The organism is Streptococcus sp. HMSC10E12 (assembly GCF_001807855.1).
GTDB lineage: Bacteria > Bacillota > Bacilli > Lactobacillales > Streptococcaceae > Streptococcus > Streptococcus salivarius.
The window spans coordinates 260,021-356,703 of sequence record NZ_KV791083.1 but is presented as its reverse complement, the minus strand read 5'-3'; the positions used below and the strand labels follow the sequence as shown (position 1 = coordinate 356,703).

Genomic DNA, 96,683 nt, shown 5'->3' with positions numbered 1-96,683 from the left:
TGAGAAATGTTAGTAGGTATAAAAATGGAGACACATAGGTTGTTGCGTAAAATAGCCTAAGGAGTGATACCCATGCCATACGAAACGTAAATCCTATATTCTTAAGATGAACGAGGTGAGTTCATGAAAAATATGAGTAGGTATAAAAACGGCGATTAATAATGTTGCATAAAATAGCTACAAGGGAGTGATACCACCAGAAATCGAAAGCTAAACTCAAGATTAACGTCAAAAAGTGAGGTAAAGCTCATGAGAAATGTTAGTAGGTATAAAAATGGAGACACTTAAGTTGCTGCGTAAAATAGCTTAAGGAGTGATACCAATGCCAAATGAGTAATCTATCGACAAAAGTTAAATGCTTAAATCTTGTAACAAAGTACCGAGGTGACGCTTATGTTGATGTTTGATGTAAGTCGTTATAAGAACGGCGACAAGTAAACCTCATTGAGTGGTCAATGGGGAGATAGGTCTCAAATCATAAGAATCGGAGGCGATTACTATGATGATGAATTTAGGACGTTATAAAAATGGAGACACTTCAAGTTATTGCATAAAATAGCTTAGGGAGTGATACCGATGTAATAGAAAATTTACAATGCTTGAAAGTTGTTTGTAAGTTGATGGAGGTAATCTATGATTGCTAGGTATAAAAATGGTGACACACAATGACTCCTCCTTATGAAAATATTTTTTACGAAATTCCAAAAGGATGTTCTAATGACAATTGAAGAATCTTAAAAGCTCATTCTAGCGTGTAAGAATGAGCTTTTTGATATGTTGAATATTAGTGGATTTTAGTGAGAGACTCTTAGTCCTTTTTGTTCAACCGAACCTTCCGTAGGAGAGCAAGCCTTTTTTGTTCTTTTACTAGAGTCGTAAAGATTTGGTATTGATTTTTAAGATGCGGTAGGAAACTCTTAGGAATTTTACTATCGAAGTTTAGGTTGTTCAGAAATATGGGGGCACTACTGTCTCTATAGATTTGTCCTTGGAAGAAGTAGTTGTCGGTCACGATATCAACTGAGATACGTGATGAGCGCCATCGACGTTTGCGCATGTACTTGGGTTTCCAACGAATCTTAAGTTGCTGGTCCTTGATATACCACCCCATGATGTCTATTTTGGCGGTCTGTTTCGTTTTGTCATCAAAGTAGGTTACTGGTACGCTTAAAACCTGCTGGCTTCTTGGTGAGGTTAAGAAGGGGTGAAAATCAGGAATGAAGTCGTAGTCCTTGCTAGACACTTCCGCTAGACCGTCTTCTTCTCGTATTTTGCCACGACTGACGTACTTGAAGAAGTCAAAACTCTCACCTTGTCTTTCTAGTCGTTCAGCCTCTAATTGATATCTTGTCACCTGATCACCGGTATTTTTAGTCGTCTTGAGGTAACGTATGATTTCTGCATCCTTGTAGTAAAGAGCAACGAGATTTTTTAGACGTTGACTAGGGTTCAGAGAGTGTAACTTGTCTGGAAAGGACAAGATTTGTATGCTTTGGACAGCGGCTAAAGGAACAGCAGCGATACCAGATAAGAGCTTGTCTAGTTCAAAGAGGGAGACGGTATCAAAATGACTGGTATGACCAAGCTGATGTGTTATGTCAACAACAAAGAGGTTATTGTCCTGTTTGAAAGTGATAATGTAGACGTCACTCGGACCTAAGTTTTTTAAATCATATTCTAGTGAAGTAATAGGAATATTATAGTAGTGGTTAAAGGTTGGAAGCCCTAGTTTTTCTCCTAATTTCTTTTTATGATAAAGCATTCTCTTATTTTAGCATGAAGTTTGGCCGGAGAAAAGACGACTCATAAGGCTTAATTTTTTTCTTAGCGATTCAAATTTCTATCTATTCACTTTTCCCTTGCATTATCCTTCAAACTTTGGTAGAATTATATCTTGTGAGTGCACCTCACTTACTCGTGGCGAAAGACCATGAGTCATTAGACCAAAAGAGGAGGAAAATATCAATGGCTAAATACGAAATTCTTTATATCATTCGTCCAAACATTGAAGAAGAAGCTAAAAACGCTTTGGTAGCACGTTTCGATTCTATCTTGACTGACAACGGTGCAACTGTTGTTGAATCAAAAGATTGGGAAAAACGTCGTCTTGCATACGAAATCCAAGATTTCCGTGAAGGACTTTACCACGTTGTTAACGTTGAAGCAAACGACGATGCAGCTCTTAACGAGTTCGACCGTCTTTCAAAAATCAACGGTGACATTCTTCGTCACATGATCGTTAAACTTGACGCGTAAGAAGGTAAATTATGATTAATAATGTCGTACTCGTTGGTCGCATGACCCGTGATGCGGAACTTCGTTATACACCAAGCAACGTTGCTGTTGCAACATTTAGCCTTGCGGTTAACCGTAACTTCAAGGGTGCTAATGGTGAACGTGAAACAGACTTTATTAACTGTGTTATCTGGCGCCAGCAAGCTGAAAATTTGGCTAACTGGGCTAAGAAAGGCGCATTGATTGGAATTACAGGTCGTATTCAGACTCGTAACTATGAAAATCAACAAGGTCAACGTGTTTACGTAACTGAAGTTGTCGCTGATAATTTCCAAATGTTGGAAAGCCGTGCGGCACGTGAAGGTCACAGTGGTGGTTCTTACAACGCTGGAGGATTTGATAATTCAAATTCATTCGGTGGTGGAGCTTCAACTGGTGGTTCATTTGGTGGATCACAACCTGCACAATCTACACCAAACTTCGGTCGTGATGAGAGTCCATTTGGTAATTCAAATCCAATGGATATTTCAGATGACGATCTCCCATTCTAAGAATGGACAAAACGAATTAAATATATAAAGGAGAAATAAACATGGCTCAACAACGTCGTGGCGGATTCAAACGCCGTAAAAAAGTTGATTACATCGCAGCTAACAAAATCGAATATGTTGATTACAAAGATACTGAGCTTCTTAGCCGTTTCGTTTCAGAACGTGGTAAAATTCTTCCACGTCGTGTAACAGGAACTTCAGCTAAAAACCAACGTAAAGTAACAACAGCGATTAAACGCGCTCGCGTTATGGCACTTATGCCTTACGTAAACGAAGACTAAAAATAATGCCCTCGACTGAGGGTATTTTTTTCTGCCTTGATTTTGTAGTTTTTTGTTATTTTTAGGCTTGTGTGCTGAGTTTTATTTTATACTTTAGAGAAAAAGAAAAACCAACTGGTCTTCTCATTTATCTTGAGGAGCTAGCTGGTTGTTTTGTGGTATATAGAGTGTGTTTTCTAAGAAATCATCAAATTTTTGGTCGTTAACGAGGATATCGATATTGTCTTTGAAGACCTTGAAGCGGTTGGATAACCAGTGTGTTTTGATGTCTGCCCAATTGTTGAAGCGACTCCACCTGTAAGGAAGTGTAGGGTCCTGTTTTTCAAAGACATAGATACTGCCGTCTTTTTCATAAGCTATAGCCGTGTGGAAATTGCTGACATCACCAGGGCTATTTTGAAAGACCGATAGGAGTTTAACCTTCTCTGGAAACTTGAGTCCAGCTTTTTTCCAAGCTTTAAGGAGATCGTCTGTAGTCTGATAGCTGATATTATCACCAAAAAGGAGACTGTAGAGAGCTTGATCCTTGGCAGTTAACTCTTTGTGGTGTGACTTAAGATCTATAAATTCGTTTTGAAGGGGGAGGTCTAATTTGATAAGGTCCTCTGAGCTTGTAATAAGGTTATGAAGGAGCAGGAATGATGTTCGTCGGCAGTTTAAGTCATCAGTAAAGTGTGATTTGTTATCTTCAAAAGTTTTTTCATTAAGGAAGGTGACGAATTGGTTTTGGTCCTTGCCGATTTTACTTTTGGTCCATTTTTTGACAACTGGCTGAAGGTTTGTATTTTCCTGATTGTAACGAGTAATATAAGGGGCTAGATTGTCCCAGTCTTTGGTCGGTATGCCTTTGCTTTTTAAGGCTTTGGCTAGCTGTTTTTCCTGAGTGGGAGTCGTCACGTTGTTGAAACTATAGTAAGCTTGATAGTTTTTCTGAGTATTCTTGTGGCTGCATGCCATAAGTAATAGGCAGCAAGCAATGATTAGTAGAGGGAATTTGATACGCATCTATTGGAATTCTTTCTTTTGTCTATTAACTTTAACATTTTAGTATAGAATAGCCAACTGTGTCAAGATTTCTGACGTAAAAAAGCACCCATAAGGGTGCTTGAGGTTGAGATTGATTAAGATGCAGGTGCGTAAGTACTTTGAACGTTGTAGTGACGTTTGAAGAAGTATTTGGCAACACCAGCGATGACACCAATGATAAGGATCACAATTGGTGAAAGACCAGGGTTGAGGTAGCTTGGAAGAAGGGCTGTAAGACTAAAGAGGGCAAACCATGCAATAAAAGAGAGAGTGATGATGGTCATGCTGAACCACCATTTTGGACGTTCTTCCTTTGGTTTGTTATTGTGACGGTAGATGTAGTGGTAAGGGGTATACATAGCAAGACCGCCAATGAATGACACTGAAAGCAGGGTTGTGAGGCCGTAGCTGGTTTGTGTACCTGAGAAACCAAAGATTGCGTTCATGATAGCAACGATGGCTAGAAGGAAGAGTGAGGTATCAAGCCACATCTTCCAAGGTGTTTTATCTGTTTCAGGCACTTCTTTGCTAGGCTTACCAGTTTCAGGTTTTTGGTGTTTTTCAGGAGAGAAACTAGCTGCCCAAACAGTTGGAGCACCAAGGAGTCCACGTCCTGTGATTCCTTTTTTCTGGTTTTCGATAAGTTCAGGAATAATATCGCCAAGGATATCTTTGATTTCTTGGTCTGACTTACCATCTTTGATGAGTTGGTTGGTTGCGATGTGGATAAATTCTTGGTTTTTCTTGGTGAGTTTTTGGATGTCCATGAGATGACCTTTCGATAAATAGTATTATTTTTTAGTTTTGTAGTTTAGGGAAAAGAAGAGGCTCTATGTTAGAACCATTTTTTCCTGATAAAGTAGATAACAACGCAGGATGACCCGAAGGCTGCGATGAAAAAGATAACCCAAAAAGCATTATCTAAATCGTTTAGAGGCATAGAATTATTTTTAAAGTTCATGCCGTAGGCGGAGAAGATAACGGTTGGGATGTCCAGAGCCATAGTCATGAGAGCGAGTGTCTTCATGATAGTGTTCTGGTTATTGCCGATGATAGAAGCAGCGGTTTCAGCCATGGCATTCAAGACATTTTCATAGATGCCTGCCATCTCAATGGCCTGTTGGGTTTCGACCAGTGTATCTTCCAAGAGATCCTCGTCCTCGATATATTTCTTCAAGCTAGAGGCGTTACCTGTTAGCTTTTTGACAATTCGCTCATTCATCTTAAGTGAGGCTTTTAGATAGACAATGGATTTTTCCAATTCCATCATGTCAATCAAGTGCTCGTTTTTAGTCGCATTTTCCAACTGAGCTTCCAATTTATCGCTCTGACGGTCGATAGAACGTAGGGCGGTTAGGAAGAGTTGAGCATTGCGATAGAGAATCTGAAAGACAAAACGGGTCTTCATAAAGGTGTAGAAGTTACGTACACGGTGGTTGAGGAAGTTGTCCATGAGGCTGATGTCCTCGAGACAGGTTGTAACAACCACCTCATCGGTAACGATGATACCCAATGGAATAGTGACGTAGTAGCTTTTGTTATTACGCTCTTCTTGGGTTGGGACGTCGACCAGAATCAGGGTGTAGTCATCTTCGACATCGATACGTGATGTTTCTTCCACGTCCAGAGGGGCACGGAGGTCTTGAATATCAATGTTAAAACGTTCTGCGACCTTCATGGCTTCTTCTTGGGAAGGGTTCACCAAATGAATCCAAGCACCAGGCTCGAATGTTTCAATTTCTTTGAATTCTTTTCCGGTGGATAAGAACATTTGTTTCAATGGGAACCCCTCCTTTGTCATTAGGTAAGCGCTAGCGCCTTGATTACAAAAGGATTTTTACAATCGCTTTTAAGTAAAATAAACACTGCTCTTAGCTTTTTTTAGTGATGTCAAATGAGGCTTGGGACGATGTTCCTTGCCTTTTTTAGACACTCCAATATTATACTACATTTGAAACATTTTTGGGCTGGATAAATTGAAATTTTGTTATAATATGAGAGAAAGTCGGGATGGATTTTCCCTCCGTCTGTAGAAAGGAGTGGCCGTAGCTTCTGGGTTAGGGCCTCTTAAAATATGCAAGATAAGTTAGTGATTCATGGAGCAAGAGCTCACAATTTAAAAAATATCGATGTGGAGATTCCACGTGATAAACTGGTAGTGGTTACGGGTTTGTCAGGTTCTGGGAAGTCATCCTTGGCTTTTGATACCATTTATGCAGAGGGTCAGCGACGCTATGTTGAAAGTCTCTCAGCCTATGCCCGCCAATTTTTGGGAAATATGGAGAAACCTGATGTGGACTCGATTGATGGTTTGAGTCCTGCCATCTCCATTGACCAGAAAACAACAAGTAAAAACCCTCGTTCGACGGTCGGAACGGCAACGGAGATTAATGACTATCTCCGTCTCCTTTATGCACGTGTGGGTGTCCCCTATTGTCCCAATGGTCATGGAGCCATTCAGTCGTCCTCTGTGGAACAGATTGTGGACGAGGTCCTAGCTCTTCCTGAGCGTACGCGTATGCAGATTTTAGCACCGATTGTTCGTCGTAGGAAAGGGCAACACAAGGCCGTTTTTGAGCGTGTACAGAAAGACGGTTATGTTCGTGTTCGTGTAGATGGTGAGATTTTCGATGTCACAGAAGTGCCAGAGTTGTCCAAGTCTAAGATGCATAATATCGAAGTGGTTGTGGACCGCTTGGTGAATAAGGAGGGTATCCGTAGTCGTCTCTTTGATTCGGTGGAGGCGGCCCTTCGTTTAGCAGATGGCTACTTGATTGTGGATACTATGGATGATAATGAGTTGCTTTACTCAGAGCATTATTCTTGTCCAGTTTGTGGCTTCACAGTACCAGAGTTGGAGCCGCGTCTCTTTTCATTCAATGCACCGTTTGGCTCTTGTCCGACCTGTGACGGTTTGGGTAATAAACTGGAAGTTGATATGGATTTGGTTATCCCTGATGCTAGTAAAACCTTGCGTGAAGGCGCTCTGGCGCCTTGGAATCCTATATCATCCAACTATTATCCAGCTATGCTTGAGCAGGCCATGGAGCAGTTCGGCGTGGATATGGATACACCATTTGAAAATCTGAAAAAAGAAGAACAGGATTTGATCCTCTATGGATCTGGGGACCGCGAATTTCACTTCCATTATGTTAATGATTTTGGTGGGGTGCGTGATATTGACATTCCTTTTGAAGGGGTTGTGACTAATATTAATCGTCGCTACCACGAGACCAATAGTGATTTCACTCGTAATGTCATGCGAGGTTATATGAATGAGTTGTCATGTCCAACTTGTCATGGCTATCGTCTTAACGAAGCAGCTCTCTCGGTTCGTGTTGGTGGTGAGAATGGCCTAAATATTGGTCAAATCTCTGATTTGTCTATTTCAGATCATCTTCAGGAAATTGATAGTCTGGAATTAGGTGAAAATGAAGGAATGATTGCCCGTCCAATTATCAAGGAAATCAAGGATCGCTTGACTTTCCTAAATAATGTAGGTCTTAATTATTTGACCCTCTCTCGTATGGCTGGAACCCTTTCAGGTGGTGAGAGTCAGCGTATCCGTTTGGCGACACAGATTGGCTCTAACCTTTCTGGAGTCTTATATGTTTTGGATGAGCCCTCTATAGGGCTTCATCAGCGTGACAATGATCGCTTGATATCAAGTCTTAAAAAGATGCGTGACCTGGGCAACACCTTAATTGTGGTGGAGCATGATGAAGATACCATGCGTGAGGCTGACTGGCTTATCGATGTGGGACCTGGTGCTGGTGCTTTTGGTGGTCAAATCATGGCCTCAGGAACCCCAGAGGAAGTTGCCAAGATCAAGAATTCAATCACCGGGCAATATCTGTCAGGTGCAAAATCAATTCCTGTTTCTCTGGAACGTCGTGTAGGTAATGGTCGTTTTATCGAGGTTAAAGGTGCTAGTGAAAATAACCTTAAGAATGTATCTGTCAAGTTTCCACTTGGAAAGTTGATTGCAGTCACTGGTGTTTCTGGTTCGGGAAAATCGACTTTGGTTAACGGAATTCTCAAGAAAAAGATTGCCCAAGAGCTTAATCGAAATAGTGAGAAACCTGGTAAACACAAATCAGTGACAGGAATCGAGCATATCGAGCGTTTGATTGATATTGACCAAAGTCCAATTGGTCGTACACCCCGTTCTAATCCAGCGACTTACACAGGTGTCTTTGACGATATTCGTGATCTGTTTGCCCAAACTAATGAGGCCAGGATTCGAGGTTACAAGAAGGGGCGTTTCTCTTTCAATGTCAAGGGTGGCCGTTGTGAAGCCTGCTCTGGTGACGGTATTATCAAGATTGAGATGCATTTCTTGCCTGATGTTTATGTCCCTTGTGAGGTTTGTCATGGCACACGCTATAATTCTGAGACTTTAGAGGTTCGCTATAAGGGCAAGAATATTGCTGAAATTTTGGATATGACAGTTGATGACGCAGTTGACTTTTTTGCGGCTATTCCTAAGATTGCTCGTAAGGTTCAGACTATCAAGGACGTGGGGCTCGGGTATGTGACTTTGGGACAACCAGCAACAACCCTATCAGGTGGTGAGGCTCAACGTATGAAACTGGCTAGTGAGTTGCACAAACGCTCCACTGGGAAGTCCTTCTACATTCTCGATGAACCTACAACTGGTCTCCATACAGATGACATTGCTCGTCTCTTGAAGGTGCTTCAGCGTTTTGCGGATGATGGCAACACTGTTCTCGTGATTGAGCACAATCTAGATGTTATCAAGACCGCAGACCACATCATTGATTTGGGTCCTGAAGGCGGTGTCGGCGGAGGTACCATCGTAGCTACAGGGACTCCAGAGGAAGTAGCAGCTGTTCCAGAAAGCTACACAGGACAATATTTGAAAGAAAAATTGACATAAAGGAAAAAGGGCTCTCTGAGTCTTTTTTTGCTTTAGGCTGGTTTAAGTTGAGTTTGCTATTCTATGGTTAAGAAAAAAGATACAGGAGTCAGACTATGGTTAAAAAGCGTTTTTTTATAGGATTTAATGGTATTCTTCTAGCCTTATTTCTAGATATTTGTCTTTTAATTAGCATTCGTACAGTGGATCATCACGGCCATTTTCAATCAGCAACAGATAAATGGGAAACTTTGCTTTATATTTTAGGGCTCTATTTTAGTTTTCTTCTCTTTGAAGTTATTTTTTATCTTATTCTGAAACACCGTAGAAGTAAACAAGTTTTAGAACAGGTCTTATAAAGGCCTGTCTTTTTGTTTTCAGTGATAGTGACATTTATGTCACTATTTTTTTGAAATGGGAGAACTTATAATGACATTATACCTAGAGTCACTAGGTCTCCAGGATGATTAGATTTTTACATAGTCCAAGTGGTCATTGCTGTATTTATTTTTGAAAAGAAAGGAGAAATAAGAATGCGAACTAAGGCGTATGGTGAAGAGCTCAATGCTGACACCTTAGAAAATGTTACAGGGGGTGGTTTTGTATCTAAACCTCAAACCTTACCTGAACGATTGGGTTGGAACAAATGGTGGTTGAAAAGAAGACCTCCTTATGGCGATTAGAAGTTACCATGAGCACCAGATATGGGAAAGAGGAGTATGGATAAACAGAAGAATAATCTTATTAGAAGTTTAAGCATTGTTATCGTGATTGTCTGGCTATTTATTGTGATCATAAATGCTACACTAAGTTTCACCGAAGGTGTTGCCTTTATTGACCATTGTCTCGTTTGGTCAACTTTTTCACTAGCTTTTTCTTTGTTTGCGCTTAGAGTAGCGAGTAAGGATAAGGAGAAATGATTTTTCTGCTGATTATTATAGTCTTAGGTTGAGTTTATTTGCTTAGCCTTTTCTTTTTATCTTTATTCCTATGGGATAGTGACATCTATGTCACTATTTTTTATTTCGTTAAGCTCTTATAATGAAGACATAGCTTGGACTTAGTGGCTAAAATATTAATATAAATAGAAAAAGGAGAGGAACATGGTAATTAGTGTCATGGTACCATTGCTTTTGTTAATTGGTAAAAAGTAAGATGTAACACAGTAAACAAATAAGGAGAATACATGAAGAAAATACAATTTATTTTGATGGCGAGTTTTGTTTTAGGTACTTGCCAGTTGGCGGTGCTTAGTGGAGCAGCGGATGAGTTAGATGTTAAGGAATCTACAGTCGAATTATCCAATAATTCTGTTGAGAATGGTGAAGTAGAGAATGTGGAAGTTTCTTCTGAAACAGCTTCTCAACAGGTAGCTGAGAAAGTTGAATCTATTAGTGAGACAAAGGAAAATTCGCTTCCTCAATCATTACAGACAGGAGTGGTTGAGACAGAAGTAAGGTCCGAAGAGATCTCGGTTGAAACTTATGAAAAGAATCTTGAAAACCTGAAGCCAGTCTCTTATAGTGATGTCACAAATATGTTGACTGAAGATGGCGGGGACCATATCCTTTATGTTGGCCGGCCAACCTGCTACTATTGTCGTCAAAATTCTCCGGTTTTGAAGGATTTCAATACCCTGATTGATGGTCAGCTTCTTTATTACAATACAGATTCAGATCAGTTGGACCGTGAGTCTCGTAAAATACTATTTGATAAGTTAGGAATTCCAGGGACTCCAAGTGTCATTCGTCTCAAAAATGGTCAATTGGTTTCTGGCTATCTTGGCAGTGCTCCAGATGCCCGAGCTATTTATCAGGCTGTTTTCAAGGAAGAAACTGAGAAAACAGAGGCACCAGAGGGAACAGAAGTAGTAGAGAAGGTGGAAAATCCCTTACCTGAGTCCCCTTCTGAAGATACTATCAAGGATAGTGATAAGGATGTAATTAATCATACTGAAGGGTCTGTTACTAGCCTAATGTCTCAAATTAAGCAAGTTTTTAGGAATCTAACAGATCTGCTTATAAGTCTTTTAGGGAAATTTATCTAACAGACTATTTTCTAAGTTGGAGAATAAAAGAATTTATCAAATATGATTTCATCTGACTTGGTCTAAGGTCATTTCTTCGTGTATCATAAGCGATTGGGCTAGTTATTTAAACAAAGAAAGGTAAATACATGACAGTACTAGCGGTGAAAGGCTTAACCTATAGTTTTGGAAAGCAAACCGTTTTGGATAATATCTCGTTCACGTTAGAGAAGGGGGATATTGCTGGTTTGATTGGTAATAATGGTGCAGGGAAGACGACCCTGATGAAACTAGTCTCAGGTATCTTGGCAGGACCCAAGGATATTATTGACTTAAAAACAAAAACTGTAGGAGCCTTGATTGAAGCTCCAGCTCTATATCCTAACATGACTGTTGAAGCTAACCTTAAATTCTATTGTAAATTGTACAGTAAGGATTACGCGTTAATTGATCGTTATAAGGACGAGTTGGAGGTGGCAGCCTATCTTAAACGCAAGGCTTCCAAATTGTCTTTGGGAATGAAGCAACGTGTGGGTTTATTTATCGCCTTAATTGCTTCAGATGAACTCATCCTTCTTGATGAGCCTACAAATGGTTTGGATCCTAATGGAATCAACAGTCTCCTCACATTAATTAAAAAGTTAGCTAAAAACCATGGTCTAACCTTTATTATCTCAAGTCATATCCTGTCTAATCTTGAACAGGTTTGTACGAAAAACTATTTGTTGAAGAATCATAAGCTAATTTACTTAGATGATAGTGATAATGTCAAATATAAGATTTATACTGAGGATTTAAGTTTGAAGTCATTAATGACCCTACTCAAATTAAATGGTATACCTTTTGAACGACAAAAGCATGACATCTTAGTCAAAGGGTTGGCAGCTGTTAAGCAGGTTATGGATCGGGAGGGGATTCCTTTTACTTATGAAAAAGAAGGATTAAGTGAGGTGCTATTCAATGAAAAGTAAATTGAGAACGGTATTTTTAAAGCAGGAATGTGTGACAAGGAGTGTCTTTATTTGTCTTGGATTGGTAGCATTGATTGGTGCAATTGTAATCTTATGTGATGGCTATAAGGGAGCTTACCTTGGGCCATCAGCGATTATTGCCAGTTATTCCTTTATCGTGGATATCGTCTTTGCTTATCTAGCAGTATCTAGTCTTGGACGAGAATTTCAGAATCGAACAATTAATATGATTCGGGTATCTTCCTTATCTGGATGTGAGGTCATTCTTCGAAAACTCTTAAGTTTCCTTGTGTTGTCTATAGTCGCCGCGACTATTTTGGTTTTAGAGTTAGCTTTTTATAAGTATTCTGTGCAACATGTCGATTTTCCTTTGTGGGATTATATCAGAAACATCTATATTGATTTTCTACTCTATGGAGCCTTTATTTATATGATTTCCTCTTTGCTTGTCTTGTTTGTGAAGAATACCTTAACGGCCTTTGTAACGGCTTATTTTGGAGTAACAGGAATGACTTTCTTTACACTCTATTTGGCTAGTTTAGGGGATACCATGACTAAGCTGATGACTTATGTGCCATTTAGTTTTATGCGAGCAGTCTTTACTAGTGGTCAAGAGTTCTTTAATCTTCGCGAAGCCTTTGTTTTGTTTGTTTGGACTTTGGTTTTGCTCCTTTTTATGCCAACTATCTACGAAAAGCGAGCCTTTGTGTAATGCTAATAAAGTCAGAGTTTGATCTGGCTTTTTCTTTATGACCTCAAAAAAACAATCTAAAATGTCAATTTAATCCTTTAAAATCTGAAAATTTGGTATAATTAACCTAAAATACCAAAGGAGTAATTCATAATGCAACGTAGACTTGAACGATTTGATGCCAAACTTGCCCAATCAGGCCTTGATGCCTTGTTGGTGACAGGACAAAACAATATTTATTATTTGACAGATTTCTGGGGGACAAATGCGACTGTCTTCATCACTAAGAGTCGTCGCCTCTTCTTAACCGATTCACGTTATACCCTCATTGCCAAACAATCCGTGCATGGCTTTGATATTATCGAAAGTAAGGACCCACTTAAGGATATTGTTAAAATTATCGAGGCTGATAAACTGGAAACAATCGGATTTGATAATCAGGTATCATTTGCTTACTATCAAGGTCTTCAAGCGATTTTTGAAGGCTACACTTTATCACCACAAAGCAACTTCATGGAAGAGTTGCGTATGATCAAGGACGAAAAAGAATTGGCAACTATCCGTAAGGCTTGTTCTATCTCAGACCGTGCCTTTACAGATGTACTTGATTTTATTAAACCAGGTCAAACAACAGAGCTACAAGTGGCAAACTTCCTAGATTTCCGTATGCGTGAGTACGGAGCTTCAGGGGTTTCCTTTGAGTCTATCATTGCTTCAGGTTACCGTTCTGCTATGCCTCATGGGGTTGCTTCAGAAAAGGTTATCCAATCTGGTGAAACCTTAACGATGGACTTTGGTTGCTACTACAACCACTACGTTAGCGATATGACTCGTACTATCCATATTGGAGACACCACTGATGAGGAGCGTGAAATTTATGATATCGTTCTACGTTCTAACCAGGCCTTGATTGACGCAGCTAAGGCTGGTATGACACGTCGCGACTATGATAAGGTTGCGCGTGATGTTATTGTCGAAGCGGGGTACGGTGACTACTTTACACATGGTATTGGACATGGTATCGGTCTTGACATTCACGAGATTCCTTACTTTGGTAACTCTGATGAGACTATTGAAGCTGGTATGGTCTTGACGGACGAGCCAGGTGTTTATTTGGCTGATAAATACGGTGTTCGTATCGAAGATGACATCATTATCACAGAAAATGGTTGTGAATTGATTACCCTTGCGCCTAAGGAATTGATTGTTCTCTAAGATTTGGAGGAATACTTTATGCCAAACCGTTTATCTTGGCAAGATTATTTTATGGCTAATGCAGAGCTGATTTCTAAGCGTTCTACGTGTGACCGTGCCTTTGTTGGAGCTGTTTTAGTCAAGGACAAGCGTATTATCGCTACAGGTTATAACGGCGGAGTTTCTGAGACTGATAACTGTAACGAAGTAGGCCACTATATGGAAGATGGTCATTGTATTCGTACGGTACACGCAGAGATGAATGCCCTTATCCAATGTGCCAAAGAGGGGATTTCTACAAAAAATACAGAGATTTATGTGACTCATTTTCCTTGTATCAACTGCACCAAAGCTCTCTTGCAAGCTGGTATTGTTAAGATTACATACAAGGCCAATTATAGGCCCCATCCCTTTGCGATTGAATTGATGGAACAAAAAGGCGTTTCTTATTTGCAACATGATGTTCCAGAGGTTCACTTAGGAATGGATGACTAGTTTGTTCTTTGAAAAAAGCCTGAGGATTGGGCTTGAATCTATAAAACATTTGAGCCATGCTATCATTTATGGTAAAATAAACTGATAATAATTTTTTACAAAGAGGTATTTAATAATGATTGAAGCAAGTAAACTCCGTGCGGGTATGACTTTCGTAACTAACGATGGCAAATTGATCAAAGTTCTTGAAGCTAGCCACCACAAACCTGGTAAAGGTAACACAATCATGCGTATGAAATTGCGTGATGTTCGTTCAGGTTCAACTTTTGATACTAGCTATCGTCCAGAAGAAAAATTTGAACAAGCAATCATCGAAACAGTACCAGCACAATACTTGTACCAAATGGATGATACTGCATACTTCATGAACACTGAAACATATGACCAATATGAAATCCCAGTAGCCAACGTTCAAGAAGAATTGAAATTTATCCTTGAAAACTCAGACGTAAAAATCCAATTCTACGGAACAGAAGTTATTGGTGTTCAAGTTCCAACAACTGTTGAATTGACTGTTACTGAAACACAACCATCAATCAAAGGTGCAACAGTTACAGGTTCAGGTAAACCTGCAACACTTGAAACTGGTCTTGTGGTTAACGTTCCAGACTTTATCGAAGCTGGTCAAAAATTGGTTATCAACACAGCTGAAGGTACTTACGTATCACGTGCCTAAGCCCAACTAAGTCTTTCAAACCACTGGTTTGAAGGCTTTATTTTCCAAACTAACGGAAAGGAAACATGCGATGACTACAGAAAATATCGGTGAAATTGTAATTGCCCCTCGCGTGCTCGAAGTGATTACAGGTATCGCTGCAACTAAAGTGGAAGGTGTTTATGCCCTTCAAAATAAAAATGTTACGGATAGTCTCAGCAAAACAAGCTTGGGACGTGGTGTTTACCTCCGAACAGAAGAAGATGGTACTGTAAATGCTGATATCTACGTCTCACTTCAGTATGGGGTTAAGGTACCAGCGGTTTCAATCGAAATTCAAAAGGCTGTTAAAGCAGCTGTCTATGATATGGCAGAAGTGGCAATTTCAGAAGTCAATGTTCACGTTGAATCTATTGTTACTGAAAAGTCACAAAAACCAGACTTGGCTGAATTGTTTAACGAGGATTTTTTGAATGACTAATATCTTTAAAGATTCACGTCGTGACCTTCGTGAGCGTGCTTTTCAAACGCTTTTTGCCCTTGAATTTGGTGGAGAAGCTCTGGAACAAGCACATTTCGCTTACACTTATGACAAGCCAATTGACGAAGAAACTGAAGTTGATGTACCAGCCTTTCTCCTTAGCCTAGTAACAGGTGTCCGTGAAGAGTTGGCCCAACTTGATAGTCAAATTGAAGAAAAGTTGAAAGAGGGTTGGAGCCTCTCACGTTTGATTGTGACAGATCGTACTCTCCTTCGTTTGGGACTTTATGAAATCACGTCATTTGAAGAAACACCAGGACGTGTAGCTATTAACGAAATCATTGAAATCGCTAAAAAATATTCTGATGAAACATCTGCTAAGTTCATTAATGGTGTACTTAGTCAGTTTGTGACAGATGAAGCATAAGTAAAAGAAGTTGAGCGTTGTTTCAACTTCTTTTTTTCTACAAATGTAACAAGAAAAAAGTCGCAAGTGGAGATTTCTTGCGACTTTCATTTATATACTGCCACCAGCAATCAGACTCACTGGAAGTACATAATCACGATTAACTGTTTTGCCTTTAATTTTCTTGAGAAGAATTTCGACACAAAGCTTAGCAATTTCATCCAAAGGTTGTTGGATAGTTGCTAACTCTGGGTAGAAGTGACGGATAAAGGCGGTACCGTCATAACCGATGATTTTTAGGTCATCTGGGATAGAAAGTCCCAATTGTCTAGCTATCTTCATAACCAAGATAGCTGTTAAATCGTCCGAAACAAAGATGCCATCTGGTTTTTCACGAGAGATAATAGATTTGATTTCTAATTCTCGTCGCATGAGAGACAAATCGTTTGGAACAGGACAAATAATACCTTCCTTGTCCAATTCATAATTAAAACCTAGTTGACGAAGTCCTGTTGGAGAATCCGAATTATCATAGCCTGTAATCATGACAATGCGTTGACAGCCAGCCTTGACCATAGCTCTTGCGGCTAACTTGCCACCTTCAAAGTTGTCAGACGAAACAATAGGAATCTTTGGAGCGAGATTACGGTCGAAGGCAACGATGGGAGCTTCAACCTTCTCATAATCCTCAATACCAAGATTGTGACTAGACGAGATGATGCCGTCACATTGGTTGGCGGCAAGCATCTCCAAATAGTCTCTCTCCTTGTTAGGATCATGCTCACTATTACAAATAATGGTTTTATAGCCTTGCTTAAAGAGTTCATCCTCAAGACGTTCAATAAGTTCGGCATAAAATATATTGGAAATATTTGGGAAAATCAAGCCAACGAGTTTGGCCGACTTTCCTTGAAGACCTCGAGCTAAATTATTTGGTTTATAGTTGAGTTCTTGCATAGCAGCGTGAACTTTGTCAATGGTCTTCTGTGAGAGGTAGCCCTTTTTGTTTATGACGCGAGAAACTGTGGTTGGGCTCACACCAGCCAGTTCGGCAACGTCAGTAAGCTTTGCGACCATAAATCACCTTAGTATTTCAAGTCGAAGTAGTGTCCAGAAACGTTTCCTGACGTTACTTTGATACCAGTTTGTTCTGCACTTGGGAAAACACGACTAGTGAAGACTTTCTCACCTTTGTTGAAGTAAATTTCAACGATTGAGTTATCTACAAAGATGTTTGCTGTTGCAGCTTGACCGGCATCAAGTGTACATTCACGACTTGTTCCAAAGTCAGTAGCATATTGTTCACCAGCTTTAGAACGGTCAAGGATAACTTTTCCGTTCTCAGTATCAACAGTAAGTGACAAGCCCTTTCTTTCTTGGTCTGCGAAGAGGACAAGTTCTGTTTGAGTGTTAGCTTCAAAGTTAAGTTCAAGCTCGTAAGTGTTAGTTGTTGCCGTTTTTTCAGAGAAATCTTCTTGACTAGCACGTAAGCTTGTAATAGCTTCTACTGGGTATTGGTAGAGTTTACCATCTTTGATAGATAATTCTTTAACCAAGCTCATAGCACCTTGATAGTCGTATTTGTCAGTTGGATAGTCCACGTCTGGGAGACCAATCCAGCTAACAATAAGGGCACGACCATCAGGAGTGTTAAATCCTTGAGTAGCATAAGCTTCGAACCCGTAGTCCAAGTTAATAATTGGTGTGCCATCAACAAGGGCAGGTTTCTCAGGGTCGAAATCTTGGAAAATCTTATAAGTATTAGGGTAAATATTGCCATAGTCAAGTTCAGCTTTATCAAGACCTTGTGGGCTATAAAGAAGAACAGGTTTGGTATCTACAAAGACAAGGTTAGGACACTCAATCATGTATTCTGAGCCAGTGCCACCAAAGTCTAGGTCTCCAACTTCAACCCAGTTTTCGACATCATTATCAATAGCTTTGTAAAGTTTAATAAAACCTTGTTTATTGTGGTTTTGAGCACCTACGATAGCGTAGAATTGTCCCTTGTAATCGAAGATTTGAGGGTCACGGAAGTGCCCAGTAGCGTCAGCAGGTTGTTTGATAAGAACCTTGTCGAATTTTTCGATTTTGCCGTCTTTATCCATCCAAGCGCCGATTTGACGTGGGTCACGAATCCAGTTTTCATCACGAACGTTCCCAGTATAGAAGATAAAGAGTTTATCACCGATTTGATAAGCAGAACCTGAGTAGGCACCGTGGCTATCATTTTCATGGTCTGGCAAGAGTTTGACACCAGTTTCTGTAAAGTGAACCAAATCTTCAGTTTCAGTATGCACCCATTGTTTCAAACCATGAGCAGCTCCAAAGGGCCAACTTTGGTAGAAAAGTTGGAACTTACCATTAAAGTAAGAAAAACCGTTTGGATCATTAAGAAGCCCTGTTTCTGGTTCGATATGGTAACTTGCACGCCAAGGTGATTTAGCGACATTTTCTCTAATCTTTGTTTTTTCTTCGTCTGTCCAATCTGCGTATGGACGGTAACGAACTTCTGTTGGTAGATTCATATTTAGTAATCTCCTAATCTATTTGTTAATAATATAGTAAACGTTTTACCTATAAAAATCAACGATTTATAACAAAAAATAAAAAAATATGCTAAACGGTTGACATATGGCAGAAAGATGCTAAAATAGTTATCGTAAAGAAAAGCTAAACGCTTTCATACCAAATTTTATTAAGGAGAATTTTGCAAATGGATAACAAACAAATTGCAAAAGAAGTCATCGATGCCCTCGGTGGACGTGAAAACGTCAACAGTGTTGCTCACTGTGCGACTCGTCTACGTGTGATGGTCAAAGATGAAAACAAAATCAATAAAGAAAAGGCTGAGAACATTGAAAAAGTTCAAGGTGCTTTCTTTAACTCAGGTCAATACCAAATGATTTTTGGTACAGGTACTGTTAACAAGATTTACGACGAAGTCGTTGCTCAAGGTCTTCCAACAGCATCTAAAGACGAACAAAAAGCAGAAGCTGCTAAACAAGGTAACTGGTTCCAACGTGCTATCCGTTCATTCGGTGACGTTTTCGTTCCATTGCTTCCAGCAATCGTAGCGACTGGTCTTTTCATGGGTATCCGTGGAGCAATCAATAACGATACAGTTCTTGGTTTGTTCGGTACAACATCAAAAGCTTTTGCTGCTACTGATTTCTATACTTACACAGTTGTATTGACAGATACAGCCTTCGCCTTCTTCCCAGCCTTGATTTGTTGGTCAGCCTTTAACGTATTTGGTGGTTCACCACTTCTTGGTTTGGTTCTTGGTTTGATGATGGTTAACAACGCCCTTCCTAACGCTTGGGATGTTGCATCAGGTGCTGCTAAACCAATTTACTTCTTTGATTTTATTCCAGTAGTAGGTTACCAAAACTCAGTGCTTCCAGCCTTCTTCGTAGGTTTGCTTGGTGCTAAGTTCGAGCAATGGGTTCGTAAATGGGTTCCAGACGTTCTTGACCTTCTCTTGCGTCCACTTATCGTCTTCGCAGTAATGTCAGCTTTGGCCCTCTTTATCATTGGTCCTGTCTTCCATACTGTTGAAAGCTATGTTCTTGCTGCTACAGAATGGATTCTTAACTTGCCATTTGGTCTTGCTGGTCTTGTTCTTGGTGGAGTTCACCAAGTTATCGTCGTTACAGGGGTTCACCACGTCTTTAACTTGCTTGAAGCTAACCTCATTGCTAATACTGGTAAAGACCCACTTAACGCTATCATCACAGCTGCTATGACTGCCCAAGCTGGTGCGACACTTGCAGTGGGTGTTAAAACTAAAGATGCTAAATTGAAAGCACTTGCTTTCCCTGCAACTCTTTCAGCGGTACTTGGTATCACTGAACCAGCTATCTTCGGGGTTAACCTTCGTTTCGGTAAACCATTTATCATGGGTCTTATCGCTGGTGCTGCTGGTGGTTGGTTGGCCTCAATCCTTAACCTCGCTGGTACAGGATTTGGTGTAACAATCGTTCCTGGTACTCTTCTTTACCTTAACGGTCAAGTGCTTAAGTATGTGATCATGGTACTTGTAACACTTGCTCTTGGTTTTGCTCTTACTTGGATCTTCGGTTACAAAGAGGAAGAAGTTGAAGCTCAAAAAGAAGTTGTTGCTGAAGATATTGCATCTGCAGAATCAGCTCCAGTTGCATTGCAAGCCGAAACAATCGCTGCACCACTTAAAGGTGAAGTTGTAGCTTTGGAAAATGTTAATGACCCAGTCTTCTCATCAGGAGCTATGGGTAAAGGTGCCGCTATTAAACCTTCAGGAAACCAAGTAGTCGCACCATTTGATGGTGAAGTGCAAATCGCCTTCCCAACAGGTCACGCTTACGGTCTTAAATCTGATAAAGGTGCTGAAGTGCTTATCCACATCGGTATCGACACTGTCTCACTTGACGGTAAAGGATTTGATGCTAAAGTTCAAGCAAATCAACGTATTAAAAAAGGTGATGTCTTGGCTACCTTCGATAGCTCAGTAATCACTGAAGCAGGTCTTGACGATACAACTATGGTTATCGTTACAAACACTGCAGACTTCGAAGATGTTTCATCAGTAGCGACTGGTTCAGTTGCTGAAGGTGCAGACTTCATCGCAGTTAAATAATAAGCTAGAAAAGTCGAAGCCAATTCGGCTTTTTTAGTTAAATGGCTCATAAAGAAAAGTATGAAGCAGAGTAGTCTGTACCTCCTTAAACAAGGTCTCATTTAGATTGTCTTTTGCCTAGCTTTTATTTATAATAGTATAAATAGTTATTATTGATCATAAAAGGAGATAGCTTTACCTATGGCTAAACTTTACGGAAGCTTGGAAGCTGGTGGTACAAAATTTGTTTGTGCTGTTGGCGATGAGAAATTCCAAGTCGTTGAAAAAACTCAATTCCCAACAACTACACCTTACGAAACAATTGACCGTACTATTGAATTTTTCAAACGTTATGAAGATCAATTGGCTGGAATTGCAATTGGTTCATTTGGACCAATTGATGTTGATCCAAACTCTGAAACATATGGTTTTGTGACTTCAACACCAAAACCACATTGGTCAAATGTCGACCTTCTTGGTTTGATTGCTAAAGAGTTTAATGTTCCTTTCTACTTTACGACTGATGTTAACTCATCTGCTTATGGTGAGACACTTGTTCGTAAAGGTGTTAAGAGCCTTGTTTACTACACTATCGGAACAGGTATCGGAGCCGGTGCTATTCAAAATGGTGAATTCATTGGTGGTATGGGTCATACTGAAGCTGGTCACGTATATGTACCGCTTCATCCAAATGATGTTTCCAATGAATTTAACGGAACTTGTCCATTCCACCGTGGGTGTTTGGAAGGTTTGGCTGCTGGACCATCACTCGAAGCTCGAACAGGTATTCGTGGTGAATTGATTGATCAGCACTCTGACGTTTGGGACGTCCAAGCTTACTACATTGCTCAAGCTGCTGTCCAGGCAACTGTGCTCTACCGTCCAGAAGTTATCGTCTTTGGGGGTGGTGTTATGGGACAAGAACACATGCTTCGTCGTGTCCGTGAAAAATTCACAGCTCTTTTGAATGGTTACCTTCCAGTACCAGACGTGACTGAGTATATTGTGACACCTGCTGTTTCAGGTAATGGCTCTGCGACACTTGGTAACTTTGCACTTGCCAAAGATGTAGCTGACAAACACTCACGCAAATAAGCAAAATATGTAAAATCGCTTTAAGACATGATCTTAAGGCGTTTTGCTCTATACAGGAGGATGTAATGGAACCTTTATTTTTAGATTCGCCAATGCATGAAAAAATCTGGGGAGGTAATCGACTTAAGACAGAGTTTGGTTACGATATTCCCAGTGAACACACTGGTGAATACTGGGCAATTTCTGCCCATCCTAATGGTGTATCCTATGTCAAAAACGGGAAGTATGCTGGTTTTCATCTGGCAGAACTTTACAAGGATAAACCAGAACTTTTTGGAAATCCCAAGACTAGTGTTTTTCCTTTGTTGACAAAGATTTTGGACGCTAATGACTGGCTCTCAGTACAAGTACACCCTGATGATGCTTATGGACTAGAGCATGAAGGTGAGCTAGGAAAGACAGAATGTTGGTATATTATTGATGCTGAAGAGGGTGCAGAGATTATTTATGGTCACAAGGCTAAGACCAAGGAAGAATTGGCGTCCTTAATTGAAGCAGGTGATTGGGACGGACTTTTGTCGAAAACTCCTGTTAAAAAAGGTGACTTTTTCTTTGTACCAAGTGGTACCATGCATGCTATTGGTCCAGGTATCCTGATCTTAGAGACTCAACAATCTAGCGACACCACTTACCGTGTCTATGATTTTGATCGTAGGGATGATCAGGGCAATAAACGTGAGCTTCATATTCAACAGTCTCTTGATGTCTTGAATTTAGGGGACCCAGAAAATAGTGTCCCAGTAACTGTTAAGACCTTGCAATTAGAGTCGACTTGTTTGACATCAAACTCCTTCTTCACCGTATATAAATGGAAACTCAGTGGCTTGGTTGACTTCAAGCAATCAGCTCCTTATTTGCTTTGTTCAGTACTTTCTGGCAATGGGACTATGACTATCGATTCACGCATTTATTGTCTAAAAAAAGGTGATCACTTCATTCTTCCAAATGATGTGACAGATTGGGAAATTGATGGACAATTGGAGATGATTGTCAGTCACCCTAACGAGGCTTAAGTATGAGTAATGAAAAAGTTTTAGCTGCACTATTTGAGCGTATTGAAATCGGCAAATCCTATTATTTTGAGGGAGCTTACTATCGTCTGAAAGATTATGGAGATCACATTTATGGCTTACAACGGGCCATTCCGGGTATGTGCGGTGAAAAAACGGCCTCCCCTAGCATCAAATTTTACTGGAAAAATGGTGTCTTGGACTATCAATTCTACGTTGATTTTGAAGCTAGCCCTATGATAATGAAGGCCTATAGTAGCACCGACCATGTCTTCTTTGAGCAGGCTTTTGAAAATCTCTTGCATGATTTTGAGGATATCCTAGAGAGCCAAGAGAACTCTAAGAAGTAGTTTTAAAGCATTATTGTCGATATTTTCAGTGAATCTAATAAAAAAGTTTTCGTTTATTTGCAAATCCATTGTGAAAGCCCTTAAACTAGGGCTTTTTTCTTTGTCAATCCTTGAGTGATTTCTTGTTTAAAGGGGGCTTTTGTGGTAAAATATGGAGATAAAGACTGTCGAAAGGAAAAAAGATGGCAAATATATTACGCAAAATCATTGAAAATGATAAAGGCGAAATTAAGAAACTAGAAAAAACTGCCAAGAAAGTCGAGAGCTATGCTGATGCAATGGCGGCTCTTTCAGATGAAGAACTTCAGGCAAAAACAGAAGAATTTAAAAAACGATATCAAAACGGAGAAAGCCTAGACCAACTCTTGCCAGAGGCATTTGCAGTTGTTCGTGAAGGGGCAAAACGTGTTCTTGGACTTTTCCCATATCGTGTGCAAATCATGGGTGGTATTGTTCTTCACCATGGTGACGTCCCAGAGATGCGTACAGGGGAAGGGAAAACCCTGACTGCGACAATGCCTGTTTACCTAAATGCTATTTCAGGTGAAGGTGTGCACGTTATCACCGTTAACGAATACCTTTCAGAGCGTGATGCAACTGAAATGGGTGAGCTTTATAGTTGGCTTGGTTTGTCAGTAGGGATTAACCTTTCAGCCAAATCACCAGCTGAAAAACGTGAAGCTTATAACTGTGATATCACTTACTCAACCAACTCAGAGGTAGGTTTCGACTATCTTCGTGATAACATGGTTGTTCGTAAGGAAAACATGGTACAACGTCCATTGAACTATGCCTTGGTCGATGAGGTTGACTCAGTTCTTATCGACGAAGCTCGTACACCATTGATTGTATCAGGTCCTGTAAGTTCAGAAACTAATCAGTTATATCACCGTGCGGATGCCTTTGTTAAGACCTTGACAGAGGATGATTATGCCATTGATATTCCAACGAAAACGATTGGTTTGAATGACTCAGGTATTGACAAGGCTGAAGAATTCTTCAACTTGGACAACTTATACGATATTGACAATGTTGCCTTGACTCACTATATTGACAACGCCCTTCGTGCCAACTACATCATGTTGCATGATATTGACTATGTGGTCAGTCCTGAGCAAGAAATTCTTATCGTTGACCAATTTACAGGTCGTACCATGGAAGGTCGTCGTTTCTCAGATGGACTCCACCAAGCCATTGAGGCAAAAGAAGGTGTACCAGTTCAAGAAGAAACGAAGACATCTGCCTCAATCACTTACCAAAATATGTTCCGTATGTACAAGAAATTGTCAGGGATGACTGGTACTGGTAAAACTGAGGAAGATGAATTCCGTGAAATTTACAACATGCGAATCATTCCGATTCCAACTAACCGTCCAATTCAACGTATTGACCACGATGACCTTCTTTACCCTACCTTGGATGCTAAATTCCGCGCTGTGGTACAAGATGTTAAACGTCGTTATGAAAAGGGACAGCCAGTCCTTGTTGGTACGGTTGCCGTTGAAACATCTGACTTGATTTCTAAGATGTTGGTTGAAGCAGGTATTCCTCATGAAGTGCTTAATGCCAAGAACCACGAAAAAGAAGCGCATATTATCATGAATGCGGGTCAACGTGGTGCCGTTACGATTGCGACCAACATGGCCGGTCGTGGTACCGACATCAAACTTGGTGAAGGTGTTCTTGACCTTGGTGGACTCTGTGTCATTGGTACAGAGCGTCACGAAAGCCGTCGTATCGATAACCAGTTGCGTGGTCGTGCGGGACGTCAAGGGGACCCAGGGGAATCTCAATTCTACCTTTCACTTGAAGACGAATTGATGCGTCGTTTCGGTTCTGATCGTATCAAACAAGTCTTGGAACGTTTGAATGCTGATGATGAAGATATTGTTATCAAATCACGTATGTTGACACGCCAAGTGGAAGCGGCTCAAAAACGTGTCGAAGGAAATAACTACGATACTCGTAAACAAGTCCTTCAGTACGATGACGTTATGCGTGAACAACGTGAAATCATCTACGCTGAGCGTTATGATGTTATCACAGCGGAACGTGACCTTGAACCTGAGATTAAGGCTATGATTACGCGTACGATTAACCGTACAGTAGATGGTCACAGCCGCAATGATCAAGAGGAAGCTCTTAAAGGTATTTTGAACTTTGCTCGTCAGGCTTTGGTTCCTGAGAATGCCATCTCACTTGAAGATTTACAAGAAGTGGGAGAGGTAACGAAACGTAGTGTTAATTATGACGCTATTAAAGTTTACTTGAATGAGTTAGCAGATGATGTTTATGATCGTCAAATCAAGAAATTGCGTTCAGAGGAAGCTATCCGTGAATTCCAAAAAGTCTTGATTTTGATGGTTGTTGATAACAAGTGGACGGACCACATCGATGCCCTAGATCAATTACGTAATGCCGTTGGTTTGCGTGGTTATGCACAAAACAACCCAATCGTTGAGTATCAATCTGAAGGGTTCAAGATGTTCCAAGATATGATTGGGGCAATTGAATATGATGTGACACGTACAATGATGAAAGCACAAATTCATGAACAATCTCGTGAAAATGTGAATGAACGTGTTTCGACAACAGCAACAGGCAATATTCAGGCCCACCAAGCAGATGCTAATGGTCAAGAAATTGACTTTAGTAAGGTTGGTCGTAATGACTTCTGTCCATGTGGCTCTGGTAAGAAATTTAAAAATTGTCACGGTCGTAAACAATTTTAGGAAAAAATAGGTAATTATTATGGTTTTTAAAGCAGTAAGTGAAAAAATTGATTTTGATGCAGTTAAAGAATCAACGACATTAACAGGTGAAGCCCTTGCCAAGAAACAAGCTCGTGATAAAGAGCTTGAAGCAATCATCAAGGGTGAAGATGACCGTACGCTTTTGGTTATCGGTCCATGTTCATCTGATAATGAAGAAGCTGTTCTTGATTATGCTCACCGTTTGGCTAAACTTCAAGAAGAAGTTAAAGATAAAGTCTTTATGGTTATGCGTGTCTATACAGCTAAACCTCGTACAAATGGTGATGGCTATAAAGGACTTGTACACCAACCTGATGCTGAAGGGAAACCAAACCTAATTAACGGTATCAAGGCTGTGCGTAATCTTCACTACCGTGTTATCACTGAAACTGGTATCACAACTGCTGATGAAATGCTTTACCCAGAAAACCTTCCTTTGGTAGATGACCTTGTGTCATACATTGCCGTTGGTGCACGTTCTGTAGAAGACCAACAACACCGTTTTGTTGCGTCAGGTATTGATGTTCCAACTGGTATGAAGAACCCAACATCAGGGAACCTTAACGTCATGTTTAATGGTATCTACGCCGCACAAAACAAACAAAACTTCCTCTTTAACGGTGAAGAAGTTGAAACTCCAGGGAACGCATTGGCACACGTTATTCTTCGTGGTTCAACGAATGAATATGGTAAAAACGTGCCTAACTTCTACTATGATGATGTTCTTGAAACAATCGAACACTATGAACAAATGGGCCTTGAGAATCCATTCATCGTTATTGATACAAACCATGATAACTCAGGTAAACGTTATTTGGAACAAATCCGTATCGTTCGTCAAACCTTGATTAACCGTGATTGGAATGAAAAAATCAACAAAGTTGCACGTGGTTTCATGATTGAATCTTACCTTGAAGATGGTCGTCAAGATGCACCAGATGTCTATGGTAAATCAATCACTGACCCATGTCTTGGTTGGGATAAGACAGAAGAATTGATTCGTGAAATCCACGATACTTTGTCAAAATAATAAGGTAACAGAAACCATATATGGGGAGTGAACCGTTTGGATGACCAAGCGGTTCGCTCTCTTTTCACAAAGAGAGGGAAATAGATGGGAATTCATCAAAATAGTCCGCTGATTGATGTAGCGGAAGTAAGGAAATTGCATGCTCTTACGGGAGATGCACTAGTAACTAAACAGGCTAATGATGAGGCTTTGGCAAAAATTATCAAGGGTGAGGACAAACGTATTCTCTTGGTTATTGGTCCATGTTCGTCTGATAATGAAGAAGCTGTTCTTGACTATGCTCACCGTTTGGCCAAACTTCAGGAAGAAGTGAAAGATAAAATCTTTATTGTTATGCGTGTTTATACAGCTAAACCACGTACTAATGGGGACGGTTATAAGGGGCTTATCCACCAGCCAGATGCAGAGGGTGATGTAGACCTTCTTGCTGGGGTTAAGGCAGTTCGCCACCTTCAGTCACGTATTATTACTGAGACAGGTCTTCCCATCGCTGACGAGATGCTTTATCCGTCAAATCTTTCCTTCTTTGATGATTTGCTTAGCTATCATGCTGTTGGAGCACGTTCTGTTGAGGACCAAGAGCACCGCTTTGTAGCTTCAGGTATTGATGTACCAATTGGCTTGAAGAACCCAACGTCAGGGAATTTGAATGTCATGTTTAATGGTATCTATGCTGCGCAGAATCAACAGCATTTCCTTTACAATGGTGCTGAAGTTAAAACAGATGGTAACCCACTCGCTCACGCTATCCTGCGTGGTGCCAACAATGAAAATGGTCAGAACATTGTCAACTACCATTACGAGGACTTGGTTAAGGCTTTGGACAAGTATAGTGCACTTAATCTGGAAAATCCATTTATCCTTGTTGATACTAACCATGACAACTCAGGTAAAAACTTCATGGAGCAAGTTCGTATTGTGCGTGAAGTCCTTCTTAACCGTGAGTGGGATGAGCGTATCGCGGATACCGTGCGTGGCTTTATGATTGAGTCTTACCTTGAGGATGGTCGTCAAGACACACCTGAAGTTTATGGTAAATCAATTACAGATCCATGTCTTGGTTGGGATAAGACAGATAGCCTTATTCGTGAAATCCACAATCGACTTTCGTTATAATTATGATTTTTGGATATGGTATAGACTTGCAGGAAATTTCAGCTGTAAAAAAGGCTTATGACCGTAATCCACGCTTTGCAAAAAAGGTATTGACACCAAAAGAGTGGGAGCGTTTTGAATCCCTTTCTGGCAATCGTCAGATGTCCTATTTAGCAGGTCGCTGGGCTGGTAAGGAAGCATTTTCAAAGGCCTGGGGTACAGGTATTGGAGCAGTCGGCTTTAAGGATATTGAAATTTTGACCAATGACAAGGGAGCGCCAGTGGTGACCCAGTCGCCTTTTGAAGGCAATGTCTTCATCTCGATTTCCCATAGCGGTGATTTTGTTCAGGCAAGTGTTATTTTAGAAAAAAACTAAGAGATAGATGTTGGAAGAGGATAGCTTATGATCTCAAGTTTACATCGACCAACCTTGGCAAAGGTTGATCTATCAGCAATTTCAGAAAATATTGAACAAGTGGTTAGTCACATCCCTAAAAAGGTGCAGACTTTTGCAGTTGTTAAGGCCAACGCTTATGGTCATGGCGCTGTTGCGGTGGCCAAGCATTTGTCTAAACAGGTAGATGGTTTTTGTGTTTCCAACCTAGACGAGGCACTTGAACTCCGTCAGGCTGGCTTAGAGCAACCTATACTTATTTTAGGAGTCGTCTTACCAGACGAGGTTCCTTTGGCTATTCAAGAAAACATCACTCTGACGGTAGCTTCGCTTGAGTGGTTGGAAATGGCTAAGAATCAAGGACTTGATTTGACTGGTTTGACCTGCCATATTAAGATTGATTCAGGTATGGGACGCATTGGGGTGCGTAGCCAAGGGGATGCAGATAGTTTGATTGCTGGTCTGAAGGCACTTGGTGCGGATGTCGAAGGTGTTTTTACCCATTTTGCAACAGCTGATGAGGCAGATGATAGTAAATTCAAGCGTCAATTGACCTTCTTTACGGATTTGGTTAATAACTTAGTGGACCGCCCTCGCTTGGTACATGCTAGCAACTCTGCGACGAGTATCTGGCATGCAGAAACAGTCTTTAATGCGGTACGTCTAGGTGTTGTTATCTATGGTCTCAATCCTAGTGGCAGTGTTTTAGACCTTCCCTATAACATTCGTCCTGCTTTAAGTTTGGAGACAGCGCTTGTTCATGTTAAGACTCTGCCAGCAGGTCAAGATGTGGGTTATGGTGGAACGTATACGACGACAGCTGATGAGGTTATTGGAACCATTCCGATTGGCTATGCGGATGGTTGGACCAGAGATTTACAAGGTTTCCACGTTATTGTGGATGGCCAGCTTTGTCCTATTGTTGGGCGTGTGTCTATGGACCAGATCACCGTTCGCCTTCCTAAGGTTTATCCCCTAGGAACTCCTGTCACTCTTATGGGTGAAAATGGGGGAGCAAGCATCACTGCGACAGAGGTGGCTGAAAAACGTGGCACTATCAACTACGAGGTCCTTTGTTTGCTTAGTGATCGTGTACCTCGTAGCTATGACTAATATAAATAACGAGAAATCCAGTTTGATACTGGATTTTTTGATTTTAGTGAAGTCCATTTTCATGTGTTATAATAGCTGATAAGGCTTCCTCTTTCACGAGGAGAAGAACACGATAGAAATGATAGAGGATATGATTCGACTAGATTCACCAATTGCGGATTTGAAAGGTTTTGGTCCTAAGTCCGCTGAAAAATTTACCAAATTAGATTTGCACACGGTTGGGGACCTCTTGCTTTATTTTCCTTTCCGATATGAAGATTTTAAGAGTAAGTCTATCTTTGAACTGATGGATGGCGAAAAGGCTGTTATTACGGGAACGGTGGTGACACCTGCCAATGTGCAATATTATGGCTTTAAACGTAATCGTCTGAGTTTTAAAATCAAGCAAGGAGAAGCAGTGATTGCCATTAGTTTCTTCAACCAGCCTTATCTTGTGGACAAGATTGAGATGGGGGCAGAAGTGGCTATTTTTGGCAAATGGGACCAGAAGAAGTCTGCAGTGACTGGTATGAAAGTGTTGGCTCAAGTTGAGGACGATATGCAGCCAGTTTACCATGTGGCCCAAGGCGTTAGTCAGGCCCAGCTGATAAAGGCAATAAAGGCAGCTTTTGATAGTGGGGCCTTGAATTTATTGGAGGAGAGTCTCCCACAGGTGCTTATGGACAAGTATCGTCTTATGGGACGCCAAGAGGCTGTGCGTGCTATGCATTTTCCGAAAGATTTGGCTGAATATAAGCAGGCTCTACGTAGGACCAAGTTTGAGGAGCTCTTTTATTTCCAGATGAACTTACAGGTGCTGAAGGCTGAGAATAAGTCCGAAACCAATGGTATAGCAATTGCTTACGATGAGGCCAAAATCAAAGCCAAAATTGCAGAATTACCATTCCCCTTGACAGAAGCCCAACAGCGCAGTTTATCGGAAATCCTAGCTGATATGAAATCTGGAGCTCATATGAACCGTCTTTTGCAAGGAGATGTGGGCTCAGGGAAAACAGTTATCGCTAGCCTGGCTATGTATGGGGCCTATACGGCAAGATTGCAGTCTGCTCTCATGGTACCGACGGAAATCTTAGCAGAGCAGCATTATCAGAGTTTGCAGGGGCTTTTTCCTGAGCTAGAGGTAGTGCTCCTAACTTCTGGGATGAAGGCAGCGGACAAAAAAGTAGCTCTTTCCAAAATCGAATCTGGGGAGGCTCAGATGATCGTGGGGACTCACTCACTGATTCAGGATGCTGTGACTTATCACAGGCTTGGCCTAGTAATTACTGATGAGCAACACCGTTTTGGGGTTAATCAACGTCGTATTTTCCGTGAGAAAGGTGATAATCCTGATGTCCTCATGATGACAGCGACACCTATCCCTAGGACCTTGGCGATTACTGCCTTTGGAGAGATGGATGTGTCAATCATTGACCAGATGCCGGCTGGGCGTAAGCCCATTATTACCCGTTGGGTTAAACATGAGCAACTAGATACCGTACTGACTTGGATCAAGGGTGAGTTGGAAAAAGATGCTCAGGTCTATTTTATCTCACCTTTGATTGAAGAGTCCGAGGCTCTCGATTTGAAAAATGCGGTGGCCCTTCATCAGGAACTCACAGATTTTTTTGGGGATTTAGCTACAGTGGCTCTGATGCACGGTCGCATGAAAAATGATGAAAAAGACCAAATTATGCAGGACTTCAAGGAAAGAAAGTCTCAGATTTTAGTATCAACCACAGTTATCGAAGTAGGGGTTAACGTGCCAAATGCTACAGTCATGATCATTATGGATGCCGACCGCTTTGGACTTAGCCAGCTTCACCAACTTCGAGGACGTGTAGGTCGTGGCCATAAGCAGTCCTACTGTGTCTTGGTGGCCAATCCTAAAAATGATACTGGAAAAAAACGCATGCAGGCCATGTGTGAGACTACGGATGGTTTTGTTCTAGCAGAAGAGGACCTAAAAATGCGTGGTTCAGGAGAAATCTTTGGGACACGTCAGTCAGGTATTCCTGAATTTCAGGTGGCCGATATTGTGGAAGACTACAATATCTTAGAGGAAGCCAGACGGGTGGCTAGCCAAATTGTATCTGACCCTAACTGGCGAGAGAATCCTGAATGGCAGGTGCTAGGAGCACATTTGAGAAGCCAAGGCGAGTTTGATTGAGGAGGAAACTAATGAACAAAAGACAGTTAAAACTCGATTTTTTTGCTATCTTGCATCCCTTGTTTCTTATGATGTTAGGTCTTATATTTTATTTTTTCGCCTTCATCTTGATTTGGTTTATTACCGAATTGACAAAGCTGATAGAAGGAAAGACAGACTTTCATACCCTATATCTTTATTCACTTCTTATCTCTCTAGCTTGTTCGGTATTACTGATTATGTACGTCGCGGGTCTTATAGCTCAACTGATTATCCATATACAGCATCAAAAGGAAAGAACGCTTCTGCCAGTTTGGTGCATGCTTACAGCTGTACTGATGCTTGTGCCCCTATTCGAAGATTTTAGTATCTTAGGCTCGTCCTGGAATTTTAAAGGGTATTTTCTTTCCATAGTTGCCTACATTGCCTATCTCTTTACAAAGCTACCCAAGGTTATTGAAAGTTACCGCTATCATGCGACAATTCGCTATGCCGTTTGGGTGGCTCTGACCTTGGGAATTATTTTATCCATGCTTTAGATAGAAAAACTCTCAGTAAACTCACTGAGAGTTTTAAGTTTCCTTCAAGCTTATTACAAGCTTTCTTTAAGTTAGGCAACCTATAATAAAACCATCAAAACGAGATAGGTTTTGATAATAAAACGTTTTGGCTAGGCCAAACCATTCCTAAAAAGGAGGACATAACAATGACAGTAAAAATTAAAGTAACCTACAACCCAAATTTCCAGAAGCATCCTCAAGACTTTAAGGTTTATCAAAACTAGTATTGATGCTAGGAAGAGGCTAAATTTACCCATATTCTACAACTTTCATCCCTCATTTTCCAAAATCCCTTTTTCCTTTTTTTCATAACGTAGAATCCCTCTTCTTAAAATCATAAAAAAGTCTAGACGGAAGCATGACCAGTCTGGGCGATTAACATAAGTAAGCTAACCAGTTGAGATTTTCTTGACTGGTTTTTATTTTTTTGATTTTTAGATAAAAAATATCGAAAAACGATAAAAATGTGTTGACAAGGAGAAATAAAGAGTGTAATATATAATTATCGATAAACGATAATAAGTTTTCGATAAAGATAATCTTATTCGCGAAAAAGAGAAATTATATACTAAAAACTATTTAATAAAGGAAATACTTATTATGAAAACACTTAAACTAATCATCAACGCTCTTCTTATTCTTCTTATGGCAATCTACGGTCTTGCAATGCTTGCTTTACTTATCCTTCCTTTTGTGAACGTGGCCAATCTTTTCCCAGGTGCAGAGGTTCAATACCTTTCTGGTTGGGGTTACTGGCTGGTCGCAGAGCTACAATTTGCCTTCTATCTTGCCTTGATTTGGCTCCTTCGTAAAGAGCTTAAAGACTTTACTTGGAAGGCACTTTGGACCGAAGATTTCTCTCTTTTCTTGAAAAAGGCTGCCCTTCTAACCTTTGTGCCATCAGCCTTGAATATCTTCTTGCAGTTGGGAACGACAGATCACCTAGTAATGGACTTCAGCACATCAGTTTGGCTCTTCTTGGTCTCTCTAGCTTGTGATGCTATCCGTCTTCGTAAGGGACACACAGCTGTCAAATAATTGAATGTATCTTAGTTGAAAAGTAGTAAAATCTTATCTATAAACTAGTATTTTATATTGATATTCGATATAATTGATACTGTTAATAGTTAGCTGCTGATTTAGTATAAGGTCAAGGGCACCTTGGCTTTTTCTAGTCTATACTCCCAAAAAATCAAAATGTATTTACAATCGAGGTAACACATGACAACTATCTTATTCTATTTTTTAATCGTCCTAGCCTTGGCTGGCTCTAGTTATTATGGTTGGAAATCGGCTAAAAGTGCTAAAAATCGTCAGGAGACGCAAGAACAGAAACGTCTGCGTAGTGTTCTCCTGTTCGTTAATGTCCTCCTTTTTGCGGGCTTTTTAAGTCTTGTTATTACCATTCTTAATGATGCCTTTATCCTGACTGGTCATGAAGGACTCTTACAACAAGGTTTGCGTATGCTTCTTGGGTCGGGAGTTACCGTGAAAAGCAAGGGTCCTAGTCTGACGCTTTTTGCAGCAACCATTGATTTCCTTCGTATGGTAGTCAACATAGGTTTCTTGTTGTGCCTACGTGCCTTTTTGATTAATCTTTATCGTTCTGATATTTTCATTGCTAAAAATGCTAAGTTGGTTCGTTGGTCAGCGCATTTGCTAGTTCTTGGGGCTTTTATCAATAATGGTATCTTTACATTTGGAACAGGCAGCCATAGTTATAGTTTCTTTAACATCAGTTATTTGCTAGTTAGCTTTGTCCTCTATGCTGTTGCTATGATTTTGACTAAGGCTAATGCCATTGCTGAGGAAAATGAGTACACGATTTAGGAGGGGCATATGATTATTGTCAATTTGGACGTTGAACTTGCCAAGAAGAAGATGCGCTCGGGTGAGTTGGCAGAACGTATTGGTATTACCCCAGCCAATCTCTCGGTTCTAAAGACCGGCAAGGCCAAGGCAATCCGTTTTACGACTCTGGATGCTATTTGTAAGGAGTTAGATTGCCAACCAGGAGATATTCTTGAATATAGATCAGATGAAGAAAATTAAAAGCCTGAAGCAGTAGTCACTTCTCTAGTGATCATGCTTCAAGCTTTTTATTTTTTCTTCAACCATGCGACCAGGGCTAGACTGACTAGCACGGTGCCACAGACCATGGCGATATGTGTTTTTGAGACTGTCAGCTCATAGTGGAAATCTTTATTTTCCAATTTATCGGTTGCTTCAATACTAAGTTTCATGTCTTATCCCTCGATATAGTCTTTCAATTCTTGGTCTTTGAGTCCCGCACTGAGTGCGATGAGGAGTTTGAGGCGAGCCTTTGGTGCGTTGAGTTCTTTAACAAACATAACGCCAGCTTCTTGGAGTTTGACTCCCCCGCCTTCATAGGCGTAGACAGGTTCGGCGATACCGTTGAAGCAGCGGGAAACGAGCACAACAGGGACTCCTTTTTCCATAAGATTTGTGATTTCTCTTGCAGCCAATGGTGGGAGGTTTCCAGCACCTAGTGCCTCGATAACCACGCCATCAATCTTTTCAGGGTCTAGGAGACTGATGATTCCATCTCCGATACCCATCCCAGCATAGGCCTTGATGATTGGTACTGTTCCTGTGATTTGTTCCAAGTCAAAACGAACCCGAGGCTCTGCAGTTTTGAACCAGAGGATGTCATGCTTCATGATGATTCCTAGTGGACCGTGGGTTGGTGTGTGGAAGGTTGCCACGTTTGTGGTATGGGTCTTAGTCACATACTTGGCTGCATGGATTTCATCATTCATAACGACCAGGATTCCTTTGTCAGCGGCCTTGTCGTCGCTAGCAACACGTAGGGCTGAGAGATAGTTATAGACTCCGTCGCTTCCTAGTTCGTTCGACGAACGCATGGCACCAGTTAGGACGATTGGAATCTCAGGGACGGCCATGGTGTCTAGGAAGTAGGCTGTCTCTTCCAGAGTATCTGTTCCGTGGGTGATGACCACACCATCATATTGCCCAGCTGTTTCCTTGATTTTTTTGTAAATATCCAGCATGTGGTAGGGTGTGATATGTGGGCTAGGGATATTAAGAAAATCGAGAACGGTTAGTTCTAAATTGTCTAAATCAAGCCCCACATGGTTCATGGGATTATCAGCGTTTTGACTGACCTTGCCATCATTATCCGCTGACATGGAAATTGTTCCTCCAGTGTGAAGGACTAGGATTTTTTTTGTCATTTATATTACTCACCATTATATTATATGTTATAATTTATTTTAGCATAATATGTTAGAAGGAGGGGAGCTCTGTGGCCATTAAAGCAGTCTTTTTTGATATTGATGGGACTTTTCTAAATGACCGAAAACGTGTGTCAAGTTCAACCAAAAAAGCTATCAGTCAAATGAAGGAAGATGGTATCTTGGTTGGTTTGGCAACAGGTCGTGGTCCAGGATTTGTTCAGCCTTTCATGGACAATCTGGGTCTGGATTTTGCAGTCACTTATAATGGTCAATATATTTTGACTCATGACAAGGTCCTGTATCAAAATCAGCTCCCTAAATCAACAGTCTACAACTTGATTCGCTATGCCACCAAGCACCGTAGAGAGATTTCTCTAGGGACTAGCACAGGTCTTGTTGGTTCCAATATTATTAGTATGGGAACGAGTAAGTTTGGACAAATCGTCAGCCGTATTGTCCCTAAGTCCTGGGCTAAGATGGTGGAACGTAGTTTCAAGTCTTTGATTCGTCGTTTCAAGCCACAAAGTATTGAGACTCTTAAGACTATCATGCGTGAGCCTATTTATCAGGTGGTTATGGTAGCGACGGTGGGGGAAACACAAGATATTGAAGAAAAGTTTCCTCATGTGAAGATTACCCGTTCAAGTCCTTATTCAGCCGATATTATTTCAGCGGACCAATCTAAGTTAAAAGGTATCGCTCATCTAGGTGAGGTTTTTGGTTTCGAACTCAGTGAGGTTATGGCCTTTGGGGATTCGGAAAATGACCTAGAAATGCTGTCTGGCGTCGGCATTGGTGTTGCCATGGGTAATGGTGAAGACGAGCTGAAAGACCAGGCTACCCATGTCACTGATACTAATAACCAGAATGGGATTGCCAAAGCCTTGTCACACTACGGTTTGATTCATTTTGAGACAGAAAATTCATTTACCAGTGATGATGACAACTTCAACAAGGTTAAGGATTTCCACCATTTGATGGATGGCTCAACTAACGACATGCCTCGTGTTTACGGTATTGAGGAAGCTAGTCACCGTGCGGACTTCAAGTTGGAAGAAATCGTCGAATTTCTTTATGCTTCATCAGGTGGGGACAAGCGTGTCTTTGGTCAGGCTGTTCTGGATTTGCATGCTGCTCTTGATAAGGCGGCCCTCAAAGTTAGTTCTAAAGAGCACTCAGAGTCAACGATGGTTGGTCAGGTGGATGCTTTGACTGACTTGCTTTACTTGACCTATGGTTCATTTGTCCTTATGGGGGTGGATCCTAAGCCTTTCTTTGATACGGTTCATGAGGCTAATATGGGGAAAATTTTCCCAGATGGCAAAGCTCACTTTGATCCTGTGACTCACAAAATTCTTAAACCAAGTGATTGGGAAGCGCGATTTGCACCAGAACCACACATTAAACGAGAGCTGGATCGTCAGATTCAAAAATCTCTACAAAGAAATAAGTAAGAAGATATAAAGGTTTGGACAGTTTGCTCCAAGCCTTTTTCTAATAAAAATGACATTTATTAATGTCTTTATTTGTGATAAAATAAAGACATTCTATGTATTTTTAAGGAGATTATTATGACTAAAGCAGATTGGTTAGACTTTTTTGAAGCCATCAATGGTCGTTCAGCGACTGAAGAAGAAATTGCAGCAGCACTTGCAGCTGGTGAGTTCCAAGATGACGCCCCAGCAGTAGAAACTGCTCCAGTACAAGAAGCACCAGTTCAACCAGCTTTTGCTAGTGCCCAAGAAACACCAGCACAAGAGGCGCAGCCACAGCCAACTTTCGCTGGTGCACAAGAGGCGCAGCCGCAGCCAACTTTTGCTGGTGCACAAGAAGCACAACCGCAAGCTCCTTTTGCAAATGCTCAGGCTGCTCAAGCACAACCAACCTTTGCAGGGGCTCAAACTGCTCCAGTACAAGGAGTGCCAAATCAAGCAGTGCAACCACAAGCTGGTTTTGCCAATGCTCAAGCTGGTCAACAAACAGCTTTTGCTAACGGTCAACCGCTTCAACCAGGTCAAAATGTTCAATTTATCAATGGCCAAGCTGTAGTTGTTCCAGCACAACCATCAGCATTTGCGACAACTTTCAAAAACTATTGGACATGGTTGCTTAATGCATGGCGTCGTCCAGCTGACATGACAGATTATGGTAAGCACAATGGTTGGCTTAACTACATCTTCTTGTCACTCTTGACTGGACTTGCATTCTTTGCAATTTTGAGCGCTGTTGCACGTAAAGTTGTTAGCTCAATTGTGTCAACCACAAATGTACTGTCTAGTATGTTTGGTTCTTATGGAACAGATGCTTACTCATCTCCAGTTTCAAGTCATACATCTAGCATTGGTTTTGGAGCCTTCTTCGCAAGTATCCTAGCTGCCTTCCTCTTTATCTTTGCCTTTATCTTGGCAGGATTTGTGACACGTAAGGCCATCTTCCGTGACCCTGAGACTACTTTCTTGAATAGCTTTGATCGTTTTGGTCGTTTGACATCATTAGCCTTGCCAATCTTGCTTGTAACAATCTTGTTGGGAGCTATTGGACTTGTTGCCTTCCCAGGATTCTTGTTCTATGTTGTTTACTTCTTATTTGCAATTGCTAATCTATTTACAATTGTTCCTGTAACAACAGCGTGGAAGGCTGATAAGTTCTATCAAATGATTTTGGCAGCACTTTTGAATGGTGTGATTTTGTCAATCTTGTTTGCAATCGTATTTGCTATCATGTCATCATTTACAGTAGGTCTTCTATTCTAAGCAAACATCTAGCAATTTTTGAAAAAGTAAGTTTATAGGAGTCTTTATGGCAACAAAAGAAAAGTGGATTGATTTATTTGAAAAGGCAGTTGGTCGTCCGCCCCATGTTTTGGAGATTGAAGAAGGCCAGAAAGCAGACTTTGACTTAAAGGCTATTAAAGGCATTTCGGCAATGGGCTTGGACCAAGAAGCCACTCCTTCTGAACCAACAGAAGAAGTTGATGAGTATGACGTTGCCGAGGAAGTGTTTGAAGATGTACCGCTTGGTGATGAAGAGGAAACGACTCCTTTAGAAACTAAGGAGCTTTCACCAGTATCTCAAGCAGATCAAGGTCAAACTGAAAAAAATTCAGAGGCTGCTTCTAAAGAAGCACAAGCCATCTGGATGAAGGCTTTTAAAACCTATGTTGGACGTCAGCCTCTCCCTGAGGAATTCCTACTTGGTAAGTCTTCAGGTTATGATGTGTCAACCATCCATCAGTTTATCTCAGATGGTAAGGCAGCGAAACCAGCCAAGCCAGCCATGGCTAAAGGAAAGAAAATCCTGATTATTGCTGGTGTTGTTGCAGCAGTCTTAGCGCTTGCTAGTTACGGCTTTGGTTCTTATTACTACTCACGTGGTCAAGTAGCAGAGCGTTATGAAGCAGCAGCTAAGAAGAGCTTTAAAGATAGCTTGGAATACCAAGTATGGTCTGATACTAAAAAGGAAATTAAAACATCCGAAGTCAAGTACACAGACACTAAAAGTACACAAGCCTATAGCAAGAGCCAACTCCTGTCTGGCGAACGTATGCAAAAGGTTGGGCGTCAGTTCCTTATTTTTCCTAAGTGGAGAGTCGTGGTAGATCCTGGAACGGTTGATTTAACCGTTAATACAGCTGATTTGAATGTGACTATTAACGGGGTTTCTTATGCGACTACAGATGGCAATAACTACACGGCTAAATTGAACCATCTCTATCCAGGAACTTACAATTTTGTGGCTTCTGGTAAGGTCAATGATCAAGATATCACTGTCTCATCTGAGGAAAATGTGACCTCTAAAACAGAAGTCAATCTTTCTGTAGAGTATCTTAGCTTTACTGTTAAGTCTAATCTTAAGGATGGAGACCTCTACGTTGGTGGTACCAAGATTGGAACCCTTAACTCAGGGAAACTAGATGTTAACAAGGTAGCAGTAGCTGGATCATCAGCCGTTTATGTTAAGAAGAATTTCGAAGATGGTAGCTCTATCAAGACAGAGACACTGTCTATTAAGAAACTCTCTGAAGGTCAAACGGTTACTCTAGATGCTGATGGTGTTCTTGATCGTGATACGGCAGATCGTCTTTTGACTGCTGCCTACGGTAAATTTGGTAGCTACGCTTCTAATCACAACACAACACCAGATGGTGTATCCGACATTTTCCTTAATGGTACTGATGATACCATGTACAAGGATGTAACAGCTGATATTGATAGAAATACTACGGGTGCTAAAAACCGTGCTGCTGATAGTATTTCTTTCTCAGACGTTGACGTCACAGAAGTCGTTCAGACTGGTGAGAAGACCTTCAAGGTGACCTTCACAGCAGTTTATGATTTCTATTATGGTTATGATTCGAAATTTAAGTCATCAGGAGATATCAAAGATAAAATCTCTTGGTCATGTAATGTGGAATATGTTGGTGACGATAGCGACTCTAGCAGTAGTGGTTCTAACTACAGCGACTACCGTATCAATGGTAAGGCTGGTGAATCACAAAAAGTGAGTCGTGAAGATACTGTGAAGTAGTAGTTGCTTGCCCAGTTAGTCAGCATTGAACAGATTACAAATGGGAGGGAGTCCTCCACACTAAAAATGAGAACTTGGCAACAGCCAGGTTCTTTTGTTTGTCTGTTTTTACCTCTTAGGGGCTAAACCGTGCCACTTGCCCAAAAGGCCTTGTTTTGTGTAAAGCAGTTGTTATAATGGAAGCATCAAAAAGACAGGAAAGGAGTATTATGAAAGTTAGAATCGAATTGGACCCATCCATGGATGAGCCTGAAATCTTGATTCGAGCTCCTCGGTTAACACAGGAATTGGCCCAGCTCCAAGAATCTATTCTAAGGCAAAAGTTAGTTCCTTTAGCCTTTTACAAGGATCGAAGCGAATATTTTCTGGATTTGGCAAATATTCTCTTTTTTGAAACAGACGGGGAAAAGATTTTTGGACATACCAAGGATGAGGCCTATGAGGTGAAGCAAAAGCTCTACGAATTGGAAGGCTTGCTTCCGATTGCCTTTTGTCGGATTTCCAAATCGACGATTGTTAATGCTAAGCAGATTTATTCTTTAGAGAAGTCTTTTTCGGGGACTAGTACGGTGAATTTTTATCAGACCCACAAGCAGGTCCATGTATCAAGACGCTACTATCAAGTTTTAAAAGAACGACTAAACGAAATGAGGTAAGATAATGAGAAAGAAATTAATTGGGATCCTCTTGATCCTTTTGGCAGCTTTGGTAATTGTACAAGACTATTTTATAAAATGGGAAATTAGTATTTGGATGTTGGCCTGGGTAGTCTTATTGGCAATTTTGTCCCTTTCTAGTCTTTTGAAGAGACATTTTGGTCTTGGTTTCGCCTATGGCATTGTGGCTCTATTTTCACTTAATGGACAGTTCCATTTTCTTCCAGTATCTAATTCGGTCCTTATCTTTTCTTCGATTCTTGCAGTTATTGGCTTGAACATTCTCTTCAATTCTTCTAGTAAAACAAAGAATCGTTTTGGATTGGGAGCTACTGGCTCAGACGCTAATAATGGTGGAAATGATATTGATGTCACTTTTTCAGCAGTGACCAAATATCTCAATGACCAGCAATTTACGCATGGGAGTGCGGATGTTAGTTTAGGACAAGCTTCCGTTTATTTTGATAATTGCCGTATTGAGGGGCCATCTGCTCAGTTTGATGTGGACGTTTCTCTTGGAAGTCTTAGCCTCTATGTGCCCAGTGATTGGCGGGTACATGTGAATGTGGATAACTCTCTTTCAGCTGTACAGCATGAGGAAAATCCTAGCAACTTAACTAACAAGGACTTCTACATCAAAGGTGATGTTTCCTTGGGTAATTTAGAAATTATTTATGTTGGTGAGAATGCGATTGATTAAGTTAGTGGAGGGAACCTCTGATTAATATAATACCTATTGTTTTATCTCATCTCCTGTGATAAGATAGGCTCAATCTATTTTCAGGAGGGACAAGACATGGTTTCTACTATTGGTATTATAAGTTTATCTAGTGGGATTATCGGTGAAGACTTTGTCAAGCACGAAGTGGACTTGGGTATTCAACGTCTCAAGGACCTCGGACTCAATCCTATCTTTTTACCTCATTCGCTAAAAGGCTTAGATTTTATCAAAGAACATCCTGAGGCACGTGCGGAGGATTTGATTCAGGCCTTTTCTGATGATAGCATCGACATGATCCTATGCGCCATCGGTGGAGATGATACCTATCGTTTGCTTCCTTATCTTTTTGAAAATAACCAGCTAAAAAAGGTGATCAAGCCAAAGACTTTTCTTGGTTTCTCGGATACAACTATGAACCATCTCATGTTACATAAACTAGGTGTCAAGACTTTTTACGGTCAATCATTTCTAGCAGACATTTGTGAGTTAGACAAAGAAATGTTGCCATATAGCCTCCACTACTTTAAAGAATTGATTGAGACTGGAAAAATCTCAGAAATTCGCCCTAGTAACGTTTGGTATGAGGAACGGATTGATTTTAGTCCCAAAGCCTTGGGAACACCTCGTATTAGCCATGTAAATACAGGTTTTGACTTGTTACAAGGCAATGCTCAGTTTGAGGGAGAAATCCTCGGTGGTTGTCTCGAGTCTCTCTATGATATTTTTGACAATTCTCGATATGCAGACAGTAGAGAACTCTGCCAAAAGTATAAACTCTTCCCTGACTTATCCGACTGGGAAGGAAAGATCCTCTTGCTAGAAACAAGCGAAGAAAAGCCTGAACCTGAGGACTTCAAAAAAATGTTGCGGACTTTGAAGGACACTGGCATATTTGAGGTCATCAGTGGACTCTTGGTCGGGAAACCTATGGATGAAACCTTCTATGACGACTATAAGGAGGCTTTAATGGACATCATTGATAGCAATATCCCGATTGTCTATAATCTGAATGTCGGACACGCAACTCCAAGAGCGATTGTTCCCTTTGGAGTCCACGCGTATGTAGATGCAACGGAGCAAGTCATTCGCTTTGACTATAACAAAGAAAGCTGAGGTGAGATTCTCAGCTTTTTTAGAAAGTAGGAGTATCTTAGTTGCTATAAAGCATGACACTTTAAGTGGATAATACTCCTGTATTTCTAAGTTCATCCAGTCTATCAGATTGATTGAGACTCAAGGGAGTGGGACAAGGAACAATTTTTAAAAAGTTGTTCGGTCCTACTCCCTTTTTTCCTATTTTATAGTCTCTTTATTTGTGATAATATAGTATAGTGAAAAAAACTAGACTGGAATAACTTTACTCTTTTGGAGTTTTATGTGACAGCGATGAATGGAGACAATCTAAGCGGATGCCTGCTTGGAGCTATAGTCAAGAAAACTCAAAATGAGGAATGAGGCTAGAAGGGAAATTGTTATGAGAAAAAAAGCGATTGGTATTGATTTAGGAACAACGAATTCCGTTATGGCTGTTGTTCGTGATGATGTGCCAGAGATTATTCCGATGGGGACGAATGACGATCAGGTCTTACGTTCAGCGGTTTACTTCTCAAATATTAGTGGCCAAAACCATGTATCTTTTGGTAAAGAAGCCATCGAGCGTGGGACAGAAATCGGAAGTACAGAAAACTTTAAATTTGACTTCAAACGTGACATCGGGCGTCCGATTGCTAGTGATACACCAGACCACACACGTGTCAATTCTATTATTCTTTCGGCCTTGGTTTTGAACGAATTTCGTAAACGCGCTTATGTAGTTGGTCAGGAGATGGGTCAGGCAGATGGTATCAAGGACGCTGTTATCACAGTGCCTGCCTACTTTACGTCAGATCAACGTGCGGCAACTAAGAATGCTGGTCGTATTGCAGGATTTAATGTCTTGCGTATTATCAATGAGCCTACAGCTGCGGCCATTGCCTATGCCCACACTAAAAATGCTCAAGGAAATGTCTTGGTCTTCGACCTTGGTGGAGGAACTTTTGATGTTACCATCATGCGCGTGGCTGATCATGCCTATGATATTTTGGCAACTGATGGGAATTCACGTCTTGGTGGGATTGACTTTGATAAGCGTCTTGTGGGCTACATCATGCAGGAGTTGGAAAAACAAGGGGTCAATATGACTAACCTTTCCGAGAAGGAAAAAATTCAACTTCAATATAAGGCTGAGCAGATTAAGACTAGTCTATCTGTGAATGACCAAGCTCTCTATGAGCACTATGTCAATGGTCAAGGTTACGGTGTCTTGATTACTCAAGCGATTTTCAATGAAATTACCTTGGACCTCCTCAAAGATACTGAAATCAAGGTGCAATCTACTCTTCAAGCATCTGGCTTGAAATGGGAAGAGATTGACCATATTCTCCTTGTGGGTGGGTCAACACGTATGCCAATGATTCGTCAAATGATTCGTTTGATGAGTGGTTTGGAACCTAAGTTTGACCTTAATCCAGACACTATCGTGGCACAAGGGGCTTCTATTTTGGCTGACCTTATCGTCAATAATGAGGTTAGCTTCTCTGAACACCAGGATGGTAAGACAACTGAGACAGATAGAGTGGTTGTCAAGGATGTGACTTCTCAGGGAATCGGTCTGCTCTTCAAGAAAAATCCAAACAAAAACTACAGCTTTGTGGGTGACTACTATAATAGTGTCGTGGTTCCACGTAACTCGGTCTTGCCTTTGGCTGTTACCAAGGATCTCTTTGCGGTCGTGGATGGACAGAGTAAGTTTAAACTTCGTATCACAGAAGGAAATTATGAAAATCCATTTGCTGTGAAGATTTTAGGACAAGTGGAAGGGCAAGTGCCACAACCTCGTCAGAAAGGCGAGCTCTTGGCGCAAGTCACCTATGCCTTTGACTCGGAACAAATTGTTACTGTGACAGTGTCGGATCCTCGAAGCAATACTGTTGTGGCACGCTTTTCAGTCAATGCACAAGTCAACCAAACCCAAGAAGTGGTTAAGGAAGATTTGTCAGAACTTCAAGCTATTTTTGCTAAATTCATCTCATGATAGACTACTACAAAGCAATTGATACAGAGACAGGACAGGCAGTGCCTTATTTAAGAGAGGTCAGTAACCGTATCTCTCCAGAGATGTCGGCTCAAGATTGTTTCGTGGCCCTTTCCTTTTTACGTGAGGAGCTGGAGGAGCTCTGGACAAATGGTACCTTGGATAAAGAAGGTGAGCGTTTGCGCAGTGAGCTCTACACGATTCGCTCAATCTTTTTCTCAGACCATGAGAAGTTACAATATGACCGAAAACTCAGACAGGCTCAGAGAAAGGCTTCGGAAGTTGAGAAGGGGACGGCCACTGATGCTAGCAATGTATCAGGTAAAAAGGAAATCCCTTTTGAACCTGTTGCGGTGACTCAGACTAAAGAGTCACCTCTTAAAAATTACCTCTTTGCAGCCTTCGCCTTTGTGGTTCTACTAAGCTTGATTCTCTTCTTCAATATCAATGTCATCGTTCTTATTATCGGAGCCATTCTAATTGTGGCTTTGATGTTACTTATGTCTTAGGAGATATTAATGGAAACCAATCAATTAACATTTGAACATATCTGTTTCAAATATAAGGGAAATGATAACCAGCTCTTTACAGATTTGGATGTTACTATGGAGACTGGCCAAGTTGTCGGTATCTTGGGTGCTTCTGGTTCAGGGAAAACAACGTTAACAGAGATTCTCCTAGGCCAGCTTAAACCGACTTGCCAACAATTTCGTATTTTAGAAAATGGCAAACCTGTGACTGCGGGTTCACGCTCTTGGTCCTATGTACCTCAACAAAATCTCCTACGTGAGTACCTCAAGGTATCTGAGACCTTTGATTTTTATGCGGACCACCATCTGAAAGGGAGTGGTAAGCTGACTAAAAAGCATCGCATTGCAGGCATCATGGATGATTTAGGCTTGACGGAATTTGCTAATAAGAAGATCTCAGAGCTTTCTGGTGGGCAAAAACGCCGTGTCTCTATTGGTATTGAGCTTCTTAGCCCTAGTCCCTACTTTATTCTTGATGAGCCATCTTCAGGTTTGGATGCCCTTAGTGATCGTAATCTCTTACGTACCTTGAAAATCTTGGCTAAATCAGCTAACAAGTCTATTGTGGTTATTACTCACAATACAGAAAATTTGGCTATTTTTGACAAGATCATCTTCTTGTCTAAGGGACGTCCGACATTTGCAGGAACCTATGAAGAGTTGCTTTTGGAATACAAGACTAGCGATCCTTATATGATTCGTAAATATATGGATATGAATATCGCAGATGTCTACCAAGAGCTCAATGCTTCAACACGTATTTACAAGATTTAGGGAGATTTATGAACGCAGCATTACGATTAAGTTGGTATAAATTTAAACACCACTACATGGATTTTGTGAAGGTTCTTCTGGGCATTGTCGCTTTTGAAGGCTTAATCCTCTATATCCAAGACAAGGGATTTTTGAAAGATTTCGAAACAACTCGAATGACCCTCTTTCTCTTGCTTTTCTCAACCAGTCTCTTGATTGTGGTTCAAAACAGTATTTATATTTCTAAGGAACGCTCGGTCCTCAACCGTGACTTTTTCTCAGGTTTGAGTCGTTCAGCCTTCGCCTTGGCTAGTATGGGGATTCACGCCTTCTTTGCCGTTTTGGAAACCATTGTCTTTATCCTATCTTACTCTGTCTTTAGTAAGTTCTTTGACAAGGAATTTCCAGATGCTGGTCATATTTTTGGTTCCTACCGTTGGGAAGTTGGGATTACAGTGCTCCTGGTTTTCTTGGCGTCGCATTTTATTGCCCTCTTTATCTCAGCCTTGGTTGGCAAATCTGAGATTACCTCTGTTATCCTAGCAGTCGTTGTGGGTATCATGCAATTTTCATTGTCGGGAACTATCCTGTCTTTGCCAAAGGCCATTGATTGGGTACAAAAATTTATCTATCTAGGTTATGGCCACAAGCTTTTTGGGATTTCTAGTGACTTGTCAGACTTGCCATCTAGTTTGGCTAAGTACCATGTTCCTGTCCCTAAGAGCCAGTTGGAGGCTTTTCAAGGTTCTACAGGCGAATTCTGGGGCCAATGGTGGGCCTTGGTGCTTCATTGCCTAGTTTATGCCCTACTCTTTTTCGTCACACTTCAGAAGAAGGAGAAATAAATGCAACAATATGATGAATGGCTGATTGACTTCCAAGTGCAGCATGGTCGCAAGCCAAGTGATAAGGAAGTCGCAGAAGCTGCTAAGACTGGTTTTGCTCTTTCTAGTGGCTTGAGCAGACAGAAAAATTCTAAATTCAGACAAGTTTTGTCTAAGGTTGGTTTGGGTGATCTCAAGTTTAGCTGGTTTTTAGTTTTGGAAATTTTGCTCTTGATTTGTATTGCTCTCTTTGGCTATGTTGTTGGCTATCTATTTATCTAGGAGGACCTCATGAAACAGTTTAAACATAAAAAGTTTATCGGTTTAGCCTTGATTGTCTTTTTGGTCTTCATGGTACTTGGAAAATACACTCAGAGCACGGCTTTTACATCGTCTTCAAGAGTTTATGCCACAACCGTTGTCGATAAGAATACCGGGAACAAGGTGCGTTTTGAAGTTCGTAAGATCAAGGGAGACAAATACGAAGTCAAAAATACGGAGACCGGGGATACTTATCAGGCTAATGCCCAATCCGGCGAAGACCGTTCTTTGAGCTTTAAGTTGCCTGGAACTAACGGTAGCTCAGACGGTACTATCCGTATCACACCAAGTATGGTACCTGGAGGAGATGCGAAGGTTGAAATGACTGAATCAGACACCTATACTCAGGTTGAGGGAGGCTCTGAAGTCGTTGAGTCTAGCGAGGCTTCGTCTAGTTCTTCAAGTAGCCAAGTTAAAAGCATTATTAAGGATATTTTGGAATCAAGTAGTTCATCCTCAGGTAGCGATGCAAGCTCAGAATCGTCTTCTAACGATCCAAATAAGCCAAATGCAGATATCAAGACTAAGACCGATGTCAATGGTGATAAGGAAACCACTTATATTGCAGATTATTCGACTGAGGACATTAAGTCTATCACGGAAGCTTTTGGGAAATGGCTCTATCAGTCTGATTATGCCAAGGATGCTGTTTTAGTTCAAAGCAGCTTTGACAGCATCACCAAGGTCAATGATGGTAGTCCAACCTTCCTGTCATTTAAGGCACCTAAAGAAAAAGGTAGCAGCCAAACGATTACCATCCTTGCTAATCTCATCAATGCGGATGGCTATGAACATATTACTGGTGTTCCAAGTGGTATCATCAATGGCAAGGAAGTCTCAAACTATGATTTCAAGGACTATAAAAACACGGTTGATTCCTTTACTTTAGGGATTAATGACAATAGTGGTAAGACCGCAGACTATAGTCCAAGATCATCCTTCCGTCTTTATACCTTGAAGGATAAGAAACATGCTATGTATGAAGACGATGCTGCTGAACAAAAAGCCCTCTTTAAGGACTTCTCAGCTGATGATAAGACTGGTGGCAATTATAATGGCTACAACAAGCTCTATAAGGATTTGGTTGACCAAGATAAGGATTCTTACCAAATTGTTCTCGGCTCTAATGGTACTGTTTACTATGTGACGAACTACTGGAAGGGCAATTACGATAAGAAGGCTGTTCAGACCTATAAGGTAGCACCAGATGATATGCAAGAGGCTTACCAAGAGTTGCTCAAGCATTACTCTAGTGCTAGCACATCTGAAAGCTCAGAATCTTCAAGTTCTTCACAAACATCGGAGTCATCATCAAGCTCATCAGAGGCCAAAACAGAATCAAAAACGGAAACCAAGACCGAACAAACAGGCATGGATGTTAATGCTATCAAGGATAATAACTTCCAAAGCCTCGAAGGGACTTGGAAGAATGGGAATGGCTTAAGTCTAAATTTTTCTAAGGATAATTTAACAGCTCCTGAGAATTATGTTGTTGAAAATACAAATGGAAAACTTGAGAATGGCTATCTCACATCAAGTTTAAGAATGGGTATTTCCGGAGCAGCGATTGTCTTTATTCCTAAGGGAGTAACGCTTCCGACAGTACAGGGATTTGTGGACGGTTCGGATAATACTAAAGATCGTATTTTGATTACTCAGTCAGCATCACCACAATCTGACGCCAAACAATTCTACTATAAGGCTGACTAGACCTTAGGCTTAAAAATAAGTCTTGGAAATTCGAAGAAGGTCGCAGAGGTTCCTAGTCACCTAAGAAAGTTTCTAAAAGAATATGCCTTTAATGAAAAAGTTGAGATAAAATTGTCTCAACTTTTTATGTTACATTTGTAACTTTAATTTAATAGTAAGTCTATCTTCTATAAATAAATGGATTCTTAGAGGTATTATAGATTTTATAAGAAAATTAATTATTGTGAAAACTTACAAAAAGCTATATAATGAGTAGTGTTGTAAAAAGGGCTTCCTAGGGGATTTTTGAGGAAGTTTCTTAAATCAGATTAGAGGGAGAGGGGGAAAAGAATGACTTCTATTATTGAATCGCTACTTGCTGTTTTTAAAGATTTTCATTGGCTAGTATCTATAGACACGCTCTTGATTTTCTTTGTCAATTATCTGATGTTTCATGCAGCTGGTAGGGTCAAGATTTCTTGGTGGCTACTTTTATTAGGTGGCCTTTTATCAGTTGTTTTGACTCCTCTTCTTCCTATGGGATTCAAATTTTTACTTAATCCTCTCATTTTATTTTGTTTTAGTTATTACAAACGTCCAGATTTGCCATGGATAGAGCCGGTATTTAATAGTTTTTATGCCTGGGGGACAACCAATATTATTATACGAGGCTTGTCATTAATCGTCTTTCCTTTACTTTTGGGAGACGACTTGATGAGCCGCATTCCAGAATCTTTAACGGAGTTTATATGTGTGGTAGTTACCTATCCTCTATACCTCTTGGTTCACCGTTTTATTGGTTATGAATATTTGCAGGTCGAGGAAAAGGAGCGCTTACGCATACACTTCACCCCTATTGTTATTGGGGTTAGTTTTGCCTTTCTTTCATACGGGCTTCTAAATGATTTCATGCCTTACTTTGCTAGCATCTGGCCTGTAGAAGTGGTTAACAATTATGCTAAGTTGGCCGTTCTATTGGCAACAGGAGCCTTCTTTATCGTTGTTTCCTATGCCAATCAGTGGATAAAGGATGAACTTTTTCTGGAGTTGAAAGAGGAGCAGGAACGTCATTTCCAGAGCTTACAGGAATCTAGTAGGCATATCCTCCATCTTTATCAGGAGTTATACCGTGATGGAGTGCCTAAGGTAGTTGTACCTAAGAAGGCTAAGACTGTTCTGGCTACTAGTCAAGAGGGAGACAGTCAAAACCTATCTGAGGAAGAAGTTCCCTTCAGCAAGGTTATGCCAGATATTCCCAACCTGCTTTCTCAATTGTTACGTTCCGTCATTGAGAGTAAGTATATGGAGTTTCATGCTGTTGGAATTGATTTTATCATGGAGGTTCCAGACCCTATATCCCCATCCCATATTGATATAGTGGATTTATCAGCTGTCCTAACGACCTTCTTGGACAATGCCTTGTTGAGAGCTCATGGTCAAGAAAATAGCTTAGTTCGTCTGTCTTATTACCAAAGTGGTGAGGTTCAGGTCCTCTCTGTAGAGACAACCCTTTCGCATGACAGTGCTAAGGCACCTCACAAGGCGTACGAGAATCATCTGTCAATCAATGAACAGTTCGAAGATATTATGGAGCGTTACCCTCAGTCTAAACTTAGCTTTAAGAATGATAAGTTCATCTATAGACAGCAATTTGAATACTAAACAACTTGTAAAAAATATATAGAAAGGAGATTCGATGTTTGAATCGTTTTTGGGAATAAATTTTTTAAATCTCTATAATACAGATGCCTTTCTAGCCATTCAGATTATTATAACGATGACGATAAACTGTGCTATTTTCAAACGAATGACAGACATTCGTATCTCCTGGACGGTGTTTCTGACCTTAGCCCTGCTAGATGTGGTCCTTCAGTATAATATTAAGAGTATGAACATGATTGCTGATGTCTTTATTCTGATGGTTTTGGCTATTCTGGCTAAAGGAAAGACTTGGACGGTAACGCAGTATGCCTTTCATACCTTGTTTCCAGTGGTGACATCAGATTTGCTTTATCGTTTATTGGGACTCTTCTTTATTCCCCTTCTCTTAAATCTCCCTGTAGCTGAGGTGGGGTCTAATGCACTTTTCTATCTCTTATCTTACGGTTTGATTTTGCCACTTTATTTTGTTTTTGACCGTTTCTTGGGCTTGGATTTGAAGCGTTGGAAGGTCTATAGTGATGACTCTTTCCATAACCTCCAGATTTCTAGAAGAGCTGCCTTAGCCATGGCTACTTATTTATTGGGAATCTTTCTCAGTATGAATTTAGATGACTGGTTACCTGGTTATTCTTTAGATTTGGAATTGAGACTTCGTATGTTAGGGGTTCTCTTGTCTGCAGTGGCCTTCATTTTCCTAATTGCTCATCTTAATCAACTGTCTAGGCAGTATTTGGAAGAGAGTTTGGCCATGGAGGAAAAACGGCATTTGAATAGTTTGACCAAGGCCAACCAAAAGATTGATCTTCTCTACAATGAATTGTTACAATACAGACAGTCTTATCAGACGGTTGTGGAACAATTTTCAGAGGAAGTACGTGACCAGGAAGAGGCTCTTGCTGAACAGGTGTACCAGAATGTTCTTAGAGAGAGTGCCAAGGAGTTTGAACGTTTCCGTGTCATTGATAATCCTAAGCTAGAAAATATTCAATCCTTGCCCTTACGTAGTCTTCTTTCGGCTCGTATGATGGAGGCTAAACGTAGTAATATTCCAGTGACTTGTGATATTCCTGAGGAGATTTCAGGCTTTACCATGAACGTGGTTGACTTGACCTTGCTGGTGTCCATTTTCTTTAGTAATGCGATTGATGAGAGTAAGCAGGTGCCTGCCAGTCAAATCAATTTTAGTTTTTATCGTCATGATAAGGATGGGAGTTACCATTTCGTCATGGAAAATAGGACGCAAGAAGAAAAAGTTGACCTTGATGCCATTATGCAGGAAGAAAATCAGAAGAAGACCTCTGGTCTTAACCTTCACTCAGCCAAGGATATTCTTAGGAAGTATAGTGATGCCAATCTGATTACAAGCAGTGGTGATTACCTCTTCAAACAGGAATTGATTTTTAAATAAATATATGGAGCTAAATCAAAGGATTTGGCTCTTTTTTTCGTTACAGATCCATAAAGTAGGGCTCTTTGCTGTTGAGCTTATGCTTATGTCCGAAGCTTAGGACATCGGAGGAGGAAGGGGTGAGGGAGGGAGTCTGATTGTTGCTTCATTCTGTGTTATAATAGCAAGGATTAGTGGTTCTTAGAGCTAGGTGAATGGTGATTGCTTAGCCTAACGACTGGTGTAGAGACAAGAAAGGGACGTCTTATGAAATTACTTTATACGGATATGTCTCAGGATTTAACTGAAATTCTGACGGAGCAGGCGACTAGCTATGCTCAAAAGGGAAAGAGGGTCTTTTATATTGCCCCTAATGCCCTATCATTTGAGAAGGAGCGTAAGGTCTTGGAATACCTGCCTCAGTCAGCGTCCTTTGAGATTACGGTGACTCGTTTTACTCAGATGGCTAGGTACTTTATTCTCAATACGAGTAACCCGAAAACTCAGCTGGATGATACTGGTCTGGCCATGATTTTTTATAAGGTCTTATCACATATGGGCGATGATGAGCTCAAGGTTTATGGTCGTTTACGCAAGGATAGTAACTTTATTAATCAATTGGTGGACCTTTACAAAGAGTTGCAGCAGGCTAATATGACAGTTCTGGATTTGCAGCATTTGGATCAGGCGGAGAAACAAGAGGATTTGGTAAGGATTTTCAGTGCGGCTCAGGATCTCTTGTTGGCGGGAGATTTCGACAATCAATCAAAACTCAGTACCTTCTTCAAGGAGATTACCTCAGGCCACCTAGATAAGGCCTTGAGTAACACGGTTTTGGTCATTGATGGCTTTACGCGTTTCTCTGCCGAGGAGGAGGCGCTGGTTGGTCTTTTGAATGATAAGTGCCACCAGATTGTCATTGGGACCTATGCCAGTCAAAAAGCTTATAAGGCTAACTTTGTTTATGGCAATGTTTATCAGGCCTCAGTGGATTTTTTGAGGACTTTGGCTCAGACCTATAAGGTGACACCTGACTACGTGACGACAGACAAAGAGGGCAATCCTTCTTTTGCACGTATTAGTCGTCTTTTGGAGAGCCGTCATGATTTTAGTACGGTAGATGAGAAGGTTACTGATCAAGACAAGCAAGCCTTGCAGGTCTGGGAAGTGGTCAACCAAAAGGAAGAGGTGGCTCAGGTTGCCAAGAGTATTCGTCAGTTGCTGGCGGATGGTAAGCGCTACAAGGATATCTTGGTCCTGCTTGGTGATGAGGAGAGTTATAAGCTTCAGGTGGGTCAGATTTTCCGAAAATTTGATATTCCCTATTATTTCGGTAAGGAAGAAACCATGTCTAGCCATCCTTTGGTGCAGTTTGTGGATTCGCTAGAGCGTATCAAGCGCTATAATTATCGTGCTGAGGATTTGCTTAATCTCGTAAAATCAGGTCTCTATGGCGGTTTTACTCAAGAGGACTTAGACCTTTTTGAGTATTATGTCAATTTTGCAGACATCAAGGGGCGTCACAAGTTCTTGTCTGATTTTACGGCCAATAGTCGTGATAAGTATGATTTAGACCAGCTTAATGCCTTGCGCTCACAACTGGTAGAGCCTTTGGACAAGTTGCTTAACAGTCGCAAACAAAAGGGTTCTAGTCTGCTTAAGAAACTTGCGGTCTTTTTAGGGGCTGTACAAGTGCCAAATCAGATGGCTGCTTTGACTGTCAAGGCCAGTGAAGCTGAAAAAGAGCAGAATGAACAGGTCTGGAAGTCTTTCACCCAACTCTTGGAGCAGGTTGAGACTATTTTTGGAGAAGAAACGCTGTCAGTGGACGACTTTTTGTCCATTTTGCGTTCGGGAATGTTGGCCTGTGATTACCGTACGGTTCCAGCCACTGTTGATGTGGTCAATGTGAAGAAATACGATTTGATTCAACCACATTCAGCTCCTTATGTTTTTGCCTTGGGAATGACCCAGTCACATTTTCCAAAGGTAGGGCAAAATAAGAGTCTCCTGTCTGACGAGGAACGCAGTCGTATCAATGAGGCGACGGATGAGCATAGAAGTTTGGATATTGTCACGCAGAGCAATAGTCAGCGGGGGCATTTTGTGGCTATGTCGCTTTTCAATGCGGCTAGTGAACAATTGGTGCTTAGTCAGCCACAAATTCTCAATGAGACGCAGGATGACATATCGGTTTATTTGAAGGAACTTCTTGATCTTGGTCTTCCTTTGGTTGAAAAGGGACGCAATCGTTTCGAGGCTAAGGGTGACCAGATTGGGAACTACAAGGACCTCCTATCGACTGTCATTGCCCTTAACAGTAGCCATCTAGATGCTGATTTGGACAAGGAAACGCAGACGTTCTGGTCAGTTGCTGTGCGTTATCTCCGTAAGCGACTTGATAAGGACCAAGTCTTGATTCCAAATGTGATTGACGATGTGACGACGACCAAGGTGGATAATCAGGTCATGCAGCTGGTCTTTCCGGGGGAAGAACCACTAAAATTATCAGCTTCGGCTCTGACGACCTTCTATAACAACCAATATCTTTATTTCTTGCGTTATGTTTTGGGACTTGAAGAGTTGGAGTCCATCCATCCAGATGCCCGACACCACGGGACTTATTTACACCGTGTCTTTGAGCGTGTGATGGGTGATTCTTCGTCAGAAAACTTCGATGATAAATTGGAAAAGGCTATTGCTCAGACCAATCAGGAACAACCCTTTGAAATTCTCTATACCGAGGACCAAGAGAGTCACTTGTCTCGTCAGATCTTGGAAGATATCGCCCGTTCAACTGCCAGTGTTTTGCGTGACAATGCAGCGGTTAAGGTTGAGCGTGAGGAAGCCAAGTTTGACTTGCTTTTAGCAAATAGCATCAAGATTACAGGGATTATTGACCGTGTGGACCGTTTAACGGATGGGGCTCTGGGTGTCGTTGACTACAAATCAGGTAAAAATGTCTTTGACATTCAAAAATTCTACAATGGCCTCAGCCCACAGTTGGTAACCTATCTGGAAGCCCTCCGCCAGACCTATAAGGTTGATGCTGATCAGCTTTTTGGTGCCATGTATCTTCACATGCAGGACCCACAGCTTAACCTAGCTCAGTTTGGTCTGGATAAGCTAGCAGCTCAGGCTCATAAGGAATTAACCTATAAGGGACTTTTTGTGGCTTCAGAAACAGAGCATCTAGCTGGTGGAAACTATGATTTACAAAAGACTGTCACCTATGACAAGGAGGACCTAGAAACCTTGCTCGATTACAATATTAAGCTCTTTACAAGTGCTGTTGAAGTTATTCGAAGCGGGAATTTTGCGGTTAATCCTTATACCGAGGATGGCAAGTCTGTTCAAGGGGATCAAATCAAGGCAATTACTCATTTTGAAGCCGACCGACACATGGGACAGGCTCGAAAACTCTTGCGTTTACCAAGTAAGGGCAAGAAGGAAGCCTATTTGGAGCTGATGGCAAAAGATGAGGACAAGAATCAGATGCAAGTTGCTGAAAAAACCATCCCCTTTCTTGTCGCCAATCAAGCTGTGACAGCAGACAAAAAAGACCAGGAGGACAACCATGTTGACTAAAGCTTTTTTAAGTCCAACAGAGATTAAGGAACGTATTGCCCAAGAAGCAGCTTCTGACAAGGAACGCAAGTTAACACCTGAGCAGATTGAGGCTATTTACAGTAATGGTAGCAATATTCTTGTGTCAGCTTCGGCTGGATCAGGAAAAACCTTTGTTATGGTTGAGCGTATCCTTGATATGATTGGACGTGGCGTTGGCATTGATCAACTCTTTATCTCAACCTTTACGGTAAAGGCCGCGGGTGAGTTAAAAGAGCGTCTGGAAAAGCGTCTGACAGAGCAACTTGGACAAGTTGAGACGGATGAAGAGCGTGCCTTTCTTTCAGATCAGATTGCCAAGATTGGAACGGCTGATATTGGAACTATGGATGCCTTCACCCAGAAATTGGTCAATCAGTATGGCTATCTCTTGGGGGTGTCACCTATTTTCCGCATTATGACAGACCCTGCCGAGCAGACACTCATGAAAAATGAGGTTTATGCCGATCTCTTTAACGATTATATGCAAGGAAAGGATGCCCAACTTTTCCAAAAATTGGTCCGCAACTTCGCAGGAAATGGCAAGACTAGTAGGGCTTTTCGTGATTTAGTGTACGATGTCTATAACTTTTCTCAGGCTACTGCAGGTCCTGAAAAATGGCTACGTCAAAATCTTTTAAAAGGGCAGGCAGAGGCCAATCCAGACAAGGTTAAAGCTGAGCTTTTAGAGGGTCTCAAAGATGGCTTGTTGGCTGATTTCTTAGCCTTCTTAAGAGACCATCTAGGCCTAGCTCAGCGTGAATTTGCCAAGGCTAAGTATCTTAATAATGTGTCGGATGCCATTAGCCTTCTTGAAGGAGCCTTGGCCAATGACCAAACGGATATGGAGGACTTGCTCAAACAACTCTTGACTTTGTCAGGAGGTACTGGTTTGACCAATATGACCCGTCCTAAAGACGAGGAACTCAAGGCCTACAAGGAAGCTTACAACAAGACCAAAAATGAGTTTGTGGCCCAGTTACGAGAGGTTGATACCCAGCTAACGGTCCTCGAGGTTTTGACCAAGCATAATGATGACATCCTACCTTTGTTGGAGTTACTTCAGGCCTTTGTACTTGATTTTTCGGACCAGTATTTACAGGCCAAGACTCAGGAAAATGCTTTTGAATTCTCAGATATTGCCCATTTTGCTATCCGTATTTTGGAGGATAATCCAGAGGTGGCAGCTAGCTACCGTGACCGTTACCATGAAGTGATGGTAGATGAGTATCAGGACAATAGCCATACCCAAGAACGCATGTTGGAGCTCCTCTCTAATGGCCACAACCGATTCATGGTGGGAGATATCAAGCAATCCATCTATCGTTTCCGTCAGGCAGACCCTCAGATTTTTAATGGTAAGTTCCAGCTTTTCCTTGAAAATCCAGATGCAGGTAAGCTGATTCTCCTTAAAGAGAATTTTCGTAGTCAATCTGAAGTTCTTGATGCGACTAATGGTGTTTTCAGCCACCTCATGGACCAGGAAATCGGGGATATCCTCTATGACAAGACTCACATGCTGGTAGCGGGTAGCCAGAAGCAAAAAGAACCCCATCCTGAAAATGAGACAGAGGTTCTGATTTACAATAGTGATGAAGCGAGTGTGACTCCTGACGAAGAAGGTGCTGATCAACCTATTAGTAGCGGCGAGATTTCCTTGGTTATCAAAGAAATCATCAAACTTCACGAGCAGGGTGTACGTTTTGAGGATATTACCCTCCTAGCACCAACTCGCAACACCTATCTGGACTTGATGGCAAGCTTTGAGGAGCACGGAATTCCCTTGGTTCCTGATGAGTACAAGTCAAGCTACCTAGAGTCACTAGAAGTTATGATTATGTTGGACACCCTTCGTGCCATCAATAATCCTCTCAATGACTACGCCTTGGTTGCCCTCCTTCGTTCACCTATGTTTAACTTCAACGAGGACGACCTGGCTCGGATTGCTGTTCAGGCTGACAAAGGACAATTCTATGACAAGCTTCTTGCATCTCATACTAAATCAGGACTTCATCCAGAAGTTGTCACCCAAGGACTTGATGCCAAGTTGACTCTCTTCATTGAGACTCTGTCAGATTGGCGTGATTACAGTAAGTGGCACTCGCTCTATGACCTCATCTGGAAGATTTACGACGATCGTTTCTATTATGATTATGTTGGCAGTCTTCCACGAGCTGAGCAACGCCAGGCCAATCTCTACGCCCTTGCCTTACGTGCCAATGCCTATGAAAAGACTGGCTTTAAGGGACTTTCTCGTTTTATTGGCATGATTGATAAGATCATTTCTAGCGGTAACGACCTAGAGGAAGTGACAGACTTGGTTCCCAAAAATGCCGTTAGCCTCATGACCATTCACAAGTCCAAGGGGCTAGAGTTCAAGTATGTCTTTGTCTTGCAGATGAATCGCAAGTTCATTGGTCACAGCAAGGATGGACTAAGTGGTAAGTACATCATTAACCGTGAAAAAGGACTAGGCATTAAGTATCTAGCTGACCTCAAAGACCAGATAAACACTAATTTGCCTAAGTTAAATGTTGTTCTCGAGACCTTAACCTTCCAGGAAAATCGTAGGGAAGAACGCCGAGCAAGTATCTCAGAAGAGATGCGTCTGCTCTATGTTGCAATGACCCGTGCAGAGAAAAAACTCTACCTAGTTGGTAAGGGCAGTAAGGAGAAATTGACCCAGCAATTTGGCACGGATGTTGAAAATAATCGCCTACCAGTAGCTCTACGTGACCAAATCGCTACTTATCAGGATTGGGTTATGGCTTTGGATACCGCCTTTATGAGAAAGGATCTCAAGTTTACTGTTCGCTTTGTTGAGGCTGAGGAGTTGACTCCAGAGGCTATTGGTCAGGTTGAAGTTAAAGCAGCAGTAGATGCTGATGATCTATCTAACAATCGTCAGACGGAAGATATTAAGCGTGCCCTAACTGTCTTAGAAAGTGTTGAAAAACTCAATCAACTTTATGCACCAGCGATTGACCTGCCATCTGTGCGTACTCCGAGCCAGCTCAAAGCCTTCTATGAACCTGTCATGGATACCGAAGGGGTGGATATTATGGACAAGAAAGAGGAAGTGCACCCTCTTGAGACTACCACTAGCTTTGAGCTTCCAGATTTTGGGCAAAAAACGAAGGTCACTGGAGCTGCAGTTGGTTCAGCCACCCATGAACTCATGCAACGCTTGATTCTTTCTGACAAGGTGACCCTCCAAGATTTGACACAGGCCTTGAGTCGAGTATCAGCAGATGATCAAGTCAAGGCGCGCGTACAGTTAGAAAAGCTACTAGGCTTCTTTGACACCGAACTTGGGAAGCTCATTCTAGCTAACCGTGATAAGTTGCGTCGCGAAGCACCATTTGCTATGTTGGCAGAAGATCCCACTAGTAAAGAAGACTTTGTCGTCCGTGGTATCATTGATGGCTACCTTTTACTTGATGACCGTATTGTCCTCTTTGACTATAAGACGGACCGCTTCACTCAACCTGGTGAGCTTAAGGAACGCTACAAAGGGCAAATGAGCCTCTATGCTAAAGCACTCAGCCAAGCCTATCAAATAGATAAGATTGATAAATACCTTATTCTCCTAGGTGGAAAAAACTTGGAAGTCGTGGAAGTATAAGCTATAGCATAACCATTCTTTCATAGTGAAAGAGTGGTTTTTTGGTGTCTCAATCCCACCAAAAAAGACCGGTGTGCACACACCAGTCTTTTCGATAGATTTCCATCAGTATTGTAAGTTCGCTAAAATATTAGAGGATGGAAATAGTTATGAAAAAAAGTATCTTGTAGGTTGCTTAAGCCTACAAGGGTTATTATAACAAACTCATCTTAGTCTAAACAAGGTTAGAAAAATTAGAATTAAACACCATAAACATTACTAGTTTTTAATAATCTAAGTCCATAACGGCAATAAATAGAGACAAAAACCGCCAGCATTAGACTGACGGTATTTGTTTAGTTTAATCCTAATATCAACTAATCAAAGGCACCACCCAATTGACCCAGGCCCAGGAAATCGGCATAACCAGAATCATGGCTGGAATCATATCTGCGGTTGGAAATTGGCGAAGTCTCATAATACGAAAACCAGTCGCAATCATGAGAAAGCCCCCACAAGCCTTAAAGTCACCAATCATAGCTTTTGTTGTTAGAGGAAGAATGAAACCAGCACTCACAAAGAGGAGGAAGAAAACGATAAATTGTGGAATGGCAATCATGGAGACGATGTAGCCTAGACTACAAGAGAAAATCATGGCCGTAAAGAAATCTAGGATAGATTTGGAAATCAAGATGGAAGCATCGCCTGTCATCCCAGACTCAAGACTCCCGTAAATTCCTGTACCACTCGCACAAAAAAGGACGATAACTGTCAAGAGCTGTGCATAAAACTCATCGTGAGCTAATCCTGTTTGTTTGCTTGGCGTAATCTTAGACAAGCCTTTTTCCATAAGTCCAGCTCCCTTGTTGATGAGGTTTCCAAACTTTAGGGCCAGTCCAATAATGGTACCGATAACTACTGCAAAGATAACTGCAGGCATATTAACCATATTCATAATAGCACTAATCCCCATAACCATAGAGGCTAGGCCGAAGATAAGGTTAAGATTGTCCTTGAAATCGTCTCTGAGATAATCCCCAAAGAGTCCTCCAGCGATTCCTCCTAAGATAATAGATAGCGAGTTGATGATAATTCCAGTTGGCACCAGTGATTTTCCTCCTATTGTTCTAAATACTATAAGTTTAGCATTATCAAAGACCGAATGCAAAATTGTCCCGTTTTTACAAACGTTTTCTTGAAATTGTACCTTTGAAATGATACAATAAATGAGAAGACAACGAAATAGCCTTATCTAAACCTATTGTCGACATTATTAGAGTATTGTTCATAAAAAACATAGCAATAATTCTAATTTATAATTTAATATAAAGTGTAAAATGAGACTATTGTTAAATAGATTCTCAAGAAAGGATAAAAGATGATTCGTTTTGAACACGTAACGAAACGTTATGAAGATAAAGATGCTCTCTCAGATCTTAACCTCGATATTCGAGATGGTGAGATTTTTGGGCTGATTGGTCACAATGGAGCTGGTAAGACCACGACCATTTCCATTTTGACGTCTATCATTGAAGCTAGCTACGGTGAAGTTTACGTTGATGATATGGCCCTCAGTCAACATCGTGATGCCATCAAGAAAAAAATCGCTTATGTGCCAGATTCACCGGACCTATTCCTAAATTTGACGGCCAATGACTATTGGTACTTCTTGACACGTATCTATGATTTGGAAGCTAGTCAGGTTGAGGAACGTTTGACTAATCTCATGGCTACCTTTGACTTGACGGAGAGTCGTTATAACCTCATTTCTTCCTTTTCTCACGGTATGCGTCAGAAAGTTGTTGTTATCGGTGCCCTTTTGGTTAATCCACAGATTTGGGTTTTGGATGAGCCTCTGACTGGTTTGGATCCACAGGCATCGTTTGACTTGAAGGAAGCCATGCGTCATCATGCCAAGGAAGGTAATAGTGTTCTTTTCTCAACCCACGTTCTAAGTGTAGCTGAGCAGCTCTGTGATCGGATTGCTATTTTGAAGAAAGGAAAACTTATCTTCCAAGGGTCTCTAGCTGAACTGAAAGCTCAGTACCCTGACAAGGATTTGGAAACTATTTATCTGGAAATGGCTGGACGTAAGATTGAGGAGGTATAGTCATGAACTGGAATCATGTTTGGGAGCTTTTTAAAATTAATCTCCTCTACGCTAATCCTCAAGCAGTAACTAACCTACAGAAACGTCAGGAGAAAAAGAAAAAAGCCAATTTCTCCATCGTTAATGCCATGCTTAGACAACAACTCTTGATTCTAGTTGTTTTTACGGTTGTCTATAGCTATCTTTTTGTAGGTGTCGATTATAAGGCTAATCCTGGAGTCTTAACCCTATATCTCTTGACATTTTCAATAATGGGGCTTCTCCAGACCTTTACGGCTCTCTATAGTACCTTTTATGACAGTAAGGATAGCAAGGCTTATCTGCCTCTTCCCTTGAAGCCAGAGGAAGTTTTTTTGGCCAAGACCTTGTCAGGTTCTATGGTTGGGATGACCTTCATGGTACCTATCCTTAGTCTTCTCATTCTAGCTTACTGGCAATTTATTGGCCCACTGGGGATAGTCGTTGGACTTCTGACCTTTATCGTTTCTCTCTTTATCAATCTCGTTTTTTCAGTGATTCTGTCTAATAGTATTGGAACGCTGATTGTTCGCAGTTCTCATAAAAAGCTCTATTCAACCATTTTGATGACCCTGTCAACCCTATTGATTATGTTGCCTATTATGATGGTTGGTTTTATTAAAGGCTATGTTGATGGTGCTGGACATGCCGATTTTCCCTTGCTTCCTTATCTAAGAGGTTACTATGATGTCGTAGCTGCCCCTCTATCTCCGGAGGCTCTACTAAATTTCTATCTTCCTCTTTTCGTAGTGCTTATCTTGGGCTATTGGTTTTATAAAGTCAGAATGCCTCGTTATTTCCACGAAGCCATTTATAACCAAAAGGCTAGAAAGCCTCAGGCCAAAGCTGTTACTCGAAGCCAAAGACAGGTCTTGGTCCGCCATCATTTATCTACTTTGGGGAATTCAACCCTCATTATCAATACCTATGTGGTGCCGGTCTTCTATATGATCATGTTAGGTGGGGGTGCGGTCTTTTTGAAAGATCTAGGTCCAGACTATTTCGGACTCCTGCTTTTGGTCGGAATTGCCTTTGGTTTCTTTTCAGCTCAACCAACAAGTTTTCTTGGTGTAGCAACATCCTTAGAGGGGACAAACTTTGACTTTATTCGTAGCCTACCAATCAATACGGGTGACTATCTTCGTCAAAAGTTCTGGCTTTTCTATAGCTTGCAAGTCGGTGTTTCCCTCTTATTAGGAGGACTTGGTTTAATATTCTTGGCTCATCTCCATCCTATTTTGGTAGCAAGTTTCACTCTTGGTTTTCTCGTAACAACCTATCTTGTAGGTGGCTATTACTTTGAACGTGACCTTAAATTGTTGGAAGTGAATTGGCAGGAAGTTACCCAGCTCTTCAATCGAGGTGGAGGACAGTGGCTCTATATGGGTATCTTTATTCTTACAATTTTCATCGCTGCCTTGCTAGGAGGTATTGTCTTCTTTGCAAGTAAGTTCTGGATTGCCCTAGTAGTCAATGCCATAGTATCTGGGCTTATAGCTTTAGTTGTCCTAATCGTTTATCTCTTTGTTGATCGCAGACGTTGGAAACGTATTAGAGCCATGTTTTTTGCCTAGAACAAACTGTTTAAAGAGTCTCTCCGATTGGAGGGATTCTTTTTTACTGAAAATCTTTAATATGTAAACTTATGCATTATATATGTTAAAAAACCTGAATTTAGTGTATAATCATAAACATGAAACGAAATTTTGACTCAGTAAAACGCCTGGTTATCAAAATCGGGACTAGCTCTCTGGTTTTACCATCAGGAAAAATTAATCTTGAAAAAATCGATCAATTAGCTTTTGTCATTTCTAGCCTGCATAATAAAGGGATTGAGGTTGTCCTCGTATCCTCTGGTGCCATGGGCTTCGGGCTCAATGTCCTAGACCTAGACAAGCGACCGGCTGAAGTCGGTAAGCAACAAGCCGTCTCAAGTGTAGGGCAGGTAGCCATGATGAGCCTCTATTCTCAGGTCTTTTCACATTACCAAACTAAGGTATCTCAGCTTCTTTTGACCCGTGATGTGGTCGAGTATCCTGAGAGTTTGGCCAATGCCATCAATGCCTTCGAGAGCCTCTTCAAGCTTGGAGTTGTTCCAGTTGTTAATGAAAATGATGCTGTCAGCGTAGATGAAATGGACCATGCGACTAAGTTTGGGGACAACGACCGCTTGTCAGCTATCGTAGCTAAGATTGTTGGTGCTGACCTACTCATTATGTTGTCAGATATTGATGGGCTCTTCGATAAGAACCCAAATGTCTATGAGGATGCCACCCTTCGTAGCTATGTCCCAGAGATTACAGAGGAAATTATAGCATCAGCTGGTGGTGCCGGTAGTAAATTTGGTACAGGTGGTATGATGAGTAAGATTAAGTCAGCTCAGATGGTTTTTGAAAATCAAAGCCAAATGGTTTTGATGAATGGTGAAAATCCACGTGACATCCTTCGTGTCCTAGAAGGAGCCAAGATTGGTACACTCTTTAAACAGGAGGACTAAGATGACATATATCGATACACTAGGTCAACAGGCCAAGGTGGCAGGTCGTCAGATTGCTAAATTATCAACAGCAGCTAAAAACGACCTTTTAAATCAGGTAGCTAAAGCTCTAGTAGCTGAGAGTGCCTATATTATCACTGAAAATGCTAAGGATATGGCCAATGCCAAGGAAAATGGTATTTCAGAGATTATGCAAGACCGCTTGCTCTTAACGGAAGACCGTATCGCAGGGATTGCTGAGGGTGTCCGTCAGGTGGCAGATCTTCAGGACCCAATCGGTCAAGTAGTTCGTGGCTATACGAATCTAGATGGTCTCAAAATCGTTCAAAAGCGTGTTCCTATGGGTGTTATCGCTATGATTTTTGAGAGCCGTCCCAATGTCTCAATCGATGCCTTTAGCCTTGCCTTTAAAACCAATAATGCTATCATTCTTCGTGGAGGACGTGATGCCATCAATTCCAACAAGGCCTTGGTTACGGTAGCTCGTAAGGCTTTGGAAAATGCGGGTATCACAGCAGATGCCGTTCAGCTGGTTGAAGATACCTCTCATGAGGTAGCAGAAGAACTTATGGCGGCGACTAAGTATGTAGACTTGCTCATCCCTCGTGGCGGAGCCCGTCTCATTCAAACGGTTAAAGAAAAAGCCAAAGTTCCAGTCATTGAAACGGGTGTTGGTAACTGTCATATTTATGTGGATAAATATGCTAACTTAGATATGGCGACACAGATTGTCATCAATGCCAAAACCCAACGACCAAGTGTTTGTAATGCTGCAGAATCTCTCGTTGTTCATGCTGATATTGCAGAAGAGTTCTTGCCTAACTTGGAAAAAGCTATTTCAAAAATTCAGTCTGTTGAGTTCCGTACGGATGAAAGGGCTTTGAAACTTATGGAAAAAGCTGTACCCGCTTCACCTGAAGATTTTGCGACAGAGTTTCTTGATTATATCATGTCAGTTAAAGTGGTAGACAGCCTTGACGAGGCTATTGGTTGGATTAATACTTACACGACATCGCATTCAGAGGCTATCGTGACTCAGGATATCAGTCGTGCTGAGCAATTCCAAGACGACGTAGACGCTGCAGCTGTCTATGTCAATGCCTCAACCCGCTTCACAGACGGCTTCGTCTTTGGATTGGGGGCTGAAATCGGAATCTCAACCCAAAAAATGCACGCCCGTGGCCCAATGGGACTTGAGGCCCTAACCTCAACTAAGTTCTATATCAACGGCCGAGGTCAAGTTAGAGAATAAACAAAAAGCTCCTCATGGGGCTTTTTTGTCTGTTTGCTAGACCAAGGGTCTTCTGATATACTGGGGGTATCAAAAATGAGGAGCTTTTGTGATGTTTAGAGCTTATAAAAAGTATTGGATGGGCTATGTCGATTTCACGGGACGTTCAAGTCGCTCAGATTATTGGTTGGCAGTTCTAGCAAATACTATCGTAACTATCATTTTATTTAGCATACTTATAGTTGTAATTGTTTTTGATAGTCCCGATAGTCCTTACCATATTATTCTCAACATACTGTATCTGCTTGTAATGACCTATTTTCCTGCTAGCTTTATCCCATCTATTGCTATTCAGGTCCGTCGCTTGCGTGATGCGGGCTATCATTGGGCCTTGATTTTTTTACGTTTTGCCTTTGTTATAGGCGATATCGTTCTGTTGGTTTTGTTTTGTCAACCAACAAAAGTAGAATTTCCTTTCAACAATTTTAATAATCTTCAGCAATGATAGTTACTTAACAGCCTCCTTAGGCTGTTTTTTAGTTGATTTGCCAGAAGACCAGTCTTTTGGTATAGTATAAGTATCAAAAAATGAGGAGATTTTATTATGATCGAAGCTTATAAGAAGTTTTGGAAGGGCTACGTAGATTTTGAGGGACGTTCAACACGTTCAGATTACTGGTTTGCATATTTGGCAAATATGTTAACAGTTATTGCTTTTTATGTGTTGCTGGCAATCTTTGGAGGCATTGCAGGTGCTACAGAATCAAGCTTTTTAGCTGTTATTTCATTCATCATCCTATTTATCTTTTTTGCCTTTGGTGTTGCTGCCATCTTACCTGGTATTGCTGTAACAGTTCGCCGTTTACGTGATGCTGGCTACAATTGGCCGTATATTTTTGTTACATTTATTCCATTTGTAGGTCCTATTATCTTCATTGTTTTACTATGTAAACCAACTAAAGTTGAGTATCCATTTAACAACTTCAATAATCCACAGCAATAATAATGACTTAACAGCCTAGCTAGGCTGTTTTTTAGTTGATTTGTCAAGCTTCTCTTCTCTTGTTATACTGGGAGTAACATAAAAAAGGGGGATTTTATTATGATTGAAGCCTACAAAAAATTTTGGAAGGGCTATGTTGATTTTAAGGGCCGTTCAACACCCTCGGATTACTGGCTTGCATATTCGGCACATGTATTGATTTTCTTTGCTTCTTATTTGCTCCTAGCAGTGTTTCAAAGAATGGCGGTAGATGAAATATCCTTACTTACTAATGAAGTGATTTTCCTACTTATCTTTTTTGCCTATGGTGTTGCTGCGGTTTTACCTGGTATTGCTCTAACGGTTCGTCGTTTACGTGATGCTGGCTATAATTGGCCGTATATTATTATTCCTTTAATTCCATTTGTCGGTATTTTTATCCTTATTTTTCTACTATGTCAACCAACAGAAGTAGAAGTGCCATTGAACAACGTCGATAACCCACAGCAATAATGACAATCAACCAACTCTTTGAGTTGGTTTTTCTGATGTCAAAAAAGTTTTATGTTAATGTTGAACATTTTAATATTTCTGATATAATCTTATCTGAGACTAATCAATACTAAAATATAATTTAAGAAATGTGAACACACTATGAAACTACTTTGTCATTTAAAAGAAAAACGTTACCTTATTTTGGCATTTACCCTACCGGCTATTCTTTTGGCATTGGCTATTGTCTTTTTGCAACCTGCGCAGAATCATGCTAAGGTCCAAGTTAAGGTGGGGACTAAGCAATCATCATCAAGCAAACCCAAAGCTTCATCCAAGTCATCGAGCTCAAGTTCGTCATCATCTTCTTCAACTTCAAGTGAGTCTTCAAGCGAATCGTCGTCATCAAGCTCAACGGTAGAAGCAGCTAGTCAGACAGAAGCAAGCTCAACTCCTGCGGTAGCATCGGCTCCAACGCCTTCTTCAGCACAAGAGACTTATCAAGCTCCTCAGTATAACTATGTGCCACCAACAACTTATACCGAGTCACATAGTGAGGCTCCAAGTTACACAGCTCCTGCCTACAGTGCAGATGTCAGCTCTGGGACAGCAGAGTAAGAGTCAAAGAGAAGGAAAGTTAGACTAAAAATGAAAAGTAAAGTTTTAGTGTTAGTGACGGCTTTGTCTAGTTTAGTCCTGTTAGCAGCTTGTTCAAACCAGCAAAATGGGTTGACTTCGACGACTTCATCTTCATCAGTAGAGCAGTCACAATCAAGTAGTAGTGAAAGCTCTAGCATAAGTACAAGTTCAAGCTCTAGTCAAGAGAAAAAGGTAGATACCTCTGCCTATGATAGCATCATTAGTAAGTACCAAACGGCTGTGGCCAACAACCAAACGGATGCCTCAATTAATTCTCTTATTGTGACCTATGCTAATTCTCAAACAAGTCCTGCCTCAACGGTCTATACTTATCGTGATTTGGATGGTAATGGTGTTGATGAGTTGATTCTTGCTTTTAAGCCGGGGAAACTTTTTAAAGAGCATATGATTACGGATATTTACACTATCTCTAAGGATAGTGGTCAGGTCATTCGTCTGACAGAAGGTCCACAACTGGGCATGCTGGGTGAGCGTATGACATTGGCCTACCTCATGGATAACACCTTTAGCTACTATGGTAGTGCTGGTGCTATGGCTGGTGGAGGTTCTGGCTACCACTTTAGTAGGGATGGCCAGTCTCTTGTAAAAGATGACAGTGATTCGGGTGCTGAGAAAGCGGACCTTTCTAGTTGGGATTGGAAGGACTTGAGTAGTGCTTCAAGTAATAGTAGTTCTAAAACATCGTCGGAAGATAAAACAAGCTCAACCTCACTTAACGCTGATGAATTGAAAAATGGTAACTATAAGTCAGCCGTAGGAACATGGAAGTCTTCAAATGGAAAGACCATCACCATTACTTCGGATGGACAGTTGGATTTCTGGGGCTATACTTATCCTATCGACAAAGTCTCACCGAATCAGTATGTGTCTGGTATATATACCTTAACTTATGTTGATTCTAGTCCAGTTGGGAATACTCCAATTCAGCTTTGTCCTAAGGGAGTTAGTGATGCAAGTGATGCGGGAGATAACAGTAAGGACCGTATTCTAGCGACGAATGGAGTGCCATCTGAGGAAAGCTATTTTTACAGAGTGGATTAATCTTATCAGATGATATAGTAACTAAAGAGTTAGGCCTCGGGTCTGGCTCTTTTACTATTCTGTCAACTTACAGAACGAGACAATTTCTCTATTCTTGTGCTATAATAAAAGTTATGACTAATGAATTTCACCATATAACCGTTCTTTTACACGAAACTGTTGATATGCTTGATATCAAGCCCGATGGTATCTATGTTGATGCGACCTTGGGTGGCGCAGGACATTCGTCTTATCTTTTGTCGCAATTATCTGAAAAGGGCCATTTGTACTGCTTTGATCAGGACCAAAAGGCTATTGATAATGCTCAAGTGCGTCTTAAGGACTATATTGATAAGGGTATGGTGACTTTCATCAAGGATAATTTCCGTAATCTCAAGTCCAACCTTGAAGCCTTGGGGGTGTCTGAAATTGATGGCATTCTCTATGACTTGGGTGTCTCTAGCCCACAGTTGGATGAGCGTGAGCGTGGTTTCTCCTATAAACAGGATGCTAAGCTGGATATGCGCATGAATGAGGAGGCGAGCTTGACCGCTTATGATGTGGTCAATACCTACCCTTACAACGATTTGGTGCGTATTTTCTTCAAGTATGGTGAGGACAAGTTCTCTAAACAGATTGCACGTAAGATTGAACAGGCTCGTCAGGTTAAACCAATTGAGACCACGACGGAACTGGCGGAAATCATTAAATCGGCTAAGCCTGCTAAGGAATTGAAGAAGAAAGGCCATCCAGCCAAGCAAATTTTTCAAGCTATTCGCATCGAAGTGAATGATGAGCTTGGTGCTGCGGATGAGTCTATTCAAGAGGCCTTGGATTTACTTGCTGTAGATGGTCGTATTTCGGTCATTACCTTCCATTCTTTGGAGGATCGATTGACTAAACAGCTTTTCAAGGAAGCCAGTACGGTAGATGTGCCTAAAGGTTTACCTTTTATTCCTGAAGACCTCCAACCTAAGGTAGCCTTAGTTAATCGTAAGCCAATCCTACCTAGTCAGGAAGAATTAGAAGCTAACAACCGCTCGCATTCTGCTAAATTGCGTGTGGCTAAAAAAATCAGGAAATAATTATGGAAAATAAGGAACATCAGATTGTTAATAGAGCCATTAGAAACCATATTCGTTTTATGACGCGTATGGAAAAGGCCTTCTATTCGGCAATTGTTTTGACAGCTATTGTGATGAGTATCGCTGTTGTATTTTTACAAGGGCGTAATCAGGCTATCAAGCAACAAATCACAGACCTTAATAGCAAGATTAGTGATGAAAAAACAGAGCTTAACAATGCTAAGCAGGCGGTTAATGAGTTGACTAACTCTGACCGTATTAAAGAGATTGCTAATAAGGCAGGCCTGTCTATTAATAACGATAGTATTAAGAGTGTGAAATAGCCAATGAACAGATTAAGAAAACTTAAACATTTATTTCTAAACTATGTCGTTAGGGATAGGCGAAAGCCAGCCCAGAACCGACAGCACGTTGGTCAGAACCTTATGGTTCTCAGTATCTTTATCTTTTTTGTCTTTATTATCAACTTTGTCGTGATTATCGGAACAGACAGTAAGTTTGGTGTCGATTTGTCGACCCAGGCTGCTAAGTCTTATAACACTAAGACCACAGTGGCTGCCAAGCGTGGAACGATTTACGATCGAAATGGAAATGTTTTGGCTGAGGATTCAACCAGTTATGCCATTTACGCTATTGTGTCGACCAGCTATGTGTCAGCAACTCAAGAAAAACTCTATGTCCAAGATAGTCAGTTTGACAAGGTTGCCGATATTTTAAAGGATAAGCTAGGAATTGAAAAGAGTGATGCCTTGGCCCAATTACGTACCAAGGGTGCCTATCAGGTTTCCTTTGGACTAAAGGGGAAGGGAATTACCTACTCTGTTAAAGAAGAACTAGAGAAAGCCTTTAAAGATGCGGGAATTAAGGGGATGGCCTTTGAAGCAACAACGTCACGTATGTACCCTAATGGGACCTTCGCGTCAGAGTTTCTTGGTCGTGCCGAAGCTGTTGAAAATAAAAAAGACGGCTCATATTCTTTGATTGGTCAAACTGGTTTGGAGCGCTCGCTCAATAGCCTCTTGACTGGGACAGATGGTGAGGCCATCTATGAGAAGGATAAAAACGGTAACACGCTTCTAGGTACGGAAACCATTACCAAGGAAGCTATTGATGGTAAGAACATCTATACAACCTTGTCAGCACCTCTTCAAACCTTCCTAGAAACGCAGATGGATACCTTTATGGAGCAGACGCAAGGGGTAAATGCTTCAGCGACAGTTGTTAATGCTAAGACAGGTGAGATTCTTGCAACGACACAACGTCCGACCTATAATTCGGATACCCTTGAGGGACAGGCTAAGAAGAACTATGACTGGGTTAACCGTCTTTACGAAGCCCAGTATGAGCCTGGATCAACCATGAAGGTCATGCTCTTGTCAGCTGCTATTAACAATGGCAGCTTTAACCCGAATGTGACCTACAGTAATGCTAATGGTATTAAGGTTGACGACGTTGAAATTAATGACTGGTCAATCAATGAAGGTATCTCAACAGGTCGTACCATGTCATTTGCCCAAGGGTTCTCTTATTCAAGTAACGTTCTTATGACCATGTTGGAACAAGAGATGGGAGACAAAGTTTGGTCTAACTACTTATCTCTTTACAAATTTGGTCTTCCAACCCGTTTTGGGATGGTTGGTGAGTCTTCAGGGGTTGTCTCTCGAAACTCTGTTAATATAGCTCAATCATCCTTTGGACAAGGGATTTCAGTGACTCAGGTTCAGATGCTTCGTGCTTTTTCAGCTATCTCTAACAACGGTGTTATGCTGGAACCTCAATTTATCAAACAAGTTGCGGATGTCAACCAAGGCACTGTTCGTACGGCTAAGAAAGAAGTTATTGGTAAGCCAGTTTCCAAGCAGGCTGCTTCTGAGACCCGTAATTATATGATTTCTGTTGGTACAGACCCAGAGTTTGGTACCATGTACAACAAGTCTGAAGGTTCGCCAATCATTAAGGTTGGTAACTATGATGTTGCGGTTAAGTCAGGAACAGCCCAAGTGGCCGATGAAAAGACAGGAACCTATAAAGTTGGGACCAACGAAACGCTCAACTCAGTTGTAGCTATGGTTCCTTCTGATGATCCACAATATGTTATGTATGTAACAGTTCTGGAACCTAAGACCTGGGATAATAATTTTTATGCGACGGTGGTTAACCCTGTCCTAGAAGAAGCCATGTCTATGGGAGACACCCTAGATACTTCTGTGTCTGAAGGTAGTGAAAAGACCGAGGAAACGAGTTATCAAACCGGCGATATTATCGGTAAGAGTCCAGGTGAGATAGCTAACACCCTTCGTCAAAACTTAATTCATCCAATTGTTCTGGGTGTTGGTGATAAGATTGAGAAGGTTTCTGTAGATGCCAAAGCCAATATTAAGGCTAATGAACAGATTCTTATCATGACCAATGACTTCACAGAACTTCCAGACATGTATGGTTGGACCAAGAAGAACGTTGAAACCTTTGCCAAATGGAAGGGCATTAAAATTACTTACAAGGGTGGCAAGTCAGGGACTGTTACCAAACAAAGTGTTGCGGCAGGAAAAGCCCTGTCTAAAACTAAGAAGATTACCATTACTTTAGGAGACTAAGATGACTATGAGTCTGATAGCAGGCGTGGCCGCCTTTGTGTTGACGGTGCTCGCCATGCCTCACTTTATTACTTACTACAAAATCAAGAAAATCGGTGGCCAACAAATGCATGAAGATGTGAAGCAGCATTTGGCTAAGGCTGGGACGCCAACTATGGGAGGGACAGTCTTCCTAGTAGTTGCCATCTTGGTTAGCTTGATTTTCAACCTCCACGTCTTTAGCGAGGGGCACCAAGCCTATGGTGCCACAGCGGGGATTCTCTTTGTCATTTTGATTTATGGAATCATCGGCTTCCTTGATGATTTCCTTAAGATTTTCCGTCAAATCAATGAGGGACTTAAACCTTGGCAAAAGATGGCCTTGCAGATTATTGCGGGTTTGCTTTTCTACTTTATCCACGTACTCCCTAATGGGACAGATAGCCTAGCTATTGGTGGATTAACCATTCACCTCGGTGTCTTTTATGTTCTCTTTGTCCTATTCTGGATTGTTGGTTTCTCAAATGCTGTGAACTTGACAGACGGTATTGATGGTTTAGCTTCTATCTCTGTGGTTATCAGCTTGATTGCCTATGGGATTATCGCTTTTGTCAAGGGTGAGTTCGCTATCTTGACCATCATTATCACTATGATTGGGGCACTTCTTGGCTTCTTCGTCTTTAACCACAAGCCAGCCAAGGTCTTTATGGGAGATGTCGGTTCCTTGTCACTTGGAGCTATGCTTGCAGTTATCTCTATTGCCCTACGTGTAGAGTGGACGCTACTCTTGATTGGTGTGGTTTATGTCTTTGAGACAGCTTCTGTCATGCTACAGGTCAGCTATTTCAAATACACTAAGCGTAAGTATGGAGAAGGTCGTCGTATCTTCCGTATGACACCATTCCACCATCACCTCGAATTGGGTGGTCTTTCAGGTAAGGGTGACAAATGGTCAGAGTGGAAGGTTGATGCTTTCCTTTGGGCAGTTGGAGCGCTTGCAAGTGCCATTACCCTTTGGATGGTTCTTGGAAACGTTATGAAATAAATGAAAAGAGCAGAAATGCTCTTTTTTTGTTATAATGATAAGGATAGACTAGATAGAAAAGAAGTAAGTAAACATGTCATTTAAAGATTTTAATTTTAAAACATTTATTCAGGAGGCTCTTGATGAGATTAAGTTTAAGGAGCCGACGCCTGTTCAACAGAAATTGATTCCTGTAGTCCGTTCAGGTCGTGATTTGGTTGGTGAATCAAAGACGGGTTCAGGGAAAACACATACCTTCCTCTTGCCAATTTTTGAGAAGCTCAATCCAAAAAGTGGAGATGTTCAAGTTGTTATTACAGCGCCATCACGTGAATTGGCGACGCAAATTTACCAAGCGACAAAACAAATTGCCAAACACTCTGAGACTGAAATTCGTGTAGTCAATTATGTGGGTGGTACAGACAAGCAACGTCAGATTGAGAAACTCAAGGTAGCCCAACCTCATATTGTTATCGGGACACCAGGGCGTATCTATGACCTAGTTAAGTCTGGTGACTTGGCTATCCACAAGGCCCATACCTTTGTTGTTGATGAAGCTGATATGACCATGGACATGGGATTCTTGGATACTGTGGATAAGATTGCGGCAAGCCTTCCTAAAGAAGTGCAAATTTTGGTCTTCTCAGCAACCATTCCTCAAAAATTGCAGCCATTCTTGAAGAAGTATTTGACTAATCCAGTCATAGAACAAATCAAAACTTCAACAGTTATTGCAGATACCATTGATAACTGGTTGGTATCTACCAAGGGGCGAAACAAGAATGAACAGATTCTTGAGATGCTTAAGGGAATGCAGCCATATTTGGCAATGATTTTCGTTAATACCAAGGAACGTGCTGACGATTTGCACAGCTACCTAGTGTCAAATGGTCTTAAGGTTGCAAAAATTCATGGAGGTATTCCACCACGTGAACGTAAGCGTATCATGAATCAAGTCAAGAAGCTTGATTTTGAGTATATTGTAGCGACTGACCTTGCAGCGCGTGGGATTGACATTGAAGGGGTTAGCCATGTTATCAATGATGCTATCCCTCAAGATTTGTCCTTCTTTGTTCACCGTGTAGGGCGTACAGGACGTAATGGTTTGTCAGGAACAGCCATCACCCTTTATCAACCAAGTGACGACTCAGATATTCGTGAGCTTGAAAAGATGGGGATTACCTTTGACCCTAAAGTCTATAAGGACGGTGAGTTTCAAGATACTTATGACCGTGACCGTCGTGCCAACCGTGAAAAAGCCTATCAAAAACTTGATACGGAAATGATCGGTTTGGTTAAGAAGAAAAAGAAAAAAATCAAGCCTGGCTACAAGAAGAAAATTCAGTGGAAGGTTGATGAAAAACGCAAACGTGAACGTCGTGCGGCTAACCGTGCTAAGGGGCGTGCTGAGCGTAAAGCTAAGAAGCAAAGTTTCTAAGTATTGGCTTCTAGGTGTAAGAAAATTTAGATATGTAAAAACTTGGCAGAATGATTGTCAAGTTTTTTTATAGCAAAAGTGCTACAATAGGAGTCATGAAAGACAAGATTCGAATTCTTCATATCAATGATTTACACTCTCATTTTGAACAGTATCCACAACTCAAGCGAGCTGTGGATGATTTGAGTCAGACAGATAGAGAGTTGATCAAGGTAGATCTTGGGGACAATGTGGATAAGTCCCATCCCTTATCTGATGCGACAGCCGGGCGTTTTAATGTAGCCCTGATGAATGAGTTGGGGATAGACTATGCGACTATTGGAAATAATGAGGGGATTGGTCTGGCCAAGGAGGAGCTAGACTGTCTTTATGAGCAGGCTAAGTTTCAGCCGATCATAGGAAATCTCAAGGATGAGGGGAGACAACCTGAATGGGCTAAGCCCTATCTTATCCACAAAACTAAAGCAGGTACAAACATTGCTTTCTTGGCCTATACCTTCCCATATTACATCACCTATGCTCCCAACGGTTGGCAAGTGTTAGAGCCTATGGCTCGGTTGGAAGAGGATTTGGCTCGTCCCGAGGTAAGGGATGCAGATATAGTCGTCGTTCTTAGCCACCTAGGTGTACGTTATGATGAGCAGATTGCAGAGACTTATCCACAGGTAAATCTTGTCATCGGAAGCCACACGCATCACCTTTTTGAAGAGGGCAAATTAGTCAATGAAACCTATTTAGCAGCTGCTGACAGATATGGTTATTATCTTGGCTGTATTGACCTTACTGTGAAAAATGGGCAATTGATAGAGTGTCAGATTGAGGCTATCCCCACCAAGTCCTACATCTTGGATTTAGACAAGGAGGACGAAGCCTTTATCAAGGCTATGCGTGAGGAAGGCCATCGTCGTTTAGCTCAGAAAAAAGTAGCTAATCTAGGTCGAGAACTAGATTTTGATGAGACCTGTCAATTGGTTTTGCAGGCTGTTTGTCAGGAGACTCATAGCCAATTAACGCTTTTAAATACTGGACTCATCATGAAGACTTTGGGTCCTCAAGTGACCATGGCAGACCTGCAAGAAGCCCTTCCTCATCAGATGCGGATGGCTCGTCTAGTCGTGACAGGACAAGAGCTCAAAGAAATCTGTCAGGAAGTTTTTACTAAGGCTGAACTCCTTAAAAATCAAGCTATTAAAGGTATGGGATTTAGAGGGAAGACATTTGGTGAAGTAATCACGGGGAATTTTGCTTACAAAAACGGTAATTTGTTGTATAATAGAAGGGTTGTAGATTCCAATGAGAAGTTTAGTTTGGTCCTTGTGGACCAGTACTACTTTGCTTCTTACTTTCCTACAATTAAGGAAAAGGAAGTTACTCTTCTTTTTCCAGATTTGTTAAGGGAACTTGTGGCCAAGTATTTAGGAAAAAATGGTGCCAATTGGGATAAGATATAGAGACTTTATTACAGCATCATGATAGAAAATAAGAGAGAGCAGAAAGGATGGCACATGCGTAAAGAAATCTTGCCAGAAATGTTTAATTATAATAAATATCCAGGGCCAGACTTTGTGTATGTGGCTGATCTTCTGAAATCAGATGCCTGTCAGTTTACAGTTCTTGAAAATCACAAGGATGCTTTAGACGCTACCCGCTTTGGGCAACGTTTTTCTGAAATCATGCTCAAGTATGATTATATCGTTGGGGACTGGTCCAATGATCAGCTTCGCCTTAAGGGATTTTACGAGGACGAGCGCCCTAATACGCGTAAGACAGACCGCATTAGCCGATTGTCGGAGTATTTGCGTGAATACTGTGCCTTTGGTTGCGCCTACTTTATTTTGAAAAATGAAGAGCCGCAATTAATCGTCTTTGAAGAGGAGACAGAACCTCGTCGCAAGCGCCGTCGTTCTAATAATCGTCGTAATGCTTCTCAGGAATCTAGAGAGCGCAATGCTTCTCAAAAGAATAAAGGACAAAAAGCTTCTGCTAAGCAAAAGCCAGACAAGTCCAAACGAAGAGATAGGGATCAAGAGGGTCCAAGCTTTGAGAAAATCAAGCGTCGCCCTAAGTTCAAATCTAGATCCGAGGACGGTGGTCGTGAGCGTAAGCCTAACTTCAAGAAGAGTCAGAAGCAAGCTCCAAAATCTAAAGGTCAAAACACCCCATCGAAGAAACAAAGCCAGACCAAGTCAGATGGTCAGCATTTCACAATCAGAAAAAAAGGAAATTAAACTATGTCAGAAGTAACAACACAAGCAAAACCAGAACGCCGTAAACGTCAGAAGTTAGAGGATATGGAAGGCTACAAACCTTCTATTTATGGTCTTACTCGTGACGAGTTGATTGATTGGGCTATGGAACACGGTGAAAAGAAATTCCGTGCTACTCAAATTTGGGATTGGCTCTACAAGAAGCGTGTGCAATCTTTCGAAGAAATGACTAACATTTCTAAGGATTTCATTGCTAAATTGAATGAGAATTTCTGTGTGAACCCATTGAAACAACGTATCGTTCAAGAATCTAAAGATGGTACCGTTAAATATCTTTTTGAATTGCCAGATGGTATGTTGATTGAGACGGTTTTGATGCGTCAACACTATGGTTTGTCTGTCTGTGTGACAACCCAGGTTGGATGTAACATCGGTTGTACTTTCTGTGCCAGTGGTTTGATTAAGAAACAACGTGACTTGACTGCTGGTGAGATTGTGGCGCAAATCATGTTGGTACAAAAATACTTTGACGATCGTGGCGACGGTGAACGTGTAAGCCACGTGGTTGTTATGGGTATCGGTGAGCCATTTGATAACTATGACAATGTGCTTCGTTTCTTGCGTACCATTAACAATGATAATGGTCTTGCCATTGGAGCGCGTCACATTACCGTATCAACATCTGGTTTGGCACCAAAAATCAAGGAATTTGCTAACGAAGGTGTTCAAGTTAACCTCGCCGTATCACTTCACGCGCCTAACAATGACCTTCGTTCAAGCATCATGCGTATCAACCGCTCGTTCCCACTTGAAAAACTCTTTGAAGCTATCGAGTATTACATCCAGACAACCAACCGTCGTGTAACTTTTGAGTACATCATGCTTAATGAGGTCAATGATCACCCTGAAAACGCTCAAGAGTTGGCTGATTTGACTAAGAAAATCCGTAAGTTGTCATACATCAACTTGATTCCATATAACCCAGTATCAGAGCACGACCAATATAGTCGTTCAACCAAGGAACGTGTGGCGGCCTTCTACGATGTGCTCAAGAAAAACGGGGTTAACTGCGTGGTTCGTCAAGAGCACGGTACAGATATCGATGCAGCTTGTGGACAATTGCGTTCAAACACTATGAAACGTGACCGTCAAAAGGCCGTAGCAGAAGCTTCTGGTAAATCAGAAGGTAAATAAGATGTTTCAGCTGACGACTTGGGTAGATAAGGATGGAGAACTGACACTAAAAGGAAGACAAGCAAGCCAAGTTTTGGTTTGTGCTTATCTCCTTTGTTTAGTGCTCCTATGTTGGACACCCCAGTACGGGCTAGTTGAAGGTGTTGAAACTCCTGGGATTCAACATTTTGGTCGTGTGGTGGTCCTCTTGACCCCATTCAATAGTTTGACCAACTTTTATCAGTTGGATAGTCTTAAAGAGATTGTCTTTGTGCTTGGGCAAAATGTGACCAATATTTTCTTGCTGAGTCCGCTGATTTTAGGACTTTTAGCCTTGTACCCCAGATTCAGGTCTTGGCAAAGGGTCCTTTTAGCCACGTTTATCATGTCTTTGACGATTGAGGTTGGACAAGTTATTCTAGACCTTCTCATTGATGCTAATCGTGTCTTTGAGTTAGATGATTTATGGACCAATACTTTGGGTGGTTTGGTGGCACTGGGTGTCTACCACCTTCTTGTAAAACTGATTCAAACGCATTTTAAAGAGTAAAAAACCTGGGAGCTTACGCGTCTCAGGTTTCACTTATTTTCTATCATACAAATACAACATATTCAAAAGAGGGAAAAATGAATAAACACGTTTGGAGAAATAATGAAACACTTAATGATGACAGTAGTCACCGTATTAACGTTAGGAGCAACAATGACGATGGTTAAGGCAGATACTTATCAAAGTGGCCGTGATGCCGATATCATGCGAGAAAGAGGACAGGTTTGGAATTATTCTGAGCCTAAGAGAGAGCCTCAATTAGCCAACTACAACACCGATGGTCGCTATCTCAGTGAGGCTACTAATTTTGAATTGTACAATTTTGTCAGAGAGTATAAGACATCTGATGAAATCAGACGCATTTGGAGCCCTAAGAAAGATGAATCCGTTATCCATGATAAGGATAGCTACTCTATGGATGGTGGGAACAAGGTATATAATTTTGATTCCTTTGCTTATCAATTGCCAGAGTCTACTGATTTTGGGAAGTTATCTTATATTGGTCACTTTCAGTTAGAAGATGGCACAATCTATCGCTATTGGAAGTAACCTTATCATACGAGACTTATACGAGGTCTATTATTAACCATTTGTAAGGATAGGAGGAGTAACTTGTCTTTTAAAGAATCAATCATTGCAAAACTTTGGTGGTTTTTCAAGTTAGAAAAACGTCGTTATATTGTCGGGATCTTGGCACTGAGTCTGGTTTCGGTTCTCAATCTAATTCCTCCTATGGTTATGGGGCGGGTCATTGATGCTATCACATCGGGAAAATTGACCAATCAGATCTTGCTTCTGAATCTCGTTTATTTGCTTTTGGCAGCTCTGGGGATGTACTATTTGCGCTATGTTTGGCGCATGTATATCTTGGCGACTTCTTATCGCTTAGGCCAGATTATGCGTTCACGCCTTTTTGAGCATTTTACCAAGATGTCGCCTTCTTTTTATCAAAAGTACCGAACTGGGGATCTCATGGCCCATGCAACCAATGATATCAACTCTTTAACCCGCTTGGCTGGTGGGGGTGTCATGTCAGCCGTGGATGCCTCTATCACAGCCTTGGTAACCCTAATCACCATGTTCTTCAGCATTTCCTGGCAGATGACACTGGTGGCTGTCTTACCCCTCCCCTTCATGGCTTTTGCGACCAGTCGTTTGGGCCGTAAGACCCATAAAGCTTTTGGAGAGTCCCAGGCAGCCTTTTCAGAACTTAATAATAAGGTTCAAGAGTCGGTATCAGGAATCAAGGTAACCAAGTCTTTTGGCTACCAGAAGGCCGAGCTTCAGTCCTTCCAAGAGACCAATAAGATGACCTTTAAAAAGAATATGCATACCATGAAGTATGATAGCCTTTTTGATCCTTTGGTCTTACTCTTTGTTGGCTCATCCTATGTTTTGACCCTTCTTGTCGGTGCCTTTATGATTCAGGCTGGTCAGATAACGGTCGGAAATTTGGTAACCTTCATTACCTATTTGGACATGCTGGTTTGGCCTCTGATGGCCATTGGCTTCCTCTTTAATATCACACAGAGGGGAAATGTGTCCTACCAACGTATTGAAACTCTTCTGGAGCAGGAATCAGATGTTCAAGATCCTGCGCACCCTCTCCCAAGTATTGAAAATGGTCGCTTAGAATATGCGATTGACCGCTTTGCTTTTGAGGATAAGGATACTTTGAGAGATATTCATTTCACCTTGGACAAGGGGCAAACCCTTGGCTTGGTTGGGCAGACTGGTTCAGGAAAGACCGCCCTTGTCAAGTTGCTCTTGCGGGAGCACGATGTTAATCAAGGAGCCATCTATTTGAATGGTCATAACATCCGAGATTATCGCCTATCAGACTTGCGTAGCTTGATGGGCTATGTTCCTCAAGACCAGTTTCTCTTTGCTAGTTCCATTTTAGACAATGTCCGCTTTGGTAATCCTGATCTCTCCTTTGACAAGGTAGAAGAAGCGACTAAGTTGGCTCAAGTTTATGATGACATCAAGGATATGCCTGAAGGTTTTGAAACGATCATTGGTGAAAAGGGTGTCAGCCTATCAGGCGGTCAAAAACAACGTCTGGCCATGAGTCGGGCCATGATTTTGGATCCAGATATTTTGATTTTGGACGACTCTCTATCGGCAGTGGACGCCAAGACAGAACATGCTATTATTGACAATCTTAAACATACCCGTAAGGACAAGACGACTATCATTACCGCCCATCGTCTGAGTGCAGTGGTGCACGCTGACCTTATCTTAGTCATGCAGGATGGTCGTATCATTGAACGTGGCCGTCATGAGGATTTGCTAGCTCAGGGTGGTTGGTATGCCAAGACCTATGAGTCTCAACAGTTAGAAATGGAAGGAGGAGAAGAAGATGATGCCTAATCAAAACCAATGGTCTGTGTTTAAGCGTCTCTTGACCTATCTCAAGCCTTACAAATTCTTGACCTTTCTAGCTTTAGCCTTCCTCTTGTCCACAACGGTTATCAAGAGTATTATTCCCCTTGTGGCCTCTTACTTTATCGACCACTATCTTCATGATATGAATCAGGCGGCAAGCTTGATTCTGATTGGTTACTATGGTCTTTATCTCTTGCAGACGCTAGTCCAGTATTTGGGAAATCTCTTTTTTGCGCGTGTGTCCTACAGTATTGTCAGGGATATTCGCCGGGATGCCTTTGCCAATATGGAGAAACTGGGTATGTCTTACTTTGACAAGACTCCCGCAGGCTCTATCGTTTCCCGCTTGACCAATGATACAGAGACTATTAGTGAGATGTTCTCAGGGATTCTGTCTAGCTTTATTTCGGCTATCTTTATCTTTGTTACCACCCTTTACACCATGATGATCTTGGACATTCGTCTGACCGGGCTTATTGTACTCTTTCTTCCTCTGATTGTCCTTTTAGTTAACCTTTACCGCAAAAAATCAGTGGTCATCATTGAAAAGACCAGAGCCTTGCTTTCAGATATAAATGCCAAACTGTCAGAGAGTATCGAAGGGATTCGCATCATTCAGGCCTTCAACCAAGAGAAACGCCTCAAAAAAGAGTTTGATGCTATTAATGAGGAACATCTGATTTATGCTAGCCGTTCCATGTCACTGGATTCTCTCTTTCTACGACCAGCCATGAGTTTGCTGAAGCTCCTGGGCTATGCTGTTCTCATGGCTTATTTTGGCTATCGTGGCATCTATATGGGTATCACAGCGGGGACCATGTATGCCTTTATCCAGTACATTAACCGTCTCTTTGATCCCTTGATTGAAGTGACACAGAACTTCTCAACCTTGCAAACCTCGATGGTCTCAGCAGGTCGGGTCTTTGCCTTAATCGACGAGCGCACCTATGAGCCTGAGCAGAGAGACACAGATGCCAAGGTTACTGAGGGGAATATTCGCTTTGAAAATGTCTCCTTCTCCTATGATGGCAAGCACCAGATTTTGGATAATATTTCCTTCTCTGTCAATAAAGGTGAAACCATCGCTTTTGTCGGTTCTACAGGTTCCGGAAAATCCTCTATTATCAACGTGTTCATGCGTTTCTATGAGTTCCAATCAGGCCGAGTTCTTCTTGACGGTGTGGATATTCGCGATTATAGTCAGGCAGAGCTGCGTAAGAACATTGGTCTTGTCCTTCAGGAACCCTTTCTCTATCATGGTACAGTCAAATCCAATATTGCCATGTATCAGGAGTTAACTGATGAAGAGATTAAAGCGGCCGCTGAGTTTGTGGATGCCAATCACTTTATCGACAAACTTCCAGAAGGATATGATGCTCCAGTTTCTGAACGAGGTTCAAGTTTTTCAACCGGTCAACGCCAACTTCTAGCCTTTGCTAGGACCGTTGCTAGCCAGCCTAAGATTTTGATTCTGGATGAAGCGACAGCCAATATAGATTCAGAGACAGAGGCTATTGTTCAAAATTCTCTAGCAAAAATGCGTCGAGGACGCACAACCATTGCCATTGCCCACCGCCTATCAACAATCCAAGATGCCAACTGCATCTATGTCTTAGACAAGGGCCGTATCATCGAACACGGTAGCCATGAGGAGCTCCTAGCCCTCGGCGGCACCTACCACAAGATGTACAGCCTACAAGCAGGTGCAATGGAAGGAGAGTAAGCTAGTTTAGAGCATAGATTCTATATTCGAAAAGATTTCTGAAAAATCAAAATCGAGTGGTGACATTTATGTCACTACTTTTTTGTTGTCTTCCACCCTATAATAAAACCATAGCTTGAGAGAAAAAAGCTAAAAAATAATATTTTAGGAGGTTGTTAGAATGACAACACAAACAATGAACAATTTTGAAACACTCGATCTCGAGGCACTTGCAAACGTTGAAGGTGGAAATAGATGTAAAGATTTAATCTTTGGAGGAGCTTTAACTGGCGCAGGTGCTGGATTTACAGGTGGTATGGCAGCATTTGGTGTTACAGCATTTCCAGGAGCATTTGTAGGAGCACATGTTGGAGCAGTTGCTGGTGGGCTAGCATGTATCGGAGCGAGCTTTTAGAGAGGTTAAAAAATGAATGTGACTAAGTATAATAAGATGTGCGATGCTGAGCTAGAAATTATTTCTGGTGGTGTGAAAGTTGGAGCAGTAATTGGTGGCTGTCTAGGTGGTATGCTCATGGCATGGGCAGCAGGACCTGTTTCCGCAGGGGGTTATACTATGATATGTGCTACTTCGGGGCTTGCAAATGCTTATTTTTGATGTTCCCGAAGTAAAATTATTCTTGCTGATAATAGCGGAGATTATATTATATTTGATTGCATATCTTAGTAATAGAAAAAACAAAGATATGTATATTCGCCTATTTAAAGTATCAGTACTAATGACGCTACTGTATTACATCTCCAGTAGAATGTAATCGCTAAGGTCTTTTTTGAGATCTTACAGCAGTATAAAAAAATACAGAAAGGAATAGAGTTTAATGTAATAGCTTATTCAGTTTACAAGACTGACTGAGGTTATTCATAATTTAGGTGTTTTATCATGAAGTTAAAGAATGTTAGTTCGAGAGTATTGCGATTTTCTAGGGTCGTCACTGCTGTACTGGCAGTTTTCCTTATAAGTACCAGTATTTCTCTCTACAAAAGCAAGACCTCTCCAGAGATTTGGTTAGCAGTCGGAGCACTAGCTTTAGTAGTCATTTTTGTAAATGGGCTGCTCTACCATATTCTTAAGAAGCGTCCAGATTCAGTGAATCCGTTAACAATACGGCAGTCCTTCATTGTCTTTCTGGTCATCTCATTTCTAGTGCTTTGTGTAGAGTTTTACACATTACTTACATTCAGTGATACCACAGACCGTATAGTACTAGCCGTATTAATGCTTTTGTTAATCCTCTGTGATTTTCTAGCTTATTTGCAAGTCAAAAAATATTTTAAAAGATAAAAGGTATCTATAATCATGACTAAAAAACACCTAGTATCTCTAATGATGTCTATGGGCTTCATCCTTGTTGCCTTACATAACTTGGGAGAAAAACTGAATTTTGGACTTCAATGCCTAAATATTATTGGGTTATGTCTTTTTCTCTTTCTTATGTGTACGATTATCAAGGATATAAGGTCAGACAAGTAGTGACATTTATGTCACTACTTTTTTATCGGCTTCCAATCTATAATAAAAATCATAGCTTTGCACAGAAAGCTAAAAACACTTTAAGGAGAAAAGTATGTTCAAAAACTCAAAACCGTATTTACTGGCTACCATTCTCATCGGAATGGGCCTCGCTAATCTATTTAGAAGTTTGGATGCAGTCCACCATACCATTAACTTGTTGGGGCTAACCTTGCTTCTTTATAGTCTGCTTTTTAAAAAATGGACACAATTTAAGAAATAATGTTGAGTCCTAGATAATCCGATTACTTGTGTTTTGTCACTATCTTGAGAGGAAAAGACTCTAAAGCTCACTCTAACCCCACCATTCAGAAAATATAGTAACCGTTTGTGACATTATTCAATTTACGTTGCATAAAAGTGTTATAATAAGAAAGTGATTAATGAAACATGTGAAAATTAGAGTGAATTTCCAATGTTTGAAGGATATTCTTCTATCGTATAGACAAAACTTGCAGGGTCTGGGTCTTCAAAAAATGTCGTGAAAGGAGGATTACTATTGGAACAATCTGTTATTTCTAGAAAATATATAAAATTTATCCTACAATTTATCTTGGCTGTCTGTATTCAATGTGTGATAACATTTTTCTGGCATCAAGAAAGAACATTTTTATTTTATACCTTGTCACTTTATGTTTCTTCATCGCTCTCTGATGATCTTAGTCAGCTGATTTGTAGAAATGAGAAGTGATGTCGTTACTCTAATCTGTCACGATTAATGTGATATTTACGAGGTTTTAGCTATTCTAGATTCAGAAATAATAGCCAATCATTTCTATGATAATACCTTATAATTTGTTTAAATAGTCCTAGTAAAAAAGGAGTTAAAATGGTGATATTACAAAAATTTAGTTCTGCTGTGTTACGTTCGTTACGTGTCGTATCAGCAATCCTAGGAGTAGTCATTGGGAATATAGCTTTAAATACTCTATCTAGTCAGCATCCAATCTGGATTTGGCTACCTCTGGCATTGCTATCAATCTTTTTACTTGTGTTGCCCCTGTTGATTAAGCAAGAGCTTGACCGTCGTCCACTTGAAGAACGACAGTTTACTCTTAAACAAATTTACGCTGGTATGGGCTTGGCGCATTTGGCTATAATTTTAGCTGGTATTTATCGTTTGCTGACGGTGAGAGATGCCGAATGGCGTCTAATCATTATTGTTGTGATTGTTTTGGATATTTGTTTGCTAGCTTTTCTGACACCTAGAGTGCTTAAAGTTATTAAACAAAGTGAACGAGGCTAGAATTCAGTTTATGATAGACACGCCTATAAAAATTGCGATGCTGTAAGTTCTTATCTATGCTTTGGTAACTTTCTAGGTGTTGTGAAAACTTTCTGTTTGAGAGAACTGTGAGGTTTAAGTTTTATGTCAAAAAATCTACGTGCCATTACGGCCATTGTTTTGTCCCAATTGCTTATTGAGTGGATGGGATTCTTTTTAGGTATTCCTCTAAGTAAGATTCTGGTTTTAACAGTACTTAGCAGTCTAGCAGAGATTTTGATGCATCTTTTCCTAATCAAAAAATCTAAAGTTACTTTGGGCGATAAAGAGATATGGCATCAATACTTTTTATTCTTTAAGAAGACGCTGTGGCTCTCCATTTTGTTAGTTGCCATTTTACTTTTTTATACGCTGACTAAATCTGATAGCTTTATGCTTTATTTTTACTGGCATATCTTTGTGTTGTTCCACTGTCTTGGCTACATCATTTGTTTAAATAACATTAAAATGAATCGTAAAAATTGAAGACTAAATCTTGTTTATTTCCACACAATAAAAAAATCCCATGGGAGTTCTCATCCTATGGGATTTTTGCGATAAAGACTAATAAGGCAATGTCATCTGACTTTGGCTTAGGTCCACAGTTAATTCGTAGTCACTATTGTCACGAATGGTGTGCTCAAAGTCTGTGGTATAGAGAACAAGTCGGAGTTTGTCGCCCTTGTTGAGTTTGTAGATGGTTGGTTGCAAATCCAAACCGATAGTCATCCATTCATTTGGAGTGACATCCTCAATGGTGAGGAGGTCTTTACGATTTTGCAGGTTAAGGTGTCCCTTGGTAATGACACGGTATTTTGCCTGCTTGAATGGCAATTCACGTAAGGCTTCTTCCTTGAAGAGACGGCCATTATCTAAATTCATGCGTTTGAGTGCGGGAATAGGTGCGAGATACTTCTTGTCACCCATTTCCAGAACTTGGGCCGAAATGAGACCACGGTTTGTGCTAGATTTGACTTTGAGCTCTAGATGGACACGGCCATTAATCTGGATGTCTTGGTCCAGTTCAAAGTCCAAGGTAATGGCATTGGCTTTGTCTGCAAAGAGGGCATCCTTGAAGCTTTGGTATGCTTTACCGTATTTGGTGAAGGTTTCCTCTTTATAATGGTTAGCGATGCTGGCTTCAGTCTCACCAAGCTGAATGCTTTTACCATTGTCGTGTCCAAAGTTATCGAGAACTTCCCAGGTCTGTTCAGACTGGTTGTTTTGCCAGATAACAGTAGGCAGTGTGTAGCCATTCTCCAAACCAAGGAGTTTCTGACAAATCAAGGCGTTCATGCTTTCTCGGAAGTCAATAGACTGCCAAGCATTCATGTAAACGTGGGCACCATTGTGGAAGAAGAGGTGTTTTTCAAGAGAGTCTGGAAGAGCATTGAACATTTGATAGACGTTAATCGGTTTGACATTCCAATCTTGGCTACCATGTGTAAAGACAACAGTAGCTTTAACACGGTCTGCGAACTGCACATAGTTACGGTCATGCCAGAACTGGCTATAATCACCATGCTTACGGTCAATGGCTGTGCTTAGCTCTTTGAGGTAGGCTTGGTAGTCTTTTTGGTGGCGTAGGTATTCTCCAGCTAATAGGGCACGAGAATAGGTAAATTCAGTCAAGGTGTCGAGATCTTCACCAGGATAGCCTCCAGGACTGACGAGGAGTCCATTTTCACGATAGTAGTCGTACCAAGAAGAAATACCTGCTTCAGCGATAACCATCTCCAAACCGTCAACACCAGTTGTAGCAAGGGCGTTGGACATGGTACCCAAGTATGAAAGTCCAGTAGTAGTCACCTTACCAGATGCCCAATCTGCAGTGATGGTATGCTGTCTGCTACGGCTAGTAAAGGCGCGTGCACGACCATTGAGCCAGTCGATGACAGCTTTATAGGCCAGAACTTGCTGATAGTCTCCAGAGGTCATGAAGCCTTCAGAATTGAAGGTACCGACACCCGACACATAGATAGAAGCCACACCACGAGCCAACATGTAATCGTTAAGCGTGTAGGTATCTGTGTGAGCAAAACGCTCCTGAGCCTTCGTGACAGGATTGATAGGCGTAAGGTCTGCCTCTGGTGTCTTGATTTCTGGTTGGCTAAGGGAGATTTCACCTGTTGGTTTGACGAGCAAATCACCTTCCATCTTGTGGGTAAGCTTGTCTGAAGCAGGCTCGTTAGTCCCTTGTTGATAAGGACTTGCGGTCATCATGGCTGGAACTGGGAAGTCCACATCAGGACGTAAGATAGTTACCTTGACCAAATCTAACTGTCCATCTTGATCGGTATCTACAGGTGTTTCGACATAAACCACCTCACGGTGAAGCTGATTAGTGTCAAATGTTGCCAAGCTCTTACCATTAAAGAAGACGTAGTTATTACTTACAGGAATCAAATCCTGAGCTACTAACTGATCAATTAAGGTATTGCCAGACTGTGTGCGTGTTGCTAGCAATTGATGGAGGTTATTAAGGCTACCATCAAAAGTAATTGGAAAAGCCATTTCCTCTAGGAAAGCAGCACTGTCTGTAAAGTCCACATTAGGGACAAATCCTAGCATTTGAAGAGCTACCAAACCAAAGACGTCAGCAGTCAAAGGACGGTCTGATTGGAAGAAGGTTAGGAGATCAGTCTCTGTATCAGCGATCCAATTTTTCAAAGCCAAATCAGTATCTTCAAAGAAAAGGAAGTGCTTGCGAACAAAAGCCTCAAAATTGGCTTTGGCACTGGCATCTAGAGAGACTTCAAAGCCTAAAGAACGAAGTTCCTGACAAGCAATTTCAGGACTAACAGGGATGTAACTAAACTGGTTAAATTTCATATTTAAAAACCTCAAAAAGAATACATAAACATTTCAGAAATATCTTTACATCAGACATTATACTTGATAAAATGATAGATGTCTAAATTATTGTAAAATCGAAAGGAAATAAAGAGACAAATGAATGATTTTCTAAAAGAAGCGCTCAGCAGTGAATGGGTCTTGAAATACCTCACTGAGTTTATCGCGACTGCTTTTCTTGTAGCCCTTGGTAATGGTGCCGTTGCCAACGTTGAGCTTAAGGGAACAAAAGGTAACAAATCTGGTTGGATTGTAATCGCCTTTGGTTATGGTTTTGGTGTTATGATGCCAGCCCTTATGTTTGGTGATGTTTCTGGTAACCACATCAACCCTGCCTTCACACTTGGACTTGCTGCATCTGGCTTGTTCTCATGGGTGGGTGTTCCTGGATACCTTATTGCACAACTTCTTGGTGCCTTTGTAGGTCAAGCTATCGTGGTTTGGGTTCACCAACCTTACTATGTACAAACTGAGAATCCAAACAATATTCTTGGTACTTTCTCAACGATTTCAGCAGTTGACGATCATGACGACACTCCAGAAAATCGTAATCGTGCATGGGCTAACGGTTTTGCCAACGAGTTTGCAGGTTCATTCCTTCTCTTCTTTGGTGCTCTTGCCTTGACTAATAACTACTTTGGTCACAAATTGGTCTCACAAGCAGTCCAATATGGGTATGATAAAGAAGCTGTAACAGGCCAAATGGCGAATGGATCTCTTGCTGTAGCTCACATCGGTGTTGGTTTCTTGGTTTGTGCCTTGGTTCTCTCATTTGGTGGACCTACAGGACCAGCCCTTAACCCAGCCCGTGACTTGATGCCACGTCTTCTTCACCACATCTTGCCAACATCAGTTCTTGGTGAGCACAAAGGTGATTCTAAATGGTGGTATTCATGGGTCCCAGTTGTGGCTCCAATCCTTGCAGGGATTTTGGCTGTATACTTGTTCAAAGCCCTCTACCTTTAATCAATATAAAAAAATCTGAAGTTCAAGCTTCAGATTTTTTTATGCTTAAAATTTTGAGAGCAACAAAAAACTGAGAAAGCATTCTCAGTTACATAGGAGTAGTTATAACCAGAATTGTAGCACCTAAGGTGTAAAGGTTCCACAAAACATGAAGTGTGATACTTGTAGATAAGTTCTCTCTTTTTTGGTAGACCATAGAGAGGGCCAAACCCATTCCGATATAAAGGAGGAGATGGGCAAGATTGGTAGGCATGTGGAAGAGACAAAAGAGACCAGAACTCACTAAAACAGCTACTGTTGAATAAGGCGACAACCAAGTGAAAATCCACTTACGAAAGAGTAGTTCTTGTAGGAAGGCTGTAGTCATCATACCAATCGCTACAGGTAGGATAGGTATGGTTGTTAGGGTCTTTTGAAGTTCTGCATGGTAGTTGGTGTGGGTCAGTAACATGAGGTTACTTCCGATAAGTCCCATCAAGAAGATAATGACAAAGCCCCAGATAATGGCTTTGATGTCCTTTCGATTTAAGCTAAAGCTGTGAATCAATCTTTCGCTTTTAGCCCAAAGATAGCTAATATAAAAAATAATGAGGTTGACAGCGATAATCCCCCAGCTTTCAAGGCTAGTGAAGGTCAACCCAGTCTGATTGTTATATAAGGTTGTCATACCTAAGGTGATGTTTGGGATAGCTATCATCAGCAGTAAAAAAAATCCCTGATAGGCATGTCTAAATGCCAGATTATTGACAAGAGTTTTCATAGACTCTATTATACTCTAAAATGAGGGAAATGCTAGCCCAAAAGTGAAGATAATGTAATGACTTTCATAATTTGTGTGAAATAAAGTGAAAAAATTACAATCCTGTTTTTTCTTAGGAAAATCCTTGTCACACAGGCTCTTTTCGGATAAAATAGAGAAGAATGGAGGTTGTCATGACGCAATCAGGGAATTTTAAGTTTCATACACCAATTTTTCGTGTAAATAACAGACAAGAAAATATTGATTTTTACCAAAATACATTAGGATTTAAGCTTTTGACTGAGGAAAATGCCCTTGCGGTCTTCACAGATTGGGCAGACCGTAACTCACTTTTTGTGATTGAGGAGTCACCAGCTTATCGTTGTCGCGCTGTTGAAGGTCCTAAGAAAATTAATAAAGTGGTCATTAAAGTTTCAAATCCACTTGAGATTGAATACCTTTTGGCGCGTGATGATCACCAAGCCAAGGCTATTTTCCAAGGGGAAAAGGGCTATGCCTTTGAAACAATCTCACCTGAGAATGGTCTTATTTTGATGCATGCTGAAGATGACTTATCTACTCTCAAGACAGTTGAATACGCAGATGTTGAAGAAAAAGAAGACTTCAAAGGAGTATCAGACTTTACGGTTGAGTCTTTGACCTTGAACGTTGTTGATACAGCCCAAGCAGCTTTCTTCTACGATAATCTTTTTGGCGAAGAATTGCCTTTGTCTATCCATTTTGAAAAAGCAGAAGGTCCTGACCTCCAAGTGAGTCCAGACCAGACTTGGGATTTGGAAATTCTAGAGTTTAAGGTAGCAGAAGACTATAACTTGGTTGCCTTGCATGATAAACTTGAAAAAGAACAGTTCTCTAGTTACCTAGACAGCAAAGGGAACTTGCTCGCACTCACTGACATGAGTAATATTGAGGTTTGGTTTACAAAGTAATGACTAATTTTCAACAAACATTGTCAACAATTACAGACTACATCAAGGCTGACATCTTTCCAGGTGCCAGCCTTGCACTTTATGATGGACAAGATTGGCAGGAGCATTATCTAGGAACTCAGGATGGAAAGCATCCGGTAGTTCCAGGACTGACCTATGATCTGGCTAGTGTTTCCAAGGTAGTCGGAGTTGGGACCCTCTGTCTTTTCTACTTGCAGGCTGGAAAATTGGACTTGGATGAGAAACTATCGACTTACTATCCTGAAGTAGTGGATAAGACGTTAACCCTTCGTCAGCTTCTTTCTCACAGTAGTGGCATTGATCCTTTTATTCCAAATCGTGATGACTTAGACCAAGCTGGCTTGATTGCTGCTATTAATGCCATCAAAGTTAAGTCTGATAAGCCTTTCTTGTATACAGATATTAATTTTATTCTCCTAGGCTTGATGCTTGAAAAAGTCTCTGGAACAACACTGGATAAGCTCTTTGACTCCGAGATTTTTCAACCGTTTGGTATGTTTGAAACAGGGTTTGGGCCAGTTGAGGTAGCTGTTCCAACGGTTGAGGGGGTTCCGGGAGGGATTGTTCATGATCCCAAGGCTCGAGTTCTCAAAGAACATACAGGGTCGGCAGGTCTCTTTTCAACCTTAAAAGACTTAGAGATTTTTGTTAACCATTATTTGACGGATGATTTTGCTAAAAATATGACGCAGAATATCAGCCAATCCAACAAGGAACGTAGTGTCGCTTGGGACCTTCAAGGAGAGTGGATTCTTCATACTGGTTATACAGGTACCTTTGTTCTGATTAACATCCCAGCACAACGTGCGGCGATTTTCCTCAGTAATCGTACTTACTACAAGGATGAGAGAGCTCAATGGATTAAGGACAGAGATGTTTTAATTGAGATAATGAAGAAGGAGTTGGTACATTCTGACAAATAAAAATAGAAGAGGGGCATCTTTTAATCCTCTAGAAGGTGAGATTAGTGCCGGGGCGACACAATTGTTTATCTTTTTGAAGATATGTTTGATAGTCTTGTCTTATGTGACATTTGTATGGCTGAAGCATCTATTTGGTGTTGGTCAGGTCGGGCAAGAGGTGGATATTCCAAAAGTTATTGCTGTCATACTTTTGGTTGTGACATTTTATAGGATGTGGAATGGCATCTTATTTAAACTTTTTCATTTCTGTGGTTACCATGCCCGCCCCTTTGGAGAAGAGGATTACCGAGGTAGAACGTCATATATAGTGTTTTTTGAAAAAACGACAGATGCCTACAAAATACTATATGATAAGCGCTCTCTTAGACATCAATTTCTTTATTTCCTAGCGACTCTTGGTAGACTCTATCTCTTAATCATCTTAGTCGTTCTAATCGGTTATAGCTTCACCTTAGGAAAAGTTGGCTATATACTCTTCTTGCTCTTATGTGGTGTTTTGATTTTTTCTGTAAGATGGCTCATACATCTGAAAAGTCACTTTGTCCGTTATTTTAACTTAAAAGTTATCTCAGAGGAGTATTTTTACCCTATTTTTCTAAAGAAATAAAGACTAAAGTGAAGCTTATACGAAGGGCTCACCAAGTTAATCAAAAATTACCATGTTTTGATTGGAATCATGAAGAAGGAGTTCATAATGCAACGGTCGCTTAAGCCACCTAAACAAAGTAGATTTGTCTCCTGGTTTCTGAGTCTGCTCTTTTGCATGCTTAACGGGAGTAGTCTCTTTGTCTGTGGTATGTGTTTTACAGTGGTGATCATTTTTTTGACGACGGATAGAGATGTAGGCTCTTTTGTAGTTTTGGTATTTATTAGCTTGTTATCTAACCTTATTATTTCTTTTTATATTTTGATAAGAGAGCTACTATAGAAACTGATTCATTGCCTTGGGTATCGTGCCCAACCCGATTTAAGAGTCCTTCGTATGAGAAGAGGGTTTGACATTCATTTTCCTGTCTTTGAAAAGTATGGTCAAGACTATAAGTTGCTCTACAAGAGGCGTTCCAAGAAGCTTCAAATAGAGTATTTGCTTATAGGTTTAGGGTACTTTTGTGGACTCACTCATATTGTGATTGGTTACGCCTTTATACTCAGGAAAATTCTGGAGTCCCTAAAATTGACATTTACCGACTTTGCTAGATATCCTGCTTTTTTAGTTTATATGGTAACGATGATCGTTATCATTATGGGAAATCGTAGCTGGAAAAAAATCACAGAGAGATTAAAAGCTAGAGAAAATGTAACAGTTCTTGCTGTCGAGCATGGTTATCCTATATTTGCGGCAAAAGAAGAAGCTTAAGCAGTAGGTCAACTGCTTAAGCTTTTTTACTTAGTAAGGATTTTTCAACAGTAATGTGTTGGATACCAGCTTCTTCAAAGATCTTACCGACTTCTTGATAGCCATTGTTGCGGTAGAACTTAAGTGCACCGAGTTGAGCATGGAGAGAAATAGTCTGGAAGCCTTGTTCTTGTGCAAAATCTTCAGCTTCTTTTAGGAGAATGCTCCCCAGACCTTGACCTTGGTAGGCATCGAGTACCGCCATACGTTGGAGCGTAAGCTGAGTCAAGTCTTTATTCGGTAGTAGGCGTACGGTTGCTGCTGCCTTGCCTTTGTCATCATATAGAACAAAGTGGATGCAGTAGGCTTCATTCGCATCAATCTCGATGGAGCGAGGAACACCTTGCCCCTTAACAAAAACAGTGTTTCGGATGGCTACGGCATCGAGGTAAGTTTCTGAGAGTGTATCTCTTGTATGTTTGATAATCATAGGGCAAGTGTAACAAAGTCTATAACTAATTGTCAACGAAAAAAAGCCCGATGCAAGGAGTTATCATCAAGCTTTTTATCTTGCTTTATTCTTTAATTTGTCGACCGTTTGTATCTTGGATAGGGCGGTTATTTTCAAATCCAAGGGTTTGGGTGAATTTTTCCACTTGTTCCTTGCTAACGGTTTCTTGATTCTTGAAGACAATCCAGTTAACACCCTCAGTACATGGCGGTGTTGTCAAGGAACCTTCGAAGTTGTAGTAGTCCTTGTCTTCAGGATAGAAATCATCTAGTGAGATAGCCTGAGGAAGCTCAGTTTCTGTATTGGCCGCCTGAGGCATTTTATCCCATATTTGTTTTAAGGCTTGATTTTCATCGCCATAATTATAGAGAACCGAGACAACTGTGATTTTCCCATTATCTGTCTTATAGACGAAGTGCCCCTCTAGAGGATAAGTATGACCATCAATTTCATTCTCACTAGGTGCGTGAAAATGGAACTGCTGTAATTTATAGACATCATCACCAATCGTTAGGGTATTCTTTGGATTTTTAAAGCTGACTTCAATCGTATGCCCGTTATTTTCAACTTGAGCTTCTGATTCTTGATTATTAAGGTTTAGTTCTGGAAGATCAACGTCCTCAGCACCGGTGATATTGATCGGAGATTGTTCTTTACCATTTTTGCTGAGTTCATAATCTTTAGAAAGGTCACCCCAATGGTCTGGACCAGTAGAGCCAGTATACCCCCATTGAACGTCCTTGGACTTTGAGGATTCGTTTTTTGTATCAGACTGGCAGGCTACGAGTAGGACAGTGCTTGCTACGAGAGAGACTAATCCAATTATCTTAAAACTTTTCTTATTCATTTGTCCTCCTTATACTCTTTAATCTTATAACAATGATAGTCTACGTGTTATTAGAAACCATCCGTTTAACAGTCATTGAGTATCGTTTCTCTAAGGTGCTTCTGAGAAGGAAGCGTTTGGAGATACCAAACGGAAACGCTCTAATTTTATAGCTAATCTGATGAAAAGTCAAATGTAAATGATAGCAGATTTAGAAAAATATAATGAAAACTAGTTTTTGGCAAAAATAAAAGAACCCGCTATTGCGAGCTCTTTAGTTATTTTATCCCAAAGCGTCGTCCATTGAAAGAACTTCGTGGAAGACACGTTGTGTCAATTCAGTTTTTTGTTCTGGAGTGAGGTATTTAGTGTTTACACAGTATCCAGAGATACGTACGATAACATCTTCACCGCTCATAATCTTTTCGTAAACGTCTGACAAGTCCATAACGTTCAAGTTAACGTGTTGTCCACCGTTTTCGAAGTATCCGTCAAGGATAGTTACGAGGTTGTCAACTTGTTCGTCGTGAGTCTTACCAAGAGCACGAGGTGATACTTGAGTTGTCAATGAGATACCATCAGCTGCGTAACCGAAGTCAAGGCTTGCAAGTGAGTTCAAGTTTTGCAACCATCCACCTTTAGCTTTGTTAGATGGGTTAGCACCTGGTGAGAAGAATTCCAATTTAGACAAATTCACTGAACCATCTTCGTTGAGGTATACCCCTTTGTGAACTGGAGAGTTACCAGTTTGTTTAGAGTAAGCAACGTTAGAAGTGATTGTAAGAAGTGAAACTGTAGCTTCTGCATCTTTGTAGAGTTTGTGGCTACGAAGACGAGTAGTGTAAGCTTCAATCAACCATTCTGCCAATTCGTTTGAACGTGGGTCATCTTCACCCCAACGTGGGTATTCACCGATTGTTTCGTAGTCGTAGATGTAGCCATCTTCGTCACGGATTGGTTTAACTGTAGCGTATTTGATTGCTGACAATGTATCAACAGTATTTGCGAAACCACAGATACCGAATCCCATGTTAGCACGTTGTTTAGTTGGCAAGAAGGCCATTTGAACAGCTTCATAGTTGTACTTATCAGTCATGTAGTGGATGATGTTAAGGGCATCTACGTAAGTGTCAGTCAACCAGTCAAGAGATTTTTCGAAGTTAGCTTTAACAGTGTCAAAGTCAAGAACTTCATCACGGATTGGATCGATATCAAATACTTTGTAGTCTTTATGAACATCGTCGTAACCACCGTTCAAACCAGTAAGAAGGGCTTTAAGTACGTTAACACGAGCACCGAAGTATTGGATGTTGTGACGTTGTTCTTCGTTTTCTGGGTCAAGTGGTGATACACAACATGAGATACAGCTCATTTCACCGTATCCGTCTTTAGCCATAGTAGTTACACCTTCGTATTGGATAGAAGAGTGTTTGTGGCTCATGTGCATACAGTAGCGACGGAATGAGTAAGGCAATTTGTCAGTCCAAAGAACTGTCAAGTTTGGTTCTGGAGAGTTACCGATGTTATCAAGAGTGTTCAAGAAACGGTAGTCCATCTTAGTAACACGGTGACGTCCGTCAGCACCCATACCAGCCATAGAAGTTGTGATGAATGTTGGGTCACCTGAGTACAATTGGTCGTAAGCTTTTGTACGAGCAAACTTAACTGTACGAAGTTTCATAACGAAATCATCAACGAATTCTTGGATTTCTGATTCAGTGTAAGTACCACGAGCAAGGTCACGTTCTGCGTATACGTCAAGGACGATTGGCACACGACCAAGTGAAGTAGCGGCACCGTTGATTACACGACATACTGCCATGAAAGCAATGTTTGTCCATTGGATAGCTTCTTTAGTATCGAAGGCTGGACGACGAACATCTACACCATAAAGGTCACCAAGGCGAACAACGTCTTGAAGTGCTTGGTATTGAAGGTTAACTTCTTCACGAAGACGGATAGTTTCTTCGTCGATTTCTTTGATAGCATTCCAGTCGTTAACTTTTTCTTGCATCAAGTAGTCAGCACCGTAGAGGGCAAGACGAGCGTAAACCCCGATGATACGTCCACGTGAGTAAGCATCTGGAAGACCAGTAACTGTGTGAGCGTGACGTGCACGACGGATGTTTGAAGTGTAAGCACGGAAGATACCATCGTTAACTGTAGTCACGTATTTTGTGAAAATTTCGTGTACAGCTGGGTCTGGTTCATAACCGTGTTCTTTCAAAGCAGTTTCCGCCATACGGATACCACCTTTAGGCATGAAGTTCAATTTAAAGAGCTCATCATTTTGGATACCATAGATAAGTTCATCTTCTTTTGAAATGTATCCTGCGTCAATGTCAGCGATTGAAGTTGGACGAGTATCCATTGGGAAGCGTCCTTCAGCTTCATAGCCTGCTTTAGTTTCATCTACGATTTTTTTAATTTTTAGAGAGCGTTCAGTTGGTCCTGCAAGGAAGCTTTCGTCACCATCATAAGGTGTGTAGTTTGCTTGAACGAAACGTGAAACGCTAGCTTTTTCTTTCCAGTCAGTTCCTTTAAAGCCTTCCCACGCTTTTTCAAAAACATCTGTGTTGGTTTTAACCGTTGCCATAGTTTGAATCTCCTATAATTCTAGTAACAAAATTATCTGTTACATTCTCTAGAAGTATTCTATCACACAGTAACCGCTTACACAACTTTAAAACTGTGTTTTTAGAGACATTCTTTTATAATACAGTTTTGAAAACGACAAATCTGTATTATAAATTTCTGTTTTTTGGTAGATTTTGGTATCATAAGGGGAGAATGCTTTGTAGTCCCAAAGTTTTATGTGAAAAGCTTTACAATGAGATAAATCTGAGAAAGGAGGCAGGGAGCCATGTTAGAGTTTCCTCTAATAAATGATACCAGTCGGAAAATCATCCATATTGACATGGACGCCTTTTTTGCTCAGGTCGAGATGAGGGATGACCCCAGTCTTAAGGACAAACCGGTTATTATCGGTCACGACCCTAGAAAAACAGGGGGACGTGGTGTGGTATCA

The 96,683-nt window shown here is 41.1% G+C and carries 92 protein-coding genes (1 of these 92 cut by a window edge); 78 read left to right on the top strand and 14 right to left on the bottom strand.

Annotation, left to right across the window (positions count from 1 at the left end; all coding sequences use genetic code 11):
• Positions 1-808: 808 nt before the first annotated feature.
• Positions 809-1,762 carry a hypothetical protein gene (locus HMPREF3112_RS03045; protein ID WP_070437972.1) on the bottom strand — a complete coding sequence of 318 codons (954 nt, stop codon included), beginning with the start codon at positions 1,760-1,762 and terminating at the stop codon, positions 809-811.
• Positions 1,763-1,965: 203 nt separating this feature from the next.
• Here HMPREF3112_RS03045 and rpsF point away from each other — a divergent pair, with 203 nt between their 5' ends.
• The 3 genes from rpsF to rpsR are packed head-to-tail and all read left to right on the top strand — an operon-like array spanning position 1,966 to position 3,067.
• Positions 1,966-2,256 carry a 30S ribosomal protein S6 gene (gene rpsF / locus HMPREF3112_RS03040; protein ID WP_003093185.1) on the top strand — a complete coding sequence of 97 codons (291 nt, stop codon included), beginning with the start codon at positions 1,966-1,968 and terminating at the stop codon, positions 2,254-2,256.
• An 11-nt stretch (positions 2,257-2,267) separates the two neighbouring features.
• Positions 2,268-2,786, top strand: a complete 519-nt coding sequence (locus HMPREF3112_RS03035; RefSeq protein ID WP_002891844.1) for a single-stranded DNA-binding protein — start codon at positions 2,268-2,270, stop codon at positions 2,784-2,786.
• A 41-nt stretch (positions 2,787-2,827) separates the two neighbouring features.
• Entirely contained in the window at positions 2,828-3,067 is a 240-nt protein-coding gene (rpsR, locus tag HMPREF3112_RS03030; RefSeq protein ID WP_000068665.1) for a 30S ribosomal protein S18, read from the top strand.
• 123 nt (positions 3,068-3,190) lie between these two features.
• Here rpsR and HMPREF3112_RS03025 read toward each other — a convergent pair whose 3' ends face one another.
• The 3 genes from HMPREF3112_RS03025 to HMPREF3112_RS03015 form a co-directional block, all read right to left on the bottom strand.
• Positions 3,191-4,072 (bottom strand): DUF4300 family protein, encoded by an 882-nt coding sequence (locus HMPREF3112_RS03025; RefSeq protein ID WP_002891843.1) that lies wholly within the window; start codon positions 4,070-4,072, stop codon positions 3,191-3,193.
• A gap of 116 nt (positions 4,073-4,188) precedes the next feature.
• The gene (locus HMPREF3112_RS03020) at positions 4,189-4,860 is read right to left on the bottom strand and encodes a DUF1129 domain-containing protein (RefSeq protein WP_002891841.1); all 672 of its coding nucleotides are present in this window, start codon (positions 4,858-4,860) and stop codon (positions 4,189-4,191) included.
• A 68-nt stretch (positions 4,861-4,928) separates the two neighbouring features.
• Complete coding sequence (locus tag HMPREF3112_RS03015) at positions 4,929-5,873, bottom strand: magnesium transporter CorA family protein (RefSeq protein WP_004183470.1); 945 nt, start codon at positions 5,871-5,873, stop codon at positions 4,929-4,931.
• Between the two features lie 294 nt (positions 5,874-6,167).
• Between HMPREF3112_RS03015 and uvrA the strand changes: the two genes are divergently transcribed.
• From uvrA to nusB, 12 genes are all read left to right on the top strand, one after another.
• Complete coding sequence (gene uvrA, locus HMPREF3112_RS03010) at positions 6,168-8,993, top strand: excinuclease ABC subunit UvrA (protein ID WP_070437970.1); 2,826 nt, start codon at positions 6,168-6,170, stop codon at positions 8,991-8,993.
• Positions 8,994-9,088: 95 nt separating this feature from the next.
• On the top strand, positions 9,089-9,331 hold the full coding sequence (locus HMPREF3112_RS03005) for a DUF3923 family protein (RefSeq protein WP_002891836.1): 243 nt from the start codon (positions 9,089-9,091) through the stop codon (positions 9,329-9,331).
• A 174-nt stretch (positions 9,332-9,505) separates the two neighbouring features.
• Positions 9,506-9,655 carry a hypothetical protein gene (locus HMPREF3112_RS11400; protein WP_171968040.1) on the top strand — a complete coding sequence of 50 codons (150 nt, stop codon included), beginning with the start codon at positions 9,506-9,508 and terminating at the stop codon, positions 9,653-9,655.
• A 36-nt stretch (positions 9,656-9,691) separates the two neighbouring features.
• A complete protein-coding gene (locus HMPREF3112_RS03000; protein WP_037602602.1) occupies positions 9,692-9,892 on the top strand; it encodes a hypothetical protein in 201 nt (66 codons plus the stop codon).
• A 266-nt stretch (positions 9,893-10,158) separates the two neighbouring features.
• On the top strand, positions 10,159-11,019 hold the full coding sequence (locus HMPREF3112_RS02995; RefSeq protein ID WP_070437967.1) for a thioredoxin family protein: 861 nt from the start codon (positions 10,159-10,161) through the stop codon (positions 11,017-11,019).
• Between the two features lie 128 nt (positions 11,020-11,147).
• Positions 11,148-11,969, top strand: coding sequence for an ABC transporter ATP-binding protein (locus HMPREF3112_RS11395; RefSeq protein WP_037599087.1), 822 nt, complete (start codon positions 11,148-11,150; stop codon positions 11,967-11,969).
• Positions 11,959-12,681, top strand: coding sequence for a hypothetical protein (locus tag HMPREF3112_RS02985; RefSeq protein WP_247924742.1), 723 nt, complete (start codon positions 11,959-11,961; stop codon positions 12,679-12,681). The genes HMPREF3112_RS11395 and HMPREF3112_RS02985 overlap by 11 nt, the downstream gene beginning before the upstream one ends.
• A gap of 132 nt (positions 12,682-12,813) precedes the next feature.
• Positions 12,814-13,875, top strand: coding sequence for a M24 family metallopeptidase (locus HMPREF3112_RS02980; RefSeq protein ID WP_070437964.1), 1,062 nt, complete (start codon positions 12,814-12,816; stop codon positions 13,873-13,875).
• A gap of 18 nt (positions 13,876-13,893) precedes the next feature.
• The gene (locus tag HMPREF3112_RS02975; protein ID WP_002884736.1) at positions 13,894-14,349 is read left to right on the top strand and encodes a deoxycytidylate deaminase; all 456 of its coding nucleotides are present in this window, start codon (positions 13,894-13,896) and stop codon (positions 14,347-14,349) included.
• A gap of 115 nt (positions 14,350-14,464) precedes the next feature.
• A complete protein-coding gene (gene efp / locus HMPREF3112_RS02970) occupies positions 14,465-15,025 on the top strand; it encodes an elongation factor P (protein WP_002891830.1) in 561 nt (186 codons plus the stop codon).
• Between the two features lie 70 nt (positions 15,026-15,095).
• Positions 15,096-15,485, top strand: coding sequence for an Asp23/Gls24 family envelope stress response protein (locus HMPREF3112_RS02965; protein ID WP_070437961.1), 390 nt, complete (start codon positions 15,096-15,098; stop codon positions 15,483-15,485).
• Positions 15,478-15,912, top strand: coding sequence for a transcription antitermination factor NusB (gene nusB, locus HMPREF3112_RS02960; protein ID WP_002884506.1), 435 nt, complete (start codon positions 15,478-15,480; stop codon positions 15,910-15,912). Before HMPREF3112_RS02965 ends, nusB begins: the two co-directional genes overlap by 8 nt.
• A gap of 90 nt (positions 15,913-16,002) precedes the next feature.
• Here nusB and HMPREF3112_RS02955 read toward each other — a convergent pair whose 3' ends face one another.
• Together HMPREF3112_RS02955 and HMPREF3112_RS02950 are read right to left on the bottom strand one after the other, a co-directional pair.
• Positions 16,003-16,968, bottom strand: coding sequence for a LacI family DNA-binding transcriptional regulator (locus HMPREF3112_RS02955; RefSeq protein WP_070437958.1), 966 nt, complete (start codon positions 16,966-16,968; stop codon positions 16,003-16,005).
• Positions 16,969-16,976: 8 nt separating this feature from the next.
• Positions 16,977-18,419, bottom strand: a complete 1,443-nt coding sequence (locus HMPREF3112_RS02950) for a sucrose-6-phosphate hydrolase (RefSeq protein ID WP_070437955.1) — start codon at positions 18,417-18,419, stop codon at positions 16,977-16,979.
• A gap of 188 nt (positions 18,420-18,607) precedes the next feature.
• On the opposite strand from HMPREF3112_RS02950, the gene HMPREF3112_RS02945 reads away from it, so the two are divergent.
• The 14 genes from HMPREF3112_RS02945 (at position 18,608) to HMPREF3112_RS02880 (ending at position 34,069) form a co-directional block, all read left to right on the top strand.
• Complete coding sequence (locus HMPREF3112_RS02945; RefSeq protein ID WP_002884626.1) at positions 18,608-20,509, top strand: sucrose-specific PTS transporter subunit IIBC; 1,902 nt, start codon at positions 18,608-18,610, stop codon at positions 20,507-20,509.
• 180 nt (positions 20,510-20,689) lie between these two features.
• Complete coding sequence (gene scrK / locus HMPREF3112_RS02940; protein WP_070437952.1) at positions 20,690-21,583, top strand: fructokinase ScrK; 894 nt, start codon at positions 20,690-20,692, stop codon at positions 21,581-21,583.
• 65 nt (positions 21,584-21,648) lie between these two features.
• Positions 21,649-22,596: a mannose-6-phosphate isomerase, class I gene (manA, locus tag HMPREF3112_RS02935; RefSeq protein ID WP_070437949.1), complete on the top strand. Its 948-nt coding sequence runs from the start codon at positions 21,649-21,651 to the stop codon at positions 22,594-22,596.
• 2 nt (positions 22,597-22,598) lie between these two features.
• Positions 22,599-22,943: a hypothetical protein gene (locus tag HMPREF3112_RS02930; protein ID WP_241672425.1), complete on the top strand. Its 345-nt coding sequence runs from the start codon at positions 22,599-22,601 to the stop codon at positions 22,941-22,943.
• A 182-nt stretch (positions 22,944-23,125) separates the two neighbouring features.
• Positions 23,126-25,675, top strand: a complete 2,550-nt coding sequence (gene secA, locus HMPREF3112_RS02925) for a preprotein translocase subunit SecA (RefSeq protein WP_004183450.1) — start codon at positions 23,126-23,128, stop codon at positions 25,673-25,675.
• A 19-nt stretch (positions 25,676-25,694) separates the two neighbouring features.
• Complete coding sequence (locus HMPREF3112_RS02920; protein ID WP_070437947.1) at positions 25,695-26,726, top strand: 3-deoxy-7-phosphoheptulonate synthase; 1,032 nt, start codon at positions 25,695-25,697, stop codon at positions 26,724-26,726.
• 84 nt (positions 26,727-26,810) lie between these two features.
• A complete protein-coding gene (locus tag HMPREF3112_RS02915; protein WP_002884569.1) occupies positions 26,811-27,842 on the top strand; it encodes a 3-deoxy-7-phosphoheptulonate synthase in 1,032 nt (343 codons plus the stop codon).
• 2 nt (positions 27,843-27,844) lie between these two features.
• Positions 27,845-28,198, top strand: coding sequence for a holo-ACP synthase (acpS, locus tag HMPREF3112_RS02910; protein ID WP_070437944.1), 354 nt, complete (start codon positions 27,845-27,847; stop codon positions 28,196-28,198).
• A gap of 27 nt (positions 28,199-28,225) precedes the next feature.
• Positions 28,226-29,329, top strand: coding sequence for an alanine racemase (gene alr, locus HMPREF3112_RS02905; protein WP_070437940.1), 1,104 nt, complete (start codon positions 28,226-28,228; stop codon positions 29,327-29,329).
• A gap of 118 nt (positions 29,330-29,447) precedes the next feature.
• On the top strand, positions 29,448-31,478 hold the full coding sequence (gene recG, locus HMPREF3112_RS02900) for an ATP-dependent DNA helicase RecG (protein WP_256262646.1): 2,031 nt from the start codon (positions 29,448-29,450) through the stop codon (positions 31,476-31,478).
• 11 nt (positions 31,479-31,489) lie between these two features.
• Complete coding sequence (locus tag HMPREF3112_RS02895) at positions 31,490-31,996, top strand: hypothetical protein (RefSeq protein ID WP_070437938.1); 507 nt, start codon at positions 31,490-31,492, stop codon at positions 31,994-31,996.
• Between the two features lie 621 nt (positions 31,997-32,617).
• Positions 32,618-33,055 (top strand): hypothetical protein, encoded by a 438-nt coding sequence (locus HMPREF3112_RS02890; protein WP_070437936.1) that lies wholly within the window; start codon positions 32,618-32,620, stop codon positions 33,053-33,055.
• A 183-nt stretch (positions 33,056-33,238) separates the two neighbouring features.
• Positions 33,239-33,847, top strand: coding sequence for a DUF2975 domain-containing protein (locus tag HMPREF3112_RS02885; protein WP_070437934.1), 609 nt, complete (start codon positions 33,239-33,241; stop codon positions 33,845-33,847).
• A gap of 9 nt (positions 33,848-33,856) precedes the next feature.
• Positions 33,857-34,069 carry a helix-turn-helix domain-containing protein gene (locus HMPREF3112_RS02880; protein WP_022496194.1) on the top strand — a complete coding sequence of 71 codons (213 nt, stop codon included), beginning with the start codon at positions 33,857-33,859 and terminating at the stop codon, positions 34,067-34,069.
• Between the two features lie 47 nt (positions 34,070-34,116).
• On the opposite strand, the gene HMPREF3112_RS11390 is transcribed toward HMPREF3112_RS02880, so the two are convergent.
• Together HMPREF3112_RS11390 and HMPREF3112_RS02875 are read right to left on the bottom strand one after the other, a co-directional pair.
• Positions 34,117-34,260: a hypothetical protein gene (locus tag HMPREF3112_RS11390; protein WP_002884712.1), complete on the bottom strand. Its 144-nt coding sequence runs from the start codon at positions 34,258-34,260 to the stop codon at positions 34,117-34,119.
• A 3-nt stretch (positions 34,261-34,263) separates the two neighbouring features.
• Positions 34,264-35,232 (bottom strand): asparaginase, encoded by a 969-nt coding sequence (locus HMPREF3112_RS02875; protein ID WP_037602584.1) that lies wholly within the window; start codon positions 35,230-35,232, stop codon positions 34,264-34,266.
• A 71-nt stretch (positions 35,233-35,303) separates the two neighbouring features.
• On the opposite strand from HMPREF3112_RS02875, the gene HMPREF3112_RS02870 reads away from it, so the two are divergent.
• The 16 genes from HMPREF3112_RS02870 to addA all read left to right on the top strand — a co-directional run bounded on the left by HMPREF3112_RS02870 (position 35,304) and on the right by addA (position 58,609).
• Positions 35,304-36,689 (top strand): Cof-type HAD-IIB family hydrolase, encoded by a 1,386-nt coding sequence (locus HMPREF3112_RS02870; protein WP_048790091.1) that lies wholly within the window; start codon positions 35,304-35,306, stop codon positions 36,687-36,689.
• A 117-nt stretch (positions 36,690-36,806) separates the two neighbouring features.
• On the top strand, positions 36,807-37,988 hold the full coding sequence (locus HMPREF3112_RS02865; RefSeq protein WP_070437931.1) for a DUF6574 domain-containing protein: 1,182 nt from the start codon (positions 36,807-36,809) through the stop codon (positions 37,986-37,988).
• 46 nt (positions 37,989-38,034) lie between these two features.
• Positions 38,035-39,762, top strand: coding sequence for a zinc ribbon domain-containing protein (locus HMPREF3112_RS02860; protein WP_070437928.1), 1,728 nt, complete (start codon positions 38,035-38,037; stop codon positions 39,760-39,762).
• Between the two features lie 209 nt (positions 39,763-39,971).
• On the top strand, positions 39,972-40,418 hold the full coding sequence (locus HMPREF3112_RS02855) for a LytTR family DNA-binding domain-containing protein (RefSeq protein WP_070437925.1): 447 nt from the start codon (positions 39,972-39,974) through the stop codon (positions 40,416-40,418).
• A gap of 4 nt (positions 40,419-40,422) precedes the next feature.
• Entirely contained in the window at positions 40,423-41,118 is a 696-nt protein-coding gene (locus HMPREF3112_RS02850) for a hypothetical protein (RefSeq protein ID WP_070437922.1), read from the top strand.
• A gap of 96 nt (positions 41,119-41,214) precedes the next feature.
• Complete coding sequence (locus HMPREF3112_RS02845; protein ID WP_070437919.1) at positions 41,215-42,252, top strand: S66 family peptidase; 1,038 nt, start codon at positions 41,215-41,217, stop codon at positions 42,250-42,252.
• Positions 42,253-42,613: 361 nt separating this feature from the next.
• Complete coding sequence (locus HMPREF3112_RS02840) at positions 42,614-44,212, top strand: Hsp70 family protein (protein WP_070437916.1); 1,599 nt, start codon at positions 42,614-42,616, stop codon at positions 44,210-44,212.
• Positions 44,209-44,721, top strand: coding sequence for a hypothetical protein (locus HMPREF3112_RS02835; protein ID WP_070437913.1), 513 nt, complete (start codon positions 44,209-44,211; stop codon positions 44,719-44,721). Before HMPREF3112_RS02840 ends, HMPREF3112_RS02835 begins: the two co-directional genes overlap by 4 nt.
• 9 nt (positions 44,722-44,730) lie before the next feature.
• Positions 44,731-45,516, top strand: a complete 786-nt coding sequence (locus HMPREF3112_RS02830) for an ATP-binding cassette domain-containing protein (protein ID WP_002891779.1) — start codon at positions 44,731-44,733, stop codon at positions 45,514-45,516.
• Positions 45,517-45,524: 8 nt separating this feature from the next.
• On the top strand, positions 45,525-46,340 hold the full coding sequence (locus tag HMPREF3112_RS02825; RefSeq protein WP_037604722.1) for an ABC transporter permease: 816 nt from the start codon (positions 45,525-45,527) through the stop codon (positions 46,338-46,340).
• Entirely contained in the window at positions 46,341-46,601 is a 261-nt protein-coding gene (locus HMPREF3112_RS02820) for a hypothetical protein (protein ID WP_002884593.1), read from the top strand.
• 9 nt (positions 46,602-46,610) lie between these two features.
• Positions 46,611-48,350 carry a DUF6287 domain-containing protein gene (locus HMPREF3112_RS02815; protein WP_070437911.1) on the top strand — a complete coding sequence of 580 codons (1,740 nt, stop codon included), beginning with the start codon at positions 46,611-46,613 and terminating at the stop codon, positions 48,348-48,350.
• 330 nt (positions 48,351-48,680) lie between these two features.
• Positions 48,681-49,991, top strand: coding sequence for an ATP-binding protein (locus tag HMPREF3112_RS02810; RefSeq protein WP_070437908.1), 1,311 nt, complete (start codon positions 48,681-48,683; stop codon positions 49,989-49,991).
• 34 nt (positions 49,992-50,025) lie between these two features.
• Positions 50,026-51,399 (top strand): GHKL domain-containing protein, encoded by a 1,374-nt coding sequence (locus tag HMPREF3112_RS02805; RefSeq protein WP_070437905.1) that lies wholly within the window; start codon positions 50,026-50,028, stop codon positions 51,397-51,399.
• Positions 51,400-51,645: 246 nt separating this feature from the next.
• The gene (gene rexB / locus HMPREF3112_RS02800) at positions 51,646-54,966 is read left to right on the top strand and encodes an ATP-dependent nuclease subunit B (RefSeq protein ID WP_070437902.1); all 3,321 of its coding nucleotides are present in this window, start codon (positions 51,646-51,648) and stop codon (positions 54,964-54,966) included.
• Positions 54,956-58,609 carry a helicase-exonuclease AddAB subunit AddA gene (gene addA, locus HMPREF3112_RS02795; protein ID WP_070437899.1) on the top strand — a complete coding sequence of 1,218 codons (3,654 nt, stop codon included), beginning with the start codon at positions 54,956-54,958 and terminating at the stop codon, positions 58,607-58,609. Before rexB ends, addA begins: the two co-directional genes overlap by 11 nt.
• A gap of 352 nt (positions 58,610-58,961) precedes the next feature.
• Here addA and HMPREF3112_RS02790 read toward each other — a convergent pair whose 3' ends face one another.
• Complete coding sequence (locus HMPREF3112_RS02790) at positions 58,962-59,693, bottom strand: DUF554 domain-containing protein (protein WP_048674888.1); 732 nt, start codon at positions 59,691-59,693, stop codon at positions 58,962-58,964.
• 273 nt (positions 59,694-59,966) lie between these two features.
• Between HMPREF3112_RS02790 and HMPREF3112_RS02785 the strand changes: the two genes are divergently transcribed.
• The 27 genes from HMPREF3112_RS02785 to HMPREF3112_RS02660 all read left to right on the top strand — a co-directional run bounded on the left by HMPREF3112_RS02785 (position 59,967) and on the right by HMPREF3112_RS02660 (position 85,016).
• Positions 59,967-60,698 (top strand): ABC transporter ATP-binding protein, encoded by a 732-nt coding sequence (locus tag HMPREF3112_RS02785; RefSeq protein ID WP_048674887.1) that lies wholly within the window; start codon positions 59,967-59,969, stop codon positions 60,696-60,698.
• Between the two features lie 2 nt (positions 60,699-60,700).
• Entirely contained in the window at positions 60,701-62,290 is a 1,590-nt protein-coding gene (locus HMPREF3112_RS02780) for a hypothetical protein (RefSeq protein ID WP_048674884.1), read from the top strand.
• Between the two features lie 119 nt (positions 62,291-62,409).
• Complete coding sequence (gene proB, locus HMPREF3112_RS02775; RefSeq protein WP_022495873.1) at positions 62,410-63,213, top strand: glutamate 5-kinase; 804 nt, start codon at positions 62,410-62,412, stop codon at positions 63,211-63,213.
• A 1-nt stretch (position 63,214) separates the two neighbouring features.
• Positions 63,215-64,465 (top strand): glutamate-5-semialdehyde dehydrogenase, encoded by a 1,251-nt coding sequence (locus tag HMPREF3112_RS02770; protein ID WP_022495874.1) that lies wholly within the window; start codon positions 63,215-63,217, stop codon positions 64,463-64,465.
• 91 nt (positions 64,466-64,556) lie between these two features.
• Positions 64,557-64,949 (top strand): DUF805 domain-containing protein, encoded by a 393-nt coding sequence (locus HMPREF3112_RS02765; RefSeq protein WP_022495875.1) that lies wholly within the window; start codon positions 64,557-64,559, stop codon positions 64,947-64,949.
• 99 nt (positions 64,950-65,048) lie between these two features.
• Positions 65,049-65,447, top strand: coding sequence for a DUF805 domain-containing protein (locus HMPREF3112_RS02760; RefSeq protein WP_022495876.1), 399 nt, complete (start codon positions 65,049-65,051; stop codon positions 65,445-65,447).
• 99 nt (positions 65,448-65,546) lie between these two features.
• On the top strand, positions 65,547-65,939 hold the full coding sequence (locus tag HMPREF3112_RS02755; protein WP_048674880.1) for a DUF805 domain-containing protein: 393 nt from the start codon (positions 65,547-65,549) through the stop codon (positions 65,937-65,939).
• 141 nt (positions 65,940-66,080) lie between these two features.
• On the top strand, positions 66,081-66,536 hold the full coding sequence (locus HMPREF3112_RS02750; RefSeq protein ID WP_070437897.1) for a Wzz/FepE/Etk N-terminal domain-containing protein: 456 nt from the start codon (positions 66,081-66,083) through the stop codon (positions 66,534-66,536).
• Positions 66,537-66,566: 30 nt separating this feature from the next.
• Positions 66,567-67,619 (top strand): DUF6287 domain-containing protein, encoded by a 1,053-nt coding sequence (locus HMPREF3112_RS02745; RefSeq protein ID WP_048674877.1) that lies wholly within the window; start codon positions 66,567-66,569, stop codon positions 67,617-67,619.
• A gap of 113 nt (positions 67,620-67,732) precedes the next feature.
• Entirely contained in the window at positions 67,733-68,683 is a 951-nt protein-coding gene (rsmH, locus tag HMPREF3112_RS02740; protein WP_048674875.1) for a 16S rRNA (cytosine(1402)-N(4))-methyltransferase RsmH, read from the top strand.
• Between the two features lie 2 nt (positions 68,684-68,685).
• On the top strand, positions 68,686-69,006 hold the full coding sequence (gene ftsL / locus HMPREF3112_RS02735; RefSeq protein WP_002891750.1) for a cell division protein FtsL: 321 nt from the start codon (positions 68,686-68,688) through the stop codon (positions 69,004-69,006).
• A gap of 3 nt (positions 69,007-69,009) precedes the next feature.
• Positions 69,010-71,277, top strand: coding sequence for a penicillin-binding protein PBP2X (pbp2X, locus tag HMPREF3112_RS02730; protein WP_049545899.1), 2,268 nt, complete (start codon positions 69,010-69,012; stop codon positions 71,275-71,277).
• A gap of 1 nt (position 71,278) precedes the next feature.
• A complete protein-coding gene (mraY, locus tag HMPREF3112_RS02725) occupies positions 71,279-72,301 on the top strand; it encodes a phospho-N-acetylmuramoyl-pentapeptide-transferase (RefSeq protein WP_048674869.1) in 1,023 nt (340 codons plus the stop codon).
• Between the two features lie 73 nt (positions 72,302-72,374).
• Positions 72,375-73,718: a DEAD/DEAH box helicase gene (locus HMPREF3112_RS02720; RefSeq protein ID WP_048674866.1), complete on the top strand. Its 1,344-nt coding sequence runs from the start codon at positions 72,375-72,377 to the stop codon at positions 73,716-73,718.
• A 95-nt stretch (positions 73,719-73,813) separates the two neighbouring features.
• On the top strand, positions 73,814-75,169 hold the full coding sequence (locus tag HMPREF3112_RS02715) for a bifunctional metallophosphatase/5'-nucleotidase (RefSeq protein WP_048674863.1): 1,356 nt from the start codon (positions 73,814-73,816) through the stop codon (positions 75,167-75,169).
• A gap of 54 nt (positions 75,170-75,223) precedes the next feature.
• Positions 75,224-75,946 carry a YutD family protein gene (locus HMPREF3112_RS02710; protein ID WP_048790202.1) on the top strand — a complete coding sequence of 241 codons (723 nt, stop codon included), beginning with the start codon at positions 75,224-75,226 and terminating at the stop codon, positions 75,944-75,946.
• Positions 75,947-76,009: 63 nt separating this feature from the next.
• The gene (gene rlmN / locus HMPREF3112_RS02705) at positions 76,010-77,119 is read left to right on the top strand and encodes a dual-specificity RNA methyltransferase RlmN (protein WP_096832658.1); all 1,110 of its coding nucleotides are present in this window, start codon (positions 76,010-76,012) and stop codon (positions 77,117-77,119) included.
• A 1-nt stretch (position 77,120) separates the two neighbouring features.
• Complete coding sequence (locus HMPREF3112_RS02700; protein WP_070437894.1) at positions 77,121-77,648, top strand: VanZ family protein; 528 nt, start codon at positions 77,121-77,123, stop codon at positions 77,646-77,648.
• 102 nt (positions 77,649-77,750) lie between these two features.
• Positions 77,751-78,197, top strand: a complete 447-nt coding sequence (locus HMPREF3112_RS02695; RefSeq protein WP_037611931.1) for a hypothetical protein — start codon at positions 77,751-77,753, stop codon at positions 78,195-78,197.
• Between the two features lie 63 nt (positions 78,198-78,260).
• Positions 78,261-80,021, top strand: coding sequence for an ABC transporter ATP-binding protein (locus HMPREF3112_RS02690; protein ID WP_002891740.1), 1,761 nt, complete (start codon positions 78,261-78,263; stop codon positions 80,019-80,021).
• The gene (locus HMPREF3112_RS02685; RefSeq protein ID WP_371106347.1) at positions 80,011-81,759 is read left to right on the top strand and encodes an ABC transporter ATP-binding protein; all 1,749 of its coding nucleotides are present in this window, start codon (positions 80,011-80,013) and stop codon (positions 81,757-81,759) included. The genes HMPREF3112_RS02690 and HMPREF3112_RS02685 overlap by 11 nt, the downstream gene beginning before the upstream one ends.
• 160 nt (positions 81,760-81,919) lie before the next feature.
• Complete coding sequence (locus tag HMPREF3112_RS02680) at positions 81,920-82,153, top strand: Blp family class II bacteriocin (RefSeq protein WP_048674859.1); 234 nt, start codon at positions 81,920-81,922, stop codon at positions 82,151-82,153.
• Between the two features lie 36 nt (positions 82,154-82,189).
• Positions 82,190-82,354, top strand: coding sequence for a class IIb bacteriocin, lactobin A/cerein 7B family (locus HMPREF3112_RS02675; protein ID WP_256262645.1), 165 nt, complete (start codon positions 82,190-82,192; stop codon positions 82,352-82,354).
• Between the two features lie 282 nt (positions 82,355-82,636).
• On the top strand, positions 82,637-83,038 hold the full coding sequence (locus tag HMPREF3112_RS11905) for a hypothetical protein (protein WP_048674851.1): 402 nt from the start codon (positions 82,637-82,639) through the stop codon (positions 83,036-83,038).
• A 283-nt stretch (positions 83,039-83,321) separates the two neighbouring features.
• Positions 83,322-83,489, top strand: coding sequence for a hypothetical protein (locus tag HMPREF3112_RS11385; protein WP_048674846.1), 168 nt, complete (start codon positions 83,322-83,324; stop codon positions 83,487-83,489).
• A 606-nt stretch (positions 83,490-84,095) separates the two neighbouring features.
• Entirely contained in the window at positions 84,096-84,512 is a 417-nt protein-coding gene (locus HMPREF3112_RS02665; RefSeq protein ID WP_048674843.1) for a hypothetical protein, read from the top strand.
• A 123-nt stretch (positions 84,513-84,635) separates the two neighbouring features.
• Positions 84,636-85,016: a hypothetical protein gene (locus tag HMPREF3112_RS02660; protein WP_048674841.1), complete on the top strand. Its 381-nt coding sequence runs from the start codon at positions 84,636-84,638 to the stop codon at positions 85,014-85,016.
• Positions 85,017-85,094: 78 nt separating this feature from the next.
• On the opposite strand, the gene HMPREF3112_RS02655 is transcribed toward HMPREF3112_RS02660, so the two are convergent.
• Positions 85,095-87,362 (bottom strand): Xaa-Pro dipeptidyl-peptidase, encoded by a 2,268-nt coding sequence (locus HMPREF3112_RS02655; RefSeq protein ID WP_048674839.1) that lies wholly within the window; start codon positions 87,360-87,362, stop codon positions 85,095-85,097.
• Positions 87,363-87,482: 120 nt separating this feature from the next.
• Between HMPREF3112_RS02655 and gla the strand changes: the two genes are divergently transcribed.
• Positions 87,483-88,349 (top strand): aquaglyceroporin Gla, encoded by an 867-nt coding sequence (gla, locus tag HMPREF3112_RS02650; RefSeq protein ID WP_048674836.1) that lies wholly within the window; start codon positions 87,483-87,485, stop codon positions 88,347-88,349.
• Between the two features lie 88 nt (positions 88,350-88,437).
• On the opposite strand, the gene HMPREF3112_RS10890 is transcribed toward gla, so the two are convergent.
• On the bottom strand, positions 88,438-89,016 hold the full coding sequence (locus HMPREF3112_RS10890; RefSeq protein ID WP_256262644.1) for a CPBP family intramembrane glutamic endopeptidase: 579 nt from the start codon (positions 89,014-89,016) through the stop codon (positions 88,438-88,440).
• A 266-nt stretch (positions 89,017-89,282) separates the two neighbouring features.
• Here HMPREF3112_RS10890 and HMPREF3112_RS02640 point away from each other — a divergent pair, with 266 nt between their 5' ends.
• The 4 genes from HMPREF3112_RS02640 (at position 89,283) to HMPREF3112_RS11545 (ending at position 92,339) form a co-directional block, all read left to right on the top strand.
• Positions 89,283-90,038 (top strand): CppA family protein, encoded by a 756-nt coding sequence (locus tag HMPREF3112_RS02640; protein ID WP_060971660.1) that lies wholly within the window; start codon positions 89,283-89,285, stop codon positions 90,036-90,038.
• The gene (locus HMPREF3112_RS02635; RefSeq protein WP_070437891.1) at positions 90,038-90,982 is read left to right on the top strand and encodes a serine hydrolase domain-containing protein; all 945 of its coding nucleotides are present in this window, start codon (positions 90,038-90,040) and stop codon (positions 90,980-90,982) included. Before HMPREF3112_RS02640 ends, HMPREF3112_RS02635 begins: the two co-directional genes overlap by 1 nt.
• 103 nt (positions 90,983-91,085) lie before the next feature.
• Positions 91,086-91,589 (top strand): hypothetical protein, encoded by a 504-nt coding sequence (locus HMPREF3112_RS11380; protein WP_142390725.1) that lies wholly within the window; start codon positions 91,086-91,088, stop codon positions 91,587-91,589.
• Positions 91,590-91,964: 375 nt separating this feature from the next.
• Positions 91,965-92,339 carry a hypothetical protein gene (locus HMPREF3112_RS11545; protein WP_256262643.1) on the top strand — a complete coding sequence of 125 codons (375 nt, stop codon included), beginning with the start codon at positions 91,965-91,967 and terminating at the stop codon, positions 92,337-92,339.
• Between the two features lie 16 nt (positions 92,340-92,355).
• Here HMPREF3112_RS11545 and HMPREF3112_RS02620 read toward each other — a convergent pair whose 3' ends face one another.
• The 3 genes from HMPREF3112_RS02620 to pflB all read right to left on the bottom strand — a co-directional run bounded on the left by HMPREF3112_RS02620 (position 92,356) and on the right by pflB (position 96,251).
• Positions 92,356-92,808 carry a GNAT family N-acetyltransferase gene (locus HMPREF3112_RS02620; protein ID WP_037611921.1) on the bottom strand — a complete coding sequence of 151 codons (453 nt, stop codon included), beginning with the start codon at positions 92,806-92,808 and terminating at the stop codon, positions 92,356-92,358.
• An 85-nt stretch (positions 92,809-92,893) separates the two neighbouring features.
• Entirely contained in the window at positions 92,894-93,676 is a 783-nt protein-coding gene (locus HMPREF3112_RS02615; protein ID WP_070437886.1) for a carbonic anhydrase, read from the bottom strand.
• Between the two features lie 262 nt (positions 93,677-93,938).
• Positions 93,939-96,251, bottom strand: coding sequence for a formate C-acetyltransferase (pflB, locus tag HMPREF3112_RS02610; RefSeq protein WP_002891716.1), 2,313 nt, complete (start codon positions 96,249-96,251; stop codon positions 93,939-93,941).
• Positions 96,252-96,518: 267 nt separating this feature from the next.
• Here pflB and dinB point away from each other — a divergent pair, with 267 nt between their 5' ends.
• Positions 96,519-96,683, top strand: the 5' end (the start) of a protein-coding gene (gene dinB, locus HMPREF3112_RS02605) for a DNA polymerase IV (RefSeq protein ID WP_014634976.1). The gene runs 945 nt beyond the window's last position; the window shows 165 of its 1,110 coding nt (coding positions 1-165); its start codon is at positions 96,519-96,521; its stop codon lies off the right edge, out of view.

What these genes read in the sequence shown, in the direction of transcription:
- HMPREF3112_RS03045 (WP_070437972.1), bottom strand. Translation starts at nt 1,762, where the DNA reads ATGCTTTATCATAAAAAGAAATTAGGAGAAAAACTAGGGCTTCCAACC.
- rpsF (WP_003093185.1), top strand. Translation starts at nt 1,966, where the DNA reads ATGGCTAAATACGAAATTCTTTATATCATTCGTCCAAACATTGAAGAA.
- HMPREF3112_RS03035 (WP_002891844.1), top strand. Translation starts at nt 2,268, where the DNA reads ATGATTAATAATGTCGTACTCGTTGGTCGCATGACCCGTGATGCGGAA.
- rpsR (WP_000068665.1), top strand. Translation starts at nt 2,828, where the DNA reads ATGGCTCAACAACGTCGTGGCGGATTCAAACGCCGTAAAAAAGTTGAT.
- HMPREF3112_RS03025 (WP_002891843.1), bottom strand. Translation starts at nt 4,072, where the DNA reads ATGCGTATCAAATTCCCTCTACTAATCATTGCTTGCTGCCTATTACTT.
- HMPREF3112_RS03020 (WP_002891841.1), bottom strand. Translation starts at nt 4,860, where the DNA reads ATGGACATCCAAAAACTCACCAAGAAAAACCAAGAATTTATCCACATC.
- uvrA (WP_070437970.1), top strand. Translation starts at nt 6,168, where the DNA reads ATGCAAGATAAGTTAGTGATTCATGGAGCAAGAGCTCACAATTTAAAA.
- HMPREF3112_RS03005 (WP_002891836.1), top strand. Translation starts at nt 9,089, where the DNA reads ATGGTTAAAAAGCGTTTTTTTATAGGATTTAATGGTATTCTTCTAGCC.
- HMPREF3112_RS11400 (WP_171968040.1), top strand. Translation starts at nt 9,506, where the DNA reads ATGCGAACTAAGGCGTATGGTGAAGAGCTCAATGCTGACACCTTAGAA.
- HMPREF3112_RS03000 (WP_037602602.1), top strand. Translation starts at nt 9,692, where the DNA reads ATGGATAAACAGAAGAATAATCTTATTAGAAGTTTAAGCATTGTTATC.
- HMPREF3112_RS02995 (WP_070437967.1), top strand. Translation starts at nt 10,159, where the DNA reads ATGAAGAAAATACAATTTATTTTGATGGCGAGTTTTGTTTTAGGTACT.
- HMPREF3112_RS11395 (WP_037599087.1), top strand. Translation starts at nt 11,148, where the DNA reads ATGACAGTACTAGCGGTGAAAGGCTTAACCTATAGTTTTGGAAAGCAA.
- HMPREF3112_RS02985 (WP_247924742.1), top strand. Translation starts at nt 11,959, where the DNA reads ATGAAAAGTAAATTGAGAACGGTATTTTTAAAGCAGGAATGTGTGACA.
- HMPREF3112_RS02980 (WP_070437964.1), top strand. Translation starts at nt 12,814, where the DNA reads ATGCAACGTAGACTTGAACGATTTGATGCCAAACTTGCCCAATCAGGC.
- HMPREF3112_RS02975 (WP_002884736.1), top strand. Translation starts at nt 13,894, where the DNA reads ATGCCAAACCGTTTATCTTGGCAAGATTATTTTATGGCTAATGCAGAG.
- efp (WP_002891830.1), top strand. Translation starts at nt 14,465, where the DNA reads ATGATTGAAGCAAGTAAACTCCGTGCGGGTATGACTTTCGTAACTAAC.
- HMPREF3112_RS02965 (WP_070437961.1), top strand. Translation starts at nt 15,096, where the DNA reads ATGACTACAGAAAATATCGGTGAAATTGTAATTGCCCCTCGCGTGCTC.
- nusB (WP_002884506.1), top strand. Translation starts at nt 15,478, where the DNA reads ATGACTAATATCTTTAAAGATTCACGTCGTGACCTTCGTGAGCGTGCT.
- HMPREF3112_RS02955 (WP_070437958.1), bottom strand. Translation starts at nt 16,968, where the DNA reads ATGGTCGCAAAGCTTACTGACGTTGCCGAACTGGCTGGTGTGAGCCCA.
- HMPREF3112_RS02950 (WP_070437955.1), bottom strand. Translation starts at nt 18,419, where the DNA reads ATGAATCTACCAACAGAAGTTCGTTACCGTCCATACGCAGATTGGACA.
- HMPREF3112_RS02945 (WP_002884626.1), top strand. Translation starts at nt 18,608, where the DNA reads ATGGATAACAAACAAATTGCAAAAGAAGTCATCGATGCCCTCGGTGGA.
- scrK (WP_070437952.1), top strand. Translation starts at nt 20,690, where the DNA reads ATGGCTAAACTTTACGGAAGCTTGGAAGCTGGTGGTACAAAATTTGTT.
- manA (WP_070437949.1), top strand. Translation starts at nt 21,649, where the DNA reads ATGGAACCTTTATTTTTAGATTCGCCAATGCATGAAAAAATCTGGGGA.
- HMPREF3112_RS02930 (WP_241672425.1), top strand. Translation starts at nt 22,599, where the DNA reads ATGAGTAATGAAAAAGTTTTAGCTGCACTATTTGAGCGTATTGAAATC.
- secA (WP_004183450.1), top strand. Translation starts at nt 23,126, where the DNA reads ATGGCAAATATATTACGCAAAATCATTGAAAATGATAAAGGCGAAATT.
- HMPREF3112_RS02920 (WP_070437947.1), top strand. Translation starts at nt 25,695, where the DNA reads ATGGTTTTTAAAGCAGTAAGTGAAAAAATTGATTTTGATGCAGTTAAA.
- HMPREF3112_RS02915 (WP_002884569.1), top strand. Translation starts at nt 26,811, where the DNA reads ATGGGAATTCATCAAAATAGTCCGCTGATTGATGTAGCGGAAGTAAGG.
- acpS (WP_070437944.1), top strand. Translation starts at nt 27,845, where the DNA reads ATGATTTTTGGATATGGTATAGACTTGCAGGAAATTTCAGCTGTAAAA.
- alr (WP_070437940.1), top strand. Translation starts at nt 28,226, where the DNA reads ATGATCTCAAGTTTACATCGACCAACCTTGGCAAAGGTTGATCTATCA.
- recG (WP_256262646.1), top strand. Translation starts at nt 29,448, where the DNA reads ATGATAGAGGATATGATTCGACTAGATTCACCAATTGCGGATTTGAAA.
- HMPREF3112_RS02895 (WP_070437938.1), top strand. Translation starts at nt 31,490, where the DNA reads ATGAACAAAAGACAGTTAAAACTCGATTTTTTTGCTATCTTGCATCCC.
- HMPREF3112_RS02890 (WP_070437936.1), top strand. Translation starts at nt 32,618, where the DNA reads ATGAAAACACTTAAACTAATCATCAACGCTCTTCTTATTCTTCTTATG.
- HMPREF3112_RS02885 (WP_070437934.1), top strand. Translation starts at nt 33,239, where the DNA reads ATGACAACTATCTTATTCTATTTTTTAATCGTCCTAGCCTTGGCTGGC.
- HMPREF3112_RS02880 (WP_022496194.1), top strand. Translation starts at nt 33,857, where the DNA reads ATGATTATTGTCAATTTGGACGTTGAACTTGCCAAGAAGAAGATGCGC.
- HMPREF3112_RS11390 (WP_002884712.1), bottom strand. Translation starts at nt 34,260, where the DNA reads ATGAAACTTAGTATTGAAGCAACCGATAAATTGGAAAATAAAGATTTC.
- HMPREF3112_RS02875 (WP_037602584.1), bottom strand. Translation starts at nt 35,232, where the DNA reads ATGACAAAAAAAATCCTAGTCCTTCACACTGGAGGAACAATTTCCATG.
- HMPREF3112_RS02865 (WP_070437931.1), top strand. Translation starts at nt 36,807, where the DNA reads ATGACTAAAGCAGATTGGTTAGACTTTTTTGAAGCCATCAATGGTCGT.
- HMPREF3112_RS02860 (WP_070437928.1), top strand. Translation starts at nt 38,035, where the DNA reads ATGGCAACAAAAGAAAAGTGGATTGATTTATTTGAAAAGGCAGTTGGT.
- HMPREF3112_RS02855 (WP_070437925.1), top strand. Translation starts at nt 39,972, where the DNA reads ATGAAAGTTAGAATCGAATTGGACCCATCCATGGATGAGCCTGAAATC.
- HMPREF3112_RS02850 (WP_070437922.1), top strand. Translation starts at nt 40,423, where the DNA reads ATGAGAAAGAAATTAATTGGGATCCTCTTGATCCTTTTGGCAGCTTTG.
- HMPREF3112_RS02845 (WP_070437919.1), top strand. Translation starts at nt 41,215, where the DNA reads ATGGTTTCTACTATTGGTATTATAAGTTTATCTAGTGGGATTATCGGT.
- HMPREF3112_RS02840 (WP_070437916.1), top strand. Translation starts at nt 42,614, where the DNA reads ATGAGAAAAAAAGCGATTGGTATTGATTTAGGAACAACGAATTCCGTT.
- HMPREF3112_RS02835 (WP_070437913.1), top strand. Translation starts at nt 44,209, where the DNA reads ATGATAGACTACTACAAAGCAATTGATACAGAGACAGGACAGGCAGTG.
- HMPREF3112_RS02830 (WP_002891779.1), top strand. Translation starts at nt 44,731, where the DNA reads ATGGAAACCAATCAATTAACATTTGAACATATCTGTTTCAAATATAAG.
- HMPREF3112_RS02825 (WP_037604722.1), top strand. Translation starts at nt 45,525, where the DNA reads ATGAACGCAGCATTACGATTAAGTTGGTATAAATTTAAACACCACTAC.
- HMPREF3112_RS02820 (WP_002884593.1), top strand. Translation starts at nt 46,341, where the DNA reads ATGCAACAATATGATGAATGGCTGATTGACTTCCAAGTGCAGCATGGT.
- HMPREF3112_RS02815 (WP_070437911.1), top strand. Translation starts at nt 46,611, where the DNA reads ATGAAACAGTTTAAACATAAAAAGTTTATCGGTTTAGCCTTGATTGTC.
- HMPREF3112_RS02810 (WP_070437908.1), top strand. Translation starts at nt 48,681, where the DNA reads ATGACTTCTATTATTGAATCGCTACTTGCTGTTTTTAAAGATTTTCAT.
- HMPREF3112_RS02805 (WP_070437905.1), top strand. Translation starts at nt 50,026, where the DNA reads ATGTTTGAATCGTTTTTGGGAATAAATTTTTTAAATCTCTATAATACA.
- rexB (WP_070437902.1), top strand. Translation starts at nt 51,646, where the DNA reads ATGAAATTACTTTATACGGATATGTCTCAGGATTTAACTGAAATTCTG.
- addA (WP_070437899.1), top strand. Translation starts at nt 54,956, where the DNA reads ATGTTGACTAAAGCTTTTTTAAGTCCAACAGAGATTAAGGAACGTATT.
- HMPREF3112_RS02785 (WP_048674887.1), top strand. Translation starts at nt 59,967, where the DNA reads ATGATTCGTTTTGAACACGTAACGAAACGTTATGAAGATAAAGATGCT.
- HMPREF3112_RS02780 (WP_048674884.1), top strand. Translation starts at nt 60,701, where the DNA reads ATGAACTGGAATCATGTTTGGGAGCTTTTTAAAATTAATCTCCTCTAC.
- proB (WP_022495873.1), top strand. Translation starts at nt 62,410, where the DNA reads ATGAAACGAAATTTTGACTCAGTAAAACGCCTGGTTATCAAAATCGGG.
- HMPREF3112_RS02770 (WP_022495874.1), top strand. Translation starts at nt 63,215, where the DNA reads ATGACATATATCGATACACTAGGTCAACAGGCCAAGGTGGCAGGTCGT.
- HMPREF3112_RS02765 (WP_022495875.1), top strand. Translation starts at nt 64,557, where the DNA reads ATGTTTAGAGCTTATAAAAAGTATTGGATGGGCTATGTCGATTTCACG.
- HMPREF3112_RS02760 (WP_022495876.1), top strand. Translation starts at nt 65,049, where the DNA reads ATGATCGAAGCTTATAAGAAGTTTTGGAAGGGCTACGTAGATTTTGAG.
- HMPREF3112_RS02755 (WP_048674880.1), top strand. Translation starts at nt 65,547, where the DNA reads ATGATTGAAGCCTACAAAAAATTTTGGAAGGGCTATGTTGATTTTAAG.
- HMPREF3112_RS02750 (WP_070437897.1), top strand. Translation starts at nt 66,081, where the DNA reads ATGAAACTACTTTGTCATTTAAAAGAAAAACGTTACCTTATTTTGGCA.
- HMPREF3112_RS02745 (WP_048674877.1), top strand. Translation starts at nt 66,567, where the DNA reads ATGAAAAGTAAAGTTTTAGTGTTAGTGACGGCTTTGTCTAGTTTAGTC.
- rsmH (WP_048674875.1), top strand. Translation starts at nt 67,733, where the DNA reads ATGACTAATGAATTTCACCATATAACCGTTCTTTTACACGAAACTGTT.
- ftsL (WP_002891750.1), top strand. Translation starts at nt 68,686, where the DNA reads ATGGAAAATAAGGAACATCAGATTGTTAATAGAGCCATTAGAAACCAT.
- pbp2X (WP_049545899.1), top strand. Translation starts at nt 69,010, where the DNA reads ATGAACAGATTAAGAAAACTTAAACATTTATTTCTAAACTATGTCGTT.
- mraY (WP_048674869.1), top strand. Translation starts at nt 71,279, where the DNA reads ATGACTATGAGTCTGATAGCAGGCGTGGCCGCCTTTGTGTTGACGGTG.
- HMPREF3112_RS02720 (WP_048674866.1), top strand. Translation starts at nt 72,375, where the DNA reads ATGTCATTTAAAGATTTTAATTTTAAAACATTTATTCAGGAGGCTCTT.
- HMPREF3112_RS02715 (WP_048674863.1), top strand. Translation starts at nt 73,814, where the DNA reads ATGAAAGACAAGATTCGAATTCTTCATATCAATGATTTACACTCTCAT.
- HMPREF3112_RS02710 (WP_048790202.1), top strand. Translation starts at nt 75,224, where the DNA reads ATGCGTAAAGAAATCTTGCCAGAAATGTTTAATTATAATAAATATCCA.
- rlmN (WP_096832658.1), top strand. Translation starts at nt 76,010, where the DNA reads ATGGAAGGCTACAAACCTTCTATTTATGGTCTTACTCGTGACGAGTTG.
- HMPREF3112_RS02700 (WP_070437894.1), top strand. Translation starts at nt 77,121, where the DNA reads ATGTTTCAGCTGACGACTTGGGTAGATAAGGATGGAGAACTGACACTA.
- HMPREF3112_RS02695 (WP_037611931.1), top strand. Translation starts at nt 77,751, where the DNA reads ATGAAACACTTAATGATGACAGTAGTCACCGTATTAACGTTAGGAGCA.
- HMPREF3112_RS02685 (WP_371106347.1), top strand. Translation starts at nt 80,011, where the DNA reads ATGATGCCTAATCAAAACCAATGGTCTGTGTTTAAGCGTCTCTTGACC.
- HMPREF3112_RS02680 (WP_048674859.1), top strand. Translation starts at nt 81,920, where the DNA reads ATGACAACACAAACAATGAACAATTTTGAAACACTCGATCTCGAGGCA.
- HMPREF3112_RS02675 (WP_256262645.1), top strand. Translation starts at nt 82,190, where the DNA reads ATGTGCGATGCTGAGCTAGAAATTATTTCTGGTGGTGTGAAAGTTGGA.
- HMPREF3112_RS11905 (WP_048674851.1), top strand. Translation starts at nt 82,637, where the DNA reads ATGAAGTTAAAGAATGTTAGTTCGAGAGTATTGCGATTTTCTAGGGTC.
- HMPREF3112_RS11385 (WP_048674846.1), top strand. Translation starts at nt 83,322, where the DNA reads ATGTTCAAAAACTCAAAACCGTATTTACTGGCTACCATTCTCATCGGA.
- HMPREF3112_RS02665 (WP_048674843.1), top strand. Translation starts at nt 84,096, where the DNA reads ATGGTGATATTACAAAAATTTAGTTCTGCTGTGTTACGTTCGTTACGT.
- HMPREF3112_RS02660 (WP_048674841.1), top strand. Translation starts at nt 84,636, where the DNA reads ATGTCAAAAAATCTACGTGCCATTACGGCCATTGTTTTGTCCCAATTG.
- HMPREF3112_RS02655 (WP_048674839.1), bottom strand. Translation starts at nt 87,362, where the DNA reads ATGAAATTTAACCAGTTTAGTTACATCCCTGTTAGTCCTGAAATTGCT.
- gla (WP_048674836.1), top strand. Translation starts at nt 87,483, where the DNA reads ATGAATGATTTTCTAAAAGAAGCGCTCAGCAGTGAATGGGTCTTGAAA.
- HMPREF3112_RS10890 (WP_256262644.1), bottom strand. Translation starts at nt 89,016, where the DNA reads ATGACAACCTTATATAACAATCAGACTGGGTTGACCTTCACTAGCCTT.
- HMPREF3112_RS02640 (WP_060971660.1), top strand. Translation starts at nt 89,283, where the DNA reads ATGACGCAATCAGGGAATTTTAAGTTTCATACACCAATTTTTCGTGTA.
- HMPREF3112_RS02635 (WP_070437891.1), top strand. Translation starts at nt 90,038, where the DNA reads ATGACTAATTTTCAACAAACATTGTCAACAATTACAGACTACATCAAG.
- HMPREF3112_RS11545 (WP_256262643.1), top strand. Translation starts at nt 91,965, where the DNA reads ATGAGAAGAGGGTTTGACATTCATTTTCCTGTCTTTGAAAAGTATGGT.
- HMPREF3112_RS02620 (WP_037611921.1), bottom strand. Translation starts at nt 92,808, where the DNA reads ATGATTATCAAACATACAAGAGATACACTCTCAGAAACTTACCTCGAT.
- HMPREF3112_RS02615 (WP_070437886.1), bottom strand. Translation starts at nt 93,676, where the DNA reads ATGAATAAGAAAAGTTTTAAGATAATTGGATTAGTCTCTCTCGTAGCA.
- pflB (WP_002891716.1), bottom strand. Translation starts at nt 96,251, where the DNA reads ATGGCAACGGTTAAAACCAACACAGATGTTTTTGAAAAAGCGTGGGAA.